The following is a 115,343-nucleotide window of genomic DNA, read 5'->3' on the forward strand; positions in this document are numbered from 1 at the left end:
TATCCCATTAGAGTGTTGTAATAAATTATTATGTCTAGAACCGTTTTTCATGATAAAGAATTTTAAGGGATTTACTATAGAACAAATCACTGGCATTTTACCCTACCATAAAAAATGATCTTTTGGTAAAGGTTCTTTATTTGGAAATAGAAAAAGAGCCGTAATTACGCATTTGTAAGAGAATCCAGTTTTTTCTTTTTTTAATATAATTAGATGCTGGTTCTGCTAAATATTTCCTTGGATTAGGAAGTATAGCTGCTATTTTTGCAGCTTCATCAGTATTTAAATTTTTGGAAGATTTGTTAAACCAGAATGTAGCTGCCGCTTCTGCTCCATAAATTTGATCTCCCATTTCGATACTGTTAAGATATACTTCGAGAATACGTTCTTTACTCCATAAGGTTTCTATTAAAAGAGTGAAATAACTTTCTAGTCCTTTACGTATCCAACTTCGTTTGGGCCATAAGAAAACGTTTTTTGCCGTTTGTTGGGAAATAGTACTAGCGCCTCTTAACCTCTTTCCTTCTTTGTGTTCTTTAATGGCTTTTTCGATAGCTTTAGTATCAAAACCATTATGTTCCAAAAAGCGCTGATCCTCACTACAGATAACTGCGAGTTGTAGGTTTTTAGAGATGTCTTTGAGGTCGACCCATTGATGTTCTGCAGAAATCTTGTTAGCAGATTGAGTATTCCTGATAACCATTAATGGAGTTACAGGAACATTGATCCATTTATATATAAGAACCCATGTTACACTAAGAACTAAGAAGGTTAAAAAACCTTTGAAAATAAAACGAAAGATTTTTTTCATAACTAATCTAAGATTCACTTATAACAAATCTGCTAATTCCATACCAACCTGGCTTCCAATTGCTACACCCATGCCGCCAAGTCGAACTCCACAAAAAGTATTATTGGAAATTTGTTTGACAATAGGTTTTTTTTGATTTCCAACACCCATAATACCACTCCAGCGATATTCTATTTCAAAAGGTGTATCCGGAATAATTGTCTGTTTTAAAATTTGTTCTAGTTTTTGTTGTACCAATTCAGTTTGATCTAGTTTTGTGGTTTCTTCGGCTTTAAAATCAAGGTTTCTTCCTCCTCCAAAAAGAATTCGATCATCAATATTCCTAAAATAGTAATATCCTTTGTCTAGATGAAATGTACCTTTAATATGTAATTTTTCAATTGGTTTGGTAATTAAAACCTGAGCTCTGGCTGGTTTTACATCTTCAATACCTAAGTGCGACGCAAAACCATTAGTGGCTATTAGTACTTTATTAGTTGAGAACGTAAAATGGTTTGTTTTTATTTCTACAGAATTAAGATTATCAATAATATCCTCAACGGTGCAATTGTTTAATATTTTAATGCCAGAGGCTTCAACTTTCTTTAGTAAGGCATGCATCATCTTGCCTGTGTCAAGTTGTCCTTCAAATTGATTTACAATATAATGGGATTGAATGTTTTTGAAATTGAAAATATTTTCTTTTTTTAAAAATACTTTATCCTTAAAGACAGGTGCTAATAGGTTATTAATATCTGACATTTTAGAAATACATGTCTCATATAAGTTAAGGTCTGTTTTAGTGAAAAGTTCATAACCTCCATTAGGGATATAATCAATAGTAGAGTCTCCTAGATTATTGCGTAGTAACCGAAGTCCTTTGCATCTTTTTTCAACTAGCTCTATAATCTCTTCTTCAGAATGTGTGCTAAGGTCATCTAAGATTTCTGACATACTCCCAAAACAAGCGAAACCTGCATTTTTAGTACTTGCTCCATTAGGAAAAACTCCTCGTTCTAATATAAGTATTTTAGCCTTTGGAAACTTTTCACGTATTCTGAGGGCACTATTAAGTCCAACAATACCACTTCCAACAATAGTAAAATCGATATTAGATAACCACGTTTTATATTCCCAATAGCTATAATTCATTACAATAAATTCATAAAAAAAGCCTCAATAATGAGGCTTAAATGTTAGTTAGTTGTCTTTTGGTTCTTCCATCTCAAAATCCTCCATAAACTTAGTAGTGTAATCTCCAGAAACATAATCTGGATGATCCATTAATTGTCTATGGAATGGGACGGTAGTTTTTATCCCCTCTACTACGAATTCATCAAGAGCTCTTTTCATTTTATTAATTGCTTCTTCACGAGTCTGAGCTGTAGTAATTAATTTAGCGATCATAGAATCATAATTGGGTGGTATAATATAGCCACTATATACATGGGTATCTATACGTACTCCGTGACCACCTGGAAGATGTAAATTGGTTATCTTACCTGGTGAAGGACGAAAATCCTTATATGGATCTTCTGCATTAATTCTACATTCTATCGAGTGTAATTGTGGGTAATAGTTTTTACCAGAGATTGGTACTCCAGCAGCAACAAGTATTTGTTCTCTAATTAAATCGTAATCTACTACTTGTTCTGTGATTGGATGTTCCACTTGTATACGAGTATTCATCTCCATGAAGTAGAAATTACGATGTTTATCTACTAAGAACTCTACAGTTCCCGCTCCTTCGTATTTAATATATTCTGCTGCTTTAACTGCCGCTGCTCCCATTTCATCTCTTAGCTCATCTGTCATGAACGGAGAAGGAGTTTCTTCAGTTAACTTTTGGTGTCTTCGTTGCACAGAACAATCTCTTTCGGACAAGTGGCAAGCTCTACCATTGCTATCACCTACAACTTGGATTTCAATATGCCTTGGTTCCTCGATAAGTTTTTCCATATACATATCGTCATTGCCAAAGGCTGCTTTACTTTCTTGTCTAGCAGATTCCCAAGCATTTTGTAAATCTTCTTCTTTCCAAACTGCACGCATACCTTTACCACCACCACCAGCACTTGCTTTAAGCATTACTGGATAGCCTGTTTCTTTAGCAACTTTTATGCATGTTTCAAAATCAGGAATTACACCTTCACTTCCAGGAACACAAGGTACTCCTGCTTCAATCATAGTAGACTTAGCTGATGCTTTGTCTCCCATTCTGTCGATCATTTCTGCACTCGCACCAATAAACTTTATTTCGTGCTCTTCACAAATTTTAGAGAATTTAGCATTTTCTGATAAGAACCCATATCCTGGATGGATAGCATCCGCATTAGTAATTTCTGCAGCCGCTATAATATTAGACATTTTTAGGTATGATTCGCTACTTGGTGCTGGTCCTATACATACAGCTTCATCAGCAAAACGAACATGTAAGCTTTCTGCGTCAGCAGTGGAGTATACTGCTACGGATTTTATACCCATTTCTTTACAGGTTCTGATTACACGCATTGCAATCTCACCTCTATTGGCTATTAGAATTTTTTTAAACATAACGTTCTAAATTTAAAAATCTCAAATTCCATGTTCCAAATTCCATTCTATTGGATTTTGGGATTTGTCAATTGGAATTTTAAAATTGGGTTATGATGGGTCTATTAAGAATAATGGTTGATCAAATTCTACTGGAGAATTATCATCAGTTAAAATTTTAACAATTTTACCTGAAACTTCACTTTCAATTTCATTGAAAAGTTTCATCGCTTCAATGATGCAAAGTACATCTCCTTCTTTAATAGTATCTCCAACTTCTACAAAAGTTGGTTTGTCTGGAGATGGTTTTCTATAAAGTGTACCTATGATAGGAGATTTTATAGTAATGTATTTAGAATTGTCCTCTTCCTTGGTCGCTGCTGGCGTATCTGCAGTTGCAACTGGAGAAGTAGTTTGTACTTGGGTAACAGGTTGCGCTGCTGGGACTGCACTACCTAAAGGTATCTGTTGTACAATTGTTGTTTCTTTGTTGTCTTCTGAAGTCGTTCTGATAGTAATTTTTACATCTTCCATCTCTAACTTCACTTCGCTAGCCCCAGATTTGGCCACGAATTTGATTAAATTCTGAATTTCTTTTAAATCCATAATGTTGGGTATTGTGTGTTTTAGTTGTTTAGGAGTTATAGGCCCATTTTAAGAAAATAGATCCCCAAGTAAAGCCTCCACCGAATGAGGCAAATACTATATTATCCCCTTTTTTGAGTTGTTTTTCGTAATCACTTAATAATAATGGTAATGTTGCTGAGGTCGTATTACCATATCTATGAATGTTCATTAGAACTTTCTTTTCATCTAGGTTCATTCTATTAGCAGTAGCATCAATAATACGTTTATTAGCTTGATGTGCAACAAGCCAATCTACGTCGTCGCCAGTAATATTATTACGTTCCATGATTTTAGTACTTGCATCTGCCATATTTGAAACAGCGTACTTAAAAACCGATTTACCATCTTGTTGTACAAAATGTTGTCTGTTTGCTACTGTTTCTTCTGTTGGAGGTAAAATAGATCCACCAGCTTCAATTTTTAAAAATTGACGACCAACACCATCTGTACGTAAATATTCATCCTGTAGTCCTAATCCTTCTTCATTAGGTTCGAAAAGTGCTGCGCCACCTCCATCACCAAAAATGATACAAGTTGTACGATCTGTATAATCAATAATTGAGGACATTTTATCAGCCCCAATTAATAGTACTTTCTTGTATCTTCCAGCTTCGATATAACTGGCAGCCGTAGACATTCCATATAAAAAACTAGAACAAGCGGCTTGCAAATCATATGAAAAAGCATTTACTGCTCCTATCTCTGAAGCGGCATATGCTGCTGTTGCTGCCACGGGAAGATCCGGAGTAGCTGTGGCAAATATTACCATATCAATCTCTTTGGGATCGAGATTTTTTTTAGCAATTAAATCTTCTGCTGCTTTTATACCTAAGAAAGAACTTCCTTTTCCTTCTTCTTTAAGAATTCTTCGTTCTTTAATACCAGTACGAGAGGTGATCCATTCATCGTTTGTATCGACCATGGTTGCTAATATATCATTAGATAACACATAGTCCGGCACATAAGCGCCTACAGCTGTGATAGCGGCTGTGATTTTACTCATATCTTGATTTTAGTTTCATCTGAATCTTTTGTTTAGTTTCAGATGGAATTCGCTAATAACTCCCTTTTGCGCCTGCTTTTCAGGAATTAGCATCAATAAATTGCTTAGTTCATTTCGTTACTTATCATACAAAATGCATAAAAAGTGGTTGAAAATACTAAATTACATGCAAATATGGCGCAAAATAACTGGATTTTGACACATATTCAACTAAAAACAAAAAAACTCTCACATTTGTGAGAGTTCTTGTTAGAATTTTAACAGTATACTTAAGCTACTTCTTCTTCAGTATTGTCAATAATTACTTGACCACGGTAATATAATTTACCTTCGAACCAATGTGCTCTGTGGTATAAATGTGCTTCTCCAGTAGTTGGATCTGTAGCAATTTGTGGTACAGTAGCTTTATAATGTGTTCTTCTCTTATCTCTTCTTGTTTTGGAGATTTTTCTCTTAGGATGTGCCATTGCTTAGCTATTATTTATCGTTTAATAAGTTTTTTAATTTGTTCCAACGAGGATCAATTTCCTCGTTATTATTTTCTAATGTTTCCTCTTTTGGGCTTAGTTCGTCTAATTTTTCTAGTATATCAGATTCTAATGTTCCATCTTCGACACCAGGATGAACTCGTTTAGAAGGAACTCCTAAAACAATAAGTTCATAAATATATTGCTGAACGTTGATTTCATATTCTCCATAAGGAATAATAAGAATCTCTTCATTCTCGTTGTTGTACTCTTCTCCAAACTTAATTACTAAAAAGAATTCATTCTCAATAGGTAAGTCAAAAGGTTCGTTGGTGACATCACAATTTACATTTATGGTACCATTAGCCACAAATTTAAGTTCGAGCATTGTTGTTTTTTTATTAAACTCCAAGTCAACTTTTATTGCAGATGCATTAAATTCATCATACTCAAAATGTTCGAAGAACGTATTGCCAATTTGATACTCAAACTTGTGTAATCCTTGCTTCAGTCCAACAAAAGGGATATTAAACTCTTTTAGTGGTTTCATTTCATCATCAGTTTCGAGTCTCTGCCAATTCGGCAAAGGCGGGTGCAAAGATAACAAAAAATCGTTATGAATGCATTTTTGTAAATAAAATTATATCAGAAAGTTAGTCCTTAATTAGGTTTTAGGTTAAAGATGTACGATAATTAAGGTTTTCTGATCTATAATTCTTATTCTTTATTTCCTTTAAATTGAGGTTTACGAGGTTGTTTTTTTAATGGGTTCTTAGTCAAGTGACTATATTCTTGTCTGTTTTTGAAAATTTTCAAAGAAGCAAAAACAGCTTCTTTGAAAGATCCATTATCGGCTTTATTTTTTCCTGCAATTTCAAAAGCAGTACCATGGTCTGGGGAAGTACGTACCTTATTTAATCCAGCAGTGTAATTAACTCCTTTTCCGAATGATAAGGTTTTAAAAGGAATTAGCCCTTGATCATGATAAGAAGCTACAATTGCATCAAATGCTTTATAGCTATCTGAACCAAAAAAGCTATCTGCTGCATATGGTCCATAAACTAACTTGCCAGATTCATTAATTTTTTTGATAGTAGGTTTTAATACTTCTTCATCTTCTTTACCAATTACACCATTATCTCCGCTATGTGGATTGATTCCTAGAATAGCTATTTTTGGTTTGCTGATCCCAAAATCTTGTTTTAGTGTAGTGTAAATGGTATTTATTTTTTGTTCAATTAGTTTTGGTGTTATAGAATCGGCGATATCTTTAACAGCTACATGATCCGTAAGTAAACCTATTTTTAATGTATCTGTGATCATAAACATTAAACTGTTTCCTTCTAACTCCTGATCTAAATAATCTGTGTGTCCTGGAAAATTAAAATCCTCAGATTGTATACTATGTTTGTTAATCGGTGCGGTCACAAGTACATCTATCTCATTGTTTTTTAAAGATGTAGTAGCAGCTTTTAGAGATTTTATTGCGTAAGCTCCAATTTTTTCATCTTCTTGTCCAAAATTAATATCGACTCCTTCTTTCCAGACATTAAGGACATTTATTTTACCGTCCACAATTTGAGAGACTTTATCAATACCGTGAAGATTTACATTAAGATTGTATTTCTTTTTTAGAAAAGAAAGAATCTTAACAGACGCAAAAATTATGGGAGTACAGAAATCTAACATTCGGGGATCTTCAAAAGTTTTGAGAGCTACTTCGCTTCCTATACCATTTAGATCACCTATAGATATGCCTAGTCTTATTTTTTCTTCTTTCTTCATTATAACCTACTTTATAAGTATTTTTGAAATCTAAAAACAGATCACAAATTTTAAGGTCACAAATTTAACTAAATAATTCGCATTTATGTTTACAGGAATCATCGAAGAATTAGGAACAGTTACGAATCTAAAAACTGATAAGGAGAATCTAGATATTACTGTTCGCGCTAATTTTACTTCTGAACTAAAAATTGATCAGAGTGTTGCTCATAATGGAGTGTGTCTTACGGTAGTGTCAATTGATGATGATTTATATACAGTTACTGCAATTAAGGAAACGTTGGATAAAACAAATTTGAGTGACCTTATAGAAGGACAGATTGTAAATTTAGAACGAGGAATGAAACTGGGTGCACGTCTGGATGGTCATATTGTGCAAGGCCATGTAGATCAGACTGCTGTCTGTACAAATATTAAAGAAGCAGATGGAAGTTGGTATTTTACTTTTGAGTATGATCCTTCGCTTAGTAATATTACTATAGAAAAAGGTTCGGTTACTGTTAATGGAGTTAGTCTAACTGTTGTGAATTCTAAAAAGAATGAATTTAGTGTGGCAATTATTCCGTTTACATATGAACATACTAATTTTAGTACTTTTAGTATAGGGTCCGTGGTGAATTTAGAGTTTGATGTCATAGGTAAGTATGTTAAGAGAATAACCGAATTGGGGATGTAATATCTGAGAAAATGAAGAAAAGGTTTTTAATGTTATTAGTTTTATTTACACTTCTTTCTTGTAATAAAACAAAAAGCGTCCTTTATCAAGATAATTTCGAGACATATTTGATAGGAGAAACGCCGGGTGATCCTTGGAAAAAAACGGGTAATGGGATTGTTGTTATTGATAATGCGCGATCGTTTAGTGGTACTAAATCAGTACATTTTATAACAGGAGAAGGATATAAAAATCGTGCTTTTTTAGGAATTGACCATGTTTTTCCACTAAAGGATAATGCGTATTACGGTAGTTTAAAAATGTATGTTCAGAATGCTTCTCCTGATGGAATCCACTGGACGATGATCCAAAGTTCTGGTAAAGTGAAGGGTGAAGATTATTCTTCGGAAATTAGATATGGTGGTCAGCATAATAAACAGTTGATGGCTAATTATGAAACGCAAGGAGTAAAAAGTGATTGTTGGAAGCACTCTAATATAAAAATACCAGAAGATAAATGGTTTGTACTACAATGGTATTTTAATGGAAATCAAGACAAGATGCAATTATGGTTGGATGGTGAATCAATAGCGTCTCTAACTGTGGTAGGTAGTGGAGAAGGTTGTGTAGAAAATGGAACTAATGGCCAATGGAAATTTCCTGTAATAGAGAATGTTCTTCTAGGTTGGGTGGACTATCAGATTGGTGGCGGTACACCTAATATCTGGATTGATGACGTGATTATCTCTTTAGATGAGATAGACAATTAGTAAATTACAAAACACCTATCGAATCTTGCAATTACCTTAGTTGGATTAAAAATATAATGAATAAATAGAAGATGTTTCTCTAACTTGCGAGAATCGTATCTATCTTTTCTACTTCATTAAATCTAAATAATGAAAAGGTCTCTTCGTCTATTTTTAGAATTACACCTCCTAGGTCTTTAACATCAGAGCACGATTTAAAATCCAATACTTTACCAAAATGTTGGCTTTTAGTATCAATTACTTTATACTGCATAATCACAAGTTTTGATTTGTATTCCCTGTATCATTATAATTGTTCTTTCCCCAAAAAACATACCATAATGTGGTGATCTTATAATGTAAATCTAATATGAGTGATTCAATTCTAAAAATTATTTTATCAAGTTTTATTAACAACGTGGATTTAACATCCTGTTTTTCAGCTGTTTTCTCTCTTTAATGCTTGGACAATAGTTAGGGTTTGGTTAATTATTTAGATCTATGCTTTCTTTGTTTTATTTTGGTACTATAATTAAAGATAAAAATCAGCATACGTAGTATTTACTTAGAAATACATTTGGAACTAGAACCAATGTATTAAGGTGTATTTATTACTGACAGGAGTCAATTTTAAAAAATAAGATTTTTATGGATCTGTGGTTTTAACTGCTTAACTATTGTCACATATGAATTTACGAAAATTATTACTTTTTTTTGGTTTATTATTACCCATAGTTCTTTCCGCTCAGTATAACATAAATATAGAAGCGTATGTAATTGATCAAAAAACGAATGAACCTATACCATTTGCTAATATTGGATTTGTCGATAATGGAATTGGAACTGTAAGTAGAGAAGATGGGTGGTTTAATTTAATATATGATGAAGCTAGGATCTCAAAAACTACGACCATACAAATCTCAAGCATTGGATATGAAACATTAAGTTTATCTGCTAATTATTTTTATAATTTACTCACCAAAGACAATAAAATATATTTACAACCAAAAGTAGAGGGGCTAGAAGAAGCAATTGTATATGCGGATAAAAGTGTTCGAGATTCCTTGGGTTATTTTTCTTATCATTCTAATTTAATGGCATATTGGAAAGACAAAAAGGCGTTAGGAGGTGAAATAGGATCATTTATTAAGGTTCGTAAAAAAGGGAATACAAAAATCCGGAAACTAAAATTTAATATTTTAGAGAATTCAGCGGATAGTATTTTGGTAAGAGTAAATGTTTATAGTGAGAAAAGAGGAAAGCCGAATAAGAATATCTTACTTAATAATATTTATCATACCATTGCTAAGAAACAAGGAGAAGAAACTATTGACTTAACCTCTTATAATATTAGAGTTCAAGAAGACTTTATTATTACTTTAGAGTTGATTAAAGTATATGGTGATGATATTGAGTTTGCTATTACTGCAAGTCAATATGGAAAAGCATACTTAAGATATGTAAGTCAAGATGCCTGGAAACGATTGTATAAAAGAGGAATAGCTTTCAAGTTAGAAACTTCTTATTTTGAGTCTAATAAGCCTAATGAAGAGCGACAGAAACCAGATCATATTACGATGTATTGGGACACCTCGTTATCCATGAGAAATCGAGATTTAGAAGAAGAAAAAAAGTTATTGAAGAAGTATTTTTCTGCATTGGGAAATGTACGAGTAGATTTGATACCTTTTTCTAATAATTTACAGAAGAAACAAACATTTGATATAAGGAACGGAAAAAGTAAACAATTTATATCAGCCATAGAAAATCTAATTTATAATGGAGCAAGTGACTTTTCTAAGTTGTTCCCAGATGACTTGGATACTGATCAATATATAGTTTTTACAGATGGTTTGGAGACTTATGGTAACCACGAACCAAAATATGATATACCGATATTTTATATTAATAGTAAAAATAAGGGAGACCATATTAGGCTACAGGAAGCGAGTCAAATTAGTGATGGTTTTTATCTTCATCTTCCTAAAATTAGTCCATCACAATCTATCACATATTTATTAAAAAACAGTGTAGATGTTTCTGTTTATAATAAAGGTAGTGTTAAAGAATTTTTGTCAGGCAAAATCGTTGCCGATCAAAGTCCTGTTCAAGGATGCACAGTGCGTGTTAAAGGCTCTTTGTTAGAAACTGAAACTGATGCAGATGGAAGGTTCGTAATTGATGCAAAATACAAAGATGTATTAGTTTTTGAGCATTTTGGGATGGTTAAAAAAGAAGTAACCTTATCAGATGTTAAAGATATAAAGATAGAATTAGTTCCTAAGTACGATAGGTTAGATGAAATAAATCTAAAAACAAAAAAACTTAATGGAGGAGAAGAAATAGTAAATAGAGGAGATCAAAAAGTTAATAAAAGAAGATTAGGGAATGGTACATATGTTTTGGATAAAGAAGATTTTCCTACATCTGCAATTTTTTTATCAGATATTATACGTGGCCGGTTTCCTGGGGTTCAGGTTATTGGTACTGGGGATCGTGTAATCTATAGAATTAGAGGACGTAGATCTATCACTTTGGAGATTCCTCCTTTATTTATAGTCGATGGTGTTCAGTTTACAGAAGCTCCGGTTTTTTTACAACCATCTATGATTGAGAGTATATCCGTAATAACCGGTTTAGGAGGAACAGCTAGATATGGTGCTGCAGGGGCTGGAGGTGTTTTTATTATTGAAACAACACTTAATTCGTTTGATTTAAAATCTGAAGAAGATTTGAATGCTTTGTTGGTAAAAGGAAATGATTATGATGAATCTGTTTATTTGTTAGATGCTAATCATAATAAACCAGAATACTTATCTGATTTATGGAATAGTGCTAGTTATAAAGAAGCACTTGCGTCTTTTTATGACTTAAGAGAAACTTATTTTTCTGAAGTTTCTTTTTATATACAGACTGCTGAGTATTTTATGATATGGGATAAGGAATTTTCCGAGCAAATATTATCTAATATTGCTGAAATAGGTATAGATAATTATAAGGCATTACGTTCTTTAGCATTTAAGTTGGAGGAAACAAAACAGATTGATAAAGCTGTAGTTTTATATGAAAAATTACTGGCTTTAAAACCTAACTATGCACAGTCTTACTTGGATTTAGCAAGAATTTATACAGAAAATAAAAACTATACGGAGGCATTTGACTTATATAAATTAATGTTGGCTAATAAGAATGATAATGTAAAATTTGAAGGCATTGCAAAGCAGTTAACCTCACAAATTCAGAGTTTTATGAACGATCATAGATCGCAAGTATCATATACAGACATACCTGAAGTTTATTTAAAGGTGAAAAGTGTTCCGGCAAGAATTGTTTTTGATTGGAATGATCCTAAGGCCGCTTTCGAACTTCAGTTTGTAAGTCCTAAAAACAAATATTTTAAATGGTCTCATAATTATGAGGATCAACCAGATGTATTATTGCAAGAACTAGAACAAGGAATTGTTTCGAAAGAGTTTGTTTTGGATAAAACATTCCAAGGTCAATGGATTGTAAATATTAAATCCTTGGATGATAACACTTCTTCTATTAATCCTGTTTTTATGAAATATACTATTTATCATAATTATGGGTTGCCAGAAGAGACTAAAGAGGTGAAGTTTATCAAACTTTATAATCAAAAAGAGAAAGTAAGTTTAGATAAGTTTACTATTTAGTGATAGTTATTGTTAGATTGAAAAATGATAAAAAAGCCTTAGTGTTTACTAAGGCTTTTAAAGATTTTTATATAAATTTATCGTTCTGCTCCTTTGTTTAATAGGTAGGTAACAACGTCTTGATGATTACCTCTTCTAGCCATTTTTAAGGCACTTCTTTTTTCGGAAAGTATAGAGTAGCTATCTCTTACCGATTTATTTATATCCGCACCTTTATCAACTAAAAATTTCACTATTTCTAAATGCCCGTTCCATGCAGCTCCAATAAGAGGTGTTTCGTCTCCAGAAACAAAGGCATTTACATCAGCTCCCTTGTTTACTAAGAATTTTGCTATTTCTATATGGCCTCTTCTTGATGCGGCAATTAATGGATTACCATCACGGTCACTTTTTTTGTTCACATTGGCGCCAAGACCTACAATTGCTTTGACCATGTTAAGATTGCCTCTGGATGCCGCTTGGATCAAAGCGGTTCCATCACCAATAGTTTCTTTGTCAATATCTCCATTAGAGGCAAGTAATAGTTTTAAGATTTCAATATTTCCAGAAGCTCCTGCCAATTGCATAGGGTTACCATCCCCTACTAATTCGGTATTAGGTTTTGCTCCTTTTTTTAGAAATAGTCTTACAATTTCAATATTATTTCCTTTTACTGCAGACATTAATGGAGTGCCATCACCATCTACTTTTTGGTTTACATCAGCACCTTTTGTGATTAAGTATTCTGAGAATTCGAAATGGCTATTTTGTGCTGCAATCATTAATGCGCTCGCATCATTTTTATATCTATAAGAGGTTTTAGCTCCTGCGCTAAAAAGCAGTTTCGCAACAGGTAGATTCCCGTTTAGAGACGCCATTCCTAATGGAGTTCTTGGTTGTATTAATCCTTTATATGTACAATTGGGATTAACAGTTTTTAAAAGCTGTTCGACTTTGTTTTTATCATTACTTTTAACTGCTTTTAGGAGATCTTCACAGGTTTGAGATTTTGCGGTTAAACTAGTAATAAATAAGACGATTAAAAATGTAATTAAAGTTCTCATAAGTATTCGTTTTTTAATTTTGATTATGAGCTAAAAGTATTGTTTAGACACCTACGAAAAATATTAAATAGACCAACTTAGGTTTTCTGCAACTAGAAACTTGATTATGACATATAATCTTTTTCATACTATACAAACAGTGTTCTGTGGGTAGTTATCAAGTGTTAAAAGGTTTGTGTTTTATTGCATAGCATTAATCTGTATTTTTATATTCTTATGAAAAACAACAATTCGTTTTTAGATAGAATTCTTCAAAATAGAATCCTTTCGCATCTGTTATTTTGGTGTTCTTTTTTAGTGATATTTACCATATTAGGAGTTTTAGATTCAGGAACCTTTAAACCGAATGCTCTAACGAATTTAGCTATGCTACCTTCTCAAATTGCCGCGGCTTATTTTCTTAATTATTATCAGTTACCTAAACTTCTTTTAAAAAAGCGATACTTTTTATTTTTTGTATCCATTTTTTTAAGTGTATATTTTCTATCTGCTTTTGCAAGGTTTAATGTAGTTCATATTGTAGAACCCTTTTTTAGAGAAAATTTTGAACAAGAAACTATTAAAGAAATCTTGCTAGATTTTATCTATATATTTTCTGTGTACTGTCCTGCAGTGTATACATATGCGCTTATCATGTTAGCTGTTAAAGCTATTAAAACTCGATTCGAAGAGAAACATCAAATAGAACTGTTGCAGAAAGAAAAAGCTACCAGTGAGTTAAAATTTTTAAAGGCTCAAATTCAACCACACTTTTTGTTTAATACATTGAATAACTTATATGCATTAACACTAGCGAAATCTGATTTAGCGCCTAAGGTTGTTTTGAAATTATCAGAATTGCTTGATTTTATCTTATATCAAAGTGATCAGGCATTTATTTCGATTGAAAAAGAAATTGAACTAATACAAGGTTTTATAGATCTTGAATCTCTGCGGTATGGTAATGCACTGGATGTTTCGTTTGAAAAGAGAGTAGATGATTTGAATACTCAAATAGCACCCTTGGTCCTATTACCACTTATAGAAAATGCATTCAAACATGGAGTGAGCAGTGATCCTAAGAATGCTAAAATACATATTGATCTATTAGTCGAGAGTGCTACTATAAAGTTTAAAGTATTTAATACAAAACTTAATGATTCAGTAAAACAAGTAACGAATACAAAATCAGGAATTGGAACTAGTAACCTTAAACGTCAATTAGAAATTAATTATCCTAACAAGTATACATTAGAAATAGATGAGAAACGGGATAGCTATTTTGTAGAATTATTGATAGATTTGAGTTAGACCATGAAAATAAGATGTATAGCCATTGATGACGAACCTCTAGCGCTCGAAATAATACAAGCTCATTTACAGCAAATTCCAGATGTAGAACTTGTTGCGAGGTATACGGATCCTATTGAAGCTTTTGAGAAACTTAAAGATTCAATAATTGATCTCATTTTTCTGGATATCGAAATGCCATTATTATCTGGATTAGATTTTGTTAAATCACTTAAAAACCCACCGAAAATTATTTTCACAACGGCATATCGTAATTATGCTATTGAAAGTTATGAATTGGATGTAGTAGATTATTTATTGAAGCCAATTTCCTTTATACGTTTTTTTAAAGCTATCAACAAATACAAAGCATTAGTTAATACTGTAGTTATAAGAGAAGAAATTAAGGAATCTGCAATTACTAATGATCATCTATACGTGAATTCTAATAAGAAGTTTATTAAAATTAATTTTGAAGAAATACTTTATATTGAAAGTATTAAAGATTACGTAAGAATCCACTTGAAAGATGCCTCTATTATGACAAAGGATTCGATTACTAATTTTAAACTTAAATTGCCTGATAATTTTTTAAGAATACATCGTTCATTTATCGTTAATATTATAAAAGTAACAGCTTTTACTAAGGTTGATGTAGAGATCGGGGATAAAGAAATTCCTATTGGAGCAAGTTATAAGGAATATGTTATGAGTTTTCTATCGAGTAATTAATACTTTTTAAAAGAGTAAATCAAGATTGTCATTTTAGCTTATCGCTTTTTATAAAAAAGCTGCTTCTAATAAAAGAAACAGCTTTGTGCGAAGCTTGCTTGGGCTTAAGCTAAGTATTCTAAGATGCTTACTTACTTTCTTCTATCTGATATGTATTATCATCAATATTTAGCTCAATTAATAATCTTTTGGGATCGATTACAGCTTCTAGAGGAAGTTGATCTACCTCTAAAGTAAAGCTCTTTTCTTCTTTATCAATCAAAATACGTTTAGAAATTAGAAGCCGGCTTTTATCTTCAAAAAACAAACCTATATCTACCCAATTGTATGGATTAACTTTATGTTCTTTGCCAAGACTATCAACTTTTATTTTAGAAGCATTGATGGTTATGTTTACTTCATGATTTCCGTTAGTTAAAGTTTTATAAGTAGCTTTTTTTATACGATACTCGTATAGTGTAATTTCTTTAAACCAATCCGTTAGAAGAAACTGTAAATCGTTTGGGACTTTTGGTTGTAAATATGTTATAAAATCTAAGGTAGTTGGATAAGGTGCTCCTTTGTATTTATAAGCATTTAAAAATTCCTTTAAAGCTTCGTTTACTTTTTCCTCGCCGATGTAGTCTTGTAATGCATATAAAACTAAACTTCCCTTACCATAATGAATATATCCTTGATCTTTAACTTTTATGAGTGGTACTTCTTTTTGTGTTTCATTACTTCTACCAGTTAAATATCTTTCGAAATCGTACGCTAAAAGTTTCTTCATTTTTAAATCATCTTTTAGTTCATTTTTCATAACCATTAACGCAGCATATTCTGCAAAACTTTCTGATAACATTGTAGCTCCCTCTACGTTAGCACCAATTACTTGGTGTGCCCAGTACTGATGTGCCATTTCATGTGCTACAATCGAATAAATAACATTATTATCGTTTTTGTTGGTGAGATTAGTAATAAAGCCTCCACCTTCTGTATAAGGCATTGTCCCGGGAAAAGCTTGAGCAAAATTGTAATACTTAGGTATTTCAACAATCCTTGCTTGTTTATGAAAATAAGGTCCAAAATTCTCCTTGTAATACTTCAATGATTTTTCTATTGCATCTTGCATGATACTCACATTAAAGTGATGCGCTTTATGATAATATACTTCTATATCAATATCATTCCATTTTTTCTTAGCAACCTCATATCTTGCTGACATAAAATTGGTAAAATTGATGGATTGATGATCATTTTTATAGTTAAAATAAACTCTACCGTCAGTAGTCCATTGTTTGATTAAAGAACCAGGTGAAATAGCTATTTGATCAGTTGTAGTCGAAATAGTAGTTTCTATATCTACCCAATCAGATGCTTTTCGAGTAATATAGTTTTCTTGTAGGTTTTTAGATTCTTTTTCATCTAATGTGGTTGTTGATTTTCGAGGTTTCAATCCTGCCTGTTCCCTATCAGTTTTATTCATTAATTCATTATAAGGTTCGTATCCTATGGCGGGTAATATATGAGTAGAATCAAAGAAAGTTCCGTTTTCTACAACTCTGACATTAGAGATTTCATTCTCGAAACCTTGACTTATATATTCCGTATTTACTGTAATATCTATTGTTGAATTTGGGGCTAACGGTGTTTCTAATTTAAAAATTTGATACCCTAGTTCTTTGTCATTAAGTACTAGTTTTGAATTAGGAATGTTTATTTTTTTTATCCAATTTGATTTTTGTAAATCAACATTTTCATTTCCTTCCCCTAAGAAATAATACAATGAATAATGAAGAGAATCGATTTGGGAATTACTTTTGTTTTCAATAGTTAAGATAGATGTAGAAGTTACATTTCTTTCCTTTGGATAAATATCAACATGATACTTGATTGAGACTGTTTTGGGTTGTACAAGATGTTCATACTTTTTGTATTTTTTCTCATAAGATTCTTGCATTTTTTTAATATCGGTAGCAGTGTTATACGTATTCAGAATTTGAGTGTTATAGTATACGAAACTAGCTGTTAATCCAAATAAGAATGCACAAATAAAGAAAGTTAAACCATAGTTTTTAGTAATATGCTTTTTAGCAGATGTATATCTATTTTTGATTCCTTTTACAGCGCCTCTAATCCAAAATAAACTTGCCGTGGTAACTAATAAGATTCCAAAAAGAGTCCAGTATACATTAAACCAGTTTTTAGCAGTTAATACGGTACTAAATCCATTCATGTCAGAATAAGTATAGCTTGGGGAAAACCCAAGATTTACCATATAAGATTTAATTCCGAGGATATCAATAACTAAAAATTCAATTAAAAAGATGAGTAATATGGATACAAAATATGTTAGATACTTGTTGTTGATGAAGATTTGAAGACTTATCAGTATGCATGACCAAATAACATATGTTGGCAATCCTGCGTATAGTAAATCTTGTAAATAAATAGTTATTTCTGGATTTGTGTACCCATTAAGCAATTGATATATAATAGAGATTACTATTAACATAATGTCAAACAGAAGGCTAATCGTAATTAGTGAACTAATTTTAGCTAAAAGAATCGTTAATGAGACATGAGGAGTGCTGTCAATTACTTGATTAATGCCATTTTTTCTTTCTCTCCATACTAATTCTCCACTAAAAAAGACCAATATGATCATTCCCATTATCATGCTAATAGGTCGATTGAAAGCTAGAATTTTGCTCGTTAGATGGTATGATTGTAGTCCATAATATTCGAATCCATTTATTAGTTTGTTTATTAAAATAAGTACTCCAAAAAAGAGTAATATTTTGAACGTATTGCTTTTTAAAATCGTGTAAAGGTTGCTTCTAAAAAAACTAACATATTGCAACCAGGAATTATTAAAATTAAAGCTGCTTTTTATTTTAGGAAGGTAAAATATCTGTGTTGATTTATTATTGTTCAACCTCTTTTTTGATGCTTTAATTTTTTGTTGTTTTTGAACAAATGAAAAAGAAAAATAAGAAACAATTAGCGTTCCTATTCCTATGCTTACCCAAAGTAATCTGTTAATGAGTAACCATCCGGAAAAAGATACTACTTGCGTATTTTTCTCAATAGGAGTAAAGTATTTGGTGTCTATCGTATATGCTCTTAAACCCATTACATCGGTTAACGCAGCTAAGCTTTCTGTGCTTATGTCGTTTATGAATGTACCAGAGAGTAAATAAAAAACTATAATGATAATGGTTGCAATAAATGAAATGATAGTGCTTTTCCATTTGTTTGCAATAGCAAAAATGATGGCTCCAGAAACAAACATATTAGGTAAAACAAACAACAAGAAGTTATTGATAAATACTTTAGGCTGCATAGTTCCAATTGCTTTAGTATTTTCAATATCAGCTTCCAAACCTATTTCTGTACCAATAGAGAATCCTAAGAAGATACCTAATAAGGGTATACTAGCTAAAACTAAACCACCAAAAAACCTACCAAAATAATAACTTGCTTTATGTATGGAGGTGCTAAATAAGATCCCTGCGAAGTTGTTTTGATAATCTTTTAAAGCTGCATTGTTAAAATATGCCGTGGCAATTAGTAATGCTATAATACTTAAGTTGGCTGTATACATACTAACGACATATGGAGCGTTTTTAAAAACGTTCCCCGTAGCACCGCCAAAAGTAATATCTAAATTAACTGTACCAACAGCTGATATGATAGTAAAAATAGCTAAGAATATATAAATCATAGGTCTCTTAAGACCTGTTACGATTTCTTTTAGAAAGAATGTTCTAAACATGATTGTAGAATTTTTAGTTAATGGCGGAATTGATCTTTGCAAAAAATACATCCTCTAATGTTGGGTTTACCTGCTGAAAACCTTCAGACGGTTTTTCTTCACTGAGTATGTGGATTAAAGGGCTGCCTCCAACCATTTTATTGGAAATTACACTATAGGTATTATTGTAACTTTCTAGTTCGTTACGATGAATGAGTTTCTGCCAAACCTTATTATTTAGTTCATTTATAACTTCTTGAGGTTTGCCTTTGCAAATGATCTTACCATAATTCATGATTGCCATGTTTTGACATAGCTCTCTAACGTCTTCTACAATATGAGTAGATAGTATAACAATGACATCATTGGCAACATCTGCTAAAAGATTATGAAATCTATTTCTTTCTCCTGGATCTAAACCAGCAGTGGGTTCATCGACAATGATTAATTTTGGATTGCCAATCAGTGCTTGGGCAATACCTATTCGTTGCTTCATTCCTCCAGAGAACCCTTTTACTTCTTTATTACGCTTATCATATAGATTTACCTTTTGTAATAAATAGTTTACCAGATCTTTTCGTTCTTTTTTTACTGATACTCCTTTTAATATCGCCATATGGTCTAACAACTGCTTGGCTGTAATTTTTGGATAAACACCAAATTCTTGAGGTAAATACCCTAAAACTTTTCTTAAGGCTACAGGATTTTTTATAATGTCTATTTCTCCTAAAAAGGCAGTGCCACTGTCAATTTCTTGTAATGTAGATAAGGTTCTCATTAATGATGATTTTCCTGCACCATTAGGACCTAATAGACCGAACATACCACTAGATATTTCTAATGAAAGATTATCTAAAGCTTTGACTCCGTTAGCATATGTTTTATTTAAATTAGTGAGTATTAGATTCATTTTGTTTCGTTTTGATTATGAAACAAATAAATTCTAATTGTCAATTTCTCGCTATTTAATTTCTCGAACCTACCTTTTTGCTACGTATAAGGCATTAAATCATTGACAAACTGAGTTCGTTCATAAAAACCTCAAATTCATGGATGATTTTTGGCTTTTCATTGATTAGAATAGGTTCTTCATCCGGTGAATTCATATTTTTGTTATATGATTAAGATACATAAAAAGCGTTTTGTGATACATCTAATTATACTATTGAGTATTGCAATAGTGTTATCCATGATTGTGTTTTTTTCTTCAAAAGAAAACCTTTCGCTTAATGCTTTGCCAGAATTCTTTCTTCAAACTTCCTCTAGTATTTTTCTTCTACTGGCACCTCCTATTTATTTTAATATTTACTGGTTAATCCCTAATTTTCTTGTTAAAAAAAAGTACCTTATTTATGGGGTTATTGTTATTATTTTAGTTGCTATTTGGGGATATGTTTTGGGTGTTGGAGAACCTTGGATAGACAGAAATTGGTTTAATAAAGGTGATGAAAAACCTAATTATGGAGTAGGAGTTATAGGTACTGTTTTATTGCTAATTGTTACTACCTTGTTGCATATCGTTTATCGATGGTTTGTACAATTGTCTACAATAAAACAGATAGAAAACGATCAATTACATTTAGAATTATCATCTTTAAAAAACCAAATCAATCCGCATTTCTTTTTTAATACGCTTAATAATTTATATGCATTGTCTTTAGAAAAATCAGATCAAACGCCTTCAGTTATTTTGAAATTATCAGAAATGATGCGTTATACAATTTACGATTGCAAAGAACAAGAGGTTTCTGTAGCAGGAGAAGTAACTTATATTGAAAACTTTATTACTTTACAAAAAGTAAGGCATCATAAAAGAGGGGTTATCACGCTAAAAAATGAAATTAATAATACCGATGTTAAAATTGCTCCTATGATTTTAATCGTGTTTATTGAAAATGCTTTTAAACACGGTTTTGATTTATTGGATAAAAAAGCATTTATTAATATAAGTTTAAAAGATGATGATAATGCTCTTTATTTTAACATTGAAAATAATTTTAATACCCCTACAGAAGAACGTGAAAAAGGGATAGGTCTTGAAAACGTAAAAAGAAGATTGGCGTTAATTTATCCTAATACTCATGAGCTTAAAATTGTTAAAAATGAAACGTTATTTCGTGTAGACCTAAAACTGTATTTATAATGAGATGTTTAATAGTAGATGATGAACCACTTGCTCACAGAGTCATTAATAATTACTGCGATAATCTTTCGTTTTTGAACATAGAAAAGGGTTGTTATTCTGCTTTTGAAGCGATTAATTATTTAAATGAAAACCAAGTTGATTTAATATTTTTAGATATCAATATGCCAAAATTAAAAGGGTTAGATTTTTTAAGAACGTTAAACAATCCTCCTTTGATTATTATTACTTCAGCATATCAAGAATATGCTATGGAAGGGTATGAACTAGCTATTCAAGATTATTTACTTAAACCTTTTAGTTTTGAACGTTTTTTAAAAGCTGTTAACAAAGCAGTTCAACAAAAAAAACTGTTGGAAACTTCTAAAAACAAGAGTGAATTGGAGATTACAACGAAACCTTCATCAAACTCTATTTCTAACTCCGCAAGCAATCATCAAGAGCATATATTTATTAAAGGAGATAAGAAAACACATCAAGTAGCACTAGATGCTATTTTATACTTGGAGAGCATTGGTAGTTATGTGAAAATTTATTTGAAAGATAAAACCATTGTTTCATTAGATAGATTAACAAATTTTGAAAATAAACTTCCTAATAATCTTTTTGTAAGAATTCATCGTTCCTATATAATCGCTGTTAGAAAAATTGATTTTATCGAAGGGAATCGTGTAAAAATTAATGATGTATTTGTTCCTGTCGGTAGTGTTTACAAACAAAACTTAACCAAATTTTTAAAATAAGTTTGATTAGGTTTTACTACATTAAATAAAAAAAGCCCTAGTTTTCACTAAGGCTTTTCGGTGGTCCCACTTGGGCTCGAACCAAGGACCCCCTGATTATGAGTCAGGTGCTCTAACCAGCTGAGCTATGGGACCTAAAACGGATGGCAAATTTAAGTAATTGCTTCAAACACGCCAAACATTTTTTTAATTTAATTTATCTCTTGGCAAAGCTCTACCAAAACGCCATTCGTAGTTTTTGGATGTATAAAGGCAACCAGCTTATTATCAGCTCCTTTTTTAGGAGTTTTATTGATTAATTGAAATCCTTCTTTTTCTAATCTTTCTAATTCTTTTTCAATATCATCTACGTCAAAAGCAATATGATGTATACCCTCACCCTTTTTAGAAATAAATTTTCCAATAGGTCCATCCTCTTTAGTACTTGCTACAAGTTCGATTTTATTTTCCCCTACTTTGAAAAAAGAAGTGATAACAGATTCACTTTCTACTGTTTCTTGTTTATAAGGAGGAACACCTAATAATTGTTCATATAAGCGATTTGATTGATCAATATCTTTTACAGCAATTCCGATGTGTTCTATTTTGTTAATATGATTCATGAGATGTTATTATAACTTTGGAAGTAAAAGTACAAAATAGGTATAAGGAAAGGATTTTATAGCAAAAGAAAATCAATACATCACATATTTAGCTATTTTTGCAGTCATGGAAACAAATAGACAGAAAAAAATAGGTGGAGTATTACAGCGCGATGTTGCGGATGTAATACAACATGCATTACGTGAGGCAGGAGTACAAGGGATTTTAGTTTCTGTTACTAAAGTAAGTGTTACGACTGATTTATCAATAGCTAAAGTATATATGAGTGTTTTTCCTCATAATGAAGGAGAAAAGGTTTTGAACGAAGTGAATGCGGTAAAATCACAAATAAAACATCAAGTAGCTCAGCGAACTAAAAATCAACTTCGTCGCATGCCTGAATTATCTTATTTTATTGATGATTCTTTAGAGTATATTGATAATATCGATAAAGCAATAAAAGGAAAAGAAAACCCTTTAGAAAACCCAGATTTATTACCACGTCGTAAGAAGAAGTAAAACTTTATCATCTTTAGAAAATAAAAATAAACCTTTATTCTATTATCTTTAATTAAAATTAAATTCACCTAAACTTAGGATTTAACAATTTGAAATTTTCTTATTACATCGCTAAGCGTTATTTATTTTCTCCGGGTAGTAGTAATGCTATTAATATTATTACTGGTATCGCAGCAGCTGGAGTTGTAATAGGAGCTATGTCATTGTTTATAGTATTGTGCGGTTTCGCTGGATTAAAGGATTTTAGTCTTCAATTTTCGTCTTATTTTGATCCAGATCTTAAAGTTTTTCCATCAAGTGGGAAAACATTTGTTTTTACAGATGCTCAAAAGGAAAAATTAACTGGTTTAGAAAATGTTGTTAGTTTCTCTGAAATTATAGAAGAGCGTGTGTTTTTAAAGTTTAAGGACAAACAAAAAACTGGTACTATCAAAGGGGTCGATACTAATTATAAGAATGTAATTCAGACAGATAGTATTGTTTTTGGAGGAGAATGGCTTACTGGTAATGATGCGCAAGTAGTTGCGGGCTTCGGAATTAGTAGAGAATTAGGAATGGGTGTTGAGCAGGTGTATACTAATTTCTTAAACATATATGTGCCAAAACCAGGGAAAGGAATTCCTAAAGATCCTTCCAAAGCTTTTCGAAAAAAAAGTGCTGTAAATATTGGGATGTACTCAGTAAATGAAGATTTAGATAAAAAGTATGTTTTTAGTACTATTGGATTAGCAAGAGAATTATTGGCTTTACCAAATGATGAAGTGACTAATGTAGAGCTTAAATTAACACCTGATTCGGATCCAGAATCTGTAAAAAATGATATTTTAAAGATTTTTGATGATCAGGTTATTGTAAAGAATAGAATACAGCTTAATGATACTTTGTATAAAATGCTAAATACTGAAAATCTAGCTGCTTATCTAGTAATCACCTTGATAGCAATTATAGCTTTGTTTAATGTTGCAGGAGCCATAATAATGATGATTATAGATAAAAGAAAAAATATTAAAACATTGCATAGTGTTGGCGCATCACTACAGAATATTAGAAAAATATTTTTATTCCAGGGATCATTAATGACTGTTTTAGGAGCCTTATTAGGATTGCTCTTAGGATTTATAGTGATTACGTGTCAGCAACAGTTTGGTCTGTTAATGATTACGCCTACATTGCCGTATCCAACTAAAATTACATTGGTTAGTTTTCTGTTAGTATTTTTTACAATAACGATAATTGGAATTATTGCGTCTTTATTAGCATCGGGTAGGATTAATAGAAAGCTAGTAAACTTCTAGGTTAAGAGTATTTTTATACAAATTCAAATCCGCTGAATTTTTCCTGAATCTCATCGAATGCGTTAAAGACATCTATAGAATCGTCACTAGTGACCATTTTCATACGATATTCTTTGAAATGGGGAATCCCTTTAAAATAGTTTGTATAATGTCTTCTAGTTTCAAAAACACCTAACTTTTCTCCTTTCCAATCAATTGCCATTTGTAGGTGTCTGCGGGCTGCAATTACTCTTTCTTCTATAGTTGGTGGAGGTAAATGTTCTCCTGTTTTAAAGTAATGTTTTACTTCTTTAAAAAACCAAGGATATCCAATACTAGCTCGTCCAATCATGGCTCCATCTAATCCATATTCATCTCGCATTTCCATAGCACGTTCAGGGCTGTCAACATCTCCATTTCCAAAAACGGGGATATGCATCCTTGGATTGTTTTTTACTGCAGCAATTGGTTTCCAATCAGCATTACCTTTATACATTTGTGCGCGCGTGCGACCATGGATTGCAATCGCTTTTGCACCAGCATCTTGTATTCGTTCTGCTACTTCTACAATTTTGATAGAGTCGTGATCCCACCCCAATCTAGTTTTAACGGTAACGGGTAAATTAGTATGTTCTACCATTGCCTTGGTTAAGGATACCATCAGGTCAATATCTTTTAGAATGCCAGCACCTGCCCCTTTGCTAACAACTTTTTTTACCGGACACCCAAAGTTTATATCAATAATATCTGGCCCAGATGCCTCTACGATTTCTACAGATTTAAGCATGGAGTCAAGATTAGCTCCAAAAATTTGAATTCCTACAGGACGTTCTTTTTCGTAAATATCTAATTTCATTACGCTTTTTGCTGCATCTCGAATTAATCCTTCACTGGATATAAATTCTGTATAGACAACGTCCGCTCCTTGTTCTTTACACAGTGCGCGAAAAGGGGGATCGCTTACATCTTCCATTGGTGCTAATAATAATGGAAATTCTCCAACATCTATGTCTCCTATCTTTGCCACAATCTCTGTTTGTTAGGTTATATATTATTTAAATATGTGGCAAAAGTACGAATAATGTAAGATTTATAAATAGGTGTGATAGTTATTAAAAGTAGAATGAATGTTGCCTGCCTCTGAGTTTTTTCTATTTTTGCGGCACCCAAAATATACAATATGAAGCATATAACTACATTTCGTTTATCTACTTTTTTATTATTATTTGTTATTTTATTTATTTCTTGTGAAGAAGATAATGAAACAAATTTATTAACTGTTCCTGTAAAAATTGTAACAGCGAATAATGAAGTTACTCCAAGTACGAATCTTCTTATAACTTCTGAGAATCCTAGTAATCCAGAAGAGCAATATCCTTTAAGCTTTAATGTAGAGTATAATATGTTGACATCTATAAATATAGTAGACAATGGTGGTTCGTTTTATTTTTACTTTAGAGATAGAAATCTGGGAGTCATAGAACAACGATTTACCAAAGAAGAATTATTAACCTATACATTAGATAACCCTTTAATTTTAGAATTTGGTGGGCATTTGGCTGAAGAGGTATACACAATAACTGTAGATACGCAATCTAATGGTAAAATAGATATGGTTACCAGATTGTTTGAAACAACATTGTATCATGTGGAGTGGGGAGATGGAGAAGATGATACTATGGAGGCTCCGATGAATGAATCTACATTTGCTTCTGATTTTCTGAAGCATACCTATGACAATGCAGGGACGTATACAATTACAGTAAGAGCAGCAAGAAAAGATGATGTTCAGGGAATCACCTTAGGTTCTGCTGTTGAATTAAGACCGGCAAAAGTAACAGCTATACAGCTAAATGATCTGGATAATTTGGAAATTTTAAGTTTAGGATATAATACCATCCAAAGTATTGATGATGTTATTGCTAAGTTGCCTATGTTAAAAGACCTAAGTTTACGATTTGGGGTAATGACATCTATTGATCTTACAAATAATACAGAATTAGAATTTTTGTTACTAAATAGTTCAAGATTCGAGGAGATTAAAGGCTTGCAGACTTTGACAAAACTACAGCGTTTAGGATTGAAAATAGCCTTTAACAATGTGAATGTTTCTAAATTTCCAGAATTAGAATTTCTTTATTTGTCAAATAATAATATAGAGATTATTGATGTTTCACAAAACCCCAAATTAGAACATATTAATCTTGGAAATAATAAGTTAACTAGTATAGATTTAAGTAATAACCCTGAAGTAAGTTGGTTATATCTTTATGATAATAATATTGAATCGGTGGATATCTCTAATTTAGAAAAATTAGAAGTTTTAAGTTTATCTTCTGCTCCGTTAAAAACTATTGATTATCCAATTAGTTTAAATTATTTAGAAAGGCTTAATTTCTCGAATTGTTTTCAGCTAGGTGGATCCAGAGGATTGTTGGATTTATTATATGCAGGTCAGGAGAATAATCCAAGAGAATCTGTGTCTATTGCTTTTCCTACAAGTTGGGGCTTTAGTTCGGAAGATATGGAGAGACTTGAGGCTTTAGAGGCTAATTTTAATTGGAGCATATCGTATTGATTTTTGATAAACTATATAGTTACAATTCGTCTTACCTAATACAAAAATTTTGTTTTTACACAAAGTAAAATAAGTAGTGTTTACATAATTTATACTTATTAATCGATTATATTTGCAAGTCATTACAGTAGTGGAAACTGCGTGAGGGATTGTAGAGGAAATCCCGCAGCCTGACGAAGGAAGTGCGAGGAATTGAAACGGAAAGCCCGACCTGCCTCTGGTGGGTCACGCCCTAAAGACTAATTGAAGAGATAGCATGAAAAATATAAGGAATTTTTGCATTATTGCGCATATTGATCACGGTAAAAGTACGTTAGCAGATCGATTGTTGGATTTTACAGGATCTGTTACCGCACGTGAGGCTCAGGCGCAATTATTGGATAGTATGGACCTAGAACGTGAGCGTGGCATTACGATCAAGAGTCATGCAATTCAGATGGAGTACACATACAAAGGAGAGGAATATATTTTGAATCTTATTGATACTCCTGGGCACGTTGATTTTTCTTACGAAGTTTCTCGTTCTATAGCTGCTTGCGAAGGCGCTTTACTTATTGTTGATGCTGCGCAAAGTATCCAGGCGCAGACAATTTCTAATTTGTATTTAGCATTGGAAAACGATCTGGAAATTATTCCGGTATTGAATAAAGTAGATTTACCAAGTGCAAACCCAGAAGAGGTGACTGATGATATTGTAGATCTATTGGGATGTGATCCAGAAGAAGTAATTCCTGCTAGTGCAAAAACGGGTATTGGAATTGAAGAAATTCTTGAAGCAATTGTAGAGAGAGTTCCTGCTCCGGAAGGGAACCCTGATGAGCCATTACAAGCATTAATTTTTGATTCAGTTTATAATTCTTTTAGAGGGGTAGAAACTTATTTTAAGGTTGTAAATGGTGAAATCAAAAAAGGGCAACAAATTAAATTTGTCGCTACAGGGAAAGATTATTCTGCTGATGAAGTGGGTACACTAAAGCTTAATCAAGTGGTTAAGAAAAGTATTAAGACAGGAGATGTTGGATATTTGATTACGGGTATTAAGGATGCTCGAGAAGTAAAGGTTGGAGATACTATTACAGATGCAAAAACTCCAACTCAGAATGCTATTGAAGGTTTCGAGGATGTAAAACCGATGGTATTTGCAGGGATTTATCCGGTAGATACAGAGGATTATGAAGAACTTCGTTCTTCTATGGAAAAATTACAGCTTAATGATGCTTCTTTGGTTTTTTTACCAGAGAGTTCTGCTGCATTAGGATTTGGTTTTCGCTGTGGATTCTTAGGGATGTTACATATGGAAATCATCCAAGAGCGATTGGAACGAGAGTTTAATATGACCGTAATTACTACGGTGCCAAACGTGTCTTACCATGCATTTACTAATAAGAACCCTGATGATATTATCATTGTTAATAACCCTACAGATTTACCAGATCCGTCTTCTATGAATCGTGTAGAAGAACCTTATATAAAGGCAACTATTATTACCAAGTCAGATTTTGTGGGTTCAGTAATGTCTCTTTGTATTGAAAAGCGTGGTGAGATTACAAATCAAACCTATCTAACCACAGAGAGGGTAGAGTTGACATTTGATATGCCGTTAGCAGAAATCGTATTTGATTTTTATGATCGACTTAAAACGGTATCTAAGGGGTATGCTTCTTTTGATTATACACCTATTGGTATGCGTCCATCGAAATTAGTAAAAGTAGATATGTTGCTTAATGGAAATATAGTAGATGCGTTATCTGCTTTACTCCATAAAGACAATGCCTACGGTATTGGTAAAAAGATTTGTGAAAAATTAAAAGAATTGATTCCTCGCCAACAATTTGACATTCCAATTCAAGCTGCAATTGGTGCGAAATTTATAGCCAGAGAAACAGTGAAAGCTTTAAGAAAAGATGTTACTGCTAAGTGTTATGGAGGTGATATCTCTCGTAAGCGTAAGCTTTTAGAAAAACAGAAAAAAGGTAAAAAACGTATGCGTCAGGTAGGTAATGTAGAAATTCCACAGGAAGCTTTCATGGCTGTATTGAAATTAAATGATTAATTATTTTAAGAATTAAATAAGTAAGAAAAAACTTCTATAAAATAGATTTAAAAAGGTTAAAATGCGTTTTTTTAGGATTAAAAACGCATTTTAACCTTTTTTTTGTATATTTGTATCCAGATATAGTTATATAAAGTTTTATTTATGTATCTATATAGAACTAAACAACAATAATGTAAAGAGCTATGCAGAATTTTTTTACTAAGCAACCTATCTACGTTTATTTTTTTATCATTTCTATCGTGTTAGCTTGCATTTCTTAGGGAAATACTGGTAACAGATCATTTAAAGAAGAATTTGTTTTTACAGGAAATAGATTTTTCCTAAATAGATTTTTTTCTTTTTGCCTCAATCATCTTAGAGAGCATATATTCAACCCCATTTTCGTCATTACTTTTAGTAGTATAATTTGCTACAGCTTTTACATTAGGATGTGCATTTTGCATTGCAAAACTATATGTTGCTTGTGACATCATTTCTAGATCATTATTGTAATCACCAAATACCATAGTTTCATTGGTTGAAATATTTAAGCTATTCTGAACATTTTTAAGCGCATATCCCTTATTGGCATTATTATGGGATAAGTCAAGCCAAACTTTTCCTGAGACTTTTACTTTTAATCTGCTTTCTAGGTGCTTAAGAGCTGGATACAAATATTTTTCTGATCCCTTCTCATTACATATTGCTATTTTTAAGTATTGATCATCAATTACCTCTGATAAATCTTTTACTATTTCGTACCTGCCATAAAACTCTTCTAACATGTTTTCGAAATCCTTACCATAATCCTCTATATATGCTTTTTTTCGACCACATAGAATTACTTGAGAACCTTTAAGATCTTTTGTTGCATCTAAGAGTTCTAAATATGTTTTTCGATCAATTTCTGTTGTTTGTAATTCTTCATCTTTATGCATTGTTAATGCACCGTTTTCGGCAATAACAATCATATCATCTTTAATGGCTTTTAGTTTATGAAGAATACTGTAGTATTGTCTACCGCTTGCGGCAACAAACGTTACACCTAACTCTTTTAATTCATCAAATAAGTAAAAAAAGGATTGACTTACTTCCCCTCTTGAGTTAAGGAGAGTGCCGTCCATATCAGTAGCTACTAATTTTATTTGAGATAAATCCATATGATAAAAGTTAAGATGACAAAGGTATTAGAGTTTACAGTAAGAATATAAACTCTTCCTGTGAAATTTGTATTAAATTGCTATTCTTAAACAGTAGATCTCATGAAATTCTTTCAAAAAGAAATAAAATTACAACCGTATTCTAGGGGTTTTCATTTGATTACAGATGAAGTAATTTCTAAAATTCCTGAGATTAGCGAAATAGTTATTGGTCAATTACAGGTTTTCATCAAACATACTTCGGCGAGTTTGACCATTAATGAAAATGCTGATCCTACTGTTCGTCAGGACTTTGAAAGCCATATGAATCAAATGGTGCCAGAAAATCAAGCATATTATATCCATACTTATGAAGGTCCTGATGATATGCCTGCACATATTAAAGCTTCATTAATGGGAACTTCTATACAGATACCAATTACTAGTGGCAGACTTAATTTAGGAACCTGGCAAGGGATCTATTTATGTGAACATAGAAACTATGGAGGTTCTAGAAAATTAGTGTTAACGGTATTTGGTTCTTAGAACCAATTTGCCCAAGGAATTCGGGATAACATTAATATCCAAGCTAGTGTATAAAAAATTGCTAACATTTTAAGTTTTGGTGTAGAGGTCAATTTCTTTTTATGCTTAGAATATCCTATTGTAATTAACACTACAGTTAAGATCATTACTGTTGGGTGTTCTACATTATACAATCTTAATAGAGGGTCTTTCATGATTTCGCTCATTCCGATACCTTCTGTAAACCATACAATCGTAGGAGAGACAAAGAATATAACGATACCGATCAATAGTTGAAGATGTGTAACTATTAATCCAAAAAGTGATATTCTAAAATCTTTAGGTGCATATTCTCTTTTAGTAAAAAAACCAATTAAAGCGTTGATAGTAGCAAGGGTAACAACAAGAACAACTAGATATGCCCAATAGGAGTGAACGATTTGTATAGCTTCGTACATAATGATGTGTTTAGTTTATCCAAAGGTAAACATAATGTATAAAAAAACCTCGCTCAATTTGAGCGAGGTTTTGAATTATGGTTATATGTTTTAGTTGAAGATATATCTTAAACCAACTTGCATTTGCCATCTTGATGATTGTAATCCATTATCATCTAATTGCTCGATCCCATTTTCGAAAGAAGCAGGATTAAAACTAAATTCAGGATCAGGACCAGCTTGTTCCGTTTCTAACAAACGAACGTCACTAGTAAACTTACGTTTTCCCCAATCTTTATTTAATAAATTAGTGAAGTTGAAAATATCTAAAGATACCTGAAGCGTGTTTTTGTATTTTCCAGTATTGATATAAAAGTCTTGTAAGAATTTTAAATCAATAGTGTTACTCCAAGGGCCTCTTGATCCATTACGCTCTGCATACTGACCTCTTCTGTCTCTTAGGTAATCATTTCCTTCGATAAATGCATTTAAAGCATCCCATTGTTGTTGAGAGCTTAATCCATTTTCTCCATCAACCAATACGATTTCACTTTGGTTAGCTGGGATATAGATTAAGGCATTATCTCTAGAATCATCATTTAAAAGATCTCTACCTTCTCTATAAATAAAAGAGTATGGAGAACCTTGATTAGCTTCATAGAAAAGAGCAATAGTAGATTTCATAAAACCAAGGTATTCTTTTTCATAACTTACATTTGCAGTTACACGAGATCCAGCTGAGAAATCTGATCTTCCTAAAGGTATGTCTGCATTCTTACCGTTTACAGTTTGTATATTTCTCCACTGAGAACTATTCTGAGAAGAAGTTCCATCAAAAATTGATTCTGCTTCTCCGTAAGAATAAGATACACTTCCTTGGAAACCATTAGAGAATGGTTTTCTTAATGTAACAGAAGCGTTATAAGAGAAACCTTCACCTGTATTTGTTCCTAATGTAATTCTTCCATATGTATTATCGATTAAATCACCAAAGCTATCGCTATAGAAAGGTCTGTTATCAGCACCATTTAAGAAGCCTTCTGCTTCTGCAATGTTTAAGTTTTCATAATAGATATTTGTAATTACATCCGTATATAAGAAATCCGCGCTAGCAATTAATCCCCAGAATGGTAATTTTTGATCTATCGCGATGTTATATTTCATAAATTGTGGTAATCTAAGATCAGGAGAAAAGATGTCAATGTTACCAGCTAAACCACCAGTTCCAGGTGCTACTGCAACAGGCTGTTGGTTAATGTCAGGGTTAAAAGTGATTGTAGAAGGATCTAAGTTAAATCCACCTGTAAATCCACCTGTAATACCATTGTTGTTGTAAGATCCTCCAGGCCATACTAATGGGATTCTAGAAGTAAACATTCCTAATCCACCACGTATTTGAGTAGTTCTATCATTTTTCACATCCCAGTTAAATCCAATTCTTGGAGATAAATGTGCTTTAGGGTTAATTGCTTTACCAACTCTAGCTCCACGTAAATCTTTTCCAGCAGCTTCTAAGATAGGAATTGTTCTGTTGTTAAAGTCATCATTTACTGGACCATCTTCGAAAATAGGAACATCTACTCTTAAACCAGCAGTGAATTTAAAGTTTTCAGAAATACTAACTTCATCTTGAACATATACACTTGGTTGGTATAATTTAAATTCTGAAGCCCCATCAGACTCATCACCAACAGCGTTACCTCCTACTAGAGAATAACCTCTTTGGTATTCGTCAATAATTCCAGCGTAGAAATCACTAACACTATTGAAAGTGTAATCACCATAGTTAAATGCAAAGAAAAGGTTCTTTATTTTAGAAAACTCGTGTTGAGTACCGATTGTTATAGTGTGTTTACCACTATAGATTTCAAAATTATCAGCAATATTTAAAACATCTTGGTCTAATAAATTTGCAGTAGAGAAAGGTTCTGCTCCAAAAGTAATAGTACCATTACCATCTCTAATATCTACAGAAGGAAAAGGATCCCCTGATGGATCTCTGTCATCTCTTACTGTTTTGTATCCAATTAATAAACTATTAGACGCCCAGCTACCAAAAGAAGAGTTAAGCTCTAAAGTTGTTTCGTTTTTTACACTTTCGAAAAGCTCAGAACCATTTATAAAACCGATTCTTGTATTACCACTATTTCTAGCTTCTAGGTTATCTGCGCTAACATAATTATGTTTTACACTTAATTGGTTATTGTCGTTAATATTCCAATCTAATCTTACAGTAAATTTGTTACTTTCTAATGTTCTTGTATTATTGTCAAAACCACCTGGGTTAAATCCGTATGTAGTTTGTAAGAAGTTTGAAAGATCCTGAACTTCAGATAAGCTAGAGTCTCCTTGATAATTACTAAAGTTGAATGGTTGCGGTGTTTCAGTTTCTTCTCTTTCGTAATTAACAAAGTAGAATAATTTGTCTTTTACAATTGGACCACCTATTCTAACACCGTAAATATTAGAAGAAAAATCTGCTAATTTTTCTCTAGTTTCACCATCACCTACTAGGCTAGGAGGAGTTTTTCCTGCAAGATCCTGATTTCTGAAGTACGTATATGCCGATCCTTCAATTCTATTTGTTCCAGATCTAGTAATTGCGTTGATAGCACCCCCTGCAAAACCTGACTGTCTTACATCAAATGGAGCGATGTTAATCTGAAATGTTTCGATCGCATCAATAGAGAATGGGTTTACTCCAGTTTGTCCTCCATCTGTTCCAGAGCCTGCTAAACCAAATACATCATTACTTACACCTCCATCGATGTATAATGCATTGTATCGGTTGTTTTGACCTGCTAAAGAAACTGAGAATCCGTCATCACCTTCAGTAATCTGTGCTTGCGGAGTTATTCTTACGAAATCCGCTACTGATCTAGATACAGAAGGTAAAGAGTTAATTTGTCTTTCAGTAACTGTAGTTTCAGTTCCTGTTTTACCAGAATCAAATACTCCACTACGATTAGCTGTAATTACAACTTCTTCAAGAGCATTAGCCTCTTCTTTCATTTGAGTGTTAATCGCTTTAGAGCTTCCTAACTGAAGAAATACTCCGTCCTGTACGAAACCTAAAAAACCAACATAAGAGATTGTTACTCTATATGGTCCTCCAGTTCTCATATTGGCGATCCTATAATAACCGTCAAAATCTGTAATTGCTCCATACTTAGTACCAGATGGTGTATGAATTGCAATCACATTAGCACCCGGAAGTGCGGCACCTGTATTATCTGTAACTTTTCCATTCATGGAAGATTTTGTAACACCTTGGGCAGACATTTCTGCAAACGTCGCCAAAAGAATTACAACAAATAAAAATGTAATCTTTTTCATTATAATGAATTGAGTTAATTGTTTGGCGCAAAAGAACGAATCTTTGTGCAATCTAAGTTTATCTAAACGTTAAAATTTTTCACATAAAAATTTAACGGTTTTAAGGTAACTCTATTTCGTATTCAATTGATTTGTAATCAATTGAAAATATTCAAAAGTTATTAACCAAAATAGTAATTAATTTAAATATTTTTTTAACAGTGTTTTTGTAGATGAATCGTGGTCAGAAATCTGCGAATTATCGATTTCCTTTAGAATATTTGTAGCTAATTGCTTACCTAGTTCTACACCCCATTGATCATAACTAAATATGTTCCATATGACTCCTTGAACAAAAATTCGTTGTTCATACATAGATACTAGTTTACCTAAACTTTTGGGAGTTAGTTTGTTGATAAGTATTGTAGAGGTAGGTTTGTTACCAGTGAAAATTTTGAACGGAATTAACTTTTTTAGTTTGTCTTCTGATAGATTTTTGGATTGTAATTCTTCAAGAACTTCTTCTTCCGTTTTTCCATTCATTAAAGCTTCTGTTTGGGCAAAGAAATTGGCCATCAATTTATCTTGATGGTTTTTATCTTCAAACAAAGAATTTTTAAAACCTATAAATTCTGCAGGAATAAGTTTTGTCCCTTGATGAATTAGCTGAAAAAAAGCGTGTTGGGCATTTGTTCCTGGCTCTCCCCAGATAATAGTTCCCGTTTGATAATCGATATGATTTCCGTTACGATCTACGCTTTTTCCATTACTTTCCATAATTCCTTGTTGTAGGTACGCTGGCAATCTATGAAGATATTGAGAATAAGGAATAACTGCTTCACTTTCGGCACCAAAGAAATTATTATACCAAATACTTAATAATCCTAAAATAACGGGTATGTTCTCTTCAAAATTGGCAGTTCTGAAATGGGCGTCCATTTCGTAAGCACCTTCTAATAAAGCCTCAAAGTTTTTAAAACCTACTGATAAACTTATAGATAGGCCAACAGCACTCCAAAGAGAAAAGCGACCCCCAACCCAATCCCATAAAGGAAAAATATTCTCCTCTGCGATACCAAATTCGGTTACATTAGGAATATTACTAGATACTGCGACAAAATGTTTTTCTACGGCTTCTTGAGCGGCTTGTTTTATGAACCAACTTCTAGCTGTAGTGGCATTTGATAATGTTTCTTGTGTAGAAAAGGTTTTTGAAACTACAACGAATAAGGTAGTCTCCGGATCTAGATTTTTTAGTTTTTGATGGACGTGGTCACCATCGACATTTGATATGAAATGTACTTTTAAATGATTTTTATAATACTCAAGAGATTCTGTGATCATTGCAGGCCCAAGATCTGAACCACCAATACCGATATTTACGATATCAGTAAATGATTTATTAGTATATCCTTTTAGCTCACCATTGACAACTTTATCAGAGAATGTTTGAATTTTGGTTTTTACGGCACCAACTTCTGGAACTACATTTTTGCTATTGACATTAATAGTTTTACCAGATGGTGCTCTAAGAGCAGTATGTAAAACGGCTCTTCCTTCTGTTTCATTTATAATTTCTCCATCAAAATAACTTTGTATTGCTTTATCCAGTTGGACTTCTTTAGCCAGTTCTATCAAAAGTTTTTTGGTAGTTTCATCAATTCTATTCTTAGAATAATCTACGTAAAAATCATTCCATTCAATTGAGAATTTTCCTGCTCTATCTGGAGATTTCGCAAAAAGGTCTTTTAGATGAGTGTCTTTAATATTCTCATAGTGATTTTTAAGTGCTCCCCAGGCTTTTGTGGTGGTGGGATTAATAGTTGGTAGTGCCATGTGGTTATAATATTTCTTGTTTTGGTTTGAATATAATGCTGTCTAATTTTGTTTTTAAAGGTTCGATGTGTTTGTAAAAAGCAGGGCGTAAACTATCTTTTAATGGTTTGGATGCGGGTAAATCTTGTTTAAATGGATCTACTTCTTTTCCGTTTTTCCAGAAACGATAGCACACGTGAGGTCCACTTGTATTTCCAGTCATTCCAATAAATCCAATTACTTCTCCTTGTCTAACATATTCTCCAACCTTTACTGCTCGTCTACTCATATGTAAGTATTGCGTTTCGTAGGTTGAATTATGTCTAATTTTTACATATTTACCATTTCCTCCTCTACGTTCTGATTTAGTTACTGTACCATCTGCTGTAGCTAAAATAGGAGTTCCGATAGGAGCAGCAAAGTCTGTCCCGCGATGAGGTCTTATTTTGTTTCCGTAGTATTTTATTCTTCTTTTTAGATTATATCTTGAAGAAATTCTACTAAATTGAACTGGTGCTCTAAGAAATGCTCTTCGTAGGTTATTTGCCTCTTGATCAAAATAGTCTGAGGTTCTATTAATAGTATCGTCTTCGAATTGGAAGGCATAGATGGGTTTACTTCTATGCTCAAAATAGGATGCTTTGATTTCACCAATCCCAGCAGGAATTGTGTCGTTTATATACTTTTCAGTATAGATTACTTTAAATTGATCTCCAGCTTGAAGTCTTGTGAAATCTATAGTCCAAGCATAAATATCTGCCATTTTATAGGCAACAAGAAAGCTAAGATCCATTTCATCAAAAGTTTGTGATAGATTACTTTCTATGGTTCCAGAAGCTATTCTTTCTACAATCTTTACTGGTTTTGCGCTTTTTCTTGCAACAATACTATCTCTAAAATCTACAACAGTGTAATCTATCAGTCCATTTTGATATACAAAAACTTGTGCTTTTTCAGTAGTATCTTTTGACTTAAGGACAGCATATGCTTTTCCAGCGGTAATTCTGGCTACATTAAATGTGTCTTTAATTTTGTTTGAAATTTCGAAAACTTTAGCTCTAGAAATACCATGACTATCTAAAATAGCTCCAAAACTATCTCCAGGTCGAACAGTATCTCTAACCACCATAAAATTATTAAGGTTGTATCCAAATTCCTTAACAACCGGTGGTTCTTTTATTTCTTCAATTGTTTCGGGAACTGTAACTACTGGTTCTTTTTTCTCTTGCTGACATGAAATCAATACTACTAATAAAAGTAGTATGCAACCTAAATTCTTCAACTGACTTTATTTTGTGGTATTAAATTGATGGGTTACCCATTGTTGTCCCCAATTTTCCTTTTCCTCTGCGCTCCAAAGATTAGGAAAAAACATGATCCTTTGAAAACTTGGGGGTAGAAACTTTTTCCAGTTAGTTCCTCCTGTAGCCAATACTTCGCCTTTATCTTTATTAAGATACCTGTAGGCGGCACCCATATGCATTAATAACCAATTAATATTTACATTGGTGTCAAAAGTACGCATTGCATTGATAAGCTGCACATTATTTTGCTCTTTTTCCGGAAGTTCCAGGTATTTATGATATATCGTACTTTCTTTTACTTGATGAGCAATACGCATCATTCTAGGTGTATAACGATATTCAAATTGTTTGAGCGTCAATGTTTTTTCACCAGTTTTGATATCTGTAGCTCCTGATTTCCAGTATAAATGTTCATATACTTCTTCAAGGGGATCTTCTTCAGAAAATTGACCTCTTTCTTTAGTGTTTACCAGATGTATTAATGGAGTGGCGTATATTTCGATCATTCTAAATTGAACAGATTGAAATCCACTTGCTGGTAAAAGTGACATTCTGTATTTTAAAAACTGATCTCTATCCATTCCTTTGATCATAACATCAAAAGAGTTTATCAGAACTCTAAAATACCTATTAATTCGATCTAATTTTTTTGTAAAGAATTCGGCATTCTGTAACTTATCATCAATAATTTGTTTCAACTCATGGATGATTAATTTAAAATAAAGCTCAGTAATCTGATGATACATTATAAAAATTTCCTCGTCAGGGAAATGTGTTCTTGGAATCTGTAAACTAAGTAACGTATCTAGGTGTATATAGTCCCAGTAAGTAAGATACTTATCATGAAGTAAACCGTCTAAATAGGATCCAAGATCCTGACCGGAATTTTTAAACTTTTTTTCGAGCTGTAATATTTTTTCAGCAATCTCAGGTTTTATGGATTGGTCCATTAATCTATAACAATTTTGAGAGGGTGTTTTAGACCTTTGTAAGCTATTAGATCTGCGTTAATAGATCCTACGAGAATATCAGCTTTTATTCTAATTGGCATGCGATTATCATCATCACTTACCCAAACAGTCAAACTTTCCTCTTCTTTAAATACTCTTTCGGCTTGTACAATTGGACGAAACTTTAAACAACGAATTTTGTTACCATTCATTTTTATTGTTTCTCGTCCTAAAAAACGTAATTTGAACAAATAATTTTCATTGTCAAAAAACATATTGACAAATTGTTCATCACCTTTCTTTAGCGAAGATACATCAATATTATTTCTTAGGTAATAAAATGAAGACATCATATCTTGTATGTTGTCTTTGGTATTAAATGTCTCTTTCTTATTATATTTTTTATTAAATACTTGCGCTTTTTTATTATCGTGATCAAAATTAATTTCAATATCCTTGGTATGACCTCCTTCGTTGATCTTACGAATAAATCGATAAGGTTTTATTTCGTTTTTATCTACGTATGTTTCATAGTAATCCTCTACTTTAAAAAACACACTTAAAAGCCCTGAAGATTTCCCTGTTCCCACAATATGATGGACGGGCATTCCATTAAGCATTTCATCTTTAACTTCTAAGGTAGCGTAACTGGCTGTAAAAACTCCGTAACGGATTTTAAATTTAAACCATTCGCCATTTTCAAAAGACTTGTGGTTTTCTTGAGCAACCGAAGAAGCTGAAATCATAATTAGTAATAAAAGAAGATATCTTTTCATGACTGTTTTGGGCATTGTTTTATTAACGTATGTGTTATTATGATGAATATTTACAATATCCATTCCAAAAATACTATATAATATAAACAGATAAAAATTAGTAGTATTACTTAATTCTTAAAAAAAGCTGATAAAAAAAGAGAGCCACCACAGCTCTCTTTTACTTTTATTAACCAACTAAAAACTTAAATTATGAGAATAATTATTGTTTTTGGTATAAGCAGTAACCACTCCGCTTATGATACAAACATCAGCTTTTTTTGCATAATTATCAAACGAAAACGTTTTTTTATTATGATATTTAACAAAAATTTAGGCAGAAACGCATTATTTTTCAATAATCTCAATTTATTAACAATGCTTGCTTTAATTATTCAAGAGGATTTAAGAGTTTTAAAGAAAGTAGTTGGTTTACAGTGTTCCTCTTTGCTCTTGTTCTCTTTCTATTGCCTCGAATAATGCTTTAAAATTTCCTTTTCCAAAAGATTGGGCTCCTTTTCTTTGAATTATTTCAAAAAACATCGTTGGTCGATCTAAGACAGGTTTAGTAAAAATCTGTAATAGATATCCTTCGTCATCTCTATCTATTAGAATCCCAAGTTCTTTTAAGGGTTCTAAGTCCTCATCAATTTCTCCAACTCTATCTAAAACAGTTTCGTAATAACTAGCTGGTACAGTAAGGAATTCGACTCCTTTGTTTTGAAGAGCAGAAACAGTTTCTATAATGTTATCAGTAGCTAATGCCATATGTTGTACACCTGCTCCATTATAAAAATCTATGTATTCTTCGATCTGAGATTTTTTTCTTCCTTCGGCTGGTTCATTTATAGGAAATTTAATTCTTCCATTACCATTGCTCATTACTTTACTCATTAATGCTGTATACTCAGTAGAAATATCTTTGTCATCAAAAGATACTAGTTGAGCAAATCCCATAACTTTTGCATAAAATTCACACCATTTATTCATTTCATTCCAACCTACATTTCCTACCATGTGATCAATATATTTGAGACCAGTAGATTCTGTACTATATGGTTTATCCCAAGCAACATATCCTGGTAAGAATACACCATTGTAATTTTTTCTTTCTACAAAAATGTGTACTGTTTCTCCATAAGTATGTATGCCAGAAAATACGACAGTACCATTTTTATCTTCCTTTACAATTGGTTCCATGTAAGATTGCGCACCACGTTTAGTAGTTTCTTCATAACTTTTTATGGCATCATCAACCCAAAGAGCGACAACTTTAACTCCGTCACCATGTGCATTGATGTGTTTGTTGATATCACCATCTGGTTGTAATGGAGAAGTAAGTATTAAGGTAATTTTGTCTTGGCGTAATACATAAGATACACGATCTTTTAGTCCAGTTTCTAATCCAGCATATGCGATAGGTTGAAATCCCCAAGCGGTTTGATAATAGTACGCAGCTTGCTTTGCATTACCTACATATAGTTCTACATAGTCAGTACCTAAAAGTGGTAAGAAATCTTCTGCTTCAGGAATTATTTTTTCTAAATTTTGGGAAGTTATATTTGTTGACATAATATTTTATTTTGTTGTGAAAATTATACAATAAGATTTATCAATCCAGAAAATTAAAAAACGATTTTCTGGATAAAATTTACCACATGGCTCTAAGATGTGCCGAAATATCTTTTCTGTAATTCAACATGAACTTATTTTTATAAAACCTGTTATTCTAACCAGGATTTGTGATAATCTTCATCTGCTATTTTCATCGCTTCTTTCGTCACCATAAGAGGTTTAAAAGTATCAACCATTACAGCTAGTTCGTCTGTTTTTGTTTTTCCAATACTTCTTTCTGCAGCACCGGGATGTGGACCGTGAGGAATTCCAGCTGGATGCAAAGAGATATGACCTGCATCAATATCATTTCTACTCATAAAATCACCGTCTACATAATATAATACTTCATCACTATCAATATTACTATGGTTATATGGAGCAGGAATACTTTCTGGATGGTAATCATATAATCTTGGTACAAATGAACAAACTACGAATGCATCTGTTTCAAAAGTTTGGTGTACTGGTGGTGGTTGGTGAACTCTTCCGGTAATAGGTTCGAAATCATGAATCGAAAATGCGTATGGAAAATTGAATCCATCATAGCCTACAACATCAAATGGGTGTGAAGCGTAAATCATATCAAAGATTTCATCTTGTTTTTTTACTTTGATTAGAAAGTCTCCTTTTTCATCATTGCTTTCCAATTCATACGGAGCTCTTAGATCTCGTTCGCAAAATGGAGAATGTTCTAATAATTGACCAAACCAGTTTCTATATCTTTTAGGTGTATAGATTGGTCTTCTGGATTCTACAATGAACAAACGATTTTCTGTTGTGTCAAAATCTAATTTATAGATAGTTCCACGTGGGATTATAATATAATCTCCATATTTAAAGTCTAAATTACCTAAATGGCTTCTAAATTTACCGCTTCCTCGATGCACAAAAATTAATTCATCAGCATCTGTATTTTTATAAAAATACTCTGAAGTAGATTCCTGAGGAGCTGATAAAATAATACTCACATCACTATTAGTAAGCACATTTTTCCTGCTATTTAAATAATCTTTTTCGGGTTTAACGTTAAATCCGTGTAGTCGATATGATTTAATGTTGTTTTTAATTGCAATTTCGGGTGCAACATTATAGCTTCCTTTGATTTCCTTTACTTGTGTAGGTCTCTGATAATGATAAAGGTTCGTGGACATTCCATCAAAACCTATGGTTCCGAATAATTGTTCATAGAATAGATTGCCATCAGGTTTTCTGAAAATAGTATGGCGTTTAGGAGGTATTTTACCCAAAGAATGATAAAAAGGCATGATTTCTTAAGATTATGGTGTTAACTATTAGTTTTGAAAAAAAAAGTAATGCAATAGTAAACCGCTGCCTTATTCCGGATTTCGCTTAATAAGGTAGTGTAATAGCAATAATAAGTCGTGCCAATACAAGCTCATAACAATACAAATATCGTAAATATTTCCATCTTTTAGATTATAAAATTTATTAAAACCAAAAACCGATACTAAAATACCATTCTCCTTCTTTTTGTTCAGGAGAATATGAATATTTTACCTGTACTGGTCCAGCAAAAGTTTCCAAGCCATACCCCAAAGCATATCCAGAATATTCGGGTGATTCTAACCAACCTCCATTATCAAAAATTTTTGTGCCAACATTAGCATAATTCGCTGTTACATTAATATGATTTTTTGGGAATACTTCATAATCTAAAGTAACCGCAGATTTTGCGAAGCTATCACCTACAATACTCAAAAAATCATATCCATAAAAAGGGATATTATTGTTGATCATTTTTGCACCAAAACCACCCACAAAGAAGTTTAAACTTCTAACATTTTGTTCTTCCCATCTATTACCAGCGCTTAATTCAAGATTGATAGAAGCATTTTTGAAAATATTAAAGGCGTATCCAAAATCCGCTTTTGCAATAACAAAATTACTGTTAGTACTATTTGGATTGTCATCAAATAGATAATAATTAATATTACCATCGAAGAAAAACCCAGAAGAAGGGAAATATTTATTGTTATAGCTGTCAAACTTTAAGTACGATAAAGCACTCCAGTAGTTACTATTATCAAAAACAACTCTTGGTAGCTGATCTTCATCTTCGCCAATAGTTTCTGAAATAAGGCGGAATCTTCGATATTCTGCACCAAGTCCTAGAGAAAAAGTTTGGTTTAGTAATGTTTCTGCGTAGAATTGAGTCTTAAAATCTAAATAATCTAAATTGATTTTATTGACTTCGATGTTCGGTAAATTAAAATCTTCTCTTACTAATTCATACTCTACGTTTCTATTAAAACGATTAAGGCTGTTTTTTAGACCAATACTCCAATAAAATCCTTTATCAATGTAATAGTCAAAATTGTATCTGATGTTGTCGCCCAGAGCCACGTCAAATGATAAAACATCGTTATTAAAAAGTAAACTTTTTTTGGTGAAATTTACTAAAGCTGCGGTTTTATATAGATCATCATAATGAAGTGCAAAACGTAATAACATTGTATTTTTTGATTCTTTTACATTAAGAACTAGTTCTTTTCCATCTTTTTTATCAATTAATCGATGGCTTACTCTATCAAAATTACCTGTGGCAGATAAGTTGTTGATCCCTTCGTATAATTTCTTATAAGTGGTGGTTTTTGGGTTTTTTAGTTTTAGTTTTAGTTTTCCTTTGATGTATGACCTTGTATATCTATCATTTCCTGAAATGACTAAGCTATTAATGAGAAGTGTATCTGAATTTTTTGGGATTTTTGTTCTTGGGATAGAAGCTTTTTGAAGTCTTTTTATCTCTCTTAGTTTTTCATAATTGGCAAAAGCTGCTTTTTCCCCATTTGCTATGATTTTATCAGCTTGATCAAAAGAGATCAATGAAAAATCCGAAATAGATGGTTTAATATATACATCAGTTTCGGGCTTTTTAGATTTCATGTCATTTATAGTTCTAAAATTGCTAATCTGTAACATGATATTTGTGACAGAGTTAAGCTGATCTCTAGGGATTAAACTATCCTGAACATCTATTCCAATAACTATTTCTGCTCCTTTTTTTCTGATTTCTTTGATCGGGTAATTATTAGCAACACCACCATCAGTCATGAGAATCCCATTTAATTCAATTGGACTAAAAATGGATGGTAAGGCACCGCTAGCAGAAACAGCTTCTGGTAAATATCCTTTATCTAATAAAACCTGCTCTCCAGTTGCAACATTGGTAGACATACAGAAAAATGGAATAGGAAGTTTGCTGAAATCATTAATTTCATGAACGTGAGAGGTTAAACGAGCAAATTCATTAAAAAAGTTCTGTCCTTTTGACAACCCTTGTGGCAATCCTACCTTAAAATCATCAAATGGTAATGTCAATGCATATTTTTCTGAATCTTCTCGCTCATAAAAAGTTTTCGCTTTTCTTGGCAAATCATCTTGTATAAGTACATTAAAATCAACAGCTCTGAAGATAGAGTCTAATTCTCTTGCGGTATATCCTGAAGCATATAGAGAGCCTATAATTGCTCCCATACTTGTCCCGCCAATATAATCTATTCTAATACCAGCTTCTTCGATGATTTTTAAAGCACCTATATGAGCCAATCCTTTAGCGCCACCACCACTTAGTACTAATCCAACCTTAACATCTTGATCTTCTTGAATACCTTGATCTTGAGACCACGTAGTTTTAAAAGCAAAAAGTACCACAACCAGTAATATAAATTTTAAAACTTTGTTAGAGGTAAATTGCATAGGAGGTTTATTCTTTTTTAGAAAGATAGTAATTATACACTTTGGTAGCACGAGAATTTCCAACGACTTCTTCTAGTTGTTTTTTTGTTGCTTCGCTAATTCTTTTGACAGACCTAAAATGTTTTAATAGTTCTACGACGGTTTTTTCCCCAATCCCAGGAATAGAATCTAGTTCTGTGTCTAATGCGGCTTTACTTCTTTTTTGTCTATGAAATGTGATTCCAAAACGGTGCGCTTCATTTCTAAGATGTTGTATGATTTTTAAAGATTCTGATTTTTTATCTAAGTATAAAGGTATAGAATCTCCGGGATAATAGATTTCTTCTAATCTTTTAGCTATCCCTATGATGGTGATTTTCCCTCTTAGGTTAAGGTCGTCTAAAGCTTTTAATCCAGAAGATAGTTGACCCTTTCCCCCATCTACTATTATTAATTGTGGTAATGGTTGTTCTTCGTCTAACAGTCGTTTATATCTGCGATAAACAACTTCTTCCATAGATGCAAAATCATTTGCTCCTTCAACTGTTTTGATATTGAATTTTCGATATTCTTTTTTGCTTGGTTTTCCATTTTTGAAGACTACACAGGCCGCTACGGGATTTGTTCCCTGAATATTAGAGTTATCAAAACACTCTATATGTTTTGGCTCTTCAGGTAATCTAAGATCCTTTTTCATCTGAGCCATCAATCGCTTTATATGCCTATCGGGATCAATAATTTTGATTTGTTTAAATCGTTCTTGGCGATAATATTTAGCATTTCTTAGGGATAAGTCTACAATTTTCTTTTTATCTCCTAATTGAGGAATTGTAATTTTTAGATCTTCTCCAACATCAACTTTGATTGGCACAAATATTTCTTTAGATCTTGAACCAAATCGTTGTCTTAATTCTATGATTGCTAGTTCTAATAATTCTTTATCAGTCTCTTCTAATTTCTTTTTAATTTCTGTAGTGTGCGATCGTATAATAGCTCCATATGAAAGCTGAAGAAAATTAACGTATCCATAGGATTCATCGGAGATTATTGAAAATACATCTACATTACTGATTTTAGGATTAACCACTGTAGATTTCGCCTGATATTTTTCTAGAACTTCAATTTTTTCTTTTATTCTTTGTGCATCTTCAAACTCCATTTTTTCGGCGTGAGCAACCATTTGTTTTCGAAACCTATTAAGAGAATCTTTAAAGTTACCTTTAACGATTTCTCGGATTGCTTCTATGTTTTGATGATATTCTTTTTCTCCTTGTAATCCTTCACAAGCACCTTTGCAGTTTCCCAAATGATATTCAAGACATACCTTATATTTTCCACTATCAATTTTATGCTGTGATAAGTCGTAATTACAAGTTCTTAGCTGGTATAATCCTTTAATAAGATCTAATAAGGTATTTACTGTTTTGAAATTGGTATAAGGGCCAAAATATTCAGAACCATCTTTGATAAGATTACGAGTAGGAAAAACTCTTGGAAACCTTTCTTTTTTGATACATATCCAAGGATAGGTTTTATCATCCTTAAGCATCACATTAAATCTAGGTTGATGCTTTTTGATTAAGTTGTTTTCTAGTAATAAAGCATCTGTTTCCGTTTCGACAACAATATGTTTTATTGTGTTGATTTTTTTAACAAGTACTTTAGTTTTATAGTTGTCGTGATTCTTAGTGAAATAAGAGGTAACTCTTTTTTTAAGGTTTTTAGCTTTACCTACATATAGTAATTTATCATCTTTATCATAATACTGATAAACACCAGGATCGTTTGGTAATGTTTTAACTTGTATATCTAAAGAAGGTTTCTGCATATTCTAAATGTAAATTTAGTGCTTTAGTAGAATTATTAAATACACTTTATACGATTATTATGTTAAAAAAAGTACATGAATTTAACTATTAAAAGTGTTATGCTGTAGAATACATCTGGTTTTTTATTACTTTAGTAATTATATTCTTTAAAGGTATTTTTTTGAAAGATCATAAAAAAATAATTGGTAGGACAGATAAGGTAGATTTTCCTCTTTTAGCTTTACAAGATATTGACGCAAAAATTGATACAGGAGCTTATACATCCTCGATACATTGCAAAGAAATCAAAGAGGTGGGTCAGATTCTAGAATGTCGCTTTTTGGACCCAACTCATCCTGAATATAACGGTAAAAAATTCACTTTTAAAAACTATGATATTACTGCAGTTAAAAGTAGTAATGGAAAGGTAGAAGTGAGATATGCTATTAGAACAAAAATCACATTGTTTAATAAAACTAATTCAATAACACTTACATTGTCTTCTCGTGATGATATGCGTTTCCCTCTATTAATTGGACGTAAATTTCTTAGTGGAAAATTTTTAGTAGATCCACAGTTAGAAGATCAGTCTTATAATCTAAAATCCTAATGAACATTAAAATTCTTTCTCGCAGTGCGAGTTTGTTTTCTACTGATGCTTTGGTACAAGCTGCAGTAAAGCGTAAGCATAACGTACAAGTTATAGACCCACTAAGCTGTGATATTGTTATAGAGAAAAAAAAACCAGAAATTTATTATAAAGGTAAGAAACTAGATCATGTGGATGCAGTAATTCCGAGAATTGGTTCTTCTATCACTTTTTATGGAACTGCTGTAGTAAGACAGTTCGAAATGATGAGCGTTTTTACTACGGTAGAATCGCAAGCATTAGTTAATTCTAGAGATAAGTTAAGAAGTCTTCAGATATTATCAAAAGCAGGATTAGGATTGCCAAAGACAGTTTTTACTAATTATTCTAAGGATGTTTCTGAAGTTATTTCACATGTAGGAGGTGCGCCTCTTATAATAAAATTATTAGAAGGTACGCAAGGTTTAGGAGTTGTGTTAGCAGAAACTAAAACTGCTGCAGAGTCAGTTCTGGAAGCGTTTAATGGATTACAGGCAAGAGTAATTGTTCAGGAATATATTAAGGAAGCTAAGGGTGCTGATATAAGAGTTTTGGTGGTAGATGGTCAGGTGGTTGGAGCCATGAAAAGACAGGGAAAGGAAGGTGAATTTCGATCAAATTTACATAGAGGAGGTAGTGCTAAAATTATTGAATTATCAGATGAGGAAGAAAATGCAGCAATAAAAGCTGCTAAGTCATTAAAACTAGGAGTAGCTGGAGTGGATATGCTTCAGAGTGAAAGAGGGCCTCTTATTTTAGAAGTTAACTCTTCTCCTGGTCTGGAAGGTATACAAACTGCGACAGGAAGAGATATTGCGAAGTCGATTATTCGCTTTATAGAAAGAAGTGTATAAAAAATATGACAATAAAAGGAGAAAATGATATCCTAAGTATTTTAGGAGAGGATATTCCACTAGGTACAAGTAAAACAATTAATTTCAACATTGCCAATTTATATACTTCAACAAAAGTAGAAATCCCTATTATTATTGAGCGATCAAAAAAGATTGGACCAACGATTTTAATTACAGCAGGTATCCATGGTGATGAGATTAATGGTGTAGAGGTTGTGCGTCAGGTTATAGCTAAAAAAATTAATAAACCTGCAAAAGGAACAGTTATTTGTATTCCTGTTCTTAATGTTTTTGGTTTTCTTAGTATGAATAGGTTTTTTCCAGATGGGAGAGATTTAAACAGGGTATTTCCCGGAACAAAAAGTGGATCATTAGCGAGTCGATTCGCATATCAATTTGTAAACGAAATTTTACCGGTGGCAGATTTTTGTTTGGATTTTCATACAGGAGGCGCTAGTAGGTTTAATGCGCCGCATATAAGAGTTGATGGTAAAAATGAAAAATTAGTAAAGCTTGCAAAAATTTTTAATGCTCCTTTTACATTATTATCTAAAAACTTAGATGGTTCGTATCGAGCTACTTGTGCTAAGAAAGAACAGGATATCTTATTATTCGAAGGAGGAAAATCTCAAAATAGCAATAGAGATATTGCGAGAGAAGGAGTTCTGGGAGTAATAAGAATACTTGATCACTTGGATATGTTAGAGACTTCTTTTCCAATCCCTGAAACAATTTCGAATACAATTGTTGTAGAAAAAAGCTTTTGGATTAGAGCTAAGTATAGTGGATTGCTCCATATTAAAATACCATACGGTAAACTTGTGGAGAAAGGGGAAACTCTTGCGACTATTACTGATCCATATGGTAAAATGAGACATGTCGTAAAAGCTACCAATCAAGGTTATATTATCAATGTAAATGAAGCTCCAATAGTATATAAGGGAGATGCCATTTTTAGAATCACAACACAATTAGTTTCTTAGAAAATGGAGAAGAAAGAGTTAAGAGTCAAGTACAAAAAAATGAGATCAGATCTCGATGAAGAGGATATTGACGATCTGAGTATGGATATTGCAAATGGTTTATTGAAGTTACCAATTTGGGAGCAATCTTTCTATCATGTTTTTTTATCTATACAGAAACAAAAAGAGATTAACACAGAATTTATACTTCATATTCTGCAGGGAAAAGATAAAAACATAGTAGTATCAAAAAGTGATTTCGAAAAAAATACTTTAGAGCATATATTGCTTACAGACAATACTGTTCTTAAAGTAAATTCTTATGGAATTCCAGAACCTATAGATGGAATCCCAATTCCTGAAACTAAAATTGACGTTGTTTTCGTGCCGCTATTAGCTTTTGATAAAAAAGGGAATCGTGTAGGTTACGGCAAAGGTTTCTATGATAAATTTTTGTCTAAGTGTAATCCTGAAACAACTAAGATTGGACTTTCTTTCTATACTGCAGAAGAAGACATTAGGGAAATTTTAGCTACCGATATTAAATTAGATTATTGTGTAACTCCAATGAATGTTTACAGTTTTAACGATTGATGAACCATTATTATTGAAGAGAGTAGTTATATTGCGTTAAGATTTTAAATTACACCCCAGCATGCCCCATAATACTAAAAGTGTTTGCATCATAGATGATGACAATATGTATATTAATTTAGTGAGTAAGATTTTAGAATTAAAAAAATTATCAGAGAGTGTTATAGTATTTAAGAATGGTAAGGAAGCTTTAGATTTTTTTATTACATCTATTGATGAAGATGAATATAAGAGTATCCCTCAAGTAATATTTCTTGATCTTAATATGCCAATTATGGATGGATGGGAATTTCTTCAAGAATTTGATAAAATCAAAGATAAGATTGACAAGCAAATAGACTTATATGTAGTAAGTTCATCTATTGATAGTAGAGATATAGATAAGGCGAAATCAATTGATTTAGTATCGGATTATCTTACAAAGCCTATAAAATTAAATGATTTCGAAAAGATTCTAGTTTAAAATAACGAGGCTTCTTATTTCTTTGGGAAAGCCCTTTTATTAAAAACTAACAGTAAGAAAACACCAATGCTAATTGCGGAGTCTGCAATGTTAAATACTGGATCAAAAAATGAGAAGTGTTTTCCTCCCCAAAAAGGTATCCAATCTGGTAAAATATCGTCATAAAACGTAAACTGAATCATATCAACTACTTTTCCATAAAAAATGGTTTCATATCCACCACCTTCCGGCAGAAATTGAGCTATTTGGGTAGAAGTACTTTCATTGAAGAACATCCCATAAAAGATAGAATCTATAATGTTTCCGAAAGCTCCAGCGAAAATTAGAGCGATACAAAATGTAAGAATCCTAGAGCTATTTTTGCGAACAGAATCATATAGCCAATATCCAATACCAGTAATTGCTACTAATCTAAACAAGGTAAGTATGAGTTTGCCATAATTCCCTGGAAGCTCAAATCCCCAAGCCATTCCTTTATTTTCTACAAACACAATTCGAAACCAGCTAAATACTGGAACTTCTTCATGTAATGTAAAACTAGTTTTGATATATATTTTGGAAATCTGATCAATTAGCAGAACTACGATTATAACTAAAATAGACTTCTTGAGGGACATAAATTTCTCTTATTTCTTACAGTGACGGACAAAAATAGTGTTTTATTTTGTTTTGTAGACACTTATGTCTCCACTTATAGATTTTAACTTAATCAGATGTTCTCCAAAAATTTTTTCAGCAGAAAGAATCCCCGTTTTTGTAGATGCGTCAATCGTGGCATTTTTTGTGTAAACGGTAATAGATCCAGCTAATGTGTTGATTGTAGCGTCTCCTATAAAATTATTAAGAAAACAATCTCCCGAATTAAGTTCCGAAAACAATGATTTAATTTTAGCATCTAATTTTAATGAAGCAAGTCTTGAGGTAATGATAACTTTAAGATGTTTAGGTAATTGTATTTTTACTTTTAAAGCAATAACTTTATGAGCACTTAGTTTATCGTTGTAGTTTTCTGAAAAGGGTTGTATGTCATCAAGAATAGAGAGTGAATTTCCCTTTCTCTTCACGTTTATTAATACATTGTTTTGGTATTCTCCCTCAGAAATTGCTGTTACAATGATTTTGTTTTCGGAGGTATTGGTAATTTCTATTTGAAATGTATTATCAAGAATTATAGAAACCTCAGTGAGATCAGTGGCATCGATACTTTTGTTAAAACTTGATTGCGATTGTACCCATTTGAATACAAATAAAAAGATTAAAAAGAAAAAAGGTTTCCTCATATTCCTAAGGTAACCTTTTTCCTGATTGTACTATATACTTTAAACTTGATTTTTTATTAGAAATTTAACTTAGCTTTTTAAAGAGCGAGTCTTTAATTATTGCTTTCTTATAAAAATGTCGCCACTCACGGTTTGAAGTGCTAGTTGACTTTTAATATCTCCAAAAGTACCAGTCACTTTGCTTCCTACGACTCTGTTTTTTCTTTGGTCAAATTCTAATTCTTTGTCAGAATAGATCATTCCTGTAACAGTCTCTGCCTTTAGTTTGGATTTCGCGATATGAATATCGATAGTACCGCTTATTGTTTTTAGACTTAAGTCTCCCTGATATTTTTTAATATCAATATCACCGCTTATAATATCAATTTCTAGTTCTCCTTGGTAGTTTTCTGAAGCAACACTTCCTGAGATGCTTTTAACTCGTAAGCTCATGTTTTCTGGTATATATAATGTGTAATTTGCATTCATATCCAGGTTATTACAAGGACCCCAGTTATTATTTTTGTTTGATCCCTTATTTTTATTCCATTTTTTGAATAAATCACCGTAACTAGATTCGATATCTAAGACAGAAGAGGTATTGTCTATTTTTAAGTCAAAATAGTTATCAAATTCTCCATCATTAATACTTACTTCTGCTTTAAGATATACAGTTTTCTTGTTCCAGGTTTTAATGATTATATCTTCTGCAAATTTAAATTCTACCCGAACTTCATTGGAAGATGGAGTGATTTCTTTTTCTACTACTTTTTGTGCACTCAATTGGAATATAGTGCAACATATTATGATTAAATTTACTAAATTTTTCATGATTTTCTTGTTTTTGATTGATGATTGACCTCTTTATTGTTTTCTTAAATAAATATTACCGGTGGCAGATCTTAAACTAATTTCTACTCCACCTTTGTTAAGTTTTGTTTCGATTGTTCTTCTAGCTCCTACAACTTTCATATCCTTTTTTTCTTCAGGAAATTTAAGTTCAAAATCTGTAAAAATTTCTCCCATTGTAGTTTTTAGCTCTAGGTTTGTTGGTGTGTTAGATGGAAGACTAACATCTATAGAGCCTGCTGCGGACATTAAAGAAATCGGAGATTTTTGGCTTACTTTTTCGAAAATAACATTGATTTCCCCTGTAGCAGTTCTGGCAACGACTGGCCCAGTAACGTCTTTTAGTGTTATGTCTCCTATGTTTGTAGAAGCTTCAATTTCTGAAGAAAACCCTTTAATTTTTACATCTCCTAGATTACTTCTGGCTATAGAAATATTTATATCTTTTGGAAGGTTTAATTCTAGTGTGTTGCTGTGCATGTTTTTTAAGTTCTTTACAATCAGTGTTTCTCCTTCTCTTTTTATAAAAACACCAATACCTGTATTGTCAGAACCACCTGCATACACTGCTTTTAGACCTTTTGCTTTTTCTGGTAGTTGACGATCTTCTCCTACAATGGATATTTCATTTTTATTATGTGCTTTAATCCATACACTAGATTCTGAGCTAATTTTTACTTTTTTAACTCCTTGTAATGATTGGGTGTAATTTTCTTGTGCTTTTAAATTTCCCATAGTAATAAAAAGTACTATGGCGATTGCTATATTTTTCATCTGTTCTTTTTTAAAGTTTTTTGATTAAATTTTTTAAATTAAATTAGGTAATCCAATAGCTACTTGGTCTTTTACGTAATTTGGTGTTTCTTCATTTTGAAGTAATTTTTCCATAGAAGGAACTGCGCGTTTTTCCTGTATAGAAACTAATATTTGAATTAATTCAATTTGCATACCCGGATCTTTTTCTGTTTCCAGAGCATTTATAAATGATTTACGTACCATTTCTGAATCTGAAAATTTAGCAAGTGCTTCCGCTGCAGCTAGTCGCACGTTGATATGGTCATCATAAAACATTTTATTAATAAGGGCTTTTAGTATTTCATTACCTGGTTTCTCAAATTCTTCAGCATAGTTTACAGCCTGTAAACGTTTGCTAGCTGATTCATTTTCTATTAGAGAAATAGTAACCTCTTGTTTTAGCTGTACTTTTTCTTTTTCTAATACGGCCATTTCTTTGGAGAAAGATGCGTTATTTTGTTGCTTTCCATAGAAATATGAGGAAACGATTAATACAATTGTTGCTGCTATTTGTAAAGCGGTTTTCCAATGATTTTTTGAAGAATTATGAAGTGAGACTACTTTTGATTCCTGTAATAACTCTTTTTCCTGCTTGAGCATTTCTTCAAAACCTTTTTTCAGGCTTGTGCTGGGTAATTCTTCATAATCACTATCTATACCATCAAAAATGTTCTTTAATTCTTGTATTGACTCTTTACAGCTGTCACAGTTTTTTAGATGAACTGTGATAGTTTCATGTTCTCGCTGATCTAAGTTGTTATCAAGATAATCTATAAGTTTTTCTTCTATTTGTTTACAGTTCATAGCCTTATATGTTTTGTAAGTAGCAATCTTTTAGTTTGTGAATTGCTCGATGTACTTTTGTTTTAACAGCTCCTGCAGTCGATCCAGTTATTTCCGCAATTTCTTGATATTTGATTCCCTGGTATCTGTTCATGATTACTAACTCTCGATCACTTGGATTTAATTCTCGTAGTGCTTTATTGAGCTGTTCTTTAATTTCTACTTTTTCAATAGTATCGATTTCTTGTCTTTCTACTTTATATTCAATTTCGTCTAATCGTTGATCTTTATTTTTCTGTCTTTGATAATGATCAGAAAAAATGTTTCTAGCAATCGTATAAATCCAGGATGAAAACTTACCTTTTTTATATGATTTCCTGTATTTTATGGCTTTGTAAAAAACCTCTTGAGTGATATCCTGACTGATGTCTCGATCTCTGGTCATTTTCAATAAGAAATTAAAAATTCTTATATGGTATCGATCAAACAGGATACTCATCATATCTAAATTGTCATTAGATACCAGAATCATTAATTCTTCGTCAGTTAGATTTTTCAAGATGTTACTCTTTTTGGTTAGTCTCTATAAGTAATACCAGATTTTTTAAAAAAGGTTACATTAGGGTATAAAAAAAAGTGCTTTCCGATCTGGAAAGCACTTTAAATTTACAATATTTTGATATTTATTTCTGCATATTCTTAGCTTCAATACTTAGTGTAGCGTGTGGAACTAATTTCAATCTTTCGGGATTGATTAGCTTTCCGGTCACACGGCAGATACCATATGTTTTATTTTCGATGCGTAAAATTGCATTTTTTAAATCACGTACAAATTTTTCCTGTCTAATAGCTAATTGAGTGTTTGCTTCTTTAGACATAGTTTCACTTCCTTCTTCAAAAGCTTTGAATGTTGGAGAGGTGTCATCTGTACCATTGTTACCGTCGTTTTTGTAAGCACTCTGAAGTAATTCTAAATCCTTCTGAGCTTTCTCCATTTTTTCAACGATGATTTCCTTAAACATCGCTAAATCGGCGTCGCTATACCTTACTTTTACATCTTCTGCCATACTCTTATTGTTTTTTTATTACCAATTGGGTTGCAATGTCGTCAAACGCAATTTCTGTACCATTTATTACATCTGTTGCAAATTCAATTGTATCGGTTAAGGTTTCATTCTTGATGTATGCTTCATTAGTTGCTACAGCTTCTTGTATAGATTTGTTTTCTTTTATTACAACTTCTATACGATCAGTCACTTCTAATCCGCTATCCTTACGGATATTTTGGATTCTATTGACAAGTTCTCTTGCGATACCTTCTTTTTTAAGCTCTGGAGTTATGGTTATGTCCAGTGCTACAGTGAGAGATCCAGAATTTGCAACTAACCAACCCTCGATATCCTGAGAGCTAATTTCTACATCATCGGTACCTAATGTAATAATTTTATCATTAATTTCTATGTCAAAACTTCCAGTTTGTTCAAGAATTTTAATCGTTTCTTGGTCAAAAGATTGTATCTTATTGGCTATCAGTTTCATATCTTTCCCGAAACGTGGGCCTAAATTTTTGAAATTTGGTTTGATTTGTTTTACCAATATACCAGATGCATCATCTAATAGTTCTATTTCCTTAACATTGACTTCACTTTTAATCAGGTCAGCGATGTCATTTATCTCAGCTTTGTCCGCCTCATTTAATACAGGAATCATAATTCTCTGTAGTGGTTGACGTACCTTAATTTTTTCTTTTTGACGTAAAGAAAGTACTAAAGAACATACGGATTGCGCTTTTCTCATTTTGTGTTCCAAAACTTTATCTACGAAAGAACTATCATATTTCGGGAAATTCGATAGGTGAACACTTTCAGAAGATTCTTGAGCTGAATTAGAAACAAGATCTTTATAAAGACGATCCATAAAAAATGGTGCTACTGGAGCTCCTAATTTAGCTACGGTAACCATACATGTATATAGTGTTTGGTATGCAGATATTTTATCTTTCTGATAATCACCTTTCCAATATCTTCTTCTGCTTAAACGAACAAACCAATTACTTAAATTTTCCTGAACAAAATCAGATATCGCTCTAGAAGCCTTAGTAGGTTCGTATTCGTTGTAATATTCATCGACACTTTTTATTAGCGTGTGTAATTCACTTAGAATCCATCGATCAATCTCTGGGCGTTCAGATAATGGTATATCCGCTTCTGCGTAAGAGAAATTATCAATATTTGCATACAATGTGAAAAAAGAATATGTGTTATACAAAGTACCAAAAAATTTACGGCGTACTTCAGCTATTCCTTCTAAATCAAATTTTAGATTATCCCAAGGGTTAGCATTGCTAATCATATACCATCTAGTAGCATCTGGGCCGTAAGCTTTAAGGGTTTCGAATGGGTCTACTGCATTACCAAGTCTTTTAGACATTTTTTGACCATTCTTGTCTAGTACAAGTCCATTAGATACTACATTTTTGTAAGCAACATCATCAAAAATCATAGTTCCAATAGCGTGTAAGGTGTAAAACCATCCACGAGTTTGATCGACACCTTCTGCAATAAAGTCTGCTTTTCTTTCTCCAGATTCTACTTTTTCTTTATTTTCAAATGGATAGTGCCATTGTGCATATGGCATAGATCCAGAATCAAACCATACATCAATCAAATCACTTTCTCGCTTCATTGCCTTCCCTGAAGGAGAAACTAAAGTGATTTTATCAACAACATTTTTATGAAGGTCTATTTTGTCATAGTTTTCTTCACTCATGTCCCCAGTCACAAAATCTGCAAAAATATCTGCTTCCAGAACACCAGCTTCTACCGCTTTTTGCATTTCAGTTTTCAACTCTTCTACAGAGCCGATCATTATCTCTTCTTTACCATCTTCCGTTCTCCATATAGGTAAAGGGATTCCCCAGAAACGAGATCTGGATAAATTCCAGTCGTTAGCATTTGCTAACCAATTCCCAAAGCGTCCTTCTCCTGTAGCTTTTGGTTTCCAGTTGATGCCTAAATTTAATTCGTGCATGCGATCCTTAAAGTCGGTTACTTTTATGAACCAAGAATCTAATGGGTAATATAATATAGGTTTATCTGTACGCCAGCAGTTAGGATAACTGTGAACATATTTTTCTACTTTGAAAGCCTTATTTTCTATTTTTAATTTGATAGCAATTTCAACATCAACAGACTTTTCTGGAGCTTCACCATCATTGTAATATTCATTTTTTACATATTTCCCACCAAATTCACCAACATGTTTTGTGAACTTACCTTGTAAATCGACTAATGGGACTAAATTGTCGTTATCGTCTTTAACAAGCAAAGGTGGGATCTCTGGAGTCGCTTGTTTGGCGACCAAAGCATCATCCGCACCAAAAGTTGGAGCAGTATGTACAATTCCAGTACCATCCTCTGTGGTTACAAAATCCCCGGAGATAACTCTAAATGCATTTTCTGCATTATCGTTTGGTAATGCGTAGTCAAGTAATTGCTCATAACGAATTTCTACAAGATCAGTTCCTTTAAATTCTGTAAGAATATGATATGGAATTTTTTTGTCTCCTTCTTTAAAAGTATCTACTTCCTTCTCATTTTCTACTAGGATAAACTTGCCTCCAAACTGTTTCCCAACTAAATTTTTAGCAAGGATTACATTAATTGGTTCAAAAGTATATTGGTTAAATGTTTTTACTAATACATAATCAATTTTTGGACCGACAGTTAATGCCGTATTAGAAGGTAATGTCCATGGAGTTGTCGTCCAAGCCAAGAAATAAATATCCTCTGATACATCTGTTAGGAACGCAGGTAATGTTTCTTTCTTTGCTTTAAATTGAGCAACAACTGTAGTGTCGGTTACATCCTGATAGGTTCCTGGTTGATTAAGTTCGTGCGAACTTAATCCTGTTCCTGCTTTAGGAGAATATGGCTGTATCGTATAACCTTTGTATAATAATCCTTTCTTATAGATTTCGGAAAGTAACCACCATACAGTTTCCATATACTTAGACTTATAAGTAATATATGGATCTTCCATATCTACCCAATATCCTATTTTTTGAGTTAGATTATTCCAAATATCCGTATATCGCATCACGGCTTTTTTACAAGCTTCGTTATACTCTTCCACGGTGATTTTCTTACCGATATCTTCTTTGGTGATACCAAGTTCTTTTTCAACTCCTAATTCTACGGGAAGCCCATGAGTATCCCATCCAGCTTTACGATTTACCAGATATCCTTTTTGAGTTTTATAACGACAAAAAATATCTTTAATAGCACGAGCCATAACGTGGTGGATTCCTGGTAATCCGTTTGCAGATGGTGGTCCTTCAAAAAATACAAAAGGAGTCGCACCTTCTCGCTCAGAAATACTCTTTTCGAAAATATTATTCTGCTGCCAGAATTCTAGTATATCGTCTGCCACTTTTGGCAAGTCAAGTCCTTTATATTCAGGAAACTTCGTGCTCATTTGATCGTTCTTTCTGTTAAGTCTGCGAAAATAAGGATTTTCTAGAAAAATGACGAGTGTAAACAGCTCAAATATTGATGATTGTTTGACTGTTAAATTTTAATTATTAAATCTCATATTTAGTTTACTTTTATCAAATCCGAAACAGATATTATGAAACCATTCATAAAATCGAAATAGTATGCTTGTTGTTGTAAATGAAAGGCTATTTTTGAATAATAAATCTGGACAATGAGTTTAAAGCATTCAATTCTTAAAGTACAAGCGGCGTTGGGTAATGTCAGGGCTATGGAAAAATTACATGTTGATACACATACGGAAGACATTATTGTTAAAGTTGAAGGTACTCAGTTTGCTACATCACAATTAAATGAAATCTATATGGATGTTGTGGAATTAGCAGGTTATTATTATGTAAAAACTATTGTTTTAGGTAGTTTTCATATTAAAACTTGGAAAGGAGCTAATCTGTTAATTAACGGTAACGATTTTGAGTTGAATTTGGTTTCTGATATGCAAGAAATAGAATCCGATTTTTCAAACGTATCTAATAGAAGTATTACTCAGATAGATTTTATTATTGAAGAAAAGGATATAAATAAAATTGAACAATCTCGAATAAATAAAATAACAATCTCCTCAAAAAAGAAAACTGCATATTTTGAAAATATTGTAATTCAGGATGAAGAGGAATAATTAGTTGAATCTTCTTTGAAGATATGTGATTTCATTATTTTTAACTTATGGAAACTACCTTAAATGTTGCTTTGATTCAATCTCATTTGGCATGGGAAAACCCAATACAAAATAGAGCTATTTTTGAACAAAAAATCAATACGATTAACAAGGATATAGATTTGATTGTCTTGCCAGAAATGTTCACGACTGGGTTCACAATGAATGTTATTGATGTTGCTGAGTCTATGAAAGGAGAAACAATAAGTTGGCTTCAGAGATTAGCTAAAGAAAAAACGTGTGCAATTACGGGAAGTATTATTGTAAAGGATGGTGAAAATTATTTTAACCGTTTTTTATTTGTAGATTCTGATGGATCGATTCAGAAATATGATAAGCATCAATTATTTACATTGGCTAAAGAAGAAGAAGTGTTTACTGCAGGGAATGAAGAAGTAATTATAGCGTATAAAGGGTGGAAAATCAAACCACAAATATGTTATGATCTTAGATTTCCTGTTTGGGCTAGAAATGCTGCGGGCTATGACTTACTTATTTATGTGGCTAGTTGGCCAAAGCCAAGGGTGAATGCTTGGGATACTTTGTTAAAAGCTAGAGCTATCGAAAATATGTCCTATTGTATCGGTGTAAATCGAGTAGGTCTTGATGGTAAAGGGTATGAGTATAATGGACATTCTGCAGTTTATGATGTGTTGGGGAATTCTATTTTAGAAGAAAACCCAGTTGAAAAGGAAGCGATTTTATATGTAACCTTAGAGAAATCTCATATCGAAAAAACTCGTAAAAAATTACCTTTTTTGACAGATGCAGATCCTTTTCGGATTACTCCAAAATAAAGGTTTGTTTTAATTCCCAATTAGCCCGTACTTCTATTGCTTCAGGATAGTATACCACTTTTTCTGGTTGGATTCCTTTAAGAAAATTACCAGTATCCCATATTCCATTTTTATTGGTGTCTAAGATCACTCGTAGGTTGTATTTTCCTGGATCTAGATTATCGAAAACGGTAGTCTCTTGTTTCGTCGCTACTTTCTCATCAATAAATTTACCTTGTTCATCGGTAACTTGAATAATTACTGGATATTCTTTTACATTTTCTAATGTAAAGAAAATAGTTCCGTAATCTGCTAATTTCTTCGTTCTGAAATTAATGGAAATAGTATCATTTACATTGCCAATAAAATCCTTTATCGCTTCAGGTAATAATTGAATTGTATATGCATTGCTTTCTGTTCTTTCGAAAGAGAACTTCGCTTCATTCTTAATTTTATCCAATTCCATAGAGAATGGAACCTTTAAAGTATCTTTGTCAGTTAATGTTATTAATTTTTCATTAACTGATTCAATAGGTGTGCTGGAGAAAAGGGTAAAATCTTGATTAAAAGCTAAACTTCCTTTTACATTACTACTAAGTTTTATAGAGTCTTTATATTGATCTTTAAATCTTGCAACAAGAGTATCTTTGAAATTTCTAGTATTGGTTACTTCAAAAAGTAAAGAATCAGCTTCAAAAAAAGGTTTGAACCAATAGTGCAATGTGTCCTTAACTTTATCCGGAAAAATTCTAGTTTCAAAGTTTTCAGGAGCTTTACTTACAAGGTTAATTTTCATAGCTTCTAATTCACCTTCATATCCAAATACAAATTCATTTTTAGAAACTTGTTTTGGCTTAAGTGCCTTAAAGTCTAAAACTTCTTCGAATAAATTTATCTTAAAGACTTTCGCGGTATCCGCAGGTAGTGAAATAATTTCATCATAGAAACCAATTTTGTCTTGCTTGGGTTGATACGTGTAATTGGTAGCTGCATCTTTTAGTGCTATCAATTTGTATGTACCTTCTTTTAGGTTTTCTAGATTAAAATTAATACTATCCAAAGTACTTGTAATATACCTTGGAACTTCGTTAAACACCAAAGAATCCGAATATTGTTCGTTTATTTCATATAATGCTACGGTCACAAAGGGATCTGCTTTTTTTTCTAAAGCATCATCAACTATTCCCTTAATACTAAGTGAATCCAAAGAATCACCGGTAGAGAATACGTATTTGAAAAAAGGATTTGGATTTCCCTCGTTATTGTCAACTATACTTTGACCAAAATTGATGCTATATGTGGTGTTTTCTAATAAAGTATCTAAAAATTTTACTTTTAGATACTTGCTAGCACCTCCCAAAGGAGTTATTTCTGGTTTAGGGTCCATTGGAGGAGATATGATAATTTGCTTTTGAGGATCCTTTAGTTTTACATACTCATCAAAATAAATTCTAATTTCATTTTTGTTAAAATTAGTTGAGTAGTTCGGAGGAATAGCTTTCACAAACTTTGGAGGAATTTCATCCTTTTCTCCACCTGTTATAGTACCTTTTTTGGCACAACCAACGATTAACAAAAAAGAAAAAGTAGTTAGCAATAACGTGTGGGATCTTTTATACATAGCTCCGTTACAATTTTTAAAGACACAAAGAAACGACTATTTATAACAAACAAAAAATCTATGTAGTGATAGCCATAGTTGCAATACTTATTTTAATACCAGGTATTGATTTGAGAACTTGGATGCAAGCTTCTAAAGTGGCACCTGTAGTTACTATATCATCAACAATCAAAATATGTTTGTTTGTTAATAAAGACTCGTTTTGTATTCCAAATGTTTCAGAAGTGTTTGTCCAACGTGTAAGACGACTATTTTTTGATTGTTTTTTATTGTAGGAATTTTTTTTCAAAACAAAATCAATGTATTCAGCATTCAAATTTTTAGCAATTTCTTGTCCAAACTTCTCCACCTGATTGAATCCTCTTTCTCGTAATCTCTTAGGATGAAGTGGCACTGGAATAACAGCATCAATACACTGATAAACAGATGTTTGATTAAGCTCTTGTCCAAGCCAAATACCTAATTCTTTTCCTATTTCTTCTCTGCCTCTATACTTAAGATTATGAATCAAATTTTGTACTAAACCATCCTTCTCAAAGACCAATAAAGAGGTTGCATTTTCTATTTTAGCGCGCCCATAAAATACTTTTTCGATCTTTTTAGCGTTAACCTTATGGAAATTACCTAAAGGGAGCTTGTGTCTGCAAGAAGTACATAAGATCCTTTCGTTTTTATATAAGGGGTTGTCACAAGCAGCACAATATATAGGATAAAATAAATAAGCTAAGTCGCTTAACATATTAGGTGAATTAACATTAATTATTATATTTAACTAAATTTACTATTTAACGTAACCATCAAAAATTAGAAATTTATTATGACAACTCAAAACAATAACTTGACCCTTAAGATACTAATCGGTGTTCTGGGTGCTCTTTTATTAATTCTGGGGATCTTCACGTATAAGTTTTACAACGAAGAAAAGAGAGAAAAAGCAATTTTGCAACAGGAAAAGGATTTAATTGAAAGTGAGCTTGGGGAATTAATTACAAAATATGATAATGCTATTGCTCTAAATGAAGTGATGGATGATCATTTATTAAAAGAAAAGCAACGTGTTGTTGTTTTACTTGATAGTTTAAAGGATTATGATGCTAATGTAGCTTTGATCGCAAGATATAGAAGAGAAGTTAGTAAATTAAAAAAGGAACGCGAAAGATTATTTAAACTGGCGGATAGTTTAACAACTGCAAATGCTCAGTTAGCAACAGATTTAGATAGTACTTCTACCGCTTTGTCAGAAAGGATTGTCTTCTCGGATTCTTTAGCAACACAAAATAATAAATTAGCAGAAATAGTAGAAAGAGGTTCGGCTCTTCAGGCTTCAGGTATAAAAGCAGAAGGAGTTAGAGTACGAAATAGCGGAAAAATTACTACTACATCTAGATCAAGTAGAGCCGAGAAAGTAAGAGTTTGTTTTACATTGTCACCTAATAAATTAACGGAAAAAGGAGACAAAGAATTATTTGTTCAGGTAATCAATCCAGAAAACAATCTAATTGGAGATAAAGTTTCTGTAAACTTTGATGATGCTGTATTGACTTATAGTGGACGTAATAAAGTTTTTTATGAAAACGATGCTTTAGATGTTTGTGTTCTTGTAGATACTGCAGAGGGAGAATTGATGAAAGGTAATTATGTAGTAAATTTATTCTCAGGACCTAGAATGATTTCTAATACACAATTTGAATTGAAATAAAATAGTTTTAAAAACATAAATACGAACCACCATGTTATTAGTGACATGGTGGTTTTTTTGTGTTTTTGTCAGAAATTACTTTATACGGTCATTAATTAAATAAATTCGTTTTCAATTCTTGTAAATTCGGTTATTTTTGCGCCATGGCAAATCAAGAAGATAAATTTAAGAAAGTAATAGCCCACGCTAAGGAGTATGGGTATATTTTTGGTTCTAGTGAGATCTATGATGGATTGAGTGCGGTATATGATTACGGGCAGAATGGAGTAGAGCTTAAAAAGAATATAAGAGAATATTGGTGGAAAAGTATGGTGTATATGCACCAGAATATTGTAGGTTTAGATGCAGCCATATTTATGCACCCTACAACATGGAAAGCATCAGGTCACGTAGATGCATTCAATGACCCGTTAATTGATAATAAAGATTCTAAGAAAAGGTATAGAGCTGATGTATTGTTAGAAGATTATGCCGAAAAACAATATCAAAAGGCTCAAAAAGAGATAGCAAAAGCTAAAAAACGTTTCGGAGATTCTTTTGATGAAGAGCAATATGTTACTACTAATCCTAGGGTTGTAAAGTATCTTTCGGAACAACAAAGGGTATTGAAACGCATGGCAAAATCTTTAGAAAATGAAGATTTAGCTGATGTAAAAACTCTAATAGAAGAATTAGGAATAGCGGATCCAGAAACAGGCTCAAAAAATTGGACGGATGTAAGACAGTTTAATCTGATGTTTGGAACCAAACTCGGAGCTTCTGCAGAATCTGCTACAGATTTATTTTTAAGACCTGAGACTGCCCAAGGAATTTTTGTGAATTTCTCTAATGTTCAGAAAACTGGTCGAATGAAGATTCCTTTTGGGATTGCCCAAACAGGTAAAGCATTTAGAAATGAGATAGTGGCTAGACAGTTTATTTTTAGAATGCGGGAGTTTGAACAAATGGAAATGCAGTTTTTTGTGCGTCCAGGAGAAGAAATGAAATGGTATGAATATTGGAAAGAAACTCGTTTAAATTGGCATTTATCATTAGGGTTAGGAAAGGAAAATTATCGTTTTCATGATCATGATAAATTAGCTCATTATGCAAATGCAGCAGCAGATATAGAATTTAATTTTCCATTTGGATTTAAAGAGTTAGAAGGGATTCATTCTAGAACTGATTTTGATCTAAAAGCGCATGAAGAGTTCTCTGGTAAAAAATTACAGTTTTTTGATCCTGAATTAAAAGAAAGCTATGTGCCTTATGTAGTAGAGACTTCGGTAGGATTAGATAGAATGTTCTTGGCTGTGTTTTCTACAGCATTACAAGATGAAGAATTAGAAGATGGATCTAGTAGAGTAGTATTAAAATTACCGGCTGTTGTTGCACCTGTAAAAGCTGCGATTTTACCGTTAGTTAAAAAAGATGGCCTACCAGAGGTTGCGGAGAAAATTGTAAAAGATCTTAAATGGAAGTTTAATGTGGCATACGATGAAAAAGATGCGATAGGACGTCGTTACAGGAGGCAAGATGCTGCTGGAACTCCAATATGTATTACTGTAGATCACGATACATTAAATGATCAGTCAGTAACCATAAGAGATAGAGATACTATGGAGCAGAAACGTGTTCCGATTTCAGAACTTAAATCTATTATTTCCGAAAAAGTTGATCCTGAGTTTTGGTTAAAATAATTAGAATAAAAGAAACCGCTTTTTTAGCGGTTTTTTTGTTTTAAATGTAAAAAATGAATGTAATGTATTAGGGTTTTAGGGGAATCGCTTGTTTAATTATTACTAACTTAATTATCAAATCATTTAAATATAACTATGAGATCACAATTATTCTTTTTGTTTCTCTTTTTTGGGGCTTTAATAGGAAATGCACAAGAGAAAAAGATAAACAAAGCTTCGTCGGTTGTTAAAGCAATATATCTTGGAGAAACACCACCGTTAGCAGGACGAACATTAATACCTCCAAAACCTAGAACAGGAGAAATCAACCCTAGACGTACCAATGGGAGTAAAGTTGTTCCAGGGAAAGGGTCTTCAGGTATTGATCCATTGCGAGAAATACAAAGAAATGCTGCTGCAACCCATACAGGTAGAGCACCATCATTAGTTTTTGAAGTTAATTCTTCATCTTCTTCACCAACGGATCCTACAGGAGCAGTAGGACCAAATCATTATGTGAGTGCTAAAAACTCATCTTTTGCTATCCATGATAGAAGTGGTAATGTTTTGGTAGCTTCTAACTCATTAGCAAATATTTGGCCAGGAGAATCTTTAGGAGATCCAATAATATTTTATGATAACTATGAAGATCGATTTGTAATTACTCAGTTTAGTAATTCTCCTAATGGATTTTTGGTTGCAGTTGGTCAAGGACCAGATCCAGTAAATGATGGGTGGTATACATATCGTTTTAATACAAGTAGTTTTCCAGATTACACTAAATTTTCAATTTGGTCTGATGGATATTATGTAACCGCAAACAAAGACCAAGGATCTCAGGCAACTAATGAAGTAGTTTTTGCTTTAGAAAGAGAAAAACTATTAGAAGGAGATCCTAATGCACAAATGGTTGGGTTTTCTTTACCAGGAATAGAAGATAATGGGTTTTATAGCCCAGGTGGTTTTCATGTTACAGGTCCAGAATTACCTCCTGCAGGAGATATGAGGATTGTTTTTATGCAAGATGACTCTTGGCAAGGTGTATCGGATGATGCGTTAAAATTATGGACTGTTAATGTGAACTGGGAGAATCCCGCTTCTTCAACTATTGCAGAAGCAGAAGAGTTTACAGCAGATTCGAATGAGATAACGGATTTTGATTCAGTTTTTGATGGAGGGAGTTTTCAAAACCTTCCACAACCTGGAGGTGGACAAAACATCGATGCAATTCAATCTACTATGATGTATATGACAAGTTATAGAAGATTTTGCGATTATAATAGTGTGGTTATGAATTTTGTTGTAGATATCGATGATCGAGCAAATTCTGATAATATAGCTGCAATACGATGGTATGAATTACGTCAAGCAGGAGATGGTCAGCCTTGGACTGTTTATCAAGAAGGAACCTATGAATCACCTGATGGTAAAAGTGCATGGTGTGCTAGTATGGCTATGGATGCTTTTGGAAATATTGGTATGGGATATACAACTATGGGAACCACAGCTAATAACGCAACGGCAGATAGTTTTGCTTCTATAAGATATACTGGAAGATTGGCTAGTGATGCATTGGGAACTATGACAATTGCAGAGCAAACTATTGCTGAAGGAAGTGCTGATGATGTAAATTTTAGATATGGAGATTATGCGCAATTAACAGTAGATCCTATAGATGATCAATCTTTTTGGCATATAGGGGAATATTTTGAGAGTGCTGGTAATAATGCAAGAAATGTTGTAGGAGTATTTAAAATAGCAACAAATCCATCAAACGATGTAAGAATTGTTTCTATTGATTCTCCTTCGGATGATACATTAACGAACTCGGAAACCGTAACTGTGACTATTCAAAATTTAGGAACAACATCACAATCAAATATTCCTGTGAGTTATCAGGTTGATGGTGGAGCATTGGTAGATGAAGTATTTACCGGATCTGTTGCAGCTGGTGCAACAGCATCATTTAGTTTTAGTACTGTTGCGGATTTATCTGGAGCTAATTCTTTTGTGGTTTCTGCTAGAACTAATTTAACAAATGACGATAATCCACAAAATGATTGTAATTCTCGATTAGTTAAGAATATTAATGCTGTGGACTTATCTGTTTCTGCATTAGTTGCGCCAGAATCTAATGATCAACTTTCTGCTTCGGCTGATGTGACGATTACTATAAGAAATGTTGGAGCAGATGCTCAGTCTGATATCCCTGTTTCATACTCAGTGAATGGCGCAACAGTAGTGAATGGAATAGTTTCTGGACCCTTAGCTGCGGGTGAGAGTGTTGATTATACATTTAGTCAAACTGCGGACCTTTCTTCTTTTGGAACTTATAGTTTTGTATTGACTGTTTCTCAACCGGGAGATGGAGATACTTCTAATGATTCTATTACTGTAGAAGTGATTAAAGATATATGTGCGCCTACTTCTGATTGTTCTTTTGGAGATAATATAGTTTCTTTTGTGCTTTCTGATTTATCTAATACAGGTGTTGTTTGTAATACAGGATATGAAGATTTCAGAAATCTTACTGCAACTTTAGAAATAGCTACAGATTACGATGTTACTGTACAAAGTGGTTTTGCAAATGATGATGACGAAAAATTCTCTCTATGGATTGATTTTAATGATAATAGTACTTTTGAACCGTCAGAACAACTGGTTACTGACGGAATAATAACTGCTGCAAATACAGATGTTAATTTTCTAATTTCTATTCCTGCAGATGCACCTATTGGAGACCATTTAATGAGGGCTCGTGTTGGAGATACTAGTTTTGCAGGAGATCTTAACGATCCTTGTAATTCTATGAGTTATGGATCTACACATGATTATACAGTAAGTGTAGGAATCCCATTATCAGTACCTGATTTTGCAAGTGCTGTTGGAGAACTAATCGTAATAAGTGCTCCCGAGGATAAATATAACATACAGTTAAGTACAGAATTCGAAGGAAGATTAACATTTAATGTGCTTACATTGTCCGGACAAATACTAGTATCTAATTATATTACTAAGAATGGAAAAGGGGTTTATGAATATGATTTAGATATGTCATATGCGGCTTCTGGAATTTATATAATAAGTATGGGAGATAGTTCTAGTAGAATAACAGATAAAATAATTGTTAGATAAATTAGTTTATTTAATAAACAGTATAGCTTTTTAAACACAGGAGGTTTCTAGTATTGTAAGAAATCTCCTTTGTTTCCAGTAGAAACAATAGATTAAGTGTTTAGTTTTTACTATATTTTGAAGTTTAATTGTATTTTAGACCAAAAATCGAGATTATTCTCATCTTAAAAATTCTCTTATGCTATTGAAAAGGATCATTTTCTTTTCTTTTTTATTTTTCTGTGTAATTGGCTTTTCTCAAAACAAGAAAACGGCTACTGCTACTTTGGTTACTTCTTCTAGTTACATGAAGGAAGTAGGGCCATTGATTGGTAAAAAACTAATTCCTGAGACGCCTAGAGAAGGAGAAGTAAACCCTAAGAGAACAGATGCTAATAAAATTGTTCCTGGAAAAGGATTGCCAAAAGGGCAAGATCCCTTATTACAAAAACAAAAAAACACTAGCAATACTAGAGCGAATAGAACACCTTCATTAGTTTTTGAAACGAATTCTAGTACGGTTTCACCATCGGATCCAACAGGAGCTATAGGTCCTAACCATTATATAAGTGCTAAAAATTCTGCTTTTGCAATTCATGATAGAAATGGAAATGTATTAGTGCCTTCTACTTCCTTAGCAAATATTTTTCCTGGAGAATCTCTTGGAGATCCAATCGTTTTCTATGATAATTTTGCTGATCGATTTGTTATTACTCAGTTTAGTGATACACCTAATGGTTTTTTAGTTGCTATATGTAGAGGATCTGATCCTGTAAATGACGGTTGGTATACGTATCGTTTTAATACTGGTAGTTTTCCAGATTACACAAAATTTTCAATTTGGTCGGATGGATATTATATAACTGCTAATAAGGATCAAGGTCAGCAAATGACAAGTGAGGTAGTGTACGTTATAGATAGAGAACAAATGCTTGCAGGAGTTGATACGGCGCAAATGGTCGGGTTTCCTCTTCCTGGAGCAAGAATAGGAGGTTTTTATAGTCCAGCATCTTTTAATGCGATAGGAAGTACACTTCCACCTGAAGGAGATGCGAGAATTATTTATTTTCAGGATGATGATTGGCAAGGAGTTAGTGAAGATGCTTTAAAATTATGGACTATTAATGTAGATTGGATCAACCCACAACAATCTACAATAACTGAGGCAGAAGAGTTAACCGTAAGTAATGGAAATATTACTTCTTTTGATTCTACATTTGATGGAGGCTCCTTTGCAAATCTTCCACAGCCAGGATCGGATGGTCAAGATATTGATGTATTACAGGGAACTGTCATGTTTGCTACTAATTATAGAAGATTTTGTAATTATAATTCAGTAGTATTAAACTTTCCTGTGGATATTGATAGTCGTCAAGATTTAGATAATATTTCTGGAATTAGATGGTATGAACTTCGTCAGAATGGTGATGATCAACCTTGGTCAGTTCATCAAGAGGGTACATATACCTCTCCCGATGGTAAAAGTGCTTGGTGTGCAAGTATGGCTATGGATATTTTTGGAAATATCGGAATGGGTTACACTACGATGGGTACTATTGATAATGGAGCAAGCCAAAATAGTTTTGCTTCTATTAGGTATACTGGGCGACTGGCAGAAGATCCTTTGGGAACAATGACTTTTACTGAGCAAACAATTGCCGTAGGTACTGATGTTGATAAAACTACAAGAAATCGTTATGGGGATTATGCGCAAATGACTGTAGATCCCTTGGATGATCAAACTTTTTGGCATATTGCGGAGTATTTTGAGAATTCAGGAAACAATGCTAGAAACATTGTAGGTGTTTTTAAAATTGCAGAAAATGTAGCCAATGATGTAGGCGTTGTTAGTATAGATGCTCCAGAAGATGCTACTTTTTCTACTTCTGAAGTTATTACAGTTACAATTAAGAATTTTGGTACAACAACGCAAAGTAACATTCCAGTAAGTTATTCTATCAATGGAGGAAGTGCAGTGGACGAAATTTTTACTGGATCTATTTCTGCTGGGCAAACCGCATCATTTACGTTTAATACTACTGCAGATTTAACAATTGGAAATACATCTTTCATTTCGGCAGAAACTAATCAGGTAGGTGATGTAACTCCAGAAAACGACTGTACAACTAAAGAGGTTTCTAATTTATTTTTGAATGATGTAGGAGTGATAAGTTTGGTTTCTCCTGTATCTGGAGGAGGTCTTTCTTCTACTGAAACTGTCACAGTGTTAATAAGGAATTATGGAGGTTCTCCACAATCTAACATCCCTGTTTTTTACACACTTGATGGAGGAACTCCTGTTAACGAAGTTTTTACAGGGACTATTGCTGTTGGAGAATCAGCAGAATATACGTTTACAGTTACAGCCGATTTATCAGAATTTTCAAGTTATTCATTTGAGATTGGTACTGCTCTGACTACAGATGAAGATAATCTTAATGATGTAATCACAAGAGTAGTTGTTCATCAACTATGTTCACCAACATCGGATTGCTCACGATTTGGGGATGGATTGTCTTCTTTCGAACTTTCTAATATATCAAACCAGAATATTGAATGTGGAGATGGTTACGAGGATTTTACGAGTATGGTAATTAATCTTGATAAGTCCATAGGAGTATATGCACTAACAGTTCAAGCAGGTTTCGCAGAAGGTGATGCAGAACAGTTATCATTATGGATAGATTTTGATGATGATACTGTTTTTGAAGATGAAGAATTGATTATTAGTAATGAAGTGATTTCTGAAGAAAATGTAAATCAGACTTTTCTTTTTTCACTAAATAATGATGCACCATTAGGTACTCATTTATTAAGAGTTAGAGCTGGTGATACGAATACTAATAATGGATCGGATCTTAATGATCCTTGTGGATCCATGCAGTTTGGTACTACACATGATTATACTGTAGAAATAGGAGAGAATACAAACCCTAATTCAGATCTTATCGTAATTAGTCAGCCTAATAATCAATTTTTGATTACGATGAGTGATATCAACGCTGATGATATTCTTAGGCTGAGCATATTTACAATTACAGGAAAAACTATAGTTTCTAATTTAGTAGAAAAAGATGCGAATAGTAGATTTACATATTTAGTCGATATGTCTTATGCTAGTTCAGGTATTTACTTTGTTCGATTAGGGGGCGGTAAGACCGGAAAATCGGCAAAGTTTTCTGTGAATTAATCAGTACGTTTACTTATTTCTTGTATTGAGACAGGTCTTGCTTCTTTACATCTACTGTTCATTCTTAGGTCACTATATTTTACCCATACCTTATCTGGCATGTCGTCAGTTTTAAAGAAATCTTGAATATTTATTGGGTCTAATTTATCTGCATATTTTTCTACTGTAAGAACATATGGACAGTCTTTAGATTTACTAGTGGATAATGTTCCTTTTGTAAAACCTTTTTGGATCATTTCTTTAGAATTTATAAGTTGAGCACTTTCTTTTCCATCTTCACTCTTTTTTCCATCTGCTCCTTGAGTTGTTATGCAGCTATAAGAAAGTAAAGAAATCAACACAAGGCAAGTTTTAAGAATATTTTTCATTGTTATTTGGATTTAGTTTTAAGAATTACAAATTATATTTTTTTATTTAAAGATGAGCATAAAATTAAAAATATGCTCTAAGTTGAACGCTACCTGTATGAATTGTACTTGTTGTTTCGCTTTTCCTGCCTAAATAAGATATATTAAGGTCTAAATACTTGGTTAGTTTTTTTTGCGCTAAAAAGGACCAAGTATAATTATCTCCTGGTTGTAAGCCATTAAGCAGTTGATATCCAATAGGAGAGAAGGCGTTTCCTGTGAAATCGTTATTGAAATAGTTAAATTCTCCGGTTATAGAAATCTGTTGTTTATTCGCATACGCAAATGAAACACCTAGTTTTTGTTGTGTAAGCACTTCTTCTCCTGAAATGTTTTCTTGATCATTTAAAAGGTAAAAGATGCTAAACTGTGTTTGAGGCGATAGTAAATAAGATAATTTTGGTTCAATTTTATAGCCTTCCAGAATATAGTTTCTATTAGCGAAATTTTCTGAGATACTCTCTGTCTTAATAAGTTCGTTTTTAAGATCAAAAAGCCAGGTTTTCGCCATTTTATGTGCAAATGTCAATTGGTGATTATCTATTGTGTTTTCCTGAAGTCCTGTAACTTGTAAATTGGTATTTTTTGTAGAAAGAAAAGAGTATGATGTAGTGTAGCGTTGTTTTCCTCGATTAAAGAATAACGTATTTCTAAAACTTAAGTTTAATGCTAATTCATTATCATTTTTTTTAAAAGGATTTAAGTCAAAGGAACTATCATCTCGCAAGTTTTTTCGATCAACAATGTAAGATGTTTGATTATAAAAATGTGATAATAGTTTTTTGGTTTTGTTGTTGGATCCAGACCAAGAAAGAGGGTTTAATGTTATGATTTGACTTAATCGATTTTGATGAGTTTTTATGAAAAGTTGATTAGGTAATAATACTCTTAGGTAAATGGCTTCATCCGTGAACTGAGCGATTTCAAATTCTTCTAATTCTTGTATTCCATTGTTATTATAGTCATTCCAGGTATAGGTACCTTGTCCTGGGTCGACCTGCACGTAAGTGAATTCTTGCTGAGGTAACGTTCCACTATTTGTTTCGAAAACAGTATTCCAATTGATTTTTCCGTTAAAAAATTTCTGATTGTATAGCAACCTTGAGTTTAGAGATTCTTCATCCTCTCTGTTCTGATCCTCATTATTAAGTGTTCTATAGTTAACAAATAAAGATAATTGAGTGTTTGTTGTATTTAGTAAGTTGGATTTTAGAAAATAGGTGTTAGAGGTGCTTACTTTATCTAAAAGATTATTTCTAACACTATCATTGATTCGATGTCTATATCCAACTTCTGCATAGATTTTTGTACTATCACCTACTCCACTGTAGATCTCGTAGGATTTAAACCTTTGTGTATTTAATGTAAAAGTTTGATCACTTAAATTTATTTCTTTATTTTCCTCGATTCCTATTTTGGTTCCGATCCAGTTTTTTGGAAAGCTATAAGTTAGAATATTATAGATTCTGAAAAATCTTGAATCTAAGTTAGCATTATTACTATTCAGTAAACTTGAATATAAAGAAATGCCAAGATTATTTAATTTTAATTCTGTGTTTAGTAGGTGTCGATTTCCATTGTAATTTTCTGAAAAATTAAGATGTTGAAAGGAATATCGTGTGAATCCTTTTTTTGGATGAAGTAATTCTAATCCAGATGTAAAAAACTGCTGATCGCCCAAAGGATTGGTTAAGTTCCAATCTCGGTTAAATTCTATGTTGTAAATCCGTTCAATGCTTTTAAATTCCTTTTGGATATAATCTCCTGTGGCAAATGCATTCATGGTCCAACTACTATCTCTAGAAAAGACATTTTGTTTGACTTGTAATCTTCCTGCTACTCCATCATTGTTGTCATCATCAATATCAGAAAAAAGATTTAAATCATTTTTACTTCCAGAAATTTCAAACGCTACGGATGTTTTCTCGTTAGGGATATAAGATCCTTGAACCACTGCTGTCTGAAGTTTAGTAGGAGCTACTAACTGTATTACAGGAGCATAATTACCTTGTCGTATTCCATTAACGGGAGCGACATATTCAAAAATCCTGCTAATAGTAGTTACGTCCCCCACAATATAATCACCTTGATTATCTCCTACTAGAGAGAAACGAACATTAAATAATTCATCTTCTGGGTTACTAGAAAACACAAAAACTTCTTGTCCTTCTATTATATCCCTTCTGTAAAGAATTTTGTTTTCGCTAAAAACATCAGGAACTGCAGACGGAGAAATCATTTGTGAAGTATCATCACCAGCGTTGGATAAGATTTCTTTTTGTGGATCACTTAGGTTTTGTTGTAGTGGTTGGTTTTTAGCATCATTTTCTGAATATACAAAAGCGCCGATTTTTAGCTTGTCACTTGTGTGTTCACCACCACCATAAACAATGATCCTAGAGTAATTTCGTTCTGTTGTTTGGTATTCTATAGATATCCTCATATCTGATGTAATGGGGTAGGTTGGGTTAAAACGTACTTCTCCAGCATTGTAATCAACAATATAATCCTTGTTTTCACCTCTTTCTAATAGTAAACCATTCACATATACCCGTTCACTCCCAGAAACTATGAGAATAAATAATTCTCCATTAGGACCAGTTAATTTATAAGGACCTTGATTACCTTCTTGCCCAGTAAACTGACTTCTGGTAAAGACACCTCTTACTAAAGCTCCTGAAGCAAATAAATCGGTCTTAGATTCGGGATGGTTTAAGGTTCCATTGATAGATATACCTTGTACGTTTTTAGTAAATCTATTAAAGTAACTAGTGGTATTCTGTAATTGTACATCACCAGCTCTTACATTCCAATTTTTACTATATAGTTCTATAAAAACTTGATCGAATTCATCTAAGTTTTGCGAATAGCCACTTTGTTGTACAGGTACATTCGCATCCTGAATAGATGCTCTTAGAGATATATTATCACTTATTTTACCGGAGATTTGTAAATCTAATTCAGAGTTCAAAACGGTACTTTGGTTACTACCTACGGTAACGCCTCTTGATATACTTCCGTTCGTGGTAAGTCCGTCAAAAGGAGTGAATTCTTTCTTGTTATTGGCTTCAGATAAGCTATATAATTTTTGAAGGTTACCATTTTCTTCAACAATAATAGATGGATCAAATTCAAAATATTTTTTGGTCAAAAAATCAGGGTAACGAAAGTATTGTATTGTAATTGAATCGTTTTGTGATTTTAGCTGTGGTGATAATATAACAGAGGCATTCTCATAATTCACTTTATATAGCGTACTATCAATAGCTGCTCCTTGTTTGGAAAGTAATTTAAATTTAAAAGAATTAATACTTACAGAGTCAATACGGATAGTATCAGTAACATGTACTTTTTTACTTCTGAAATTACCAAAAGTATCTTGACCTAGTAAACTACTGGTGCTAAAGAATAATAAAAAACCTAAAACCGTAAAAATACGCATCGATACAAAACTAAAGTTTTTCACTTACAGAGACTTGCTAAGCTTCTTAAATTACTATGATTTATGCAACAATTATTGATTGGAAAGGTTTTTATAATAGCAATAACGATAAAAGTAAGATTAAGTTTTATTAGTCAGTAATAATTTAAATAAAAAATTTATGACCGATTATATAGATAAAAAAAGCTGGTGGCGTAAGAACAGAAGTTGGGTTTTAGGGTTGTTAGCTTTGATTAGCGGATTTGTAATGACCATATTGGTACTTTTAGGAAAACCAATAGGAGATTTTACCAAAGCTATGGTAGATCCATCTGTATATGACAATGCTTTTGATATGGTGCAAGACGACGAACGTGTTATTGAGCTGTTGGGAGAAGTACAGCCAATTAGTGTTTTTGAGCTTTTGGAAGGAGAGGTTCGATATGCCGAAGAAGGTAAAGCGATTATAACGGTTGGGATAAAAGGATCTAAGCAAAAAGGAAAAATGGATGTCGTAGCAAATAAAAGAAATGATAGTTGGCAATACCAAACGATTAGAATCCGAACTAAAAAACCAAAGAAAACCATTGAGGTTTTAGAAAGTAAATAACGTTAACCTATTTTGTAATTACTAGCGTATGTTAGAATGAATATTTGTGCAGGTATCATTACGATAAAAAGTAATTTTTAAAATATCTTAGCTGATGTTTTTAAAATATACTATGAAAATAATATCATACAACGTAAACGGAATCCGTGCAGCACTAAAAAAAGGATTTATAGAATGGTTGCTACAAGCAAATCCAGATGTGATTTGTTTGCAGGAAATTAAGGCAAATAAAGAGCAGTTAGATTTAGATGTTTTTGCAGATGCAGGATACAAATATAACTATTGGTATAGCGCACAGAAAAAAGGATATAGTGGTGTCGCTATTTTATCTAAAACAGAGCCAGATCATATAGAGTACGGAACTGGTATCGATTATATGGATCATGAAGGGCGTAATCTTAGAGCTGATTTTAATGGTGTTTCTATTATGAGTTTATATCTACCAAGTGGAACGAATATAGAACGTGTAGACCATAAACTTAAGTTTATGGATGACTTTCAGGAGTATATTAATGAGTTAAAAAAATCACATCCTAATCTAGTAATTCTAGGAGATTATAATATTTGTCATCAAGCAATTGATATTCATGATCCGGTACGTAATAAAAACGTGTCAGGGTTTCTACCTGTAGAGAGAGAATGGATTGGTAATTTTATGGAAAGTGGATTTATAGATTCCTTCAGACATTTTAATGCAGATCCTCATAATTATTCTTGGTGGAGTTACAGAGCTAATGCTAGAGCCAATAATAAAGGTTGGCGTTTGGATTATGGGATGGTAGCACAACCGCTAAAAGATAAGTTAGAAAGAGCGGTTATTCTATCAGAAGCAAAGCATAGTGATCATTGTCCGATCATGGTAGAATTAAATATGTAAGAAATTGTCACACTGAGCCTGTCGAAGTGTTAAAACCTGTCTAGTTTTCGACAAGTTCAGATTGACTTAAACAGAAAAAATTATGATAAAAAGAATTGCGATACTAATATGTATAGGAACATTTGCTACTTCGTGTGTTTCTTCTAAAGTACACAAGGAGCTAGAAGGCAAATATTCTCGATTAAAAAGGGATAATAGAAAGTTGCAGGATACCTATAAAGTTTTACAAAAAACTAGTGATGCGGATAAACTGGCATTGGATCAGCTCAATAAGGAGTATGAAAAAACTAGAGCAGAAAGAGATGAATTGAGAACCAAATATGATGCGCTTTCTACAAATTATGAGAATTTAAAAAATTCATATGACGCTTTAGGTGAGAATAGCGCCGCTGCTCTTAATGCAAATAATAAGAGAAATAGAGAGTTATTGTCCCAGCTAGAAGATAAAGAAAGAACATTAGCCGCAGAACGAAATCGTCTAGAAAAACTGCAGAGAGATTTAGAGAGTCGTTCTAAAAGAGTAGATGAATTAGAAGGATTGATTGCAGCAAAGGATGCTAAAATGCAAGCCCTAAAAAGTGCTATTTCTAAAGCTTTACGAAATTTTGAAGGAAAGGGATTAACGGTCGAAGAACGAAATGGTAAAGTGTATATCTCTATGGAAAACAAACTGTTATTTGCTTCTGGTAGTTGGGCGGTAGGAACGCAGGGAAGACAGGCGGTAAAACAATTAGGATCTGTTTTAGGAGAAAATAATGATATTGCTGTACTTATAGAAGGTCATACGGATAATGTACCATATACTGGTAATGGTCAGTTAAAAGGAAACTGGGATTTATCTACCAAGAGAGCAACGGCAATTGTAAATCTTTTATTAGAGAATCCACAAATAGATGCACAGAATCTCACCGCTGCAGGAAGAGGAGAGTTCTCTCCAGTGGCATCTAATGAGACATCAACTGGTAAGGCAAAGAACAGAAGGATAGAAGTAATCTTAACTCCTAAATTAGATGAAATATCTAAATTATTAAATGATATATAGTAGTAAATAGAAAGTATAAAAAAAAGCGCTCATTTGAGCGCTTTTTTTTATACTTTCTAGTATGTAAACTTAGTTGAATAGACTATTCAAAATGTTTTCTACATCAGCATCTTGATTAACTCTTAACTCCTCTTTCAATTTTAAAAGTTTCGATTGAAAAGTTTCGATTACACGTTCAGCGTTCATTTTATCTAAAACGACAACCTTTCCAGCAGAAGTTAATAAGTTGTATTGATAATGTTTTAATTCTTTTGCTTTTTTAGGATCTAATTTTCTTTCAACAGATACAGTGCCTTTTCCAGTAACAATAGAGATTACGCTTCCTTGTGCAGTAACTTTTTCGGTTTGCTCATTAAGATCCGTAGCAAGGCTATATACTTGATCGAAAATTTCAGTCATTCTAGACCAATCTTCCTGTGCTTGAATAGTTGATCCTGCGCCTACCATAAGTAAAAGTAGAAATAATTTTTTCATAATATTTGGGTGTTATAATAATTTAGTATCAAAACTACGTATTTGATTTCACGTATTCCAAAACGGAATAAATATAAATTTAGTATTAAAGTTATCTTAAAAACTGCTTTAAAATAACTATTTTAATTTGAAGTTTCCAAAAAGTATGCCACGAATTTAGGAAACAAAAATAAAATCCTTAATTATGCATATAGTAAAATTCTTAAAAATAAAGGAGATAGATAACAAAAGAACATTCTCAGACGTTTATAATACCCAAATTAATTTAAAACCATACAGCAAATGAAGAGGTTATCCATTTTTATAATAGTAGTATTATCTGTGATTAAAGGTGTGAGTCAGGAAAGCGAAGAAGAATACTACGAAGAAGAAGAAACGCAAAGTGATGAGTATTCAGAAGATGGTGAAGAACAGGAAGAAGACCAAGGCACTTATTTTGATTTTTATCAATATTTTGATTTCACCAATGATCAGTATTCCAATGTCTTAGATAAAGTAAGTGATATGGATTCTGAAGAAGAGAATTTATTATATGAATTTGTGGTAGCAGTTAATCAAGATAAAGTATTAAAAGGTCGTTTATTCGGCGAATTGGTTACGAAGCCTAAAAAAAAGAGTCGTTATAAAGGTAAAGACAGTCCTGGTTTTATTTGTGTTTTACGTGGTCTTATAGAAAATAAAACCGTGTATGATGCAATAATTAATGATGGTCGCGCTTCTGAGAATCAGGCTAGAAATGCAGCGGCACTTTCCGAAAGAACTGTTCGCAGAAAATGCGGTGTAACCAAAAAAGTGAATGAAGTAGAGGAGCAATAAGGATTATTAAAAAACACCTATCTTTGTGATGTACTTAGGTACACGTTCTTTGCAAAACCATACTCCATAGTTTTTGAATTAAATATTAATTTTTTAAAACTATGATTATGAATTGGAAAATTCAAAAGCTATTGAATGGTGAGACGATTGTCTCCAAAGAACCGGGTAATTCTATGTTACCAATCTTACGATCAAAACAACCCGTTGTATTGGAACCCGTAAACTGGGAGGATTGCGAAGCGGGAGACATTGTTTTTTGTAAAGTAAGAGGAAACTGTTTTACACATTTAGTCAAAGGCAAAAATGTAAAACGAGGATTACTAATCGGTAATAACCGAGGTCGCATCAATGGATGGACCAAAAATGTATATGGTAAAGTAATAGAGATATTACCAATGTCATAATAGTAGCGCGATAAGCGCTTTTTTTGTTTCCAAAAGCTACCTAAAGATGAATAATAGATCAAACCGGTAAAGTTGTAACTTGTCTATAAGCTTGGTTTATATTCTACATTTCTTTTTCAAAGTATTAGTTTTTACAATATAATCTCCGTTCCTTATGGTGTATACAACTGCATAAAAAAAACGACCATTTCCCTCAATCAAACTCTTGCTTCCCTCATTATTGCTTTTGTCACTCATAGAAAGATAATACTTTTATATCAATCTAAAGAATAATAAGTGTTGGATGAGTGAGGAATTAATTTTTAGGTTGGTTAGTTGTGAAACGGATGTGGTAATGGGGTAACTGCATCCGTTTTTTTATTCCATAAGTAAGTGTTCTTTGTATATTTCTCGAACAAGTTTGTTATAAGAATTTTTGTTAATTACGACTCTATTTTCTTTTATCTCCATTAAAGGGTTATAACGTTGTAATACTTTTTGGACTATTTCTTTATTAATAAGAGTTTTGGAAGCTATTCTATAAACTGCAAATTGTTTGTTTTCTGAAGTAAGGTCTTTGTAGTACGTGTTTAACATTATAATCCCTAAATGATTAAGTTTGATTTGTTTAAATGTATAAAAAAATATACATATAATTATAATTATATATATTTATATACATATATTTTTCTAAGAAGTAATTGTAAACAAAAAAAAGAGCTTCTATTAGTGAAGCTCTTTTTCCGGTTAAAAAAGTATAGGGTTTGATAAAAAACACCCTTTTTTCGAGGTCATCAATGAACCTCATTTTGGTTGGTATAAATTTGTTTAGTTTTTGTTCATCATCATAAGAATTAGTTGCTTTCTTAGATGTTTATAGTATTGGAATAATTATACCATAAAACAAAAGTGAAAACAACAATTTGACAATCAGCTAGTTATAGGTTTTTTGAATATTTTTGATTCATTATTATGTAGATATTTTAGATCATTACTGTGGATAATATTCTCGCATTGGAGTTTATTATGATAATTTTTTGAATAAGTAAAAAGAGAGTTTTTATTTTTGAATCTTTATGTATTTAGAAAATTAGCCAATTAGAGAATGAAGTATACAACATTACCAAATACGGATATTAAAGTTAGTAAAATATGTCTAGGTTCTATGACATGGGGAGAACAAAACACGGAACTTGAAGGTCATCAACAGATAGAATATGCGATTAGTCAAGGGGTTAATTTTATTGATACTGCAGAACTTTATTCTGTGCCTGCAAAAAAAGAAACTCAAGGAAGTACCGAGAAAATTATTGGAACTTGGTTAAAGGAGTCCGGAAAAAGAGATGAGGTAGTAATTGCTTCAAAAATAGTGGGGCCAGCCGAGTTTTCTAAACACATAAGAAATAAAGGTTTTGATAAAAAAGAGATTGAAGATGCCGTTCATAAAAGTTTAGAACGATTACAAACTGATTATATAGATTTATACCAGTTGCACTGGCCAGAAAGGCATACTAATTATTTTGGACAACTGGGGTATACGCATGATAATGAACACACTTGGAAAGATAATTTTTCCGAAGTTTTAGAGAGTCTTAATGGTTTTGTAAAACAAGGTAAAATAAGGCAAATAGGTGTTTCTAATGAGACTGCATATGGTATGATGCGTTACACGGAAGAAGCTAGAAATGGAGCTCCAAAAATGATTACCATTCAAAACCCATATAATTTATTAAATAGAAAGGATGAAATAGGTCTTGTAGAGGTTTTGCATCGTGAAAATGTAGGGCATTTACCGTATTCTCCACTCGGTTTCGGAATGCTTACAGGTAAATACCTAGAGGAGATTCCTAAAAACTCTAGAGTAGATCTTTTTCCTAATTACAATCGGTATATGAATGAGAATAGTTTTAAAGCAACTAGATTATATAATGAGATTGCTAAAAAACACAATATTAGTTTGACACAATTATCATTGGCATTTGTTAATCAGCAACCTTTTGTAACAAGTAATATTATTGGAGCTACTTCTATAGAGCAACTAAGAGAAAACATTGGTAGTATTGATGTTGTATTATCAGAACAGATAATAAATGAAATTAATGAAGTTCATGCGCAAATACCTAATCCAGCACCTTAAGGATTAGAAATTATCCAAATAAATATTCAACTATGTCTTCAATTTTAGCAACTAATTGGATATTGATAGTCGTATTTTTTTGAGAAATTTTATTGTATTTAGAGACGAAAATAGTAGCAAAACCTAATTTTTCGGCCTCCTGAATTCTCTGTTCTACTTTGTTAATAGGTCTAATTTCTCCTGCAAGACCAACTTCTGCTGCAAAACAAAAATCTTTGGGTATCGGGATATCTTCGTTAGAAGATAATATCGCTGCTACTACAGCTAGATCAATCGCTGGATCATCTACCGAAATTCCACCTGTTATATTCAGAAATACGTCCTTTGCTCCTAATCTAAATCCTGCACGTTTTTCTAATACCGCAAGAATCATATTTAGACGTTTTAGGTTGTAGCCTGTAGCACTCCGCTGCGGTGTTCCATAGACTGCTGTGCTTACGAGCGCCTGTATTTCTATCATTAACGGTCTCATACCTTCGACAGTTGCTGCGATAGCCGTACCACTTAACTCCTCTTCTTTTTTTGAGATCAAAATTTCACTAGGATTTGTAACTTCTCTTAATCCACTTCCTAGCATTTCATAAATTCCTAATTCTGACGTAGAACCGAAACGATTTTTTAGAGCTCTTAAAATTCTATATACATGATTTCTATCCCCTTCAAACTGGAGTACAGTATCTACCATATGTTCCAGAATTTTAGGTCCGGCAATATTTCCATCTTTTGTAATATGACCAATAAGGATTACCGGAGTAGCCGTTTCTTTAGCAAATTTGATAAGTTCTGTTGTACATTCTCTAATTTGAGAAATACTTCCTGGACTACTTTCTATATAGTCACTATGCAATGTTTGTATTGAATCTATGATGACTATGTCTGGTTCAGTAGCTTCAATTTGTCTAAAAATGTTCTGGGTTTTGGTTTCGGTAAGAATTAAACAATTATCAGTTTTAGATTGAATACGTTCTGCACGCATTTTAATTTGTTTTTGACTTTCTTCGCCTGAAACGTATAATGTTTTATATGGGAGTTTTAAACTAATCTGTAATAGTAATGTACTTTTTCCTATACCAGGTTCTCCTCCTAATAAAGTAAGAGATCCAGGAACAATCCCTCCTCCAAGGACTCTATTTAATTCTACATCATCGGTATTGTATCTAGCTTCATGACTAGTATCGATTTCAGAAATTTTTAAGGGTTTTGAGATTCTTTTTTCCTTCGAAGAGGAGCTAGGATCTTTCCAATCATTTTTAGAAGCTTTCTGAACTACTTCTTCTGCGATGGTATTCCATTCTTTGCATGAAGTACATTGTCCTTGCCATTTAGCATATTGAGCGCCACAATTTTGGCAGAAAAAAACAGTTTTGGTTTTGGCCATAGCTTATTAATTGTAGGTAAAAATACTATTATTTAGGTTGGTTTTGCAACTAGTTTGAAAACAAAAAGATCCCAAAACTGGGATCTTTTCTAATATGTTTTAAAAAAAGAAGATATTTTAATTAGTAACCAAAATCTTCTTTTATTTTATTTACTTTTTCTAACATATAATCCTTGGTAAGAAAAGCTATTTCATTTAATAAAAACCCATTTTCATAAGCTCTCATTGCTTTTTTAGGCTCTCCTAGTTGTTCGTAACCTAGGCCAAGATAATAATAACCTAACATTGTTTCTGGATGTTCTTTAATAGCTAATTTTCCAAGAGGTTCTAACTCTTCCCACAATTCCTTTTTTTCGATAGCTGTAGAAACCGCAATAAAATCATTTACTCTGATCTGACGTTTGAATCCGTAGAGTTTTTCAGTAGTATTGTATACATCTACTAAATAATCATAAAGAGATGTTTCTAAAGTAAGAATATCTTCCTTGTAAGTCTTTTTACTAATAGGACGATACATTTCGAAAATTGTTTCTAACGCCTTTGGAATTGCTCGACCTACTAAAGTGTAATGAGAGGATTCATCAAAATTATCAAAGAAATAATTAACTTCTGGGTTTTCAATAGTCGATAATTTTTCGTCTACAGCAATCAAGTTTTTCTTAATGTTTTCTGCATCATTTGTGGCTGTAGCGAGGTAGTACCATACATCAGATTTTGCGCTACTTAATACATTAAAAACTCGCTCTTCCATCGGAGGTGTCAATTCCGGACTCAAATTAATATAAGCCTGAAAAATTGGGTTTTCTTTAAATAGAAAGTAATTTATAAAATTAGAAGTATAATCGTGGCCAACTATCATTTTTAGCTGAGCAGTTCTATAGGTTTCATTGATGTAAGGTAGTAATTCTTGACCAATAAATTCGAAAAATTCTGCTCCTTTTCCTTCAGGCAGATAACTAGCTAAATCATATCTGCAGTCATCTTCTCTTGTTTTTCTTTGTAAAACACCTACTACAATTGATTCGGGCATATCTTCCCAATAAGAGAAATAATCAACATTACCAGCTACGGGTTCGAATAAATGATCTCCATCTAATACAATGATCACAGGATACGTTTTATCCTCGTTTTTCTCATAATTACGTGGTAGTTGGATTTTCAAATCTCGGTTTTGATCTAATTTTATAGATCTAAATGTTTCATATTTTACCTGTCCAAACGAGATAGAGGTAAAGAAGGATATAAGAATTAAAAATAGACTTTTCTTCATAAGTAGTAAGATTAAGGTTAAGCGAGTGACAAGATATAAATTATTTTAAATCTTTAAAATTTTATAATTTAATAGATGGAAAACAATTAATACATTGTTTATAAAGGGTTTAATGTTTTTTGTTTTATGTTGTTTTCCCTCTGTTTAAAATAGGTAGGAATAAAAATGATAACGCTCCAACAACAATATTTATTGCTGTTTGTGAGCCCCATAGAATCCATCCAAAAGCTTCTCCATCACTTTTTTCGAAACCAAAAAAGACAAAAACAGCACCAACAACAATCGGAAATGGTAAAATACCTATACCACCATTAGTAGTAGACATAGAAAAAGAGCCAACTACGAATGCAACTAGAATTACTCCCATAGAAGCACTGTGTAAATTAGGAACAGCAAATTTTATGACATAAAACATAAGTATATATAGAAACCAAATTAATAAGGTGTGAAAAAGAAAAGCCCATTTTTGTTTCATTGCAAATATGCTTTTCATTCCATCCAATAAACCCATTCCGAAATCTCTAATTTTAATAATCCATTTATTGGATGATTTTTGAAGAATCTTAAGTCCTAAAATTCCTATTAGAATTAATGACAATATAATCCCTAGTGTAAATAAAGGATTAATATTTTTTTCTTCAAGGAAGTTAAGTAAATATTCGGTTTGCAAAATACCAGCACCTGCAGTGACAATGATTAGCATAATGAGGTCTATAATTCTTTCGGAAACTATAGTTCCAAACGCTTTTTCGAAAGGAATTTTTTCATAAGTCGATATAGTAAATCCGCGTAAAACCTCTCCGGATCTAGGTACGCCAAGATTCGCTAAATAACCAGCCATTACAGCCATAAAACTATTGTATAGTTTAGGGTTATGTCCTAATGGAGTTAATAAGAACTTCCAACGATATGCCCTTGAAATATGAGAAATAATACCAAGTCCGAGAGATAGTAAAACCCAAATTGGATCAGCATTCTTAATGTTTTGTAATAGTTCCTTTCTATATTCTGGAGTTGCCGAACTTAGAAAGTACCAAATTAAAAAAACTCCCAACATAAATGGGAGTATTATTTTTAAGAATTTTATAAGTTTAGGGTTCACTCTTTTACTTTAGTAAATTGTTTTCCTCGTTAGGAAATAAAAGTGATGGTTTAAATTTTTTAGCTTCTTCAATATCCATCATTGCATAGGTGATAAGAATTAAGATATCTCCTTTAGCTACTTTTCTGGCAGCAGCTCCGTTTAGTGTGATTTCTCCACTATTTCTTGGGCCTGGAATTGCATAGGTTTCTAGTCGTTCGCCATTGTTGTTGTTGACGATCTGTACTTTTTCACCTTCTATTATATTAGCGGCATCCATTAAATCTTCATCAATGGTTATGCTTCCTATATAATTGAGATCCGCGCCTGTTACCTTAACGCGGTGAATTTTGGATTTTACAACGTGTACAAACATGTTACAAATTTAGTTAATTTTAATTTAGGGCTATGTTATCAATAAGTCTAACTTCTCCTGCAAAAACTGCTATAAAAGCTCGATATTTAGTGTCCTTCCGTTTTCTTCGGATTGATTTTAGGTTGGAAACTTTAGCAATTTCAAAATATTCTAATTCTAGTAGATCATTATTTTTAAATTGTTCCGTAATCCAATCTGTTAAATTCTTTACACTTTTTGTGCCAAAATCATTTTTGACCTGATTTAGTGTTTTATAAATCAAAGGAGATGCTTGAAGCTGTTTTTGACTTAACCTCTTATTTCTTGAACTTAGTGCTAAACCACTTTCTTCTCTATAAATTGGACATCCTATAATTTCTAATGACATTTTTTCTATAGTCACTAATTTTCTGACAATTTGAAGTTGTTGAAAATCTTTTTCGCCAAAATAAGCCTTGGTTGGGGAAACTATAGTAAAAAAATGTTTAAGTACTGTTCCTACTCCATCAAAATGGCCGGGTCTAAATTTACCTTCCATTTCATTTTCTAGTCCTTTAAAGTCATATTTGATTGATTTTGTTTCTTCTCCATATATTTCCTTAGGAAGAGGAGCAAAAACAATAATATCATCAGATACTTTAGATAAAAGTGCAATATCAGATTCTAGAGTACGTGGATAATTTATTAAATCTTCAGAATTGTTAAACTGAGTGGGATTAACAAATATACTCACTATCACAACTTGATTTTCGTCAATAGCTCTTTTTACCAAAGCAAGGTGACCTTGGTGTAAAGCTCCCATTGTCGGGACAAAACCAATGCTTTTTTTTTGTTTATGTAAGTCTGCAACATGTTGTTTAACGTCCAGTCTTTTCTCGTATACCCGCATTTATCTAAAAGTTAAAGGCGTGCAAAAATAAGATATTACTGGCAGACTACATAAATTTTCGTAATTTTGCAAAAATTTATTCCGAAGGAGACGAGAAAAGTAGATCATATGAAAGACAAGAGGATATTGTACGTATCATCAGAAGTAATACCTTACCTACCAGAGACAGAGATTTCATCAATGTCCTTTGAAGCACCACGTATGGTAAATAGTAAAGGCGGGCAAATTAGAATTTTTATGCCTAGATATGGAAATATTAATGAACGCAGACATCAGTTACACGAAGTAATTCGTTTATCAGGGATGAACCTAGTAATTAATGATCTAGATATGCCTTTAATTATCAAAGTAGCTTCTATCCCGAAAGAAAGGATGCAGGTATATTTTATTGATAATGAAGATTATTTCAAAAGAAAGGCAACACTAACTGATGAAGAAGGAAACTTGTTTCCAGATAATGATGAGCGAGCAATATTTTTTGCAAAAGGTGTTATTGAAACAGTTAAAAAATTAAATTGGTCTCCAGACGTGATTCACGTTCACGGATGGTTAGCTTCGATGCTTCCGCTGTATTTAAGAAACTATTATGCTAATGAACCTTTGTTTAACGATAGTAAGATTGTAACCTCGGTTTATGATCATGGGTATAAAGGTACATTAGATAAAAATATGTTGGAGAAAGTGAAGTTTGATGGTATTGATGAGGATAAGATCACTGATTTAGCAAAGCCGACATATAACAATGTTATGAAAGTTGCTATTGATAATTCTGATGCTATCATTGTTGGATCAGAAGAAATTCCGGCGGAGCTTTCCAAACATTTAGAAACTATCGACCAACCTGTATTAGAATATAAAAAACCAGATGAATTTGCGGATGCCTATGAAGCCTTCTATCAAACAGAGGTGTTGGTATAGCAATAGGAACTATTATGAATTTGAAAAATGTATTGATCAAAATAACAGTTATAGTAGCTGTTGTTTTTACTATTGTATCTTGTGACGATGATTTTAATTCTGTTGGAAGTGAGGTAATTGGAGATGTAAACTTTGAGGATAATGAGTATAATGCAGTTCCTATAGCTTATAGTAAAAGGTTCGGAAGAGTACAAACAAGTGGTTTGCCGAATAATTTATTAGGTATTTATACTGATCCAGTATATGGGCAATCTACGTATAATGTATTATCGCAGGTATTACCTAGTAGAATAAACCCAACTTTTGGAGACAATGCGGTTTTAGATAGTGTGGTATTGAGATTGTCTTATTTTAGTGAACTAACAGAAACTGTTACGGATGATGATGGAGTAGTGACTAATACATTTGAATTAGACTCTGTTTATGGTTCGGGAACAGTTAATTTATCACTTTATCGATCTGATTATTTTTTGAGAGATTTTGATTTAGATGAAGGTTCTGAGCAAAGACAAATATATTATTCCAATGATATAAGAGAAAACTTTGGGCCAACTGTAGAAGATAGATTGTTATTTGAGATAAACAATTTCAGGCCTGAAGCAAGTGAAATTCAGCTTCTAACCGAAGATGATGATACAGATGAAGATACCGATCCTCAGGTGAGTACAATCATACCGGCATTAAGACAGGTGTTGATTTCGGATGCAGCTGCAGTAGAGGCGACTGCACTAAACCCTAGTAATGCTAGATTAGGTAATCAAGAACTTATAGATTATTTTACTACAGTGTTTTTGGATAAAGAAGGTAGTATTGAATTAAGTAATGTCAACAACTTTAATAATTATTTTAGAGGTGTTTACTTTAAGGCGGAATTGAATAGTCTTGATGGAAGTTTAGTGTTTTTTGATATAGCAGATGCAAGTATTACTCTGCACTATTCTTTTGATAAAATTGATACTCTAGATGAGGATGAAGATGATGATACAACTGATTTGGTAAAAGATACTGGAGAATTACAATTAAATTTTTCTAATAATATCGTTAATGGTATTGATACAGTTTTTAATACTACTATAGAAGTTGAATTAGCTGATCAGGATGTGGTTAATGGAGAAGAGAATTTATATCTTAAGGGTGGTGAAGGTTCTTTTGCTATTATAGATTTGTTTACTGGTACAGTAACTAATGAAGATGGAGAATCAGAAAGTGAGTTAGAATTTTTAAGAAGACAGGATTGGTTGATTAATGAAGCAAGTATGAAGTTTTATATAAATCAAGATGCGGTATCTTCTGGAGATACAGAGCCAGAAAGAATTTATATCTTTAACTTGGATACAGGTACAGTGCTTATAGATTATCAAGCTGATCCAACTTCTAACCAAGCAGAACCAATTATCTCTGTTACGGAACATTTAGGAGTTATAACAAGAGATAGCGATGAAAATGGTGAGTTTTATAAAATTAGATTAACAAGACATATAATTGATGTTTTAAATGAGGGTGATGATAATGTAAAATTAGGATTATCCGTATCTCAAAACGTTAATATTACGGCAAATGCCGAAGGATTTACCCCCGCAAGTACCGAAGATGAAATCATCCCCTTTTCATCTATAATATCTCATGAAGGAACAATTCTTTATGGGACCGGAGCTAGTGTTCCAGAAGAAAAGCGTTTAAAGCTTGATATTTTTTATACGGAATCAAAAAGTAATTAACCGACAAACAATTAAACCATGTGTGGAATAGTAGGGTATATAGGTCATAGGGAAGCCTATCCAATTATATTAAAAGGATTGAAAAGATTAGAGTACAGAGGGTATGACTCAGCTGGAATTGCTCTTTACGATGGACAGGATATAAAATTATCCAAAACCAAAGGTAAAGTGGCAGATCTAGAAGAAAGATTGGTAAAAGAAATTTCTACGAATGGAAATGTAGGGATTGGTCATACTAGATGGGCTACTCACGGAGTGCCAAATGATGTGAATTCTCATCCGCATTACTCTAACTCAGGTGATTTGGTGATTATTCATAATGGTATTATTGAAAATTATGAATCCCTTAGAAAAGAGTTAATAAATCGAGGGTATACTTTTACCTCAGAAACGGACACCGAAGTTTTAGTGAATCTAATAGAGGATGTGAAAACGAAGGAAGGTGTAAAATTAGGAAAAGCTGTTCAGATTGCTTTAAATCAAACTGTTGGAGCTTATGCTATCGCCGTTTTTGATAAAAAAAAGCCAGATGAGATTGTTGTTGCAAGATTAGGGAGTCCATTGGCTATTGGAGTAGGAGAAGATGAATTTTTTATAGCCTCGGATGCGTCACCGTTTATAGAATATACTAATAACGCAATATATCTTGAAGATGGTGAAATGGCAATTGTTCGTCGAAATAAAGGTATAAAAGTTAGAAAGATAAAGGATGATAGTTTGGTAGATCCTTATTTACAGGAACTACAGATTAATCTAGAGCAAATTGAAAAAGGTGGATATGACCATTTCATGCTTAAAGAGATTTATGAACAACCAAGTGCCATTAGTGATACATATAGAGGTAGAATAAGAGTTGCTGAAGGGATTATAAAAATGGCAGGGATTGATGATAATTTAGCGAAATTGTTAAACGCTAAACGAATTATTGTGATCGCTTGTGGAACCTCTTGGCATGCGGGTCTTGTTGCTGAATATATTTTTGAGGAACTTGTACGAATTCCTGTAGAAGTCGAGTACGCTTCTGAATTTAGATATAGAAACCCTGTAATTCACCAGGATGATGTGGTTATTGCAATATCTCAAAGTGGAGAGACTGCTGATACCATGGCAGCGATTAAATTAGCTAAAGAAAGAGGAGCATTTGTTTTTGGAGTATGTAATGTGGTTGGATCTTCTATTTCTAGAGAAACTCATGCTGGAGCATATACCCATGCAGGACCTGAAATAGGTGTAGCTTCTACAAAAGCATTTACTACTCAGATTACTGTACTATCTTTAATTGCATTGAAATTAGCTGAAAGAAAAGGAACTATTTCTAATAGTGATTTTCATTATTATCTTCAGGAATTAGAACGTGTTCCCGAAAAAGTGAAGATTGCTTTAGAATCTAACGAGCATATAAAATTAATTGCGGATAAGTATAAGGACGCAAAGAATTTCTTGTATTTAGGAAGAGGATATAACTTTCCAGTAGCTTTGGAAGGAGCTTTGAAGTTAAAAGAGATTTCCTATATCCATGCTGAAGGATACCCTGCTGCGGAAATGAAACATGGTCCAATAGCGTTAATAGATGAGCAAATGCCTGTTGTCGTTATTGCGACTAAAAAAGGGCACTATGATAAGGTTGTTAGTAATATTCAAGAAATTAAATCGAGAAAAGGGAAGATTATTGGGATTGTTACCGAAGGTGATGAAACTGTAAAAGGACTCGCGGATCACGTAATTGAAATACCAGAAACTATTGAGTTTTTAACACCTTTACTAACGACAATACCACTTCAGTTATTATCATATCATATTGCTGTTATGTTGGATAAGAATGTAGATCAGCCAAGAAATTTGGCGAAATCCGTAACCGTTGAGTAGTAGATATAAATAGACGAAATACATATTTAAATGCAAAAAAGTACGATATGTCGTACTTTTTTGCATTTAATCGATAAAAACTAACTTAAAAATTGTTGTTTTATAACTTTTTTTAGTAGTTTCGCCGCCGAAATTATATAGATTTCGTTTTTACAAATTTAAGTTCCCCCAACAAACTTAAGCTTTAAAATAACCTATTTATGAAAAAATTTACTTTTATAGTAACGCTATTTATATGCGTTATTAGTAATGCTCAGACCGCAATTAGCGGTAGAGTGATTGATGAGTTTAATCAACCAATTCCAGGAGCTAATATCTCATTAAAAGGAGATGCAATAGGAACAGTTACCGATTTTGATGGTCTTTTTACGTTAAAAGTGACTCAAGAACTACCTTTTACAATTACGGCAAGTAGTATTGGATACGAGGCTAGTTCGGTAGAAGTAACTTCAGAATCAGAAGAAGTGGTAATAGTCCTTTCAGAAGGTAATGTTCTTGATTTGATTGTAATATCAGCCTCTAGAGCACCAGAACGTTTATTTGAATCACCGGTAAGTATTGAAAGATTCGGTGTTAAAGAAATTAAAAATACGCCATCTGTAGATTTCTATGATGGTTTGGAAAACTTAAAAGGAGTAGATGTAAACACGAATAGTTTAACCTTTAAATCCATTAATACTAGAGGTTTTGCTTCATTTACGAATACCCGTTTTGTTCAGTTAATAGATGGAATGGATAACACTTCTCCTTCATTAAACTTTGCATTAGGTAACCTTATTGGAATGAATGAGTTGGATGTGGAAAATGTCGAGCTTCTTCCTGGAGCCTCTTCTGCACTATACGGAGCGAATGCCTTTAATGGTATTTTGTTTATGACCAGTAAAAGTCCTTTTGAGAAACAGGGTATTAGTGCTTACGCTAAAGGTGGTATTACATCTCAAGAAGCTGCAGGTAATAATGAATTTTACGATGTAGGTGTAAGAGTTGCTCATGCTTTTACAGATAATTTTGCAGCTAAAGCAAACTTTTCATATTTAAATGGTACAGATTGGTTTGCAATAAGTCAAGATAATATAGAGAATCCGGGGTTAAGTAGAGAATTAGATCCTGCTTATAATGGATTAAATGTATACGGAGATGAAGTAAGAGCACTTCTTCCTGGTGCTGGTGTTGTTACTAGAACTGGATATAATGAATCTGATCTTACAGATTATAATGCCGAAAGCATTAAGTTTGATGGAGCAGTTCATTACAAGCCTTTCAATGATGATTTCGAGATTATTTATGCAGGTAAATTAGGAAAAGGACAAACGATTTTTCAAGATTCGAACAGATTTTCTTTAAAAGATTTCTTTTTTCAGCAGCATAAATTAGAGGTTAGAAATAATAACTTCTTTGTGAGAGGGTATATTTCTGCAGAAGATGCTGGTGATACTTATGATTTACGATTTACTGGTATTAATATTAATAGAACTTGGAAAAGTGATGAAGATTGGTTTAATCAATACGCTGTTACTTTTGCTAATGCTGCCGGTACGGATCAGGAAAGACATCAAGCTGCTAGGGATTTTGCAGATACAGGTAGATTAGAGCCAGGCTCAGTTGGTTTTGAAAGTGCTTTTAATGAAGTAACAAGTACTCCAGATTTTCAAACTGGATCAAGATTTAAATCTAAAACAGAGTTAAGACACGTAGATGCTAATTATAATTTAGGACATATCACAAATAATTTTGCTGATATTCAGGTTGGTGGATCTTTTAGAGAGTACTCTTTAAACTCTGCAGGTACTTTTTATACTGATTTTGATGGAGCAATTAATTACTCAGAAATTGGAGTATATTCACAAATTCAGAAAAAGTTATTAGACGATAGATTAAAATTAACGGGATCTGTTCGTTATGATAAATCACAATTGTTTGATGGTAACTTCTCCCCAAGATTTTCAGTAGGATATACACTTGGTAAGAATAGAAACCGTAATCTTCGTGCTTCTATTCAAACAGGTTTTAGAAACCCAACGACTCAAGATTTGTATTTGGGACTTGATATAGGTGAAGGAGCAATTGTAGGTTCGGCACCTGATAATTTAGATCGTTTTACAAGAACAATAAACGGTATAGCGATAACGGGTCGTGCAGCTTATGAAAATTCATATACTGCAGAATCTGTAGAAGCATTTATTAGATCTGGTGGAACTGCAAATTTAGAAATTGCTAATCCTGATATTGTACAGCCAGAAAGAGTAACAGCTATTGAAATAGGATATAGAGCAGATTTTGGTAAATTTTTATTAGATCTAAGTGGTTATTATAATATGTATGAAGATTTTATTTCTACAATTGATGTAGTTAGTCCTTTAGCTGGTAACGTAGGTACTCCAGAAGCCGAAGGAGCAATAGGAACAGGGAACTTTGCAGGTTTTCAAACGATTACTAATTCTGATGTAGATATTAACTCTTATGGTGCTATATTAGGTGTTAGCGCTAAGGTATTTGGAGATTTTGATTTAGGAGCAAGTTATACCTATGCTAAACAAGATTTTGATCAAAATGAAGATCCAGGTTTTAGAACTAATTTTAATACACCTGAGCACAAAGCGAAATTAAATTTCGGACATGATAATTTATTTAGAAATTTTGGTTTCAATACTGCTGTGAAGTGGAGTGAAGAGTATGTTTGGGAATCTGCATTTGCTGTAGGTGATGTTCCGTCGTTTACCGTTTTTGATGCGCAGGTTAACTATAGAATACCATCATTAAAAACAACTCTTAAGCTCGGTGGAACTAATATTGGAGGTAACGAGTATTTCACTGCGGTGGGAACTGCTCCTATTGGTTCATTATATTACTTAGGACTTACAATTAATAACTTCTAAGTTAGATTAATATATTGGTGATAATAATATAATTGATTTTTAATGAAGTGTCTGAAAATCAATTAATTATTAAAGAAAAATAAAATTATATGGAAGCCTGTCTTAATTTTAAGACAGGTTTTTTTTATGGAAAAAAACTAAAAATTCCTATTAAAAATAGAACATGATCCATGAGTTTATTTTATTCGAAAATCAATTATTGAAGAAAGAAATAATAAAATCATCAAAATAAAAGTATTAAGTTTATGAAAAACACATGATTTTAACTTTTTTTTAAAGAATTGACAAAAAAACGTATATTGTTGTCATAACATAAAAACTAATTAGGATATGAGGACAATTACGTTAGTAATAATGCTTTTTTTTGGCATTATTACTACTGCACAAACAACAATTAGTGGAAAGGTCGTTGATGATAACAATCAACCAATTCCTGGGGCGAACATTGCTTTACAAGGGGCTTCTGTAGGTACTGTTACGGATTTTGATGGATTATTTACATTAACACTGGAGGAAACCCCTCCTTTTACTATTATAGTAAGTAGTGTTGGTTTTGAGACTACTAATGTAAATATTACATCTAGCTCAAGTGATTTAACGATTACTTTAAAAGAAGGAACAGAATTAGATGAAGTTATTATTTCTGCTTCTAGAACACCAGAACGAGTATTTGAATCTCCAGTAAGTGTAGAGCGTTTTGGAATTAAGAAAATTAAAACGACACCTGCAGCAGACTTTTATGATGGTTTAGAAAATTTAAAAGGGGTTGATATTAATACGAATAGTTTAACTTTTAAATCAGTAAATACTAGGGGATTTGCAGATTTTGCTAATACTAGATTTGTACAGTTAGTGGACGGAATGGACAATTCTGCGCCTGCATTAAATTTTGTTCTTGGTAATTTATTGGGGATGACTGAATTGGATGTAAACAGTGTTGAGTTGCTTCCAGGAGCATCTTCTGCGTTATATGGAGCAAATGCCTTTAATGGAATTTTGTTTATGACGAGTAAGAATCCTTTTGATCATCAAGGAATAAGTGCATATTTTAAAGGAGGGATTACTTCTCAAGAAGCTTCTGGTGATAATGAATATTATGACTATGGAATTAGAATTGCACACGCATTTTCGGATAAGTTTGCGGCAAAAGCTAATTTCTCATATCTAAGAGGTACGGATTGGTTTGCTACAAGCGAGGTAAGTGTATCGGATGATATTATTACAGGGACGAGATTGGACCCTAATTATGATGGGCTTAATGTTTATGGAGATGAAGTGAGTACTAATATTAGAGGAGTTGGCGTGGCTTTAGTAAATCTTGGGGTGTTGCCGGCTGGAGCAGAAAATTTACTACCTAATGAAGAAGTGAGTAGAACAGGATATTTAGAAAGTGATCTAAATAATTATAAAGCTGAAAGCATCAAATTTGATGCTGCGTTACATTATCGCCCTTTTGCAAACGATTTTGAGATTATTTATTTAGGAAAGGTTGGTCGTGGTACTACAATTTATCAGGGTGCAAATCGATATTCTATTCGTAATTTCTTCTTACAACAACATAAGTTAGAAATTAAAAACGATAATTTTTTTGTTAGAGGATATATTACGGATGAAGATGCTGGAGATTCATATGATTCCAGATTTACAGGAATCAATATAAACAGATTGTGGAAAGATGATTTAACATGGTTTGGAGAGTATGCTGGAGCGTTTGCGCAAGCAACTCTTGCAGGTCAATTGCCAGAACAAGCTCATTTAATTGCGAGACAAACCGCGGACACGGGAAGATTAATCCCTGGTACTCCAGAGTTTGAAAATGCGTTTAATACGGTGACTACAGATCCTGATCTTGCTACAGGATCAAAATTTCAGGATGCTAGTCAATTAAGGCATGTGGATGTTAATTACAATTTTAGTCATATTACAAAAGATTTTGCAGATATTCAGGTTGGGGGATCATTTAGAGAGTATAAGCTGAATTCTGCCGGAACAATATTTACAGATTTTGACGGACCTATTCGTTATTCTGAGTATGGAGTATATACACAAATCCAAAAAAAGTTAGTTGATGATAGGTTAAAAATAACAGGATCAATTAGATATGATAAATCTGAATTGTTTGATGGGAACTTCTCTCCTAGATTATCTTTGGGTTATACTGCAGGTGCTGATAGGAATCATAATATTCGTTTGTCTGCACAAACTGGTTTTAGAAACCCAGCAACACAGGATTTGTTTATAGGGCTTAATGTTGGTAGAGCAATTCTTGTAGGATCGGCTTCAGAAAATTTAGATAGAGATGTTAGAACTTTTGATTTAAGTGGTGATGGTCAGTTGTTAACGGGAAGTAGTACAGCAGATGTAGTCGGAAGACAAGCTTATGAAAACTCATTTTCGTTAAACTCTGTGTTAGCAGGTAATCCTACAGTTTCAAATGTAGACTTAGTAGAGCCAGAAAAAGTTGTTGCTGTAGAACTTGGATATCGAGGTAAGATAAAGAATTTTGTTATTGACCTAAGTGGTTATTACAATCTTTATACGGACTTTATTTCTACAGAAAATGTATTAGTTCCTCTTTATGGAGAAGTAGGAGATGGTACGTTATCTCTCGCCGCTTTACAAAATGGGGACACTGAAGTGTATCAGGCGTATACTAATTCTGATGTAGATATTAAGTCATTTGGAGGAACTGTTGGTGTAGATACTAAAATATTTGGAAATTTTGATATAGGAGTAAATTATACATTTACAAAGCAAGATTTTGATGAAAATGAAGATCCTGATTTTAGAACCAATTTTAATACCCCAGAACATAAAGTAAAAGCATCGTTTGGTAATACTAGATTATTTAAAAACTTTGGATTTAATACTAGTTGGACTTGGAGTGATTCTTATTTCTGGGAAGCTTCATTTGGAGATGGAAATGTACCATCGTTTAATGTTGTTAATGCCCAAATTAATTATACTATTCCTAAATTAAAAGCAACAATAAAAGGAGGTGCTACTAATATATTAGGAGATGAGTATTTTACTGCTTTTGGTACTGGATTTATTGGATCTCAATATTACATAGGCGTATCCATAAATAACTTGTAAAATAATATAAACGATTTTAAGAAATATAGATATGAATATTCAATATAAATGGCTATTAATCTTATTGGTTTTTGGGATTATAGCTTGTGAATCAGATGATGATTCTGCAACTACTGAAGAAGTGGTGCTTATTTCTGGAACAGCCGATTTTTCGACCTATGTTGCACTAGGAAACTCCTTGACTGCTGGCTTTACAGATGGAGCTCTATTTATTGAGGCACAAGAAAATTCTATGCCCAATATTCTGGCGCAACAATTTGCGTTAGTAGGGGGAGGAGTATTCTCTCAACCTTTAATGAGTGATAATATTGGAGGAGCACTATTGGGAGGGGCTCCTATATTAAATCCTAGATTTTATTTTTACAGTGATCCTGATCCTACTCCTCCTAATTTGTCTGGTCCAAGATTGTTAGGAACTACACCTACAGATGATGTTCCTGAATTGCCAACCACAGAAATTTCTTCTATTTTATCGGGTTCTTTTAATAACATGGGAATTCCAGGAGCAAAAAGTTTTCATTTGTTAGCGAATGGGTATGGTAATATAGCTGGTTTGCCTAGTCTAGCAAATCCTTATTTTGTTCGTATGGCTACTGATCCAAATGCTTCTGTAATTGAAGATGCAATGGTGCAGAATCCTACATTTTTCTCTCTATGGATTGGTAATAATGATGTATTGGGATATGCATTGACGGGAGGAGATGGTACAGATCCGATAACTGATGTTGCTACATTTAATGGAGCATATAATGCATTGGTAGCATCTTTAACATCAGGTGGAGCAAAAGGAGTAATTGCTAATATTCCCGATGTTACTTCAATTCCACATTTTACAACGGTACCTCACAATCCAGTTCCGTTGGATGCAGCAACAGCTGGTTTTTTAAACAGCGTTAATGCTTACGGTGCGTATAATGGTGGGTTGGATGCAACCTTAGCTTTTTTAACAGCAAATCCAGCAACTTTAGGAGCTTTGTTTCCAGCAACATCAGATATGACTTCATTAGAGTTGGCAACAGCTGAAATGGCTAAAAGAAAAATAATGTTTAATGAGGGAGAAGGAAATGCTGTAGTAATTATAGATGAAGACTTAACAGATTTAACAGGTATAAATGGAGCTCTTATAAATATGAGGCAAGCTACTGACGCTGATTTGTTAGTATTGCCTTCTAGTGCTTTTATTGGTACTGAGGCTATTCCTGGAAATCCACAAACGGTAAATGGTGTAGCTATTCCTTTGGCTGATAAATGGGTGTTGACACCAGAGGAACAGGAAGAAATAGCGGTGGCTACAACAGCATTTAATGCTACAATTGCTGCTGCTGCACAACAAGCGGGATTGGCATTTGTAGACACAAATGCTTTATTAGTTGCGGCTTCCGATGGAGGAACTACTTTTGATGAATTTTTATTACAAAGTAATTTGGTGTTCGGAGGATTGTTTTCATTAGATGGAGTGCATCCTACTGCTCGTGGATATGCATTTATTGCTAATGAAACTATGAAAGCAATTAATACGACTTATGGTTCTAATTTGCCAATGGTAAAAGCGGTAGATTATCCAACATTTTATTCACCGATGTTACAATAGAATTCAAATGTTTTAAATAGAAAGCCAATAAAGAAAGACTCTTCTTTATTGGCTTTTTTTATGTAATCGGTTTAAATGTTTTGGTAACATATTTTCTTTCGATAAACTGAAAGTATATTGATATTATAAAAGATAAAACAATATATATAAATATAGCATAGGTCGCTCTTGATAGAATATTATCTATTCCAAACCAACCACCTTCTTGAATAATGAAATATATTCCAAGGTTAAGTTTTACAAATTCTGCATAAATAGAAATAATATTTCTATCCATTAAAGAAGTGTAAGCAAATATAGAGGTAACTAAAAAGATAGCGTACTTTATAATTTGTGTGAATTCTAAATTTCCAAAACTGATTAACAAGTAATATAATAATGTTACAGTGATTATTAATTGCGTCCAAGACCATAATTGCAAAAGTAATGAGCTTTCAGTTTGATATTTTTCCCTAACATAAGGGTTGGTTGTTATTTTAATAGGATATTTTTCTTTTACATCATCGGGTCTCCATCCTGTTGGCATATACCAGATTTTGATTTTATCAAAAATATTTTCTGTTCTCCAAGCGTCTTTAAGTATTCCCCATACGTGTATAAAGTTAATTAGAAATGGGTTCCAAGTATTTACTTGTTTTTTAACTCCATATACTGGTGGTTTTTCAAAAATTTCTTCTTGAAATGTTCCAAATAACTTATCCCAAAAAATAAAAATCTGAGCATAATTCTTATCAAGATATTCGTCATTTATTGCATGGTGGACCCTATGATGCGATGGGGTAACAATAATGTGTTCCAAAACGCCCATTTTATTTATTAATCGAGTATGATACCAAAATTGAGCAAATAAATGTATTGGAGCAACAAGAGCTACAACAGTTGCTGGTATTCCTAATAAAGCTAAAGGTATATAGAGAAAGAAATAAATGGATATAATAGCAGAAATACTTTGACGAAGTGCACATGCTAAGTTAAATTCTTCACTACTATGATGTATAATATGTCTGTTCCAAAATAAATTTATAGTATGATTAAAACGGTGAGACCAGTATCCTGCGAAATCTAAACCTATAAATGTTAATATGTAAACTAATAAAGAAGATTTGATCTTAATCAATGCTATATGATCTACCATCCAATCATAACTAATAATAATTACCGCAAGTCCTGTTAAACTTCTTAAAGTGTCAGTAATGCCAGAACTAATACTAGAGATAGTGTCCATGGATTGATTTACCGAAATTCCTTTCCATCTACTTACTATGTACTCTAGAAGTATTAGAACTATGAAACCCGGTATAGTATAAGTGAGTGCCTGAGCGTATGTTTCCATGGTTTTACGAAAAATTAGATAAGAACATTATGTTTGTAGGAAAAGTACGATTTAATGATTTTAAAATCAAATAAAACTATTCTAAAATCAATACTTTTTGCGTGGTGTATAAGCTTTAGATTTAGACATGAAAAAAACAAAATAAAAGAGGCTATTTTATTCATTTTAAAAGCCTATATTTGCAGCCTGAAAAAAGGTCGTATTCGATACATTCGGAAAAAGGGTCTTTTTAAATAGTTAAATACTAAACATTAAATAGTTATATAATGTCTCAAGTTACGGGTAAAGTATCACAAATTGTAGGTCCGGTTATAGACGTAGCATTCGCTGCCGGTACTGAATTACCAAAAATTTACGATTCGTTAGAAATTAATAAAGTAGACGGTACCAAGTTGGTGTTAGAGATTCAGTCTCACATTGGTGAAGATACTGTTCGTACTATTGCGATGGATTCCAGTGATGGATTAAGCAGAGGAATGGAAGCTGTTGGAACAGGAGCTCCAATCCAAATGCCAATCGGAGGAGATGTATACGGACGTCTATTTAATGTAATTGGTGACGCAATTGATGGTCTTGGAGATCTTCCTAAAACAGGAGATAATGGTCTTTCTATCCACCGTCAAGCACCTAAATTTGAAGATTTATCAACTTCTACAGAAGTTTTATTTACTGGTATTAAAGTAATTGATCTTATCGAACCTTATGCAAAAGGAGGAAAGATTGGATTATTTGGTGGTGCTGGAGTAGGTAAAACAGTATTGATCCAGGAGTTGATTAACAATATTGCAAAAGGTCACGGTGGTCTTTCTGTATTCGCAGGAGTAGGAGAAAGAACTCGTGAAGGAAATGATTTACTTCGTGAGATGTTAGAATCAGGAATTATCAAGTATGGTGATGACTTTATGCATTCTATGGAAGAAGGAGGATGGGATCTTTCTAAGGTTGATAAAGAAGTAATGAAAGAATCGAAAGCTACTTTCGTATTCGGTCAGATGAATGAGCCACCAGGAGCACGTGCACGTGTTGCACTTTCTGGTCTTACAATAGCAGAATATTTCCGTGATGGAGCTGGAGACGGACAAGGAAAAGATGTACTTTTCTTCGTAGATAATATCTTCCGTTTTACGCAAGCAGGTTCTGAGGTGTCAGCACTTCTAGGGCGTATGCCATCGGCGGTAGGATATCAGCCAACATTAGCAACAGAAATGGGTGTGATGCAGGAGCGTATTACTTCTACTAAGAAAGGATCTATTACATCTGTACAGGCGGTTTACGTACCTGCAGATGATTTAACGGATCCGGCACCAGCAACAACATTTGCTCACTTGGATGCAACAACAGTATTATCTCGTAAGATTGCTGAGCTTGGTATTTATCCAGCGGTAGATCCATTAGATTCTACATCAAGAATTCTTACAGCAGATATCCTAGGAGATGAGCACTATAACTGTGCACAAAGAGTAAAAGAGTTGTTACAACGTTATAAAGAATTACAAGATATTATCGCTATCCTTGGTATGGAAGAATTATCTGAAGAAGATAAGTTAGCGGTAGGACGTGCACGTCGTGTACAACGTTTCTTATCTCAGCCATTCCACGTAGCAGAACAGTTTACAGGTATCCCAGGATGTTTAGTAGATATTAAAGATACTATTAAGGCATTTACGATGATTATGGACGGTGAATTAGATCACTTGCCAGAAGCAGCGTTTAACCTTAAAGGAACAATCGAAGAAGCTATCGAAGCTGGTGAGAAAATGTTAGCTGAAGCGTAATTTAGTTAATTGTTGATAGTGAATAATTTTAGAATTTGAAAAATTACCAATCAACAACAAACAAGAAATAACTATACATATGTATTTAGAAATAGTAACTCCAGAAGCGGTCTTATTTAGTGGCGAGGTAACTTCGGTTGCTGTACCAGGTGTGAACGGAGAATTTCAGATGTTGGATAATCATGCACCAATCGTTTCTTTATTAGGAAAAGGAAATGTAAAAGTGTATGGAGATATGAATCTAGAAGAAGAAGTAGCAGAGAAGTTTTCTAAAGAAAATGGAGTTACACTTCTTTCTATTAATTCTGGAACTATCGAAATGAAAGATAACAAAGTAATTGTTTTAGCTGACTAAATGTATTATTATTAGTTATTACAATTCTAAAGATTATTATATTTAATCCCTGTTATATACTAACAGGGATTTTTTTATGCTTTTTAATAAGTCTTTTCCATATTCTACTTCTATAACAAATAACGTGAAGATTGCGGCCATTTTGAGTTTCGCTGTGGTTTTTATACTTATTTTTTTGCAACCTTTTGGAGCAAATAACTTTAATCATCCTTATAAGGACCTTTATTTTATAGGCTATGGAATTATTTCGTTTATAGTATATCTTTCTCTTTATTTTTTATCGAGATACTATTACTCGAATTTTAAAAGGTGGAGATGGAGTGAGGAATTTGTGTTTTGTTTTCTCTACGTTTCGATTGCAATTATTATTTCGTTTTTTTATACCGAACTATCTATAAATAAAAGGTCAAACTTTATCAATTTTGATTTTTTCATTAAGTGGTTTCGATTTATATTTCTCGGTTTTGGAATAATTTTATCCATAGTATCATTTTTTTTGAGAAACTACTACGGAAAAATAATTGAGAGTGTAGAAAAAACTGATTTAAGTTATAATAGAAAAGTGTTACTAAAGAGTTCTTTGAAAAAGGAATCTTTTTTGGTGGTATTAGCAAAAGTTATCTATGTTAAGTCAGAAGATAATTACGTGAACATTTATTATGAAGAAGATCAAGAGATAAAGAAGAAAGTAATGCGTAACACACTTTCTTCGGTATTTGGTCAATTAGAAAGTATGATTAGAGTCCATAGATCGTATATTATTAATCCGAGTTATATTTCTTCATTAGAAGGTAATGCGCAGAATGGTAAAGTGCGTTTGGATAATATAGAAGAAGTCATTCCTGTGTCTAAAACTTATTTTGATGAGGTAAAATCTCATACGAATTGACCCCAGAAAAGTAAAACTTCACCACAAAAAATATTTCTCTACCACAAAAAGTATGTAATCATCACATTCTTTTTTTTGTGCGAAGTATAGCACGTTTATTTGAATCATTAAACGATTAGAAATATTACAAATGAAGACATTTATTAAAGCAGGAAAGATAATTATCGCAGCGACGATTCTCTTAATGGTTGGAAGTATACTATACATCAGATTTTCTAGATATACTGATGCAATGATTTATCACACCAATGGATTAGAATATGAAAATTTTGAAACCTCTATGAATCATTCAGAGTACTATTTTGAAATTGATCAGAATACTCAATTACATGGAGTTTTGTTTAAACCGAAGACTCAAGATCCAATAGTTACTATTATTCATTATTCTGGTAAAGGGATGCATTTAATGGCATCCCGAAAATATTATGAAATATTAACAAAAAAAGGGTTTCAAGTATTTAGTTTTGAACGTAGAGATTTTGGAAGATCCACTGGAGTAGCTGATAATTCATTAAAGCTGAAAGAAGATGCTTTATATGTATTTGATAAAATAGTAGCTGATGAAAATATGACAGAAATACCTATAATTATTTGGGGGCAATCGTTGGGCGGTGCTTTTGCTGTGATGAATGCAGCAGAACGTAATGATAAGATAGCAGGAGTACTTGTAGAGGGCACGTTTAATTCATTTCCTGATATAGGAAAAGTGTATGCTAAAGCAATAAATCTAGAAAATTTTAAATGGATGATGCCATTATTGATGCATAATGATTTTCCTGCCGAAAAAGAAATAAAAAGAATAAGCAAACCAATAGTTATTGTTCATAGTAATAAGGATGAGCAGGTACCTTATATATTAGGAAAGAAACTTTATGAAGCTTCAAATAAAACGAATACTGAGTTTTGGGAAATTGAAGGAAAGCATATTAATGCGATGTTTGATAATGAAACTGAATATATTCAAAGGTTTATGGATATAATAAATTGACTAGATATTTTTTTTGTTAAGTAACTTTTAAAGAAAGATAACATTCATAACTTTTGATGAATGTTAGTTTCATAAAGCCTTAAAGTTGAAGTAAACCAAACTAAGAATTACAGTATTATTTTTAGGGTTTAACTAACTTAAATATTACCGAAACATGAAAAAAATTCTTATACTTTTAGTTTTAATTACAATTTTTTGCGGATGTGAATCAAATGAGGATATCTACCTTTTTGACGAGAAATTACCAGAAAATAAAAATTCTAGTTTCTATTTGGATCTAGCTTATCAGCACGCTCCGGTACATTATCAAGATGTAGATCGCACAGGTTCTCATGGGTTAAGTGGAAAAGCAGATTATATTACTAGTTATGATTTTGATGGTGATCTCAACGCAAAAAATAATTGGGATAATATAGCAAACTCTTCTAGAAAAGGGAATGCAGTCGGATATTATTCTGTGGTAGAAACAAGTACACATTATTTTATTACATATGCTTTTTTTCATCCAAGAGATTGGACTGATATATGGTTTTTATACAGGCTTGATGAACATGAAAATGATCTTGAAGGTGTGCTTACTATAGTAAAGAAAGATAACTCTACTTATGGTAAAGCTTTAGGTGCTGTAACGGTATTTCACTCAGATTTTTATTCTTATATGGCATCTAATTCTGGTTTGACCAATGGTAATGAAGATATAGACGGTACTTTAACTACACAAAATCATAACGGAGTTAATCGATTTAAAACATCTGCCGAAGCAAAAGGGCATGGTATCAAAGCACACGCAAAACAAGAACCAGGAGGAAGCGATTATGTAGTTTATTTTCCAAGTAAAACTACTAGCGAATACCCATCCGATATTTATGATAGAAACGTAAAATATAGATTAGTTAATATATTCGAAAATGGTGGTATGTGGGATCAGCGTTTTAATACTAACCTTTTTAGTAACGCAAAATCATTTCAGAAATCCTATGGTAATGGAAGCGCCAATGCGCCTTGGAATTGGGATGATAAAAATGACGGAGGCAATCAAGGTTTATTAGCAGGAGGTATTGCATATTATCCTGCACATTTGGTAGATGAGTATTTTAATGGTTTAGGAAGTTTTAGCAAGACTTATGTATACAATCCCTACTTGGGGATTGAATAATGTTTTTTATGTTAGATTAATATGTAAGAAGCTACAACATATATATGTTGTAGCTTCTTTTCGTATCCTAAATGATCAAAAGCTTGATAATGATCAGGATTTTGTATAAAATTATGTTAAACCATTAGTTGTAGGTAAAACGTTTTATACATTTCAGCAGTAGATATAATTCAACAAGATGATTAAGAATATAGTTACCCTAGTTTTTTTCAGTTTTACAACATTAATTTTTGCTCAGAAACGATCTTTAAACCACGAAGATTATGATTTATGGAAAAATATTCCGGATACTAAAATATCTAATAGTGGAAAGTTAATAGTATCGGTAATTCAAACTTCTACTAAAAGAGGAAATGGACACTTGGAAATCTATAATACTGAAAATAAGAAGAAGTTTACTTTTTTTAACGGGTATGATTCTTCAATTACCAATGATGAAAATTATGTAATTTTTAAGCGTAAGCCAAAATATGAGACGGTTAGAAAGGAAAAAAAGAAAAAAGTAAAGAAGGATAAGAAAACAAAAAATGATTTGTTCATTTATGATGTAAGAAATAATAAAATATATGATTCTATTATAAGGATAAACTCTTATAAAGTTCCTGAAGAATCTGATGGTTGGGTCGTAATTGAAAAGTATAAGAATAAGAAGCCGGAAAAAGAAAAAAAAGGAAAAGACACGTTAGAAATTAAGAAAAAGGATACAGTTAAAACCGAATTAGGAAAGGCATTTAAACAGAATTATGCGTTGGTGTATAATCTAAATACTAAAGAACAGGATACTATTTTTCAAATCAAAGATTTTATTCTTTCGGAAAATGGAAATAATTTCTATTATTCCAAGAAAAATGAGAAAAAAAAGGAAAAAGACATAGGTGTATTTGAATATGATATTGTTTCTAAATCTAAGTTTTTGATAGATTCTACTAGATATGTATATGATAAGTTATCAGTTGATAAAAGTGGAAAACATTTTTCATTTATTTCGGCCAAAGATTCTACTCATATAGATTCATTAAAATATGAATTATTCTATTATAAAGATAAAAGACTAACAACCATCGTAGATACTTTAGGTAAAAACTTACGAAAAAATTGGGAGTTAGGTATTGGTAAAACATCATTCTTTTCTGAAAATAGTAATAGATTTTATTTTTATTCAAAACCTAAAGTTGTGTTCCATCAAGACACAACACTTATGGAAGACGAAATCCCCCAAGTCGATGTATGGAACTGGAAAGATAAAATGATACAGCCTGAGCAAGATGTTCGGTTCGAGGAGTTAAAAAATAGAGGGTTTATGTCTTATTATGATATAGAAAAAAAATCTATAGTGCATATACAAGATGAAAAAATAGAAGATATTATTGTAGATAATGATAGAGAGCAAAGATTTGTTTTAGGAGCTACAGGGGCTCCTTATGACGTTCAGCGCTCATGGTTTCTTCCTTGGACTAGGGATTTTTATGTAATAGATACTTACACAGGTCAAAAACGATTAGGTCTTACCAAAACTGCTTTACAGCCCTTCCTATCCCCTAACGGTAAGTATGCACTATATTATGATATATTTGAAAAGCATTGGTTTTCTTTAGAATTATCTACGTTGAAGAAAACTAATCTTACTAAAAAAATAAAAGTTGCTTTTTATGATGAAAATGATGATCACCCAATGTTACCTTATATGCATGGTTTCGGAGGATTTGATATAAAAGGCGATGTATTAATTTATGATAAATTTGATGTTTGGAAAGTGGATATTACTGGAAAGGCAAAACCTACTAATATTACCGTTAATGGAAGACAGAACAATATAGAATATAGGACTTTAAGATTGGATTCAGAAAATCAGAACATCGCGTCTTTCAGTAATGATCATTTATTGATTACAAGTTTTGATATGACTACTAAGTCTTCAGGATTATATATTTTAAAAGATAATAAGTTGGTTGAGAAGATTAAACCAACGAAGTTTTTTATAAATAGATATGATAAAGCTAAAAAGGGAGAAGTTATTACTTTTAGAAAGCAAAACTTCAACACTTTTCAAGATCTTCATTATACGGATAATGCTTTTGAAAATATTACTCAAATAACAAAAGCGAATCCACAGAAAGAAGATTTTAAATGGGGAACCGCTGAACTTTTTAGTTGGAAAGCTTATGATGGTACCAAGCTAGATGGAATAATTTATAAACCTGAAGATTTTGATCCTTCTAAAAAATATCCTCTTATTACATATTTTTATGAAAAGAGGTCGGATAGTTATCGAACTTATTATACTCCGAGACCAAGTGCCTCTATAGTTAATCCATCGTATTTAGTAAGTAATGATTACGTGATGTTTGTTCCAGATATTGTTTATGAAGATGGAAAACCTGGACCAAGTGCATATAATTGTGTCGTTTCTGGAGTGGAGGCTTTAGAAAAGTTAGGGTATGTGGATAGTGAAAATTTAGCAATTCAAGGCCAGAGTTGGGGAGGCTATCAGGTAGCATATTTAGTTACCGTAACTAATAAGTTTAAGGCAGCAATGGCAGGAGCTCCTGTAAGTAATATGACATCTGCTTACGGAGGAATTCGATGGGGATCCGGATTGAGTAGAGCTTTTCAATATGAGAGATCTCAAAGTAGAATAGGAAAGAATTTGTGGGAAGGTTTTGATTTATATGTAGAAAACTCTCCATTATTTGGAATTCCGAAAATTGAAACACCTTTATTGATGATGCATAATGATAAAGACGGAGCAGTTCCTTATTATCAGGGTATAGAAATGTTTATGGGTATGCGTAGATTAGGAAAACCTGCTTGGTTGTTAGTGTATAATGATGAAGCACATAACCTTAGAAAAGAAAAGAATAGACAGGATTTGTCTATTAGGATGATGCAATTCTTTGATTACTATTTACAAGACAAGCCAGCGCCAAAATGGATGACAGATGGTGTTCCTAGAGTTGATAAAGGAAAAAACCTTGGTTATGAATTAGAAGAAAAATCAATGGAGACAGGGAAAATTATTCCCAGCTCCAATAGATAAGATGCCATTTTATCTTATCACTTTCATAAACTATAAGGTCTTTAAAACCAATAGCATTGTGAGCTCCTAGCGAACGTGTATTGTTTGCTGCTACTTCAGTAATAAGTAGATCGTATTTTTTTTGTAGTTCTAGTTTCATTTGTTGGTATAAACCTCTAAAAACTCCTTGCCCACGATACTCTTTATCAATACAAACTTGTCCCATGACAATATATTTGTTTGTTGGGTTCAATGAGTTTTCTATTTTTTTGAACATCGGTTTGAGAACTTCAATGTCATTCCCAAAATCTGAAGTCATACATAAGGTATAGCCAACAACTTTATCCTGGTTTTTAGCAATAATATGAGGTTGTTGGTCATTCATTCTTTTTAGGATATCAAAATCATGTTCTACCGTAACAAAACCTTCTTTTTTTTTCTCTTCTGACGAAATTGAAGTAGTTAGGTTTTTTTGTTGAAGCAGAAGGATTTGTTCCAATTCTTTGTGAGAGGTAACAGTGGTATATTTTAGATGTTGAACAGCCATCTTTTTAACTTTAAAATTTAGATATAAAGATAGTATTATACACCTATCTTTGACTAAAATATTTTTATGTCAAATCAGTTTTTAAATTTAGGAGTTGCTGCTCCTTTGCAAAAGAGTTTAGCAGACCTAGAATTCTCTACTCCTACAGATATTCAGGAAAAATCGATTCCTATTTTGTTGCAAAAGAAAGATGATTTTGTTGGATTGGCAAAGACTGGAACAGGAAAAACCGCAGCTTTTGGGTTGCCTTTACTACAATTGATTGATTTGGATGTCCCAACTATTCAGGCTGTAATCCTTGCTCCAACAAGAGAATTAGGGCAACAGATTTATGATAATTTAATGTCCTTTTCTACGTATTTGCCTGGTATATCTATAGCTTTTATATGTGGAGGAATTCCTATTAAACCGCAAATAGAGCGGTTAAAAAATACTACTCATATCGTCGTGGCAACTCCAGGCCGTTTAATTGATTTAATAAAACGTAATAAGATTGATATCACAGATGCCGACTACTTGATTCTTGATGAAGCTGATGAAATGATTAGCTCCTTAAAAGACGGATTAGATGAAATCGTTGCAGTCTTACCAAAGAAAAGAAGAACGATTTTATTTACGGCAACAATGCCAGGAACAATAAAGCAATTGATCCAGAATTATATGTCCAAACATGTGATTCAGGTAACTGCAGATATGGAAACTGTTGGTCATGAGGGAATCGATCATCAGTATGTTGTTGTAGAACCTATAGAGAAATTAGAGGTTCTCATGCATTTTCTTAGTGCTAGAGAAGGAGAACGCGGGATTATTTTCTGTAAAACGAAAGCAGCAGTTAATAAATTAGCAAAAAACCTAGCAATCAATAAATTCTCTTCTGGAGCACTTCATGGAAGTTTATCACAGCCTATACGTGATAGAATAATGGGACAATTTAGAGAAGGTCATATCAATATCCTTGTTGCGACAGACTTAGCTGCTAGGGGAATTGATGTAAAAGAGATATCATATGTAGTTAATTATCATTTACCAGATGTGTATGACACCTATGTACATCGTAGCGGAAGAACAGCAAGAGCAGGCGCTAAAGGTCTTTCATTAACAGTATTGCAAAAAGAAGAAGTTGATGATTTAGCCGAATTTACAGAAGAATTAGGAATTGTTTTTAAAGAGTTTAAAAAAGCAGATCCTCAAAGTATAGAAGAGAATAATACGCTTTTATGGGCTAAAAAAATATTTAAAACCAAGCCTAATCACGATGTGTCAACAGCGTTTAAAGAAAAAATTAAAACTGTTTTTCATCATCTTACAAAAGAAGAATTGATTGAGAAAATATTAGCTAATCATTTAATAGAAAAAACAAATACTGTTTCCTTAAAAACGGAAATACCTAAAAAGAAAAAAAGATAATTTTCTAGTATCTTATTGATAATTATTTAGGATATAAAGAAGAAATTGTAATTATAAGTTTGTCTATATAATTACAATTTCTTTTTTGGATTACTATTAAATGCTAACTTTTCCTTTAGATATATAAAAGAAGATGTTATCTGAATTTTAATATGGATGACTAATTGAAGAAAGTCTAATAATATTTCCAATGGTAGATGTTATCATTTTCCAATCATTTATTTTACCAAAAGAAAAATCTCTGTGATACATATTATGAGTATTTTCTTGCTTAATAATACCAATATCAACGACGTTTAATGAGCCGTTTTCAAAAACTAAAGCTTCAGAAGATGTCTCGATAGCATTAATATCATATACTTTTCCATCATAGAGAGGTTTGATTTTCGGAACATTTGTATGTCCAATTATGATTTGGGATGCATTATAGGTTTCAAGAATAGTATTTACTTGTTGAGAAGTTGCTTTTTTTATCTCATCATTTTGCCTAATATAACCTCTGTATTGAGTAACTCCTGTTTTTCCTAAAACAATTTCTTTCAAGCTATTGTCTACTGATTTGTTTTCCCAGTAATCCCACATAGCTTGGTTAATTTGTTGTAAACTAATTTTTTTATTAGCTGTATTAGGACTTATTCCGCCATGTGTAATAACAATAGAACCAATTTTTACAATAACAGGTCGAGTTCTTAACCATTTTCCTAAATAAGTTTTATCGGAAAAAGCATCTTTAAAAGACATCATTTGTTGTATGGCGTACAGATTAAGAGGGTCGACTCGACTAAAATTTCCTTTAAGAATATATTGTTCATGATTTCCAATAAGATAATGTACCATACCACCAGCTTCTCTTGCTTGTTCGGATAGGGAAACTATTTTCCATAAAACACTGCTAACTTCATTACCACGATCAACCATATCACCAGCAATTACTAAATGGTTTTTGTTAAAACTCCAATTTCCATCAGAATCAATAACTTTTAGACTTTTTAGAGTGCAATCCATGTAGGTGTAATCTCCGTGAATATCACTTATAAATGCAATTTTGTTAGGTGCATTGTTTACCTCAGTAATTGGTTTGTTGATATTTGGTAACACAAAATCTAGTTGTTTATCTCCTGTATCTATGCTGAAATTTTTGATGCTGTTATTGTAATTTTTGTGGTGTACAGTACCATTATAAAACCAATCCACTGATATGTCCTGATTTTTATCATAAGTGACTATAGGTCCTTCAAGGAAATCTTTAGTAAAACTGGTAGAATCAGCAGTTCCAGATAAGTTGATATTGATATCTACAAACTTTGCTTTAATAGGTACTAGAAGTGAAGTGTATACTCCGTTTTCAGAAAAGAAAACTGAACTTTGATTGAGTTTATACGTGATGAGAGTGAGCATAATGAGAATTATACCTAAGATTGGATAAAAAATGAATACACGTATTTTTTTTAATTTTTTCATGATTTTACTTTTAAAATGAGACAAAGAAGTGGCTTGTCGAAACTTTTTTGAGCTCAACAAATTGATAGCTAGGATCCAGAGGATTCTATAGAATTTTAATTATAGAGAGGGTTTTACATAAGAGTACTTAGGAATAAACTTAGTAATAATGCTATTGATTTCATTTGATTGATTTTTGCATTGATTGGTTTGAAAAATATTATGGTTGATACTCTAAAATATCTGATGGTTGACATTCTAATGCTTCACAGATTGCTTCTAAGGTAGAAAAACGTATAGCTTTGGCTTTTCCTGATTTTAGAATAGATAAGTTGGCCGTAGTTATGCCTATTTTTTCTGCCAACTCTTTACTTTTCATTTTTCGCTTAGCGAGCATAACATCTAGATTTATAATTATTGGCATAGCTATATTGTTAGTTCGTTTTCTTCTTGTAGTGTAAAACCTAATTTGAATATGGTAGCAATAAATGCTGCAAAAACACCTAATCCCATGTGTAATAGTCCAGGAGTTATATCATCAAAAACAATTTTGTTGTTAATTAGAATTCCTATAACTGCATAAGCTACTGGTAAAATTAGATTCAGTATGGTAAACCATCTTAAATATTTTATAGCTACTTCAGTAAAAAGTTTTTCAGCACTAAATGTTTTAAAAATCAAAGACAGTACTAAGAAAAATGTAGAATAAAGTATTAAAAAACAGAAAACACCTATAAATGCAATTGGATTATAATCCCCTTTTATCATAGAATTTGTAAAAGGTATGTGTATCTGCAATTCATTTAATTCCGTGATAACAAAATTATTACTTATTAAGGATACTATTATTAATAATAGAAAAACTCCATACCCTATCATAATTAATCGAGTACTATAAAATAGTACAGTTGATAAGGATTTTTTTCCAAACATTTTTAGTTCCATAATTATACAGTTAATTGGTTTTCGGATTGAATTTCTACTCCTCTTTTGAAGATGAATGCAATAATAAAAATAATTCCGGCCATAAAAAGGAATTCAGAACTTCCCCAGTCTAATTTAAAGACAATGTCTTTTTTTTGTAACCACTTACAATAGCGATTTGCTATGTATGCTAATAAACCTGCCCACAAGGATATATAACTAATAGAGGAAATTAATCTAGCCACAACTTTAGTAAAGGGTTTATTAAAATCTATTATTGAAAAAATCTTAATTACTAAATAAAACAAATAAGCTTTTAGAGCGGTTACCGAAACAATTAGTGATAAAACAAAAACATAATATTTAACAGAAGACTTATAAAGATTAGACAAATCTAAATCTAAATATAAGTTCTCCGTAGCTTCTAGATTTAATAAAAGACTAATTCCTCCAGATATTAGTATGGCTCCCAGTTTAATGCATAAGCTAATAAATAGTATCCAGGACACTATTTTCATTAAGGTTATAATTTGTTTTGTTTTCATAATTATTATCGTTTTACGATAACAAAGATATAAAAATTATTGAAAAACAATAATTTTTTATTAAAAAAGAATATTTAATTGTTGTTTTTCAAAACTATGTGTATATGCTAGAATGATTCTAATGGTACCATTTTATTGTATTTTTACAGGATGAATGGTTTTCCAAAAAAGCTTGAACAAAAACTTAAGGATAGACAAGGTGATAAAGCATTACGTAGTCTTCCTAAACAACATAGCATCATTGATTTTTCATCAAATGATTATATAGGTTTTTCCTCATCAAGGTTAATTTTTGATAATACTCATAAGATATTAAGAGAGAAAGGAATTCATCAAAATGGCGCTACAGGTTCTCGATTATTATCTGGAAATCATCAATTATATACTGATACAGAAACAATGTTGACTGAATTTCATAATGCAGAAGCTGCATTGATTTTTAATTCAGGATATGATGCAAATGTTGGTTTTTTTTCATCAGTTCCGCAAAGAGGTGATATCATTTTATATGATGAATTTATTCACGCTTCTATCCGAGATGGAATAAGAATGAGCAATGCTAAATCGTATAAATTTAAGCATAATGACTTTGCAAATTTAAGAACTAAGTTATCGTCAGTTAGGGTAGAATTTAGAAATGAACAAGAGGTTTATATTGTTACGGAATCTGTATTCTCGATGGATGGAGATATTCCTGACCTAGCACTTTACGCTAAATTTTGTAAAGAAAATAAATGTCACTTAATAGTTGATGAAGCTCATGCGGTTGGAGTATTTGGAAATAAAGGTGTTGGTTTGATTCAAGAATTGGGATTAGAGCATCAGGTGTTTGCAAGGATTAACACCTTTGGAAAAGGTTTAGGTTGTCACGGAGCAGTAATATTAGGATCTTTAGCATTAAAAAGTTACTTAGTTAACTTTGCTCGAAGCTTTATTTATACTACTGGGTTACCACCACATTCTTTAGCAACTATTCAAACAGCTTATCAAGAACTCAAAATTACTTCTGATATAGATAAATTACATTCCAACATTCAATTTTTTAACCATAAAATAGCTACTATAAAATTAAAACCTCGATTTATAGATAGTAATTCTGCAATACATTGTTGTGTGATTTCAGGTAATGAAAAGGTAAAAGTGGTGGCTCAAAATCTTCAGGTAAATGGATTTGATGTAAAACCTATTTTATCTCCTACGGTACCAGAAGGTAAAGAACGATTACGTTTTTGTTTACATTCTTATAATACAAAAGAAGAAATAGCAGAAGTGTTAGCGTTGTTAGCTACCTTTGTTTAAAATTAAAATAGACACTATCATGTCGAAACAAGTTGAGGCAAATTCAAAAAAGATATTCATTACAGGTATTGGTACAGATGTTGGCAAAACGATTGTATCTGCAATAGTAGTAGAGGCGTTAGAAGCGGATTATTTTAAACCAGTTCAAGCAGGAGACCTTACATATTCTGACACGCATAAAGTAACAGAATTAGTCTCCAATACTACTTCAAAATTTCATCCAAATGCATATGCATTACAAACTCCAATGAGCCCACATGCTGCTGCAGAAATTGATGAAATCATAATAGATTTAAAAACAGTAGAATTGCCAAAAACCAACAATGATATTGTTATTGAAGGTGCAGGAGGATTACTAGTTCCTCTTAATGAGAAAGAGACTATTTTGGATCTTATACACCCTGATTACAAGGTAATAGTTGTTTCTAGGCACTATTTGGGAAGTATTAACCATACGTTGTTAACAGTGAAATTGTTACAAGAAAAAGGGTTTGATCCAGTAATTGTTTTTAGTGGAGAGGAACATGTAACAACAGAAGAGATTATTCAGAAAATGACAGGTGTTCGTATTATTGGTAGAATAGATAATGAACCTTATTTTGATACTATGGTAATTAGAGAATATGCATCATTGTTCAAAGATAAATTAGAAGCCTTATGAATTTAAAGGAAAGAGATAAGAAACATCTTTGGCACCCATTAACACAACATAAAATACACCCTGATGCACTACCAATAGTAAAAGCAGAAGGAGCGTTGTTATATGATGATCAAGGAAAAGAATATATAGATGGTATCGCTTCTTGGTATACAGCCGTGTACGGACATTGTAATCCTTATATTTTAGAAAAAGTAAGTGAACAAATGCGGACATTGGATCAAATTGTTTTTGCTGGGTTTACACATGAGCCAGCAGTTAAACTTTCTGAAGAATTGATCAAAATATTACCCGATAATCAGGAAAAAATATTCTTTTCTGATAATGGATCTACTGCGAATGAGGTAGGAATTAAAATGGCACTTCAATATCACTTTAATAAAGGAGAAAAAAGAAATACAATCATAGCCTTTCAAGATGGATTTCATGGAGATACATTTGGAGCCATGTCGGCGTCAGGATTATCTGTGTACAACGGACCGTTTGAAGATTTTTTTATTGATGTACAACGAATTCCAACGCCTAACAAAGAAAATTTTGATGAGGTAGTAAAACAGCTATTAGAAATTATCAATTCTTATAATGTTGCTGCTTTTATATATGAACCTCTTGTTCAAGGGGCTAATGCTATGCAAATGTTCGAAGCACAGTATCTTAATGAAATTTTAAAAATTTGTGTCGCTAATACTGTTATTACTATTGCGGATGAAGTAATGACAGGTTTTGGTAAGACAGGAAAAAATTTTGCATCAGAATACGTAGAGACCAAGCCAGATATTATTTCTATGTCTAAAGCTTTAACAGCTGGTTTTGTGCCAATGGCGGTTACTAGTTGTACCCAAAATATATATGAAGCTTTTTTAGATGATTCTGTGGGCAAAGCATTTTTTCATGCACATACGTACTCCGCTAATCCGATAGCTTGTTCTGTTGCTATTGCTGGAATAGAGCTTTTGAGTTCTGAGGAAATTCAAAAAAACATTGAAGTAATTATTGAATCACATCAGGATTTTGATCTTAAAATAAGAAACCACTCTAAGGTGAAAACGACAC

Annotated in this window: 96 protein-coding genes and 1 tRNA gene (2 of these 97 running past the window's edge); 45 read left to right on the top strand and 52 right to left on the bottom strand. The window is 32.5% G+C overall.

Going from position 1 to position 115,343, the window contains the following annotated elements; all coding sequences use genetic code 11:
- The 9 genes from BMY33_RS06335 to pdxA form a co-directional block, all read right to left on the bottom strand.
- Positions 1-51, bottom strand: partial view of a dioxygenase family protein gene (locus tag BMY33_RS06335; protein ID WP_170837020.1) — the beginning only. It extends 522 nt beyond the left edge of the window; only the first 51 of its 573 coding nucleotides appear in the window; the start codon lies at positions 49-51; its stop codon lies off the left edge, out of view.
- An 85-nt stretch (positions 52-136) separates the two neighbouring features.
- Positions 137-811 (bottom strand): monofunctional biosynthetic peptidoglycan transglycosylase, encoded by a 675-nt coding sequence (gene mtgA / locus BMY33_RS06340; RefSeq protein WP_091406774.1) that lies wholly within the window; start codon positions 809-811, stop codon positions 137-139.
- Between the two features lie 18 nt (positions 812-829).
- Positions 830-1,942 carry an NAD(P)/FAD-dependent oxidoreductase gene (locus tag BMY33_RS06345; protein ID WP_091406776.1) on the bottom strand — a complete coding sequence of 371 codons (1,113 nt, stop codon included), beginning with the start codon at positions 1,940-1,942 and terminating at the stop codon, positions 830-832.
- 48 nt (positions 1,943-1,990) lie between these two features.
- Positions 1,991-3,343 (bottom strand): acetyl-CoA carboxylase biotin carboxylase subunit, encoded by a 1,353-nt coding sequence (gene accC / locus BMY33_RS06350; protein ID WP_091406777.1) that lies wholly within the window; start codon positions 3,341-3,343, stop codon positions 1,991-1,993.
- Between the two features lie 90 nt (positions 3,344-3,433).
- Positions 3,434-3,928: an acetyl-CoA carboxylase biotin carboxyl carrier protein gene (gene accB, locus BMY33_RS06355; RefSeq protein WP_091406779.1), complete on the bottom strand. Its 495-nt coding sequence runs from the start codon at positions 3,926-3,928 to the stop codon at positions 3,434-3,436.
- Between the two features lie 28 nt (positions 3,929-3,956).
- The gene (locus BMY33_RS06360; protein WP_091406781.1) at positions 3,957-4,952 is read right to left on the bottom strand and encodes a beta-ketoacyl-ACP synthase III; all 996 of its coding nucleotides are present in this window, start codon (positions 4,950-4,952) and stop codon (positions 3,957-3,959) included.
- A 269-nt stretch (positions 4,953-5,221) separates the two neighbouring features.
- Positions 5,222-5,419 (bottom strand): 50S ribosomal protein L32, encoded by a 198-nt coding sequence (rpmF, locus tag BMY33_RS06365; protein WP_027394691.1) that lies wholly within the window; start codon positions 5,417-5,419, stop codon positions 5,222-5,224.
- A gap of 10 nt (positions 5,420-5,429) precedes the next feature.
- Positions 5,430-5,969, bottom strand: coding sequence for a YceD family protein (locus tag BMY33_RS06370; protein ID WP_091407216.1), 540 nt, complete (start codon positions 5,967-5,969; stop codon positions 5,430-5,432).
- Between the two features lie 167 nt (positions 5,970-6,136).
- A complete protein-coding gene (gene pdxA / locus BMY33_RS06375) occupies positions 6,137-7,204 on the bottom strand; it encodes a 4-hydroxythreonine-4-phosphate dehydrogenase PdxA (protein WP_091406783.1) in 1,068 nt (355 codons plus the stop codon).
- 85 nt (positions 7,205-7,289) lie between these two features.
- Here pdxA and BMY33_RS06380 point away from each other — a divergent pair, with 85 nt between their 5' ends.
- Both BMY33_RS06380 and BMY33_RS06385 read left to right on the top strand, forming a co-directional pair.
- Complete coding sequence (locus BMY33_RS06380) at positions 7,290-7,880, top strand: riboflavin synthase (protein WP_091406785.1); 591 nt, start codon at positions 7,290-7,292, stop codon at positions 7,878-7,880.
- Between the two features lie 11 nt (positions 7,881-7,891).
- Positions 7,892-8,629: a hypothetical protein gene (locus tag BMY33_RS06385; RefSeq protein WP_139195602.1), complete on the top strand. Its 738-nt coding sequence runs from the start codon at positions 7,892-7,894 to the stop codon at positions 8,627-8,629.
- A gap of 79 nt (positions 8,630-8,708) precedes the next feature.
- On the opposite strand, the gene BMY33_RS23390 is transcribed toward BMY33_RS06385, so the two are convergent.
- Positions 8,709-8,882: a hypothetical protein gene (locus BMY33_RS23390; protein WP_170837021.1), complete on the bottom strand. Its 174-nt coding sequence runs from the start codon at positions 8,880-8,882 to the stop codon at positions 8,709-8,711.
- Between the two features lie 412 nt (positions 8,883-9,294).
- On the opposite strand from BMY33_RS23390, the gene BMY33_RS06390 reads away from it, so the two are divergent.
- The gene (locus tag BMY33_RS06390; protein ID WP_091406789.1) at positions 9,295-12,282 is read left to right on the top strand and encodes a carboxypeptidase-like regulatory domain-containing protein; all 2,988 of its coding nucleotides are present in this window, start codon (positions 9,295-9,297) and stop codon (positions 12,280-12,282) included.
- 77 nt (positions 12,283-12,359) lie between these two features.
- On the opposite strand, the gene BMY33_RS06395 is transcribed toward BMY33_RS06390, so the two are convergent.
- Positions 12,360-13,325, bottom strand: coding sequence for an ankyrin repeat domain-containing protein (locus BMY33_RS06395; protein ID WP_091406790.1), 966 nt, complete (start codon positions 13,323-13,325; stop codon positions 12,360-12,362).
- Positions 13,326-13,541: 216 nt separating this feature from the next.
- Here BMY33_RS06395 and BMY33_RS06400 point away from each other — a divergent pair, with 216 nt between their 5' ends.
- A complete protein-coding gene (locus BMY33_RS06400) occupies positions 13,542-14,615 on the top strand; it encodes a sensor histidine kinase (protein WP_091406792.1) in 1,074 nt (357 codons plus the stop codon).
- A 3-nt stretch (positions 14,616-14,618) separates the two neighbouring features.
- Positions 14,619-15,326, top strand: a complete 708-nt coding sequence (locus BMY33_RS06405; protein WP_091406794.1) for a LytR/AlgR family response regulator transcription factor — start codon at positions 14,619-14,621, stop codon at positions 15,324-15,326.
- A gap of 127 nt (positions 15,327-15,453) precedes the next feature.
- Here BMY33_RS06405 and BMY33_RS06410 read toward each other — a convergent pair whose 3' ends face one another.
- Together BMY33_RS06410 and BMY33_RS06415 are read right to left on the bottom strand one after the other, a co-directional pair.
- Complete coding sequence (locus BMY33_RS06410; RefSeq protein WP_139195603.1) at positions 15,454-19,083, bottom strand: M1 family aminopeptidase; 3,630 nt, start codon at positions 19,081-19,083, stop codon at positions 15,454-15,456.
- Positions 19,084-19,096: 13 nt separating this feature from the next.
- Positions 19,097-19,972: an ABC transporter ATP-binding protein gene (locus tag BMY33_RS06415; protein ID WP_091406797.1), complete on the bottom strand. Its 876-nt coding sequence runs from the start codon at positions 19,970-19,972 to the stop codon at positions 19,097-19,099.
- A gap of 207 nt (positions 19,973-20,179) precedes the next feature.
- On the opposite strand from BMY33_RS06415, the gene BMY33_RS06420 reads away from it, so the two are divergent.
- Together BMY33_RS06420 and BMY33_RS06425 are read left to right on the top strand one after the other, a co-directional pair.
- Positions 20,180-21,205 (top strand): sensor histidine kinase, encoded by a 1,026-nt coding sequence (locus tag BMY33_RS06420; protein ID WP_091406799.1) that lies wholly within the window; start codon positions 20,180-20,182, stop codon positions 21,203-21,205.
- Positions 21,205-21,948 carry a LytR/AlgR family response regulator transcription factor gene (locus BMY33_RS06425; protein ID WP_091406800.1) on the top strand — a complete coding sequence of 248 codons (744 nt, stop codon included), beginning with the start codon at positions 21,205-21,207 and terminating at the stop codon, positions 21,946-21,948. The genes BMY33_RS06420 and BMY33_RS06425 overlap by 1 nt, the downstream gene beginning before the upstream one ends.
- Before the next feature lie 61 nt (positions 21,949-22,009).
- On the opposite strand, the gene BMY33_RS06430 is transcribed toward BMY33_RS06425, so the two are convergent.
- A tRNA-Ile gene (locus tag BMY33_RS06430) sits at positions 22,010-22,083 on the bottom strand.
- Between the two features lie 56 nt (positions 22,084-22,139).
- A complete protein-coding gene (gene mce / locus BMY33_RS06435) occupies positions 22,140-22,541 on the bottom strand; it encodes a methylmalonyl-CoA epimerase (protein ID WP_211482384.1) in 402 nt (133 codons plus the stop codon).
- Between the two features lie 115 nt (positions 22,542-22,656).
- Here mce and rbfA point away from each other — a divergent pair, with 115 nt between their 5' ends.
- On the top strand, positions 22,657-23,049 hold the full coding sequence (gene rbfA, locus BMY33_RS06440) for a 30S ribosome-binding factor RbfA (RefSeq protein ID WP_091406803.1): 393 nt from the start codon (positions 22,657-22,659) through the stop codon (positions 23,047-23,049).
- Positions 23,050-23,138: 89 nt separating this feature from the next.
- Complete coding sequence (locus tag BMY33_RS06445) at positions 23,139-24,344, top strand: ABC transporter permease (RefSeq protein ID WP_091406805.1); 1,206 nt, start codon at positions 23,139-23,141, stop codon at positions 24,342-24,344.
- A 13-nt stretch (positions 24,345-24,357) separates the two neighbouring features.
- On the opposite strand, the gene dusB is transcribed toward BMY33_RS06445, so the two are convergent.
- Positions 24,358-25,350 (bottom strand): tRNA dihydrouridine synthase DusB, encoded by a 993-nt coding sequence (gene dusB / locus BMY33_RS06450; protein WP_091406807.1) that lies wholly within the window; start codon positions 25,348-25,350, stop codon positions 24,358-24,360.
- A gap of 153 nt (positions 25,351-25,503) precedes the next feature.
- Between dusB and BMY33_RS06455 the strand changes: the two genes are divergently transcribed.
- Complete coding sequence (locus BMY33_RS06455; protein WP_091406808.1) at positions 25,504-26,901, top strand: leucine-rich repeat domain-containing protein; 1,398 nt, start codon at positions 25,504-25,506, stop codon at positions 26,899-26,901.
- A gap of 256 nt (positions 26,902-27,157) precedes the next feature.
- On the top strand, positions 27,158-28,954 hold the full coding sequence (lepA, locus tag BMY33_RS06460) for a translation elongation factor 4 (RefSeq protein WP_091406809.1): 1,797 nt from the start codon (positions 27,158-27,160) through the stop codon (positions 28,952-28,954).
- 323 nt (positions 28,955-29,277) lie between these two features.
- On the opposite strand, the gene BMY33_RS06465 is transcribed toward lepA, so the two are convergent.
- Entirely contained in the window at positions 29,278-30,096 is an 819-nt protein-coding gene (locus BMY33_RS06465; protein WP_091406811.1) for an HAD family hydrolase, read from the bottom strand.
- Positions 30,097-30,198: 102 nt separating this feature from the next.
- Between BMY33_RS06465 and BMY33_RS06470 the strand changes: the two genes are divergently transcribed.
- Positions 30,199-30,621 (top strand): secondary thiamine-phosphate synthase enzyme YjbQ, encoded by a 423-nt coding sequence (locus BMY33_RS06470; protein WP_091406813.1) that lies wholly within the window; start codon positions 30,199-30,201, stop codon positions 30,619-30,621.
- Here BMY33_RS06470 and BMY33_RS06475 read toward each other — a convergent pair.
- The 10 genes from BMY33_RS06475 to uvrC all read right to left on the bottom strand — a co-directional run bounded on the left by BMY33_RS06475 (position 30,618) and on the right by uvrC (position 46,317).
- Entirely contained in the window at positions 30,618-31,058 is a 441-nt protein-coding gene (locus tag BMY33_RS06475; RefSeq protein ID WP_091406815.1) for a hypothetical protein, read from the bottom strand. The genes BMY33_RS06470 and BMY33_RS06475 overlap by 4 nt on opposite strands.
- 90 nt (positions 31,059-31,148) lie before the next feature.
- Positions 31,149-34,373, bottom strand: a complete 3,225-nt coding sequence (locus BMY33_RS06480; protein WP_091406817.1) for a TonB-dependent receptor — start codon at positions 34,371-34,373, stop codon at positions 31,149-31,151.
- A gap of 177 nt (positions 34,374-34,550) precedes the next feature.
- A complete protein-coding gene (gene pgi / locus BMY33_RS06485) occupies positions 34,551-36,188 on the bottom strand; it encodes a glucose-6-phosphate isomerase (RefSeq protein WP_091406818.1) in 1,638 nt (545 codons plus the stop codon).
- 4 nt (positions 36,189-36,192) lie between these two features.
- Positions 36,193-37,449, bottom strand: a complete 1,257-nt coding sequence (locus BMY33_RS06490) for a peptidoglycan DD-metalloendopeptidase family protein (protein ID WP_244542990.1) — start codon at positions 37,447-37,449, stop codon at positions 36,193-36,195.
- A 6-nt stretch (positions 37,450-37,455) separates the two neighbouring features.
- Positions 37,456-38,421 carry a tryptophan 2,3-dioxygenase family protein gene (locus BMY33_RS06495; protein ID WP_091406819.1) on the bottom strand — a complete coding sequence of 322 codons (966 nt, stop codon included), beginning with the start codon at positions 38,419-38,421 and terminating at the stop codon, positions 37,456-37,458.
- Entirely contained in the window at positions 38,421-39,197 is a 777-nt protein-coding gene (locus tag BMY33_RS06500; protein WP_091406820.1) for a DUF3108 domain-containing protein, read from the bottom strand. Before BMY33_RS06500 ends, BMY33_RS06495 begins: the two co-directional genes overlap by 1 nt.
- A gap of 411 nt (positions 39,198-39,608) precedes the next feature.
- Entirely contained in the window at positions 39,609-40,748 is a 1,140-nt protein-coding gene (gene hppD, locus BMY33_RS06505) for a 4-hydroxyphenylpyruvate dioxygenase (RefSeq protein ID WP_091406821.1), read from the bottom strand.
- Positions 40,749-40,900: 152 nt separating this feature from the next.
- Entirely contained in the window at positions 40,901-42,058 is a 1,158-nt protein-coding gene (locus BMY33_RS06510) for a homogentisate 1,2-dioxygenase (RefSeq protein ID WP_091406822.1), read from the bottom strand.
- Between the two features lie 184 nt (positions 42,059-42,242).
- Complete coding sequence (locus tag BMY33_RS06515) at positions 42,243-44,510, bottom strand: patatin-like phospholipase family protein (protein ID WP_091407219.1); 2,268 nt, start codon at positions 44,508-44,510, stop codon at positions 42,243-42,245.
- A gap of 7 nt (positions 44,511-44,517) precedes the next feature.
- Complete coding sequence (gene uvrC, locus BMY33_RS06520; RefSeq protein WP_091406824.1) at positions 44,518-46,317, bottom strand: excinuclease ABC subunit UvrC; 1,800 nt, start codon at positions 46,315-46,317, stop codon at positions 44,518-44,520.
- 161 nt (positions 46,318-46,478) lie between these two features.
- On the opposite strand from uvrC, the gene BMY33_RS06525 reads away from it, so the two are divergent.
- The 5 genes from BMY33_RS06525 (at position 46,479) to BMY33_RS06545 (ending at position 49,798) form a co-directional block, all read left to right on the top strand.
- Positions 46,479-46,907 (top strand): ATP-dependent zinc protease family protein, encoded by a 429-nt coding sequence (locus BMY33_RS06525; RefSeq protein WP_091406826.1) that lies wholly within the window; start codon positions 46,479-46,481, stop codon positions 46,905-46,907.
- Positions 46,907-47,779, top strand: a complete 873-nt coding sequence (rimK, locus tag BMY33_RS06530; RefSeq protein WP_091406828.1) for a 30S ribosomal protein S6--L-glutamate ligase — start codon at positions 46,907-46,909, stop codon at positions 47,777-47,779. Before BMY33_RS06525 ends, rimK begins: the two co-directional genes overlap by 1 nt.
- A 5-nt stretch (positions 47,780-47,784) precedes the next feature.
- Positions 47,785-48,762, top strand: coding sequence for a succinylglutamate desuccinylase/aspartoacylase family protein (locus BMY33_RS06535; RefSeq protein WP_091406830.1), 978 nt, complete (start codon positions 47,785-47,787; stop codon positions 48,760-48,762).
- Positions 48,763-48,765: 3 nt separating this feature from the next.
- Positions 48,766-49,335, top strand: coding sequence for a 5-formyltetrahydrofolate cyclo-ligase (locus BMY33_RS06540; protein ID WP_091406832.1), 570 nt, complete (start codon positions 48,766-48,768; stop codon positions 49,333-49,335).
- Positions 49,336-49,396: 61 nt separating this feature from the next.
- The gene (locus BMY33_RS06545) at positions 49,397-49,798 is read left to right on the top strand and encodes a response regulator (RefSeq protein ID WP_091406834.1); all 402 of its coding nucleotides are present in this window, start codon (positions 49,397-49,399) and stop codon (positions 49,796-49,798) included.
- 14 nt (positions 49,799-49,812) lie between these two features.
- On the opposite strand, the gene BMY33_RS06550 is transcribed toward BMY33_RS06545, so the two are convergent.
- From BMY33_RS06550 to ileS, 8 genes are all read right to left on the bottom strand, one after another.
- A complete protein-coding gene (locus BMY33_RS06550; RefSeq protein WP_091406837.1) occupies positions 49,813-50,415 on the bottom strand; it encodes a lipoprotein signal peptidase in 603 nt (200 codons plus the stop codon).
- Between the two features lie 42 nt (positions 50,416-50,457).
- Positions 50,458-51,078: a hypothetical protein gene (locus tag BMY33_RS06555; RefSeq protein WP_091406839.1), complete on the bottom strand. Its 621-nt coding sequence runs from the start codon at positions 51,076-51,078 to the stop codon at positions 50,458-50,460.
- 96 nt (positions 51,079-51,174) lie between these two features.
- Positions 51,175-51,888, bottom strand: coding sequence for a DUF4097 family beta strand repeat-containing protein (locus BMY33_RS06560; protein WP_091406841.1), 714 nt, complete (start codon positions 51,886-51,888; stop codon positions 51,175-51,177).
- Positions 51,889-51,921: 33 nt separating this feature from the next.
- Positions 51,922-52,680, bottom strand: a complete 759-nt coding sequence (locus tag BMY33_RS06565; protein ID WP_091406848.1) for a DUF4097 family beta strand repeat-containing protein — start codon at positions 52,678-52,680, stop codon at positions 51,922-51,924.
- Between the two features lie 33 nt (positions 52,681-52,713).
- The gene (locus BMY33_RS06570) at positions 52,714-53,505 is read right to left on the bottom strand and encodes a HEAT repeat domain-containing protein (RefSeq protein WP_091406850.1); all 792 of its coding nucleotides are present in this window, start codon (positions 53,503-53,505) and stop codon (positions 52,714-52,716) included.
- A gap of 4 nt (positions 53,506-53,509) precedes the next feature.
- Positions 53,510-54,043, bottom strand: a complete 534-nt coding sequence (locus BMY33_RS06575; protein WP_091406851.1) for an RNA polymerase sigma factor — start codon at positions 54,041-54,043, stop codon at positions 53,510-53,512.
- A gap of 124 nt (positions 54,044-54,167) precedes the next feature.
- Positions 54,168-54,551 (bottom strand): TraR/DksA family transcriptional regulator, encoded by a 384-nt coding sequence (locus BMY33_RS06580; RefSeq protein ID WP_091406853.1) that lies wholly within the window; start codon positions 54,549-54,551, stop codon positions 54,168-54,170.
- A gap of 4 nt (positions 54,552-54,555) precedes the next feature.
- Positions 54,556-57,960, bottom strand: coding sequence for an isoleucine--tRNA ligase (gene ileS, locus BMY33_RS06585; RefSeq protein ID WP_091406854.1), 3,405 nt, complete (start codon positions 57,958-57,960; stop codon positions 54,556-54,558).
- Positions 57,961-58,191: 231 nt separating this feature from the next.
- Between ileS and BMY33_RS06590 the strand changes: the two genes are divergently transcribed.
- Together BMY33_RS06590 and BMY33_RS06595 are read left to right on the top strand one after the other, a co-directional pair.
- Positions 58,192-58,656: a hypothetical protein gene (locus BMY33_RS06590; RefSeq protein ID WP_091406856.1), complete on the top strand. Its 465-nt coding sequence runs from the start codon at positions 58,192-58,194 to the stop codon at positions 58,654-58,656.
- A gap of 47 nt (positions 58,657-58,703) precedes the next feature.
- Entirely contained in the window at positions 58,704-59,492 is a 789-nt protein-coding gene (locus BMY33_RS06595; protein ID WP_091406858.1) for an amidohydrolase, read from the top strand.
- Here BMY33_RS06595 and BMY33_RS06600 read toward each other — a convergent pair.
- Both BMY33_RS06600 and BMY33_RS06605 read right to left on the bottom strand, forming a co-directional pair.
- Positions 59,479-61,092: an Ig-like domain-containing protein gene (locus tag BMY33_RS06600; RefSeq protein ID WP_091406859.1), complete on the bottom strand. Its 1,614-nt coding sequence runs from the start codon at positions 61,090-61,092 to the stop codon at positions 59,479-59,481. The two genes, BMY33_RS06595 and BMY33_RS06600, sit on opposite strands and share 14 nt — an antisense overlap.
- A gap of 58 nt (positions 61,093-61,150) precedes the next feature.
- A complete protein-coding gene (locus BMY33_RS06605; RefSeq protein ID WP_091406861.1) occupies positions 61,151-61,831 on the bottom strand; it encodes a ComF family protein in 681 nt (226 codons plus the stop codon).
- Between the two features lie 78 nt (positions 61,832-61,909).
- Here BMY33_RS06605 and BMY33_RS06610 point away from each other — a divergent pair, with 78 nt between their 5' ends.
- The 4 genes from BMY33_RS06610 to BMY33_RS06625 all read left to right on the top strand — a co-directional run bounded on the left by BMY33_RS06610 (position 61,910) and on the right by BMY33_RS06625 (position 70,753).
- The gene (locus BMY33_RS06610; protein WP_244542991.1) at positions 61,910-62,791 is read left to right on the top strand and encodes a hypothetical protein; all 882 of its coding nucleotides are present in this window, start codon (positions 61,910-61,912) and stop codon (positions 62,789-62,791) included.
- A gap of 143 nt (positions 62,792-62,934) precedes the next feature.
- A complete protein-coding gene (locus tag BMY33_RS06615) occupies positions 62,935-64,470 on the top strand; it encodes a glycine--tRNA ligase (protein ID WP_091406864.1) in 1,536 nt (511 codons plus the stop codon).
- Between the two features lie 135 nt (positions 64,471-64,605).
- Complete coding sequence (locus tag BMY33_RS06620; protein WP_091406865.1) at positions 64,606-67,584, top strand: GEVED domain-containing protein; 2,979 nt, start codon at positions 64,606-64,608, stop codon at positions 67,582-67,584.
- Positions 67,585-67,762: 178 nt separating this feature from the next.
- Positions 67,763-70,753, top strand: a complete 2,991-nt coding sequence (locus tag BMY33_RS06625; protein WP_091406867.1) for a GEVED domain-containing protein — start codon at positions 67,763-67,765, stop codon at positions 70,751-70,753.
- On the opposite strand, the gene BMY33_RS06630 is transcribed toward BMY33_RS06625, so the two are convergent.
- Entirely contained in the window at positions 70,750-71,121 is a 372-nt protein-coding gene (locus tag BMY33_RS06630; RefSeq protein ID WP_091406870.1) for a hypothetical protein, read from the bottom strand. The genes BMY33_RS06625 and BMY33_RS06630 overlap by 4 nt on opposite strands.
- A gap of 64 nt (positions 71,122-71,185) precedes the next feature.
- A complete protein-coding gene (locus BMY33_RS06635; RefSeq protein ID WP_342028416.1) occupies positions 71,186-74,626 on the bottom strand; it encodes a hypothetical protein in 3,441 nt (1,146 codons plus the stop codon).
- A 136-nt stretch (positions 74,627-74,762) separates the two neighbouring features.
- On the opposite strand from BMY33_RS06635, the gene BMY33_RS06640 reads away from it, so the two are divergent.
- The 3 genes from BMY33_RS06640 to BMY33_RS06650 all read left to right on the top strand — a co-directional run bounded on the left by BMY33_RS06640 (position 74,763) and on the right by BMY33_RS06650 (position 77,110).
- On the top strand, positions 74,763-75,191 hold the full coding sequence (locus tag BMY33_RS06640; RefSeq protein WP_091406873.1) for a cytochrome c oxidase assembly factor Coa1 family protein: 429 nt from the start codon (positions 74,763-74,765) through the stop codon (positions 75,189-75,191).
- Between the two features lie 112 nt (positions 75,192-75,303).
- Positions 75,304-76,068: an exodeoxyribonuclease III gene (locus BMY33_RS06645; protein ID WP_091407220.1), complete on the top strand. Its 765-nt coding sequence runs from the start codon at positions 75,304-75,306 to the stop codon at positions 76,066-76,068.
- A gap of 82 nt (positions 76,069-76,150) precedes the next feature.
- Positions 76,151-77,110, top strand: a complete 960-nt coding sequence (locus BMY33_RS06650) for an OmpA/MotB family protein (RefSeq protein WP_091406874.1) — start codon at positions 76,151-76,153, stop codon at positions 77,108-77,110.
- A gap of 69 nt (positions 77,111-77,179) precedes the next feature.
- Here BMY33_RS06650 and BMY33_RS06655 read toward each other — a convergent pair whose 3' ends face one another.
- Positions 77,180-77,584: a hypothetical protein gene (locus tag BMY33_RS06655; protein ID WP_139195604.1), complete on the bottom strand. Its 405-nt coding sequence runs from the start codon at positions 77,582-77,584 to the stop codon at positions 77,180-77,182.
- Positions 77,585-77,866: 282 nt separating this feature from the next.
- Here BMY33_RS06655 and BMY33_RS06660 point away from each other — a divergent pair, with 282 nt between their 5' ends.
- Both BMY33_RS06660 and BMY33_RS06665 read left to right on the top strand, forming a co-directional pair.
- Positions 77,867-78,400 carry a hypothetical protein gene (locus tag BMY33_RS06660; RefSeq protein ID WP_091406878.1) on the top strand — a complete coding sequence of 178 codons (534 nt, stop codon included), beginning with the start codon at positions 77,867-77,869 and terminating at the stop codon, positions 78,398-78,400.
- Between the two features lie 107 nt (positions 78,401-78,507).
- Complete coding sequence (locus tag BMY33_RS06665; RefSeq protein WP_211482377.1) at positions 78,508-78,804, top strand: hypothetical protein; 297 nt, start codon at positions 78,508-78,510, stop codon at positions 78,802-78,804.
- 357 nt (positions 78,805-79,161) lie between these two features.
- Here the strand turns inward: BMY33_RS06665 and BMY33_RS06670 are convergent, their stop codons facing one another.
- Entirely contained in the window at positions 79,162-79,380 is a 219-nt protein-coding gene (locus BMY33_RS06670; RefSeq protein ID WP_091406881.1) for a hypothetical protein, read from the bottom strand.
- Between the two features lie 508 nt (positions 79,381-79,888).
- Between BMY33_RS06670 and BMY33_RS06675 the strand changes: the two genes are divergently transcribed.
- Positions 79,889-80,920, top strand: coding sequence for an aldo/keto reductase (locus tag BMY33_RS06675; protein WP_091406883.1), 1,032 nt, complete (start codon positions 79,889-79,891; stop codon positions 80,918-80,920).
- Between the two features lie 10 nt (positions 80,921-80,930).
- Here BMY33_RS06675 and radA read toward each other — a convergent pair whose 3' ends face one another.
- The 5 genes from radA to panC all read right to left on the bottom strand — a co-directional run bounded on the left by radA (position 80,931) and on the right by panC (position 85,893).
- Positions 80,931-82,298, bottom strand: coding sequence for a DNA repair protein RadA (radA, locus tag BMY33_RS06680; RefSeq protein ID WP_091406885.1), 1,368 nt, complete (start codon positions 82,296-82,298; stop codon positions 80,931-80,933).
- A 121-nt stretch (positions 82,299-82,419) separates the two neighbouring features.
- Positions 82,420-83,568, bottom strand: a complete 1,149-nt coding sequence (locus BMY33_RS06685; protein WP_091406887.1) for an alpha/beta hydrolase — start codon at positions 83,566-83,568, stop codon at positions 82,420-82,422.
- Positions 83,569-83,692: 124 nt separating this feature from the next.
- The gene (locus BMY33_RS06690; RefSeq protein WP_091406889.1) at positions 83,693-84,670 is read right to left on the bottom strand and encodes a lysylphosphatidylglycerol synthase transmembrane domain-containing protein; all 978 of its coding nucleotides are present in this window, start codon (positions 84,668-84,670) and stop codon (positions 83,693-83,695) included.
- Positions 84,671-84,674: 4 nt separating this feature from the next.
- Positions 84,675-85,025, bottom strand: coding sequence for an aspartate 1-decarboxylase (gene panD / locus BMY33_RS06695; RefSeq protein WP_091406890.1), 351 nt, complete (start codon positions 85,023-85,025; stop codon positions 84,675-84,677).
- 19 nt (positions 85,026-85,044) lie between these two features.
- On the bottom strand, positions 85,045-85,893 hold the full coding sequence (panC, locus tag BMY33_RS06700; RefSeq protein WP_091406892.1) for a pantoate--beta-alanine ligase: 849 nt from the start codon (positions 85,891-85,893) through the stop codon (positions 85,045-85,047).
- Positions 85,894-86,001: 108 nt separating this feature from the next.
- On the opposite strand from panC, the gene BMY33_RS06705 reads away from it, so the two are divergent.
- The 6 genes from BMY33_RS06705 (at position 86,002) to BMY33_RS06730 (ending at position 97,958) form a co-directional block, all read left to right on the top strand.
- Positions 86,002-86,811, top strand: a complete 810-nt coding sequence (locus BMY33_RS06705) for a glycogen/starch synthase (RefSeq protein WP_091406893.1) — start codon at positions 86,002-86,004, stop codon at positions 86,809-86,811.
- 14 nt (positions 86,812-86,825) lie between these two features.
- Positions 86,826-88,529, top strand: coding sequence for a BamH family beta-barrel-assembly machinery protein (gene bamH / locus BMY33_RS06710; RefSeq protein ID WP_091406896.1), 1,704 nt, complete (start codon positions 86,826-86,828; stop codon positions 88,527-88,529).
- Between the two features lie 18 nt (positions 88,530-88,547).
- Complete coding sequence (gene glmS, locus BMY33_RS06715) at positions 88,548-90,395, top strand: glutamine--fructose-6-phosphate transaminase (isomerizing) (RefSeq protein ID WP_091406899.1); 1,848 nt, start codon at positions 88,548-88,550, stop codon at positions 90,393-90,395.
- 200 nt (positions 90,396-90,595) lie between these two features.
- The gene (locus BMY33_RS06720) at positions 90,596-93,271 is read left to right on the top strand and encodes a TonB-dependent receptor (RefSeq protein WP_091406901.1); all 2,676 of its coding nucleotides are present in this window, start codon (positions 90,596-90,598) and stop codon (positions 93,269-93,271) included.
- Between the two features lie 330 nt (positions 93,272-93,601).
- Positions 93,602-96,367: a TonB-dependent receptor gene (locus BMY33_RS06725; protein WP_091406903.1), complete on the top strand. Its 2,766-nt coding sequence runs from the start codon at positions 93,602-93,604 to the stop codon at positions 96,365-96,367.
- A 31-nt stretch (positions 96,368-96,398) separates the two neighbouring features.
- Positions 96,399-97,958: an SGNH/GDSL hydrolase family protein gene (locus BMY33_RS06730; protein ID WP_091406905.1), complete on the top strand. Its 1,560-nt coding sequence runs from the start codon at positions 96,399-96,401 to the stop codon at positions 97,956-97,958.
- Between the two features lie 58 nt (positions 97,959-98,016).
- Here BMY33_RS06730 and BMY33_RS06735 read toward each other — a convergent pair whose 3' ends face one another.
- Complete coding sequence (locus BMY33_RS06735; RefSeq protein WP_091406907.1) at positions 98,017-99,291, bottom strand: sterol desaturase family protein; 1,275 nt, start codon at positions 99,289-99,291, stop codon at positions 98,017-98,019.
- A gap of 266 nt (positions 99,292-99,557) precedes the next feature.
- Between BMY33_RS06735 and atpD the strand changes: the two genes are divergently transcribed.
- From atpD to BMY33_RS06765, 6 genes are all read left to right on the top strand, one after another.
- Positions 99,558-101,066 (top strand): F0F1 ATP synthase subunit beta, encoded by a 1,509-nt coding sequence (atpD, locus tag BMY33_RS06740; RefSeq protein ID WP_091406909.1) that lies wholly within the window; start codon positions 99,558-99,560, stop codon positions 101,064-101,066.
- A 79-nt stretch (positions 101,067-101,145) separates the two neighbouring features.
- Positions 101,146-101,421, top strand: a complete 276-nt coding sequence (locus BMY33_RS06745; RefSeq protein WP_027394768.1) for a F0F1 ATP synthase subunit delta/epsilon — start codon at positions 101,146-101,148, stop codon at positions 101,419-101,421.
- Between the two features lie 496 nt (positions 101,422-101,917).
- Positions 101,918-102,310 (top strand): LytR/AlgR family response regulator transcription factor, encoded by a 393-nt coding sequence (locus tag BMY33_RS23395; protein WP_170837022.1) that lies wholly within the window; start codon positions 101,918-101,920, stop codon positions 102,308-102,310.
- 130 nt (positions 102,311-102,440) lie between these two features.
- Positions 102,441-103,298 (top strand): alpha/beta hydrolase, encoded by an 858-nt coding sequence (locus BMY33_RS06755; protein ID WP_091406913.1) that lies wholly within the window; start codon positions 102,441-102,443, stop codon positions 103,296-103,298.
- A 154-nt stretch (positions 103,299-103,452) separates the two neighbouring features.
- On the top strand, positions 103,453-104,454 hold the full coding sequence (locus BMY33_RS06760; protein ID WP_091406915.1) for a hypothetical protein: 1,002 nt from the start codon (positions 103,453-103,455) through the stop codon (positions 104,452-104,454).
- Between the two features lie 178 nt (positions 104,455-104,632).
- On the top strand, positions 104,633-107,491 hold the full coding sequence (locus tag BMY33_RS06765; RefSeq protein ID WP_091406917.1) for an alpha/beta hydrolase family protein: 2,859 nt from the start codon (positions 104,633-104,635) through the stop codon (positions 107,489-107,491).
- Here BMY33_RS06765 and BMY33_RS06770 read toward each other — a convergent pair.
- Positions 107,469-108,017, bottom strand: a complete 549-nt coding sequence (locus BMY33_RS06770) for a GNAT family N-acetyltransferase (RefSeq protein WP_091406918.1) — start codon at positions 108,015-108,017, stop codon at positions 107,469-107,471. The two genes, BMY33_RS06765 and BMY33_RS06770, sit on opposite strands and share 23 nt — an antisense overlap.
- Positions 108,018-108,083: 66 nt before the next feature.
- Here BMY33_RS06770 and BMY33_RS06775 point away from each other — a divergent pair, with 66 nt between their 5' ends.
- Positions 108,084-109,424 (top strand): DEAD/DEAH box helicase, encoded by a 1,341-nt coding sequence (locus tag BMY33_RS06775; RefSeq protein ID WP_091406919.1) that lies wholly within the window; start codon positions 108,084-108,086, stop codon positions 109,422-109,424.
- Positions 109,425-109,571: 147 nt separating this feature from the next.
- Here the strand turns inward: BMY33_RS06775 and BMY33_RS06780 are convergent, their stop codons facing one another.
- From BMY33_RS06780 to BMY33_RS06795, 4 genes are all read right to left on the bottom strand, one after another.
- Positions 109,572-110,885: a metallophosphoesterase gene (locus BMY33_RS06780; protein WP_091406921.1), complete on the bottom strand. Its 1,314-nt coding sequence runs from the start codon at positions 110,883-110,885 to the stop codon at positions 109,572-109,574.
- A gap of 199 nt (positions 110,886-111,084) precedes the next feature.
- The gene (locus BMY33_RS06785; protein WP_027394774.1) at positions 111,085-111,288 is read right to left on the bottom strand and encodes a helix-turn-helix domain-containing protein; all 204 of its coding nucleotides are present in this window, start codon (positions 111,286-111,288) and stop codon (positions 111,085-111,087) included.
- A 2-nt stretch (positions 111,289-111,290) separates the two neighbouring features.
- A complete protein-coding gene (locus tag BMY33_RS06790; RefSeq protein WP_091406923.1) occupies positions 111,291-111,809 on the bottom strand; it encodes a DUF2975 domain-containing protein in 519 nt (172 codons plus the stop codon).
- 2 nt (positions 111,810-111,811) lie between these two features.
- Positions 111,812-112,333, bottom strand: coding sequence for a DUF2975 domain-containing protein (locus BMY33_RS06795; RefSeq protein WP_091406926.1), 522 nt, complete (start codon positions 112,331-112,333; stop codon positions 111,812-111,814).
- Positions 112,334-112,483: 150 nt separating this feature from the next.
- On the opposite strand from BMY33_RS06795, the gene BMY33_RS06800 reads away from it, so the two are divergent.
- The 3 genes in view from BMY33_RS06800 to bioA are tightly spaced (at most 19 nt apart) and all read left to right on the top strand, a layout consistent with a single transcriptional unit that may run on beyond the window.
- Positions 112,484-113,632, top strand: coding sequence for an aminotransferase class I/II-fold pyridoxal phosphate-dependent enzyme (locus tag BMY33_RS06800; protein ID WP_091406929.1), 1,149 nt, complete (start codon positions 112,484-112,486; stop codon positions 113,630-113,632).
- A 19-nt stretch (positions 113,633-113,651) separates the two neighbouring features.
- Positions 113,652-114,293 carry a dethiobiotin synthase gene (bioD, locus tag BMY33_RS06805; protein ID WP_091406931.1) on the top strand — a complete coding sequence of 214 codons (642 nt, stop codon included), beginning with the start codon at positions 113,652-113,654 and terminating at the stop codon, positions 114,291-114,293.
- A protein-coding gene (bioA, locus tag BMY33_RS06810; RefSeq protein ID WP_091406933.1) for an adenosylmethionine--8-amino-7-oxononanoate transaminase crosses the window boundary here: on the top strand, positions 114,290-115,343 show its 5' portion. Its footprint extends 212 nt past the window's final position; only the first 1,054 of its 1,266 coding nucleotides appear in the window; the start codon lies at positions 114,290-114,292; its stop codon lies beyond the right edge, outside the window. The genes bioD and bioA overlap by 4 nt, the downstream gene beginning before the upstream one ends.

The organism is Aquimarina amphilecti (genome assembly GCF_900109375.1).
Classification (GTDB): Bacteria; Bacteroidota; Bacteroidia; order Flavobacteriales; family Flavobacteriaceae; genus Aquimarina; species Aquimarina amphilecti.

Bases quoted from the DNA above. Each gene is read 5' to 3' on its own strand.
- ileS (WP_091406854.1), bottom strand. From the start codon at position 57,960: ATGAGCACGAAGTTTCCTGAATATAAAGGACTTGACTTGCCAAAAGTG.
- BMY33_RS06720 (WP_091406901.1), top strand. From the start codon at position 90,596: ATGAAAAAATTTACTTTTATAGTAACGCTATTTATATGCGTTATTAGT.
- mtgA (WP_091406774.1), bottom strand. From the start codon at position 811: ATGAAAAAAATCTTTCGTTTTATTTTCAAAGGTTTTTTAACCTTCTTA.
- BMY33_RS06725 (WP_091406903.1), top strand. From the start codon at position 93,602: ATGAGGACAATTACGTTAGTAATAATGCTTTTTTTTGGCATTATTACT.
- BMY33_RS06590 (WP_091406856.1), top strand. From the start codon at position 58,192: ATGAGTTTAAAGCATTCAATTCTTAAAGTACAAGCGGCGTTGGGTAAT.
- BMY33_RS06630 (WP_091406870.1), bottom strand. From the start codon at position 71,121: ATGAAAAATATTCTTAAAACTTGCCTTGTGTTGATTTCTTTACTTTCT.
- panC (WP_091406892.1), bottom strand. From the start codon at position 85,893: ATGCGGGTATACGAGAAAAGACTGGACGTTAAACAACATGTTGCAGAC.
- BMY33_RS06515 (WP_091407219.1), bottom strand. From the start codon at position 44,510: ATGCAATTTACCTCTAACAAAGTTTTAAAATTTATATTACTGGTTGTG.
- BMY33_RS06560 (WP_091406841.1), bottom strand. From the start codon at position 51,888: ATGAAAAATTTAGTAAATTTAATCATAATATGTTGCACTATATTCCAA.
- BMY33_RS06550 (WP_091406837.1), bottom strand. From the start codon at position 50,415: ATGTCCCTCAAGAAGTCTATTTTAGTTATAATCGTAGTTCTGCTAATT.
- bioD (WP_091406931.1), top strand. From the start codon at position 113,652: ATGTCGAAACAAGTTGAGGCAAATTCAAAAAAGATATTCATTACAGGT.
- BMY33_RS06650 (WP_091406874.1), top strand. From the start codon at position 76,151: ATGATAAAAAGAATTGCGATACTAATATGTATAGGAACATTTGCTACT.
- BMY33_RS06795 (WP_091406926.1), bottom strand. From the start codon at position 112,333: ATGAAAACAAAACAAATTATAACCTTAATGAAAATAGTGTCCTGGATA.
- BMY33_RS06705 (WP_091406893.1), top strand. From the start codon at position 86,002: ATGAAAGACAAGAGGATATTGTACGTATCATCAGAAGTAATACCTTAC.
- BMY33_RS06510 (WP_091406822.1), bottom strand. From the start codon at position 42,058: ATGCCTTTTTATCATTCTTTGGGTAAAATACCTCCTAAACGCCATACT.
- BMY33_RS06730 (WP_091406905.1), top strand. From the start codon at position 96,399: ATGAATATTCAATATAAATGGCTATTAATCTTATTGGTTTTTGGGATT.
- glmS (WP_091406899.1), top strand. From the start codon at position 88,548: ATGTGTGGAATAGTAGGGTATATAGGTCATAGGGAAGCCTATCCAATT.
- BMY33_RS06555 (WP_091406839.1), bottom strand. From the start codon at position 51,078: ATGAGGAAACCTTTTTTCTTTTTAATCTTTTTATTTGTATTCAAATGG.
- BMY33_RS06395 (WP_091406790.1), bottom strand. From the start codon at position 13,325: ATGAGAACTTTAATTACATTTTTAATCGTCTTATTTATTACTAGTTTA.
- BMY33_RS06765 (WP_091406917.1), top strand. From the start codon at position 104,633: ATGATTAAGAATATAGTTACCCTAGTTTTTTTCAGTTTTACAACATTA.
- BMY33_RS06480 (WP_091406817.1), bottom strand. From the start codon at position 34,373: ATGAAAAAGATTACATTTTTATTTGTTGTAATTCTTTTGGCGACGTTT.
- BMY33_RS06595 (WP_091406858.1), top strand. From the start codon at position 58,704: ATGGAAACTACCTTAAATGTTGCTTTGATTCAATCTCATTTGGCATGG.
- BMY33_RS23390 (WP_170837021.1), bottom strand. From the start codon at position 8,882: ATGCAGTATAAAGTAATTGATACTAAAAGCCAACATTTTGGTAAAGTA.
- BMY33_RS06770 (WP_091406918.1), bottom strand. From the start codon at position 108,017: ATGGCTGTTCAACATCTAAAATATACCACTGTTACCTCTCACAAAGAA.
- BMY33_RS06610 (WP_244542991.1), top strand. From the start codon at position 61,910: ATGACAACTCAAAACAATAACTTGACCCTTAAGATACTAATCGGTGTT.
- BMY33_RS06545 (WP_091406834.1), top strand. From the start codon at position 49,397: ATGCCCCATAATACTAAAAGTGTTTGCATCATAGATGATGACAATATG.
- BMY33_RS06370 (WP_091407216.1), bottom strand. From the start codon at position 5,969: ATGAAACCACTAAAAGAGTTTAATATCCCTTTTGTTGGACTGAAGCAA.
- pgi (WP_091406818.1), bottom strand. From the start codon at position 36,188: ATGGCACTACCAACTATTAATCCCACCACCACAAAAGCCTGGGGAGCA.
- BMY33_RS06535 (WP_091406830.1), top strand. From the start codon at position 47,785: ATGACAATAAAAGGAGAAAATGATATCCTAAGTATTTTAGGAGAGGAT.
- BMY33_RS06380 (WP_091406785.1), top strand. From the start codon at position 7,290: ATGTTTACAGGAATCATCGAAGAATTAGGAACAGTTACGAATCTAAAA.
- BMY33_RS06455 (WP_091406808.1), top strand. From the start codon at position 25,504: ATGAAGCATATAACTACATTTCGTTTATCTACTTTTTTATTATTATTT.
- BMY33_RS06390 (WP_091406789.1), top strand. From the start codon at position 9,295: ATGAATTTACGAAAATTATTACTTTTTTTTGGTTTATTATTACCCATA.
- BMY33_RS06410 (WP_139195603.1), bottom strand. From the start codon at position 19,083: ATGTTTAGAACATTCTTTCTAAAAGAAATCGTAACAGGTCTTAAGAGA.
- BMY33_RS06790 (WP_091406923.1), bottom strand. From the start codon at position 111,809: ATGGAACTAAAAATGTTTGGAAAAAAATCCTTATCAACTGTACTATTT.
- atpD (WP_091406909.1), top strand. From the start codon at position 99,558: ATGTCTCAAGTTACGGGTAAAGTATCACAAATTGTAGGTCCGGTTATA.
- BMY33_RS06800 (WP_091406929.1), top strand. From the start codon at position 112,484: ATGAATGGTTTTCCAAAAAAGCTTGAACAAAAACTTAAGGATAGACAA.
- BMY33_RS06600 (WP_091406859.1), bottom strand. From the start codon at position 61,092: ATGTATAAAAGATCCCACACGTTATTGCTAACTACTTTTTCTTTTTTG.
- accC (WP_091406777.1), bottom strand. From the start codon at position 3,343: ATGTTTAAAAAAATTCTAATAGCCAATAGAGGTGAGATTGCAATGCGT.
- BMY33_RS06425 (WP_091406800.1), top strand. From the start codon at position 21,205: ATGAGATGTTTAATAGTAGATGATGAACCACTTGCTCACAGAGTCATT.
- BMY33_RS06495 (WP_091406819.1), bottom strand. From the start codon at position 38,421: ATGGACCAATCCATAAAACCTGAGATTGCTGAAAAAATATTACAGCTC.
- bamH (WP_091406896.1), top strand. From the start codon at position 86,826: ATGAATTTGAAAAATGTATTGATCAAAATAACAGTTATAGTAGCTGTT.
- BMY33_RS06580 (WP_091406853.1), bottom strand. From the start codon at position 54,551: ATGGCAGAAGATGTAAAAGTAAGGTATAGCGACGCCGATTTAGCGATG.
- hppD (WP_091406821.1), bottom strand. From the start codon at position 40,748: ATGTCAACAAATATAACTTCCCAAAATTTAGAAAAAATAATTCCTGAA.
- pdxA (WP_091406783.1), bottom strand. From the start codon at position 7,204: ATGAAGAAAGAAGAAAAAATAAGACTAGGCATATCTATAGGTGATCTA.
- BMY33_RS06760 (WP_091406915.1), top strand. From the start codon at position 103,453: ATGAAAAAAATTCTTATACTTTTAGTTTTAATTACAATTTTTTGCGGA.
- BMY33_RS06775 (WP_091406919.1), top strand. From the start codon at position 108,084: ATGTCAAATCAGTTTTTAAATTTAGGAGTTGCTGCTCCTTTGCAAAAG.
- BMY33_RS06360 (WP_091406781.1), bottom strand. From the start codon at position 4,952: ATGAGTAAAATCACAGCCGCTATCACAGCTGTAGGCGCTTATGTGCCG.
- uvrC (WP_091406824.1), bottom strand. From the start codon at position 46,317: ATGCAGAAACCTTCTTTAGATATACAAGTTAAAACATTACCAAACGAT.
- rpmF (WP_027394691.1), bottom strand. From the start codon at position 5,419: ATGGCACATCCTAAGAGAAAAATCTCCAAAACAAGAAGAGATAAGAGA.
- rbfA (WP_091406803.1), top strand. From the start codon at position 22,657: ATGGAAACAAATAGACAGAAAAAAATAGGTGGAGTATTACAGCGCGAT.
- BMY33_RS06475 (WP_091406815.1), bottom strand. From the start codon at position 31,058: ATGTACGAAGCTATACAAATCGTTCACTCCTATTGGGCATATCTAGTT.
- BMY33_RS06660 (WP_091406878.1), top strand. From the start codon at position 77,867: ATGAAGAGGTTATCCATTTTTATAATAGTAGTATTATCTGTGATTAAA.
- BMY33_RS06465 (WP_091406811.1), bottom strand. From the start codon at position 30,096: ATGGATTTATCTCAAATAAAATTAGTAGCTACTGATATGGACGGCACT.
- radA (WP_091406885.1), bottom strand. From the start codon at position 82,298: ATGGCCAAAACCAAAACTGTTTTTTTCTGCCAAAATTGTGGCGCTCAA.
- accB (WP_091406779.1), bottom strand. From the start codon at position 3,928: ATGGATTTAAAAGAAATTCAGAATTTAATCAAATTCGTGGCCAAATCT.
- panD (WP_091406890.1), bottom strand. From the start codon at position 85,025: ATGTTTGTACACGTTGTAAAATCCAAAATTCACCGCGTTAAGGTAACA.
- BMY33_RS06565 (WP_091406848.1), bottom strand. From the start codon at position 52,680: ATGAAAAATATAGCAATCGCCATAGTACTTTTTATTACTATGGGAAAT.
- BMY33_RS06620 (WP_091406865.1), top strand. From the start codon at position 64,606: ATGAGATCACAATTATTCTTTTTGTTTCTCTTTTTTGGGGCTTTAATA.
- BMY33_RS06400 (WP_091406792.1), top strand. From the start codon at position 13,542: ATGAAAAACAACAATTCGTTTTTAGATAGAATTCTTCAAAATAGAATC.
- BMY33_RS06735 (WP_091406907.1), bottom strand. From the start codon at position 99,291: ATGGAAACATACGCTCAGGCACTCACTTATACTATACCGGGTTTCATA.
- BMY33_RS06500 (WP_091406820.1), bottom strand. From the start codon at position 39,197: ATGAAAAGATATCTTCTTTTATTACTAATTATGATTTCAGCTTCTTCG.
- BMY33_RS06640 (WP_091406873.1), top strand. From the start codon at position 74,763: ATGACCGATTATATAGATAAAAAAAGCTGGTGGCGTAAGAACAGAAGT.
- BMY33_RS06345 (WP_091406776.1), bottom strand. From the start codon at position 1,942: ATGAATTATAGCTATTGGGAATATAAAACGTGGTTATCTAATATCGAT.
- BMY33_RS06385 (WP_139195602.1), top strand. From the start codon at position 7,892: ATGAAGAAAAGGTTTTTAATGTTATTAGTTTTATTTACACTTCTTTCT.
- BMY33_RS06675 (WP_091406883.1), top strand. From the start codon at position 79,889: ATGAAGTATACAACATTACCAAATACGGATATTAAAGTTAGTAAAATA.
- BMY33_RS06655 (WP_139195604.1), bottom strand. From the start codon at position 77,584: ATGAAAAAATTATTTCTACTTTTACTTATGGTAGGCGCAGGATCAACT.
- BMY33_RS06405 (WP_091406794.1), top strand. From the start codon at position 14,619: ATGAAAATAAGATGTATAGCCATTGATGACGAACCTCTAGCGCTCGAA.
- BMY33_RS06780 (WP_091406921.1), bottom strand. From the start codon at position 110,885: ATGAAAAAATTAAAAAAAATACGTGTATTCATTTTTTATCCAATCTTA.
- BMY33_RS06645 (WP_091407220.1), top strand. From the start codon at position 75,304: ATGAAAATAATATCATACAACGTAAACGGAATCCGTGCAGCACTAAAA.
- BMY33_RS06665 (WP_211482377.1), top strand. From the start codon at position 78,508: ATGAATTGGAAAATTCAAAAGCTATTGAATGGTGAGACGATTGTCTCC.
- BMY33_RS06420 (WP_091406799.1), top strand. From the start codon at position 20,180: ATGATTAAGATACATAAAAAGCGTTTTGTGATACATCTAATTATACTA.
- BMY33_RS06755 (WP_091406913.1), top strand. From the start codon at position 102,441: ATGAAGACATTTATTAAAGCAGGAAAGATAATTATCGCAGCGACGATT.
- lepA (WP_091406809.1), top strand. From the start codon at position 27,158: ATGAAAAATATAAGGAATTTTTGCATTATTGCGCATATTGATCACGGT.
- BMY33_RS06745 (WP_027394768.1), top strand. From the start codon at position 101,146: ATGTATTTAGAAATAGTAACTCCAGAAGCGGTCTTATTTAGTGGCGAG.
- BMY33_RS06615 (WP_091406864.1), top strand. From the start codon at position 62,935: ATGGCAAATCAAGAAGATAAATTTAAGAAAGTAATAGCCCACGCTAAG.
- BMY33_RS06670 (WP_091406881.1), bottom strand. From the start codon at position 79,380: ATGTTAAACACGTACTACAAAGACCTTACTTCAGAAAACAAACAATTT.
- BMY33_RS06570 (WP_091406850.1), bottom strand. From the start codon at position 53,505: ATGAACTGTAAACAAATAGAAGAAAAACTTATAGATTATCTTGATAAC.
- BMY33_RS06785 (WP_027394774.1), bottom strand. From the start codon at position 111,288: ATGCCAATAATTATAAATCTAGATGTTATGCTCGCTAAGCGAAAAATG.
- BMY33_RS06625 (WP_091406867.1), top strand. From the start codon at position 67,763: ATGCTATTGAAAAGGATCATTTTCTTTTCTTTTTTATTTTTCTGTGTA.
- BMY33_RS06540 (WP_091406832.1), top strand. From the start codon at position 48,766: ATGGAGAAGAAAGAGTTAAGAGTCAAGTACAAAAAAATGAGATCAGAT.
- rimK (WP_091406828.1), top strand. From the start codon at position 46,907: ATGAACATTAAAATTCTTTCTCGCAGTGCGAGTTTGTTTTCTACTGAT.
- BMY33_RS06685 (WP_091406887.1), bottom strand. From the start codon at position 83,568: ATGAAGAAAAGTCTATTTTTAATTCTTATATCCTTCTTTACCTCTATC.
- BMY33_RS06415 (WP_091406797.1), bottom strand. From the start codon at position 19,972: ATGAATCTAATACTCACTAATTTAAATAAAACATATGCTAACGGAGTC.
- BMY33_RS06470 (WP_091406813.1), top strand. From the start codon at position 30,199: ATGAAATTCTTTCAAAAAGAAATAAAATTACAACCGTATTCTAGGGGT.
- BMY33_RS06605 (WP_091406861.1), bottom strand. From the start codon at position 61,831: ATGTTAAGCGACTTAGCTTATTTATTTTATCCTATATATTGTGCTGCT.